The sequence below is a fragment of the Streptomyces sp. NA02950 genome (genome assembly GCF_013364155.1).
In the GTDB taxonomy this organism is placed as follows: Bacteria; Actinomycetota; Actinomycetes; order Streptomycetales; family Streptomycetaceae; genus Streptomyces.
This window is the reverse complement of record NZ_CP054916.1, coordinates 5,298,642-5,413,984: the sequence shown is the minus strand read 5'-3', so window position 1 is coordinate 5,413,984 and position 115,343 is coordinate 5,298,642. Positions and strand designations below refer to the sequence as shown.

Below are 115,343 nucleotides of genomic sequence, written 5' to 3'. Positions count from 1 at the left end.
GCGTGCGTCCGTGTTGGTCCTCTCGACGCGCCAGAAGTGCGGGATCCCGGCGTTGGCGTACTTGTGCGGCTTGGTGTCGTGATCACGGGCCTCGGACTCGGGAGACACGACCTCGACGGCGAGCATCACATCACTCACCTGGTAATAGGTCTGCTCGCCGCTTCGCACGGCCTCGGCGCGCACGACCGAGATATCCGGTTCCGGACCGTTCCGCTTGTCGATGACCACAGTCATCTCCCGCCGGACCCTGAGCTCGGCGGGCACAGTCCTACGCAGCCCGCTGACCAGCAAGTCAATCACCACGCTGTGAAAATCCCGCTGCGGACTCACGAAAACCAGACTCCCGTCGATCAACTCGGTGTGCGGCGGGAGATCAGGCAGACTCATCAAGTCGTCCACGGTGTAGCCATCCAGCGGCGGCACAGGCCACGAGGTGGTGTGCAGCGGCTCAGCGGTCATGGTTCCTCCCATGGACGGGATTCTCGGCCGTACGATCAGCGTACCCAGCCCAAACGACGACGCCGCCGCCCAAACGAATGAGCGACAGCGTCGGCGTTGACGGTGGGGAAGGAGGGGTCACTCCCACTCGATGGTGCCGGGCGGCTTGCTGGTGATGTCCAGGACGACCCGGTTCACCTCGTCCACCTCGTTGGTGATCCGGGTGGAGATCCTCGACAGGACGTCGTACGGCAGCCGCGACCAGTCGGCCGTCATGGCGTCCTCGGAGGAGACCGGGCGCAGCACGATGGGGTGGCCGTAGGTGCGGCCGTCGCCCTGGACGCCGACCGAGCGGACATCGGCCAGCAGCACGACCGGGCACTGCCAGATGTCGCGGTCGAGACCGGCGGCGGTCAGCTCCTCACGGGCGATGGCGTCGGCCTCGCGCAGCAGGTCCAGGCGCTCCTTGGTGACCTCGCCGACGATGCGGATGCCGAGCCCGGGGCCCGGGAAGGGCTGGCGGTGGACGATCTCGTCTGGCAGGCCCAGCTCCTGGCCCACCATCCGGACCTCGTCCTTGAACAGCCGGCGCAGCGGCTCGACCAGCTCGAACTCGAGGTCCTCGGGGAGGCCGCCCACATTGTGGTGGGACTTGATGTTGGCGGCGCCGGTGCCGCCGCCGGACTCCACCACATCGGGGTAGAGGGTGCCCTGCACCAGGAACTCCACGGCCTCGCCCGCGGCGCCCGCCTCGGCCACCAGCTCGGCCTGGGCCTGCTCGAAGACCCGGATGAACTCCCGGCCGATGATCTTCCGCTTCTCCTCGGGGTCGGAGACCCCGGCGAGCGCGGACAGGAACCGCTCCTCGGCCTCGACAACCTTCAGCTGGACGCCGGTGGCCGCCACGAAGTCCTTCTCGACCTGCTCGGACTCACCCTTGCGCATCAGGCCGTGGTCGACGTACACGCAGGTCAGCTGGTCGCCGATGGCCTTCTGGACGAGGGCGGCGGCAACGGCGGAGTCCACCCCGCCGGACAGTCCGCAGATCGCGCGCTTGGTGCCGACCTGCTCGCGGATGGCCGCGACGGACTCCTCGACCACATTGGTGGTGGTCCAGGTCGGCTCCAGACCGGCGCCCCGGTAGAGGAAGTGCTCCAGCACCTGCTGACCGTGGGTGGAGTGCATCACCTCGGGGTGGTGCTGTACGCCGTAGAGCTTGCGCTCGTCGCACTCGAAGGCGGCGACCGGCACCACATCGGTGGAGGCGGTGACGGCGAAGCCCGCCGGGGCGGCCGAGCAGGCGTCGCCGTGCGACATCCACACGGACTGCTCCTCGGGGGTGCCCGCGAAGAGCGTGGAGCCGGGCTTGGTGACGGTCAGCGGCGTACGGCCGTACTCACGGGCGCCGGTGTTGTCGACCGTGCCGCCGAGCGCGACGGCCATCAGCTGGAAGCCGTAGCACATGCCGAAAACGGGGATCCCGGCTTCGAAGAGCGAGCGGTCGACGCTGGGCGCGCCCTCGGCGTAGACCGACGACGGCCCGCCGGACAGGATGATCGCCTTCGGCTTCTTGGCGAGCATCTCCTCCACCGGCATGGTGGACGGGACGATCTCGCTGTAGACCCGCGCTTCGCGGACCCGGCGGGCGATGAGCTGGGCGTACTGCGCGCCGAAGTCGACGACCAGGACGGTGTCGGGGGCGGCAGCAGGGGACGCTGATGGCACTTCGGCGGCCTTCCGGCGGTGGTGATCGGGGTGGTGATCGGGGTGGTACTCGGGCGCACCGGTCCGCACAGGGACTGTTTCCGGCGCGTTGGACTTTCGATTCTAACGGGCCCATAATCGACGCCATGTCCACGCGCATGACCTTCGTCTTTACCTATGGCACCGGCCCGTCCGGCTGCCATGGTCGTGCTGCTTGAACCACTGACAAGCGACTTCCCAGGCGCCCCGGGCCGGCCAAGGCCCGGGGCGCTGGTGTTTCCTCCTCCGGGCTCTCCCGCCGGTCTCCGGGTCCCGTCGTCACAGACACCCACGACACCCGAGACACCCGAGACACCCGAGAGACCAGGAGAAACGGATATGAGCACCACCGCGAGCAGCACGGCCGAGGCCACCGACGACGCCACCGAGGTCATCCGCACCGCACGCGAGCGGATCGACACCCTCGACGGACGGATCCTCGACCTCGTCCGGGAGCGGATGGACGTCTCGGCGGCCATCCAGCGGGCCCGGATCGAGTCGGGCGGGCGGCGGGTGCACCTCTCCCGCGAGATGCAGATCCTCGACCGCTACCGGGAGGAGCTCGGCGGGCACGGCACCACCCTCGCCATGACGCTGCTGGAGCTGTGCCGTGGCCGGATCTGACGTTCCGCGCCATCACCCGTACGGCGCGTGACCGGCCCGCGAGCGGGCTCGTTGAGCCCGGTGCCGCGCCAGCCAGGAGCGGCTCGGATAAATCCACGCGTGGCTCAGATCCGCCGAAGCGATGAGACGCGCCCCCTGCGGTGATTCAGGCGGTGCGCGTCGTGGGACCTCGCTCCGGCGAGGTGACCGGTCGGCAGGGGACAGCAGCCCGGTCACCACCTCAAGGACGGTCGGTCCCGGGGACGCCTGGGACCGACCGTATCCGGTCGAAACGGTTGCGCCCGGCGCTCGGCATCCACCACGATGCAGGAAGGCGAAAAACCCCGGGTCACCTCCCGCCCCTGGTACGACCACGCGGGCGTACGCCCCCCAAACCTCCCATTGACTCCGGCCCCGAAGCCGGCGGCGCAACCCCCCGGCGCCGCTACTCAGCACCGGCGCTGCCCTGACGCCGGTGCTGACCGCCTAGGGCCCCGAGGTGCCCGCCCGCTCGGGTGCCCCGGGGCCCTTCGCATGCGCCGCTCCGGCTGCCACGATCACCGCCAAGCGGCTTCTTGATCACTTCCTAATCGCTTCCTGGTCGCCTTCTGACCGCCCCGCCCGGATTCTGTGACCATTCTGTGAGCAAAAGTGAAGGCAACCTTTCAGCCATCGGGCTGGTCATGTACGTGCAAACGCACGGCCATTCCGCGCCCCACCGCGACGGCCTTCCACCTGCGCGCCGCCCACCAGCGGTGTGTACGGACCCAGAAGAGGTCTACATGAAGATTCGCCGCGTTCTGGCGACCGCCGCAGCCACGGCCGCCATCGCCCCTGCCGCGCTGCTCGCGGCACCGGCCGCCTTCGCGGAGGAGACTCCGACCGCGACGCCGTCCGCGACCGACACCGCGACCCCTCCGGTCACCCCGACGCCGACGCAGACCACGCCGACGCCGACCGACAGCCCGACCACCGGGACGCCGACGCCGACCGCGACCGAGAGCGAGACCGCCTCCCCCTCGGCCACGCCCTCCGGCACGGCCACCCCCACCGACAAGCCGACGTCGCCCACCGGCGAGCCGACCGAGCCCGGTGACTGCACGGACAACGGGGACTACAACGAGGACCCCGACCTCAGTACCACCCTCGTCGGCCTGCCCTCGAAGGTGGTGGCGGGCAGCGGGTTCCACCACTTCACCTTCAAGGTCAAGAACGACTCCGACCGCACCTACAAGCGGGTGGACTTCGGTGTCGTCGCGGGCACCGTGCACCTCGACGACCTCGAGAGCACCGGCACGTACCTCACCCTCCAGTACAAGGACCCGGACACCGGCGCGTGGAAGAACATCTCCACCGACCTGAACGACCCGGGCGCGGGCTACGTCGGCTACACCGATGTGCGTCCGCACGAGACCCTCACGGTCGGGCTCCGGCTGAGCGTGGCCAAGAGCGCCCCCGAGGGCTTCGGTTACGCGATCAGCATCGGTGTGTACGCGGACGACAAGGGCAACTGCGTCTACTCGACCGGTGAGTACTACGAGTTCGACGTGCTGAAGGCCGGTTCGGAGCCGGGCCAGGTGCCCCCGGCCGAGCCGAAGCCGCAGGGCGGCAAGAAGCCGCTGCCGCACAAGCCGGAGGGCAACACGGAGATCAACCCCAAGGGCAGCCTCGCCGAGACGGGTTCCTCCTCGGCGCTGCCGACGATCGCCCTGATCGGCGGTGTGGCCATGGCCGCGGGCGGCGGCGCCGTGTTCGTGGTCCGTCGTCGTCGCGCCGGCGGCGCCGCCGCGTAACGGTCACCCGGCCGACGCGCAGGATCAGGCAGCCGCAGCGAGGGGCCGCCCCCACCGTCAGGGGGCGGCCCCTTCGCCGTTTGCGGACGTCAGCTCCCGGGCGGGGCCGGGGGTACCACCGGCACCGGGAGCAGGGGCAGCTTCAGTGCCCCGAACGCGTCCGCCGGAACCGCCGGAGCGGTGGGCTCCACGGGCGACAGCCGCTGGTACGGCTCGCCCTGTGCGGGGCGCGGATCGGCCTCGCCCTTGTTGGGCCACAGCGACATGGCCCGTTCGGCCTGCGCCGTGATGGTCAGGGACGGGTTGACGCCGAGGTTCGCCGAGATCGCGGCGCCGTCGACGACATGGATGCCGGGGTGTCCGTACAGCCGGTGGTACGGGTCGATCACCCCGTGCTCGGCGTCCGCACCGATCGGGCAGCCGCCGAGGAAGTGCGCGGTCAGCGGGGTGCCCATCAGCTCCCCGACGTTGCTGCCCGCGAAGCCGTTGATCGACTCGGCGAGGTGGCGGGCCGCCTCCGCGCCCTCGGGGATGTGGTCGGGGTTGGGCTCGCCGTGGCCCTGCCGGGCGGTCAGCAGCCCCTTCCCGAGCCCCTTGGACTTGCGGTAGGTGGTCAGCGAGTTGTCGTGGGTCTGCATGACCAGGCCGATGATGGTCCGCTCCGACCAGCGCCGGTTGGACAGCGAACGCGCCGCCATCATGGGGTGCTTCAGATTGGTGCCGAGGAACTGGAGCCAGCGCGGCACCCGGCCGCCGTAGGGGATCTGGAGGATGGACATCAGGCCCATCGCGTTGGATCCCTTGCCGTAGCGGACCGGCTCGATGTGGGTGGTCTCGTTGGGGTGGATGGACGAGGTGATCGCCACCCCGCGGCTGAACTCGGCCTTCTTCTCCCCCGGGTTCTTCGCACGGAAGCGGCGGTCGGTGGTCTGGGCGCCCACCAGAGCCTCGGAGTTGGTGCGGGTGAGGAAGCCGAGCCGTTCGGACAGCCGCGGCAGCAGCCCCTTGTCCCGCATGGTGTGCAGCAGGGTCTGGGTGCCGTAGGTGCCCGCGGCGATCACCACGTACCGGGCCCGCAGCGCGGTGGGCCTGCCCTTGCGCCGGTTGTCGGTGGGCACGGTGGTGACGTGGTAGCCGCCGTGCGGATCGTCGCTCACGGCCACCACCGTCGTCATGGGGTGGACGACCGCACCGGCCTTCTCGGCGAGGTAGAGATAGTTCTCGTTGAGGGTGTTCTTGGCACCGTGGCGGCAGCCGGTCATGCACTCACCGCATTCGGTGCACGCGTTGCGGTCCGGGCCCGCGCCGCCGAAGTACGGATCGGCCACCGTCTCGCCCGGTGCGGCCTTCGCGGCGGCGGAGCCGTCGGCGTCCTGGCCGTCCCCGAAGAAGACACCGACCGGGGCCATGTGGAAGCTGTCGGCCACGCCCATCTTCTGCGCGGCGGCCTTCAGATGGACGTCGGACGGGGTCAGCGTCGGGTTGAGACGCACCCCGAGCATCCGCCGCGCCTGGTCGTAGTAGGGGCGCAGCTCGTCCTGCCAGTCGGTGATGTCCCCCCACTGCGGGTCCTTGAAGAACGGCGCGGGCGGTACGTACAGCGTGTTGGCGTAGTTGAGCGAACCGCCGCCGACCCCGGCGCCCGCGAGCACCATCACCTTGCCGAGGACGTGGATGCGCTGGATGCCGAACAGGCCGAGGGCCGGGGCCCACAGGTAGTTGCGGAGGTCCCAGGAGTTCTTGGGCAGGGTCTCGCGGGTGAAGCGGCGGCCCGCCTCCAGGACACCGACGCGGTATCCCTTCTCGGTCAGCCGGAGGGCCGACACCGAGCCGCCGAAGCCCGAGCCGATGACGAGGACGTCGTAGTCGTACGCGGCGTCCTCGGCGGCCTCGTCGGCACGGTCGGCGGTGTCGGTCACGGCCCGGCGGCCGGCGTGGTGGGCAGACGTGTCCCCTGACAACGGGTACCTCCGTGGATACGTGCTGGTCAGCGCAGGCGCAGGGCCTTCATCACGCGCAGGCTGCGGGTCATGAAGGCCGCGTACTTCTCGTCCGTCATCCCGAAGGACGGTCCCAGTGGCATCAGCCGCTGGTGAGCGACCGTCTGCGCCTCGGTGAACTTGAGGATGCCCTCCGAGCCGTGCCGGCGGCCGAGCCCGGAGTCGCCCATGCCGCCCATGGGGGCTTTGACGCTGCCGTAGGTGGCGGCGTACGCCTCGTTGACGTTGACCGTTCCGGCGCGCAGCCGGGCGGCGACGGCCCGGCCGCGCCTGCCGTCCTTGCTCCAGACGCTCGCGTTGAGCCCGTACGGGGTGTCGTTGGCACGCTCGACGGCGTCGTCCTCGTCGGTGAAGCGGTAGAGGGAGACGACCGGGCCGAAGGTCTCCTCGGTGCACACGGCCATCGGCGGCTCCACCCCGTCGAGGATCGTGGGCTCGTAGAAGTAGGGACCGATATCGGGCCGGGGACGGCCGCCCGCGACGACCGTGGCGCCCTTGGCGACCGCCTCTTCCACATGGCGGGTGACGGTTTCCAGCTGACGGCCGGAGACGAGCGAGCCCATCTCGGCGCCGTAGGAGAGGGCCGTGCCCAGCCGCATCGCCTTGGTGCGGGCGGCGAACCGCTCCAGGAAGGCGTCCGCGACCGACTCGTGGACGTACAGCCGCTCGATGGAGATGCACAGCTGCCCGGCGGAGGCGAAGCAGGCGCGCACCGCGCCCTCGGCCGCCTTCTCGATGTCGGCGTCCCGCAGCACCAGCATGGCGTTCTTGCCGCCGAGTTCGAGGGAGCAGCCCACCAGCCGGGCGGCGGCGGCCTGGGCCACCCCGCGGCCGGTGCGGGTGGAACCGGTGAACGAGACGTAGTCGGCGTGCTCGACGACGGCGGGGCCGACCACCGGTCCCTCGCCGAGCACGACCTGCCACACCCCGGCGGGCATTCCGGCCTCGAGCATCAGCTCGCGCGCCCACAGGGCGGTCAGCGAGGTCTCGGTGTCGGGCTTCATCACGACCGCGTTGCCGGAGACGAAGGCGGGTATCGCGTCGCCGACGGACAGCTCCAGCGGATAGTTCCAGGGCACGATCTGGCCCACGACCCCGCGCGGCTGGCGCAGTTCGGTGACCTTGGTCAGGGTCGGGACGACGCCGACACGGCCCTTGGGGCGCAGATAGCTGTGGGCCTTGCGGCCGTAGTGGCGGGCGGCGAGCACCACGCCCTGGATCTCCTCATGGGCGTGCAGCCGGGTCTTGCCGGTCTCCAGCTGGATGAGGTCCAGGATCTCCGACTGGCGGTGCAGCAGCAGGTCGTGGAAGCGGAGGAGGACGGCGGCGCGTCGGCGGACGGGCAGGGCGGCCCATGCCCGCTGGGCCTCACGGGCCTGCCGGAAGGCGGTGGCGACGTCTTCCGGAGTGGACTCGGGCAGCTCCGCCGCGAGGACTTCGCCGGTGAACGGCGTGTGGTTGACGGTACTGCCGCTGCCCACGACCCCCCGGGCGAGCCGGGCGACCAGCTCGGGGGTGACGACGTCGGCAGCGGTGCGGGTGCCCGGCGCGGCGACCGGATTGCCGTCGGCGGGGGCGGTGGTGGTGCCGCTCTGTGCGCGTGCGCTGTCCTGCGTCTCCGTCATGCGGCTGAGAGTAGGCGGCCGCGGCCGGTTTGGGTACCCGTCGGTAACTCGCCTTCACCGGTCACACACAATCGCGCCGGCGATTGCTGGCGCGACATGTGGGCACAAGGCGGCCGGCGACTCAGTCCGTGTCGATGCGGAACCTCTTGTTGATCTTGAGGTTCTTCAGCACGTCCTCGTACATCGTGTCGCCGGTCTCACGGGCATCGCCCTCGGCGGGCATGCTCACCGTCAGCTGCCATGCGATCTCTTTGTCGATGACGAACACATGGTCCCGGTTCAGGTAGGGGATGCGGATCTCATCGCTGCTGGTGCCCGGCGTGAAGTAGGTGGTGTCGAAGTCCAGGGCGGGGTCGCCCTCCTGGTCGGCCTTCCTCGGCGGCTTCACCTTGGCCTCGTCCATCGTCGACTGGGCGCCGCTCTCGTAGTACTGGCCGATCTGCCCGGCCACCCCCTTGTTGTCGGTGATCTGGTGCTGCGAATCGGTCACCGACGCCTTGAGCGTGATGGTGTAGACGCCGCTGGGGTCCGTGAAGGAGACCTGCGGAGCGGTGTCGTAGGAGTCGTCCTGAAGCCGCTTGTAGCCCTCGGGCATGGCCAGGGTCGCCCCGACCAGGGACTGTTCATCGCGCACGGCCCAGCCGGACGGCAGCGGGCTCTCGCTCGCGAACGGCTTCGCGATCACCAGCACCAGAGCGGCGGCGACCACCAGCACCAGCGCGCCCAGGCCGATCTGGGCCTTGCGGTTCTTGTGCAGGATGGGCGGGACGAAGCGGTTGCCGGAGGGCTCCGGCGCCGCGGGCGGCGCCGCGCCGAACCCGGCCCCGGCTCCGAACCCGGCCCCGGCTCCGAATCCGGGCCCGGCGGCCATCGTCGGGACGCCGTTCGCGGCCATCGTCGGTGCGCCGAACGCGGAGACGGTCGGCGTCTGCCGCGGCGGACGGACCGCGGCCTGAAGCGCCTGCCGGATCTCCTGGGCGGACGGACGCGCCGAGGTCTCCTTGCGCAGCATCCGCATGATGATGTCGCCGAGCGGCCCCACGGCACGCGCGGGCATCTGCGGTTCGGCCTGCAAGACGGCCTGGAGGGTGGACGGGGAGTGGCTGCGGCGGAACGGGGACAGGCCCTCGACCGCCGTGTACAGCACCACGCCCAGCGACCACAGGTCCGACTCGGGACCCGGCCGCTGGCCCAGCACCCGCTCGGGCGCGATGAATTCGGGCGAGCCGACGAAGCCACCGGTCTCGGTGAGCCCCTGCTCGCCCTCGATCTGGGCGATGCCGAAGTCGGTGAGCACCACCCGGTCGTCCCGGCCGAGCAGCACGTTGTCCGGTTTCACGTCGCGGTGCAGCACACCGGCCTCATGGGCGGCCGACAGCGCGCCGAGCACCGCGAGACCGATCCGGGCCGCCTCGCGCGGGTCGAGCGTGCCCTCATCCAGCCGACCGGCCAGCGACTGCCCGGCCACCAGCTCCATCACGATCCACGGCCGCCCCTCCTCGACCACGACGTCGTGGACGGTGACGACGGAGGGGTGGTCGATCCGGGCGGCGGCGCGCGCCTCGCGCTCCATCCGCCGGTAGACCGTCTGCCGCTCGCCGTCCGGGAGATGGTCCGGGACACGCGGCTCCTTGACCGCCACCTCGCGGTCCATGACCTGGTCCCGGGCGCGCCAGACGGTGCCCATCCCGCCGTGGCCGAGCCGGGAGACCAGCCGGTAGCGCCCGCCGATGATCCGCCCGGCGTTCGGGTCCGAGGACCGGGCGGCGGGCGGCCGCCGCGCGGCGAGCTGGGTCGGCTCGTAGGGGCTGCCCTGCGGAGGCGTCTCCTCCGGGGCATGCGGCGGCCGCAGGGTGTAGCTGGTGGGCTCGTTCGCCCGTCCCCCGTCGTTCGTCATGGCCCAATCCTTACCTGTCCGGTGGCGAAATCCGCCACTGGCCCCGGGCCGTACGGAACGCTCGTGACAAATCCGTTGCGACGGGACTCAGTTCGATGTTCCGGAAGGGGTGAATGTGGCGACAGCCGTATCGAAATGCCGCTTTCCCTGGCCTTTTTGCGCCACGGGGGCGGAAAGCCAGAGATCATACATTTTGCCGTCCGCGTCCCAGCTCAGATCAAATGTCTGCCGCGAGCCGCCGTCGTCCGCGCCGCCGTTCCAGACGAACGCCCAGAGCGCCGCGGGCTGCCCGTGCCGGGTGGTCTCGATGACCTGGCCACTGCGGTAGCCCGGGTACTCCTGCGGCCCCTTGGCATCGGCCTCCCGGCTCAGCCCCAGCGGGCCCTTGGGGTCCTGCTCCTGGATCTGCACACCGATCCGGAACTCCTTGCCCGGGGAGTAGTAGTAGACCCGAGGCGGCTCGTAGGAGCGGCTGTACCCCTGGGGCACGGCGATCGAGAAACCGAGCGGATCCCTCACCCGCTCGTAGCCCGCGGGAATGCCGCTGGACGACGTACTGGGACCCGTGCTGGGACCTGTGCTGGGACTCGGACTGTGCGAGGGGGACGAGGTCTTCCCGCCGCCGTTGTGGCCGTCACCGGTGCGGTGGCCCGGGCCCCCGCTCACCTTCTTGTCGTCGCCGCCGTCCAGCAACGCCATCGCGCCCACGCCCGCCCCGGCCAGCGCGAGGACGGCGACGATCGCCGTCACCGCCTTGCGGCCGCCGGGAAAGCGGCCACCACGGCCGGACGTCCCCGATGTGCCGGACGTCCCCGACTCACCGGGCGCTCCGGGCGTGCCTCCGCCGGCCGCCGCCGCGCCGGTCGGTACAGCCTCGGGGACCGGCGCCGGAGCGGGGCCCGGTGCGGGTCCGGGGACGAGCGACCGGCCCGGCCGGGGCTCGGTCCGCGGCAGCGGCATCTCCGGGGTGTCCCCCGACTCCCCGTACGCCCGCAGCAGCCGCGCGGCCTCCTCCGCGCTCAGCCGCAGCTCCGGCTCCCGCCGCAGCAGCCCCTCGACGACCGGCTTCAGCCCCCCGGCCGCCTCGGGCACCGCGATCTCGTCGAAGACGACGGCGTGCAGCACCGCGGCCAGGGAGTCGCGGTGGAACGGTGACCGGCCGCTCACCAGCGTGCACAGCAGCACCCCGAGCGACCACAGGTCCGACTCCGGCCCGGTCCGCCGCCCCGACATCCGTTCCGGCGCGGTGTATTCGGGCGAGCCGACGAACGAACCGGTCTCGGTGATCGTCGTGGCCCCGGAGACCTGCGCGATCCCGAAGTCCGTCAGCACCACCCGGCCGGTGCCCGACTCCACCAGCACATTGGCGGGCTTGATGTCCCGGTGCAGCACTCCGCGGGCGTGCGCCGCGCGCAGCGCCTCCAGCAGCGCCAGCACCATCCGGCCGGCCTCGCGCGGGCCGACCGGGCCGTCCGCGGTCAGCCGGTCGGCGAGCGAGACCCCGTCGACCAGCTCCATGACGATCCAGGCGCGCTCGCCCTCCTCGACCACATCGTGCAGGACGATCACATTGGGGTGCTTGATCTGGGCGACCGTGCGGGCCTCGCGCAGGGTGCGCTCACCGAGCAGCTGGGCGTCCAGCGCCGACAGCCCCTCGTCGTCCACATGCAGTTCCTTGACCGCGACGTCCCGGCCCAGCAGTTGGTCGACCGATCGCCACACCGTGCCCATGCCGCCGCGCCCGAGCCGCGACACCAGTTCGTACCGGCCCGCGATCAGGTGACCCTCGCCCCCGAAGTTACCCATGGCCTCATCTTGCCTCACGCCCGAACGCGATCTTCCGGCACGGGCACGGCCGCCGGAGCGGCCGCGCGCCCGTTCGCCATACCTGACAGGAGATGTCCGGTACGCGCTCTACGGTCGGCCGTATGACCGATGCGCGCCCCGCCCTCCGTATCTCCGCCGAACAGCGCCGCGCCCGGGTCGGCCGGCGCCATCTGCTGGCGCCGTCCGTGCGCGCGGCCACCGTCGAGGAGGTGACGGACGCGGTGGTGGCCCTGCACGCCACCGACCCGGCCACCGTCTATCTGTCGGCGTGCGCGCGGCTGCGCGAGCCCTCGTCCGCGGAGGTGGACCGGGCGCTCTACGAGGATCTGTCGATGATGCGGCTGCTCTGCATGCGCCGCACGATGTTCGTGGTGACGGCCGCCCTGGCCCCCGCCGTGTACGCCGGAGCCGGTCGGGCCATCGCCGTCCGCGAACGCGCCACCCTGCTCAGGCATCTGCGGGAGCGGGCGGACGGCTGGGACGAGGAGCGGCTCGCCGCGGTCGAGAAGGAGGTCGTGGCGGCGCTCGCGGTACGGGGCGAGGCCACCACCGCCGAACTGGCCCAGGACCTGCCCGCGCTGCGCGAGACGATCCTGATGTCGCCGGGGAAGCCGTACGAGGCGAAGCAGAGCGTCGGCAGTCGGCTGCTGCGGCAGCTCGCCGCCGACGGGCTGGTGCGCCGCTGCCGCCCGCGCTCCTCCTGGAACAGCAGCATCTTCCCGTGGGCCCCGGCGGCGGCACTGCCCGAAGTGCCGGTACGCGAGGCGAAGGCGGAGATCGCGGGGCGCTGGCTGCGGGCGTTCGGGCCCGCGACCGAGGCCGATCTGAAGTGGTGGACGGGGTGGACGGTGACCGACACCCGGCGGGCGCTGGCCGACATCCGGGCGGCTTCCGTGGAGTTGGCGGAGGGGCCGGGGTTCGTGGCGGAGGGGGACGAGGAGCCGGTGGCCGAGTGCGAACCGTGGGCCGCGCTGCTGCCGAGCCTGGATCCGACCGCCATGGGCTGGCGGATGCGCGACTGGTATCTCGACCCGGAGCAGGTGCCCGCGCTCTTCGACGGCACCGGCAACATCGGGCCCACGGTGTGGTGGAACGGCCGGATCGTGGGCGCCTGGACCCAGCGCGCCGACGGCGAGGTGGTGTGGCAGCTCTTCACCGACGCCGGACGGGAGGCGTGGACGGCGCTGGAGACGGAGGCGGCACGGCTGAGCGGCTGGCTGGGCGGTATGCGGATCACCACACGCTTCCCCACCGGGCTGGAACGGGAGTTGGCGCGCTGAGCGCTCCGCGGGACGGGCCGCGAGGTGCGGTCGTCCGTCCGCGGCGGCGGCCGGGCGACCGGCGCGTTGTCGGATGATCGACGCGCCGCCGGAACACGTGACCGGCAGCCCGCCCCGGTGGGCGATTGAGCGCGGTCGCGGTATAGGGAAACCTAGGACCTGCCGATGTTGAGGGGCGGACCGCGGCCGCCCCGCATCGACGCGGGCAGAGGTCGGCCGGACACCGGGCCGGGGCGCACGAAGCCGCCCCGCGGCGGGGGTCCACGGGGCGGCGGTTCGGATGGGCGCGCGGCGCGCCACGAGGCGCCGGGTCGCTAGTGCCGCGCGACCTTCCACGTACGGGAGTCGGTCAGCAGCTTCCGCAGCTCCGGGTCCTTCACCGCACGGGTGGTGTCGGTCGCCTTGGCGGTCACCTTGTGGGTCTCGCCGTCGGCGCGGACGCCGAGGGAGGCCGGGGTCACGGACTTCTTCCCGCGCGCGGCCCGCACCTCGTCACCGTCCACGTACCACTTCAGGGACGCCTTCTTGGGGATCCGCACCGTCAGTTCGGCCTTGCGCCCCACCGGCTTGTCGGTGGGCGTCCTGCTGCTGACCGCGCTCGCGTGCCGGTAGAAGCCCGCGATCATCGCCTCCCGGCCGGGCAGGCTGAACTCCCGGCCCAGGGTGCGCATGATGGAGTTGTCGGTGGGGCGGTTGATGCCCTTGGGGTAGTAGCGCCCGCCCTCGTACGCGCCGACCGCGCCGCCGTCCGGCGAGGTCTGGCCCAGCCAGCGGTACCACTTCTTCCGCTGGTCGGTCATCTGGTCCGCGCTGAGCGTGGAGGCGTTGGACTCCTCGGGCTCCGCGCCGGTGTAGGTGCCGTTGTCCGGATAGACGTACTCGTCGGCCAGCTTGCCGAGCGAGTGGCCGGTCTCGTGGACGGCCACCTGGTCGGAGTCGGCGTGGTCGGAGGAGGCGGTGGCGATGCCGTCGTAGCCGACCTGCGAGGTGACGGTGTAGCCCGCGCCGCCGTACTTGGCGGAGTTGGAGAGCACGACCACCAGATCGGCCTGCGGGGCCTTGGCCGCGTAGGACTCGACCTTGTCGGTGTTGACGCACAGCAGCCGCTCGAGGCCGTCGCACCAGAAGTACGAGCCGAGCGCGGTGTCCTTGACGACGTCCTCGCTCGGGTCGCCCGAGACACCGGACTGGTTGGAGACGGCGTCCACGGACCACACGTTGAACAGGTCCCGGTACGAGGCGTACGGCTCGACCGCGGAGATCTCCTTCCACTTGGCGCGCAGATCGGTGTGGAAGTCCTCCTGCTGGGAGGCGGTGTAGCCGTCGCCGACGAAGACGACGTCGACCTTGTCGTCGACCGGCCCCTTCTCGATGACCGAGCTGACGTCGCCGTCGTCCGCCTTCTCGGCGGCGGACAGCGAACGGGCGGCGCGGGTCATGCGCTTCGGGGTGGCGGCCGGGACCTCGGTGTGCCGGGGGTGGGCGCCGGGACCGCTGAAGTACTCGACCTCGTGGGTGCGCTCTGCGGGGGCGGCCGCCGGGGCGCCACCACCGTGCGGCCGGGCGGGGTCCGCTCCGCCGGTGGTCGCCCTCGCGGTCGCGGTGAGTGCCGCGGCCAGCGCGATACCCCCCGCGGTGGCCGCGATGCGGAGGGGGACGCGTCGGCGTATGTGTCGTCGCACGGTGGCTCCCGAATTCAGTCCGTAAGCGCCCGATTAAGCGGGGTTAATTTTCGGCTCAACCTACGGGGCGTGAAGGTATCGGGCAATAAGAACGCGGCAAGTCCCAGGGAAATCTGACATGGCGTCCGCCACATCCGGGCAGCGGCCGCCGGTCGTCTCCGCCGTGTCGCACCGCTTCGTCACGGGCCAGCCGCAGCAGCCGGTCCAGCACCCCGCGGCCCCCGGTCCGCACCCCGTCGTGCTCGAACTCGTCGGTCACCCAGGTGCGCAGCCCCCGGATGGCGCGGGCGGTGGCGAGGGCGTGCGCGGTGTCCACGTACAGGTCGTCGTGGTAGACGGCGGCGGCCACCGGCACGGTGTTACGGGCCAGCCGCTCCGCGTCGTACAGCGGGCCCCAGCCGGGGGGGGTGCGCCGAAGCCCGGCCCGCCCTCGAGGTAGAGCAGCCAGGGGAGTCGGTCCCGTCCGGTGCCCGCGCGGTCCGCGGCGACGACCTCGCGGGCGAAAAGGCTGATCCGCTCGCCCTCGGGGGCCGTATGGTCGGGCGGTACCCCGAAGTGGTGGTCGGTGAGGAGCAGTCCCGGCTGACGGACGGTCGTTGTCTCGGCACCCGGACCGGCGGGAGCTGTTTTCCTCGCCTCAGACATCTTTTGATCCACACGTAAATGGACTTAGCTCGGCGGTTAAGCTACAGCCGGGGAGAAGAGGGCACGGTGGCCGAGAGAAGCGCCGGAGACGGGCGTGCGGCGGCGTACGCGACCGGGGAGATCGGGCGCCGGGTGCTTCGGCTGCGCACCGAGCGCGGGTTCACCCAGCGCCAGCTCGCCGAGCCCGCCTACACCGCCGCCTATGTCTCCACCCTCGAATCCGGCAAGGTCCGCCCCTCCGAGGCCGCACTGCGCCATCTCGCCGGACGGCTCGGCGTCAGCTACGAGGAGCTGACCACCGGGCGCTCCCCGCAGGACGCCACCCGGCTGCGGGCCGGACTCACCGACGCCCGGCGGGCGCTGGCGACCGGTGCCGCCGAGGACGCCGCCGCGCTCTTCCGGGATCTGCACACCGAGGCGGAGCGGCTCGGCTTCGCCGAGGAGGGCGCGTCGGCGCTGCTCGGTCTGGGCGACTGCGCGCTGGAGACCGGTGAACTGAGCACGGCCCGTGCTCACTTCGAGGCGGTGGAACGGCTGCTGGCCGAGGAGCCGCTGCCCCGGCGGGTCCCGGCGATCCGCGGCCGGGCCGTGGCCCATCTGCTGGCGGGCGAACTGCGCTACTCCTGCTATCTGCTGGAGAGCACGATCGACGAGCTGAACGCCTCCGGGCTGCACGATCCCCATGCGCTGCTGCTGCTCTACACGGCGGCCATCGGCCCGTACATGGACATGGGGACGCATGCCCGTGCGGTGCGCGCCGCCGAACTGGCGCTCGCGCTGGCCCCCCAGGTGGACGATCCGGGGCTGGTGGCCCGGATGCACCGCGGGGTGGCCCGCACTCTGATCGCCGAGGGCCGCACGGCGGAGGCCGACGCCTCCCTCGCCAAGGCCCAGGAGCTGTACGAACAGCTGCGGATCCACACCGACCTGGCGCACTGCCACTGGATGCGCGGCTATGTGCACGCGCAGGACGGCAATCTGGAGTCGGCGGAACGCGAACTGCGCACGGCGCGCGACATGCTGGCGTGCAAGCGGGCGGCGCTGTTCACCGTGCAGGTGGAGGTGGAGCTGGCGGACGTGCTGCGCCGCCGGGGCCGTACCACCGAGGCGGAGGCCCTGCTGCTGCCACTGCTGGCCCGTTCTCCCGACGCGGACGGGGACACGGTCCCTGACGCGGACGGGGCAGACAGGACAGACAGGACAGACAGGACAGACAGAACGGACAGGACGGACAGGACGGAGGGGGCCGGGCTCACCGCCGAACGCGGCGCGGTGCACGCGGGCGGCGCTCACCGGCTGCTGGGCCTGATAGCCGATGAGCGGGGCGACGCGGACACGGCAGAGGAGCACTACTGTGCGGCGCTGTCGCTGCTGGAACGCACGGGCGCGGCCGGGGACCTGGCCGACCTGTGCCGGTTGCTGGGCGATCTGCTGCGGCGCGAGGGGCGGTTGGAGGCGGCGATGGACGCGTACCGCACGGGACTGGGCCACCGGGCCGCACCGGGCACCACCACGCTGGGCCCCGCCCCGGCCGAACCGCCCGTGTGACAGGGACGTCAGGGAGACCGGAAGCCGGAGGAAGAGCCGGAGGAACAGCACGATGCACGGCGGGCACTCAGCACACACGAGCGCACCCGCGTGTGCGCACGGACAGGTGCGTCACCGGGGTGATGCGCCCGCCGTCCGTGGGATCCGACCCCGGCGACGCCGGGCGGAGGCCGGTCCCTCCCCCCGCGGGGGGCCGGTCAGCGCTGGGTCCGCGCACACGGCGCGGCGGGCGGTCAAAGGGTGGACAGGCCGCCGCGTGTGGGGGTCGCGGCGGCCTGAGAGCGGCAGCGCCCCACTGTCTGCCCTGTGCCGGGAACGGTCAGATCCACGACGGCCACTACACGCCGAGAGGCCGGACGGCGCGGTGACAGGGCCGGGGTCCGGGTCGACCCCGCGGGGTGGTGCAGCATGTGGTCCACTCTGCCCGGTGAACGGCCGGGCCGGCATCCGCCGCTGGTCTTCTGTCACCCCCGCCGACCGGAGGGGGTGCCTCCCCCAACTGGGCGGAGTGAATCGCTCCATTTTCGGGCCGCCATACGGCAGGCTGTCCGGGCAATGGTCATGACAGCTGAGGAGAGGGAGCGGCCGGTGATCCGTGTTGCTGTGGTGGACGACGAGGCGCTCGTGCGCTCCGGCCTGCGGCTCATCCTGGGCACGGCCCCGGACATCGACGTGGTCGCCGACTGCTCCGGCGCCGGTGCGGTCGACACCGTGCAGCGCAGCGGAGCCGATGTGGTCCTCCTCGACATCCGCATGCCGGACGCCGACGGGCTGACCGTACTGAGACAGTTGCGGGCCGCACCCCGCTCCCCCGCCGTCGCCATGCTGACGACTTTCGACGTCCAGGAGTACCTCGCCGCCGCGCTGCGCGCCGGAGCGGCGGGCTTCCTGCTGAAGGACACCGACCCGGAACAACTCGTCCGCGCCGTACGGACCCTCGCCCAGGGCGGCAGCGTCCTGGACCCCGGTGTCACCCGCGCCGTGATCGGCGGCTTCCTCGCCGCCGAGGCGGAGGCGACCGCCTCCGAGGCCGTCGAGGCCCTCACCCCGCGCGAACGCGAAGTGCTCGCCCTCCTCGGCGAGGGCCTCGCCAACCCCCAGATCGCCGAGCGGATGGGGCTGGCCGCCAGCACCGTCAAGGACCATGTCCGGGCGGTGCTCGGCAAGCTGGGCGGTCTCAACCGTGTCCAGGCGGCCATCGTCGCCGATCGCGCCGGACTCATCGCCGGCCGCCCACCGATAGGCGGGACCCGATGACAGTCTCCTCCCTCCGCCACTCCCCCAGCCCGCTCTTCGAGGACATGCAGCCCCCGCCGCGCCCGTCCCGGCGGCGGCTGCCGCGCTGGGCCACCCGCTGGGGCTCGCTGCTGATCCCGCTCGTCCTGGCGGTGGCCGACGCCCTGCTCGTCAACGGCGTCACCTTCGGCCTGGATCTGAACGTCTCGCTGGTGGCCGCCGCGGCCCTGCTGCTGCGCCGCCGCTTCCCCGCGCTGGTCTTCCTCACCACGCTGCCGGGGATCTTCATCGGCTACATCTGGTTCGCGCCGATGATCGCGCTCTACACGGTGGCCCGGCGCCGCCCGGACCGCAGGCTGCTCGGCGTCCTCGCACTGCTGCTGGCCGCCGCGCACTTCGTGCCGTGGCCGGTCTCCGACTTCGAGCCCACCGCCTACCGGGACAACACCCTGGTCCTGATCGACGCCTGTGTGACCTCCGTCGGCCCCATCGCGCTGGGGCTGCTGGTGCGCACCCGCAGCGAACTCGCCGCCCGGATAGACGACCTCACCCGCAGCCGCCGCCACGCGGACGAACTGATCGCCGAGCAGGTGCTGAGCACCGAACGGGCGCGGCTGGCCCGTGAGATGCACGACGTCGTGGCCCACCAGGTCAGCCTGATCAGCCTCCAGGCCGGTGCGGTGCAGATCAGCGCCGAGGACGCCAAGGCGCGGGAGGGCGCGCGGACGATCCGCGAACTGTCCGTCCGCACCCTGGACGAACTGCGCCACATGGTCGGGATCCTGCGGGCGGCCGGAGGCGATCTGGAGGACCTCACCCCGCAGCCCCGGCTGGCGGATCTGCCCCGGATGATCGAACTGAGCGCGCTGGACGTGGCCTACGAGGCGGACACCTGCGAGGAGACGGACGACGAGGAGGGCCGTACCGCCGAGGCGGTGGAGCGCGCCGCCTTCCGTATCGTGCAGGAGGCGCTGACCAACGTGCGCAAACACGCGCCGGGGGCGCGGGTGACGGTACGGGTCAGGGATCTGGAGGAGTCACGGGAGTTGCGCGTCGAGGTGCGCAACGGGCCGCCGGACGCGTCCGCCGCGCCGCCCGGGCTGCCCGGCGGCGGGCACGGGCTGGTGGGGCTGCGGGAGCGGGCGCAGCTGCTGGGCGGCACACTGAAGGCGGGGCCGACGGACGACGGGGGCTTCGTGGTGCGGGCAGACTTCCCGAAGACACCGCCGAGCACCGGGCGCTCGTAGCGGCGTGAGGAATGTCGTTACGGCATGAAGAGCCGTGAGGGGCGCAGGGCGGTGGCGGGGCGGAGCTCAGGCCGACAGGGAGTCGACCGCGTTCTCGTCCTGGTCCGGCTCGGTCGCCGCGTCCAGGTCCGGGTACACGTCGAACAGCCGCCGCACCCCGAGCGCCGCCAGCACGCGGTGGACATGGGAACCGTGCGCGGCCCCCTGGGGCGGCAGGATCAGCCGCAGCCGGCCCGAACAGGATCGCATCAGCCGACGCGCCGCGATGAGCACACCGACGCCGCTGGAGTCGCAGAACCGGACCTCCGAGAGGTCCAGCACCAGCCAGTGGCGGCCCTCGGCGACCGCGTCGTGGACGTGCTGCCGGACCGCGGGCGAGGTCACCAGGTCCATCTCTCCGGAGACCTGGAGTACCACCCACTCCCCCCGACGGTCCTCCATCACCTTCAACGTCACGCGCCCGAAGCCCTTCGCTCGCCGCTAACCGGAACTTGCTGTTCCCGGGCGGCTGCCCGCCCACCGCCGCGTGAAACTCCCCCTGGCACACGCCGTAGGGAATGACCCTATGCCTCGGCGAAGCGTTTCGTCTCGCCAATCCTGCGCAAAGTGAAGGGGTCAATACCATGCGCAGCCTGCTCGTGCCGCACTTTGCCCCATGGTCGCGTGTTGTGTCAGCCCCCGGCACTACATTCGATAGGAAGGTGGGCGCACAGTGCCTGGAGACCCGGCCGGACGACTCAGGGATGGGGGCCGTATGCCGAACGACGCACCGCCCCGCTGGGACCGCGTGATGCAGCAGCGACTCGCGCGCGGCGAAGCCGCCGCACTCGGTGAGCTGTATGACCGATTTGCCTCGCTTGTCCATCATCTCGCCCATCGCGTCCTGGAGGACGAGGAAGCGGCCGACCGCGTCACCCGCGAAGTCTTCGGCTACATCTGGGAGAACCCGGACGCCTATGACCCCAAGCAGGGTTCGCTGCGCTCCTGGGCCGCCATGCTCACCCACCGCCAGGCGGTGCGGCGGCTGCGCCACTCCCAGGCCGCCGCGGCCGAGGAGGGCGATGTGACCACCGAGGACATCGAGGAGCGCATCCGTGAGGCGTCCGTGGCCGCCCGCGCCGACTACATCGTCACGTCGATGCCCGCCCCGCTGCGCGCCGCCCTGGAGCTGGCCTACTTCGACCGCCGTGACTACCGCCAGGCCGCGGCCGCCCTCGGGGTCACCGAGGACGAGGCGCGGCGCCGGCTGCGACTGGGCCTCCAGTTGCTCTCCACGGCCTACGTCCCGTCCCCGTGCGCCGTCCCGCCACCCGGTTACGGGCGGGCGCTGTGAGCGGGCCCGGCGGTCCGGAGCCGCACGGCGAGGACCCGTTCGGCGAGGACCCGTTCGGCGAGAGCCCGTTCGGTGACAAAGGTCACGCCGACGGACCGGGCGACGGAGGAGGCGGACCCGGCAGAGGCGATGAAACGGGTATCCCTCCTGAACCCGCCGGACCGCCCCGTATACCCCTGCCCCGCCCGGCCGCCGAGGACTGCGGTCACTGGCCGGGCGCCCTGGACGCCGGGATCCCCGCGCCACGACGGCCCGGCTCCGGGCCCACGGATCCCCCGGCCACCGTCCCCGGACCTCCGGCCGCCGCGTCCGGACCCGAGCCGGAGCCCGAGCCCGCGTCCGGACCCGAGCCGGAACCCGAGCCCGCACCGGAGCCCGGACCCGCCGCTGAGCCCGCGCCGGTGCCGCGGCCTCCCTCGCACGATCTGCTCCGCTCGCTGCTGGGCGCCTGGGCGCTGACCGCCTGCTCCCAGGAGGAGACCGCCGCCGTCGAGGACCACCTCAACAACTGCAACTCCTGCGCCGAGGAGGCGCTCCGGCTGCGCGAGGCCGTCGGACTGCTGCACTCCGAGCACAGCCTCGACCTCGACCCGCTGCTGCGCTCCCGGGTCCTCGCGGGCTGTCTGGGCCGTCGCCCGGCCCGGATCCCGGTGCCCGGCTGGGCCGCCGCGTACGACGCCGAGGCCGCCCGGCTGGACGCGCTGCTGCGCGACATGGGCGAGGCCGAGTGGCGGGCGCCGGTACGGCTCAAGTGGTTCGACGGCCAACGGCTCACCGGCCGGGACACCACCGTCGCCGGGGTGATCGGCCATCTCATGGTCGTGGACGGCCTGATCGCCGCCTCCCTCGGCCTCCCCGACCCGCTCGGCGTCCCCGCGCCCGGTTCACCGTCGGCGCGCACCGAGGCGTACTGGCGGACCGGGCCCGGAGCCGGCCACGCCGACGGACCTCCCGGGGCGGTACGGGAGTTGTGGCGCGAGCAGGGCCACACCCTGGTCCGCACGGTGTCGTTCGCCGGGCGCGGGGTGTCCGGTCTCGACGTGCCCTACGGCGACTTCGCGCTGCCCCTGCGCGACGCCTTCCTGGACCGCGCCTTCGAGTGCTGGGTGCACGCCGGGGACATCGCCGAGGCCGTCGACTACCCGTATGAACCCCCGGCCTCCGCCCACCTCAAGGCCATGATCGACCTGTGCGCCCGGCTGCTCCCCGACACCCTGGCCGAGCGCCGTCGCGCCGGGCTCGCGGCCCCGCCCCGACGGCTGGTCGCGGCGGGCTCCCCGGGCCGTACGCTCCATCTGGAGGTCGAGGGCATCGGCGGCGGCGACTGGTACATCCCGCTGGACTCCCCGGCCGCGCTGGCCTCGCCGGAGGAGGAGGTGGCGCATATCGCCCTGGACGGCGATGCGTTCTACCAGCTGGCCGCGGGCCATGTGCCGCCCGCCGAGGCCGCGGCGGGGCAGTCCGGCGACACCGAGGCCATCAGGGACGTCCTCTACGCGACCGCCTCGCTGTCCCGCCTCTGAGCGGGACGCTCAGTCGAAGACGACCGTACGGTGGCCGTTCAGCAGCACCCGCCGCTCGCTGTGCCACTTCACGGCACGCGCCAGCGCCTGGCACTCCACGTCCCGGCCGACCGCCACCAGCTGGTCCGGGGTCAGCTCATGGCCCACCCGCTCGACCTCCTGCTCGATGATCGGGCCCTCGTCCAGGTCGGCGGTCACATAGTGCGCCGTGGCACCGATCAGCTTCACCCCGCGCGCATGCGCCTGGTGGTACGGCTTCGCGCCCTTGAAGCTCGGCAGGAAGGAGTGGTGGATGTTGATGATCCGGCCCGAGAGCTGCTTGCACAGATCGTCGGAGATCACCTGCATGTAGCGGGCCAGCACCACCAGCTCCACCCGCTCGGTGCGCACCAGCTCCAGCAGCTCGGCCTCGGCCTGCGCCTTGGTCTCCTTCGTCACCGGGATGTGGTGGAACGGGATCCCGTAGGAGCCCACCAGGGCCTCGAAGTCGGTGTGGTTGGAGACCACTCCGACGATCTCCACCGGCAGCGCCCCGATCCGCGACCGGAACAGCAGGTCGTTCAGACAGTGGCCGAACTTGCTGACCATGAGCAGGATGCGCATCTTCTGGTCCGCGCGGTGGATCTGCCAGTCCATCCGGAACGACTCGCCGACCGCCGCGAAGCTGGCGCGCAGGTCCTCCACCCGCACGGGCGCGTCCGCGCGGAAGTGCACCCGCATGAAGAAGAGCCCGGTGTCGCGGTCCCCGAACTGCTGGCTGTCCTCGATATTGCACCCGGTCATGAAGAGGAAGCTGGACACGGCGTGCACGATGCCCTGCTTGTCCGGGCAGGACAGCGTCAGGATGTACTGATCGGGACTGCCGGACTGGCCGGCCCGGTCGGACCGGTCGGGGACGGAATGCGACTCGCTCATGACTCCATAGCGTCGCACACCCGTGAAGATCCTCAGACCGCACGCGTCATGATCGCCAGCACCTCGAGCGTCCGCGGCGGCACATCCGGATCCTCGCCGTCATTGGTGGCGAGCCGCACATGGGCCTCCCGGGCCGCCCGGACCGCCTCCGGCCACCCGTGGTGGTCGATATAGGCCGAGACCTGGGCGTCGGCACCCACCTGGTGCATGATCCTCAGCACCCGCAGCACGGCGACATCGACGAGCGCCGCCTCCTGCGAGTCACGGAAGATCGTTCCGACGTACTTCTCGGCGGACCAGTTGTCCAGCCAGGTGTCCTCGACCAGCCGGTAGACGGCGTCGGTGACATCCCCGTATCCATCCTGACCGGCCAGCCAGCACTCCCGCTGGAAGACCGGATCGGCGAGCATGTGCAGCGCCGAGCGCACATTGCTGCGCCAGCGCCACCACGGCATGTCGTTGACAGGCATGCCGCCCATGGTGCTGGAGCGACGGCCGCGACGGGAAGACTTCTCCGAACCTTGCACAGTCGTCGATCGTACGTTCTTCACATCCACGGACGAGCCGCCCCCCGCTGTTCATCCTCCGTCCACCCCGCGTTGGGTTGTCATAGCGGTGGAGTTCCGCACGCAAGGACAGTCTCAGTGGACATGACCGTCCGGCGACGCCTCTCCTCCCGCCCCTTCAAAGCCGCGGTCGCGGCACTGTGTACGGCTGTCGTCGCACCGCTGCTCGCCGGGTGCGGCACCCTGGCCGAGGGGGCCGACAGCGAGTCCATCACCGTGATGACCTGGGCACCCGAGGGTACCAAGGCGACCAATATGCCGGGTATGCCCGCCATGGCGAAGGCATACGCCCGCTGGGTCAACGACTCGGGCGGGATCAACGGCCGCAAGCTGAGGATCGTCACCTGCAACGAGCGCAACGACGCGATCCAGGCGGCCCGCTGCGCCCAGCGGGCGAAGGAGGAGGAGGCGGTCGCGGTCGTCGGCTCGTACAGCCAGCACGGCCGCTCGTTCATCTCCCCGCTGGAGGTCGCGGGCATCCCGTACATAGGCGGCTACGGACTCACCCAGGAGGAGTTCGAGAGCCCGTACTCGTATCCCGTCAACGGCGGCCAGGCCGCCCTGCTGGTGGGCAACGGACGCCAGCTCGCCTCCGTGTGCCGGCGGGTCTCCCTCGTCCGCCCGGACACCATCGCGGGCGACGAACTGCCCGAGCTGCTCGACACCGGGCTCCGGGCGGGCAAGCGCGGGTCCGCGCACGACGTCCGCGCCCCCGAGGACGCGGGCGACTACACCCGGCAGGCCCGCGGCGCCCTGGAGGGCGTGGGTGCCGCCAGTTCGCTGGGCACCCTGGCCGATGGCGCGGAGCTGGACGGCTCCTGTGTCACCGCGGCGCTCGGCAATCGCACCGGCACCTTCTTCGACTCCTTCCGCCGGGTGCAGGAGGACCATCCGAAGGTCCGCATCGCCTCGATCCTGGGCAGTGTGCGGCAGTCCCTCGTGGACAGCACCGGCGGCGGCAACAGTGCCCTGGAGGGCACCTACGCCACCGGCTGGTACCCGGCCGCGGACGACCCGCGCTGGGGCCCGATGAACCAGGTGATCAGCAAGTACGCCTTCGACGACAACCGCATCGACCCCGCGGACCCCGGCTCCCAGACCACCTGGATCGCCTATACGGTGCTGCGCTCGGTACTGGAGTCGCTGCACGGCAAGAAGATCACCTCAAGTACGGTGCGCAAGGCGCTGGACCACGGCCACGCGGCCGGCACCGGCGGGCTGACGCCGACGCTGCGCTGGGGCTACGACGACATGCTGAACGTGCCCAACTACCCGCGGATCGTGAACGCGGACGTCACCTACCAGGTGGTGCGCGACGGACGGCTGGTCGCCGTGCGCAAGGACTTCGTCAACATGGGCAGGACGATGGAGCGTTACCACCCGACGGGCTGAGCCCGGCGCACGGACGAGACGGGGGCACGGACGAGACGGGGGCGGGGACGAGACGGGGGCGGGGCCGGTGGCCCCGCCCCCGCTCCGTGTCACAGCTGGGTGGCGTCGTGCCGGGTGAGTCCGTACTTCGAGGCGATCGGGTTCCACAGCCCGGACGCCTTCTTCTTGGCCACGGTCGCCTGACCGCTGGCCCGCTCGGCCGCCCCCACATGCGGGGACCTGCGGGCCTTGCCCTTGTGGCAGCCCTTCTTGCCCGCGACCTGGTCGGCCCAGGCCGCGTACTGGTTGTCGGCCGTGGCCGAGGACTTCCACGCCTTGGTGAGGGCCGCGGTCAGCTGCGCGTGGTTCGGCAGCTTGTCCACCGAGAGCTTGCCCAGCCGGGTCACCAGTTTGTTGCGCTGACCCGCCGCCGTGCGCAGGTCCGAGGCCGCCGTGGACAGGTCCGTGCAGGACTTGATGTTGTTGACGGACCTGATCACCGACGCCCGGCTGTTGTTGCTGTCGGCGAGCAGCGAGTCCAGCGCCTTCGCCTGCGGCTGCGCGGGATCGGCGGCCTTGGTCGGCTCGTCGTCCCCGGCCTTGGGGGAGGCGCTGTTGAGCGTGGAGTTCTTGTCGTTCCTGTCGTTCTCGTCGTCGTCACCGCCCGCGCTGAGCGCGGCCCCGGCGGCGAGCCCGGCGATACCGCAGCCCGCCACCACGATGCCGATGAGCACGGCGGGCGACAGACGGCGCCGACCGCCCCCGCCGCCGCGGCGGCCACCGCCGCCCGGCTCCCCGCCGGAGGGCGGGACGCCCGGGCCGTGGGCGCCGAACTGTGGGAGCTGCTGGGTCTCGTCGGGCGCGTCCGAGCCCGGGCCGCCGTCGGAGCGGAACAGACCGTCGAACTCGGCGGGCGGCGGCCGGTCCCCCGGACGGCCCGGCCGGATGGCGAAGGGGGCACCACCGGGGCGCGGCGGCTCGGCCGCCGGAACGGGGCCCGGGAGCACCTGGGTCTCCTCGGCGGCGTTCACCGGCGCCTGCGGGGGCATGGGCTGCGCCACCTGCCCGCCGCGGTGCGCACCCCGGCCGGGGCGTACCGCGCGCAGCTGGGTGGTGGACTCGGCGGGCGACTCGGCCCTGGGCATCTCGGGCGGCAGCGGTGCGCCGACCGCCTTGGGGAGCAGGGTCGTCGGGGTGTCCTGGGGCGGCTGCGCCCGTCCCGGAACGCCCGGTATCGGGCCGGGGCCGCCGGGTATCGGGCCCGGGGAGCCGGGCGCCGGGCCGGAGCCGGAGACGGGGGGCAGGTACTGGGTCGCCTCGGCGTCGGCGGCGGACTGCGGCGGAAGCGTCTGCGTCTCGTCGGCGGCGTTCGGGAACGGCTGCTCGGGTCTCTCGGGCGGCAGATGTCCCTGAGGCGGCAGATGTCCCTGGGACGGCGACTGTCCCTGGGCCGGGAGCTGCCCCTGGGAGGGGTCCGCCGCCCAGCCCTGCTGCTGCCCGTACGGCTGTCCCGGCGGCAGCGGCGCGGCCCGGCCGTAGGAACCGCCCTCCGGCGGCAGCGGCGCGGCCTGTTGTCCGTAGGAACCGCCCTCCGGAGGCAGCGGGTCCGCGCCCTGCGGCGCACCGGCAGGTGCGCCCTGTGCGCTCTGCGGCCCCCAGGGCTGACCCCATGCCTGGCCGCCCGCCGGGGCCGCCTGGTGCTGCTGATCCGAGGGCCGCTGGTCGCCCTGGGCAGGCAGCACGACGCCCTCGCGCACGGGTTGCGTGGGCTGGGCGGGCGGGACCGCAGGCAAGTGCGGCTCGTTCCCCTGTCCGCTCTGCGTCACCGGGACTCCTTGGTATGCGGAACTTACGGAATCGTCGGGTCACGCTACCGGTTCGCCGGAGGGTCCGGAGCCCGCCGGACCGCGCGCACAGGGAGAGACTGGTCACCGCGATATCTGCCGAACCACCGTGACCAGGGGCGATGCCCGGTGACCCGGCACGGTGGCCATCAGCGGCCACCGGCGGGCGCCGGACCGGGTGCGACCTGCGACGCGACGGCGAATGTCACAAACCCCCATCAAACGCAGACGCATGTACGGCTCCACACCGGCGCGGCCACCCGCCCGGCCGCGGGGACGGTCAGGCGACCTGCACCTCCAGCCGCGCCCCGAACTCTCGCACCACCGGTTCGTCCCGGTACGGCTCCAACCGCTGCTGGAAGTCGTCCAGATACTCGGTGCCGCGGCTGGACCGCAGCGTCCCCAGCAGATCCACCGCCTGGGTGCCGACCTGGCACGCCTGCTCCACCTCGCGCTCCTGCACATGGGCCGTGGCCAGCAGCATCAGCCCGATCGCCCGCCGCCGTACCCGCCCCTCCGGATGGCCCTCCAGGGCCTCTTCGGCCCGCCGCCGGGCCGACTCGGCCTGGCCCAGGTCGCGATGGCAGTGGGCCAGCTCATCGGCCAGATAGGCGCGGTCGAAGTGCTGGATCCACACCGGGTCGTCGCCGGTCTCAGCACCGCTGCCGCCGGCCCGCTCCATGGCGTCCAGCGCCCGCCCGGCCGCGGTCTGGCTGGAGCGGGCGTCACCGAGCAGGGCGTGGCCACGGGCCTCGGCGGCCAGGAACATCGCCTCGGCACGCGGTGGCACCTGGCCACGCGAACCTTCCTGCGCGGCCTTCGCCAACTGGGCGATCTCCCGGGGATTTCCGAGTTGGGCGGCGAGATGGCTCATGCTGGCGGCGAGCACATAGCCGCCGTAACCACGGTCCCCGGCGGCCTGGGCCAGCCGCAGCGCCTGGATGTAGTAGCGCTGGGCAAGTCCGGACTGACCGGTGTCCACCGCCATGTATCCGGCCAGTTCCGTCAATCGGGAAACCGCTCCGAAGAGTTCACGGCCGACCGACTCACGGTAGGAACCGGCCAGCAGCCCGGAGACCACACTGTTCAGATAGTGGACGACGACGGGTCGCACATGCCCGCTGCCGTAGCGGTGGTCGAGGTCGACGAGCGCGTCGGTCGTGGCGCGCACCGCCGCCACGTCGGAACGGCCCACCCGGGCCCCGGCCGTGCGCGCGACCTGGACATCGGCACCGGTGATCAGCCAGTCGCGGCTGGGCTCGACCAGCGCGGAGGCGGCGACCGTGGAACCGCTCAGGAAGTCGCGGCGGCCGACGTCGCTCCGCCACAGCTCACAGACCTGCTCTATGGCGCCGATGACGGTGGGCGAGAACTGGAGCCCGACGCCCGACGCCAGGTTCTTGCCGTTGGCCATCCCGATCTCGTCGATCGTGACCGTACGGCCCAGTTTGCGGCCGAGGGCCTCGGCGATGATCCCCGGGGCGCGCCCCCTGGGCTGCTGGCCGCGCAGCCAGCGGGCGACCGAGGTCTTGTCGTAGCGCAGATCGAGGCCGTGCTCGGCGCCGCACATGTTGACCCTGCGCGCCAAGCCGGCGTTGGAGCACGCGGCTTCCTGGATGAGCGCTTGCAGCCGTTCGTTCGGCTGTCGCGCCACAAGCGGCCTAGCGGCCATGGCTTTACCCCCTGTGACTGCTGTACGTTCTCGGCTCTTGCCGTCCCTTTTGATCAATGCCCCGCAGATATCGCGGATATACGGCGAATGCCGGTGAATGCGGACCTTGCCCGTATTGACCGCATCGACCGCATCGACCGCATCGTTCGCGTACGGCACGGCACGAGACCGGGGCAGCGGCCCCGGACGACGCGGCACAGCGGCCGGAACTCGTACGCCCGTCACGCATGGTTGCTACCCGCTCACCCTCCCGCGACCTCATGCGCGCCCCCGGCCATGCATCCATGCGCCCCGCATGCCGTCGCCGCGCACCCCCCGGCACCGGTCGCGCCACCCCCGGCCCCCGGTCGCCCCGCCCGGCCGGGTGCCCGGCCGTAACCCTTGTTGACGGCGGAAGTTGTCCTGTGCGTGGAAGAGACCATGGACGTGACAGGAACATCGCAGATCCCCCGGCAGCGGGGGGAACGGCTGGTCGACACCGCGGTGCGCTACGCCGAGGAACGGCACTGGGACGTGCTCGCCGGCGCCTGGCTGGTGCCGGTGGCCGGTGGGGAGCGCTGTTCCTGTGCGTGCGCCGACTGCCCGTCCCCCGGCGCCCATCCGCTCGGCGGGGACTGGGTGAACCAGGCGACCGGCAGCCCGGTCGTGGTCCGCCGGATGTGGGGCAAGAGCCCGCACGCGTCGATCCTGCTGCCCACCGGCCGTACCTTCGACGCCCTCGACGTCCCCGAGTCGGCGGGCTGTCTGGCGCTGGCCCGGATGGAGCGGCGGAACGTCGAGCTGGGTCCGGTCACCTCGACCGCCACCCGCCGGATGCTCTTCTTCGTCCTCCCCGGCGGTGCCGCCAAGGCCCCCGAGCTGGTGCGCAACCTGGGCTGGCCGCCGGACTCCATCGACCTGGTGGCCCGCGGCGAGGGGGACTACGTGGCCGCGCCCCCGACCCGGGTCGGCAGCCACGGCCCGGTCCAGTGGGCCCGCCGCCCCACCGCCGCCAACCGCTGGCTCCCCGACGCCGAGGAGTTGGTCAGCGCCCTGGCCTACGCGTGCGGACGGGACGGACGGCGGGACGGCCGCTGACAGACCGGATCCCTCCGGGCCGCCCCCACGTAGGGTGTTCGCGGACGGGGGCGTGACCGGCCCCCGCGCAACACACGACGTGGGAAGACGGGGTGGATCCGGTGCCGGAGCAAAAGACACGTCCGCGGCGGGAAGGCGCGTCCGCGGTACGGGTGAGCGGGCTGTGGAAGCGCTACGGGGAGCAGATCGCGGTCCACGGCGTCGATCTGGAGCTGCCGGCGGGGCAGTTCATCGGCCTCGTCGGCCCCAACGGCGCCGGGAAGACCACCACCCTGTCGATGATCACCGGGCTGCTGCGGCCCGACTCCGGCACCGTCGAGGTCGCCGGACATGACGTCTGGCGCGACCCGGCCGAGGTCAAGGCCCGGATCGGGGTGCTGCCCGAGGGACTGCGGCTCTTCGAGCGGCTGTCCGGCCGTGAGCTCCTGGCCTACACCGGGCGGCTGCGCGGACTGCCCGGTGACGAGGTCGACAAGCGCGCCGCCCAGCTGCTGGACGTCCTGGACCTGGCGGGCGCCCAGAACAAGCTGGTGATCGACTACTCGACCGGAATGCGGAAGAAGATCGGCCTGGCCGCCGCTCTCCTCCACAATCCGGAAGTCCTCTTCCTCGACGAGCCCTTCGAAGGGGTCGACCCGGTCTCCGCGCAGACCATCCGCGGAGTGCTGGAGCGCTACACCCGCTCCGGTGCGACCGTCGTCTTCTCCAGCCATGTGATGGAGCTGGTGGAGTCGCTGTGCGACTGGGTCGCGGTGATGGCGACAGGACGGATCCGGGCCCACGGACCGCTGGCCGAGGTGCGCGGCGACGCCCCGTCCCTCCAGAACGCCTTCCTGGAGCTGGTCGGCGCCCAGCAGCGCGGTGCGGGCCACGACCTCGACTGGCTCGGCGGCGGTGCCCGATGACGGTCACCGATCCGCTGGGCACCACCGCCCCCGCACCCCCGGCCGCCCCGACCGGGTCGCTCACCCCGGTCTTCGTCACCCTGAAACTGTCGCTGCTGCGCAACGGGCTGCGGCAGTCCGCGGGCCGCCGCGCGGCGTACATCACCTCGATCGTCCTCACCCTGCTCTTCGCCGCGCTGCAACTGCTCGGCCTGGTCCTGCTGCGCGGCCATGACCACGCCGCCGCCCTCGTCACCGTGCTGACCGCGGTGCTCGCCCTGGGCTGGGCGGTGGTGCCGCTGTTCTTCCCCGGCGGTGACGAAACCCTGGACCCGACCCGGCTGGTGATGCTGCCGCTGCGGCCGCGCCCGCTGATCGTCGCGCTGCTGGTGTCCTCCCTCGTCGGCATCGGCCCGCTGTTCACCCTGACCCTGGCGGCGGGTTCGGCCGTGGCGCTCGCCCACGGGGCCGCCGCCGCGGTGGCGGGCGTCCTGGCCGTGCTGCTCGGCCTGCTGGTGTGCGTGGCGCTGGCCCGGGCCGTCGCGACCGCCAACATCCGGCTGCTGACCAGCCGCAAGGGACGCGATCTGGCGCTGCTGAGCGGGCTGTTCGTGGCCGTCGGCCTCCAGTTCGTGAACGTCGGCTGGCAGCAGCTCTCCGGCAAGAACGGGCTGTCGGTGCTGGAGCCCGCCGCCGATGTGCTGCGCTGGGTGCCGCCCGCCGCGGCCGTCGACGCGGTCCAGGGGGTGAGCGAGGGCGCGTACGGCGTCGCCGCCGCCCAGTTCGCCCTGACGGCGGGCGCGCTGGCGCTGCTGCTGTGGTGGTGGCAGCGAGGGCTGACCCAGCTGATGACCGCCCCCGACGCCTCCACACTCCGGACGGACACCCCGGAGCGGACGCCGGGACAGCGGAACGCGGACGGCCCGCTGGGGCGGTTGCTGCCCGCGGGCCGCACCGGCACCGTGATGCTCCAGACCCTCCGCTACGCCGTGCGGAACCCCAAGACCAAGGCCAGTTGGGCGACCTCGCTGGCGATCGGGCTGCTGCTGCCGGTCATCACCTCGCTCCAGGGCGCCGGATCCGTCTACACCGCCCTCTGGGCCCCCGGGCTGCTGGGGATGCAGATGTACAACCAGTTCGGCCAGGACTCCTCGGCGTTCTGGATGGTCTCCCAGACGATCTCCTCGCGGCGGGACGCCTATCTGGAGCTGCGGGGACGGGCGATGGCGATCGGCCTGGTCGCCCTGCCGTACACCACCCTCACGATGATCGTCGCCGCCGCGTTCATGAACAGGTGGGACGCCGCACTCGAGACACTGGGCATGGGTCTGGGGCTGACCGGCGCGCTGGTGGCGACCGGGGCCCTGACCTCGGCGCTGTTCCCGTACTCCATCCCCCAGGACAGCGGCTACAAGAACGTCGCGCCCGGACAGGCGGGGCTCGCGTGGATCAGCATCTTCGGCGGGATGATCGCGGGTGCGGTGCTGAGCGCACCGGTGCTGGGCATGACGATCTGGATGCACCTCAGCGGTGCCCATGAACTCCTGTGGCTGGTACTGCCGGTGGGCGCGGTCTACGGCCTGCTGATCGCGGAGGCCGGGCTGCGGCTGGGCGCGCCGCGGACGCTGGCACGGCTGCCGGAGATCCTGACGGCGGTGAGCAAGGGCTGAGGCGGTGCCGTCGGCACCACCTCAACCGGCGAGCCCTTACTGCTGCTGGTCGGAGCTGGTGCCGCGTCATCCCCAGCGGGCTCCCGACGCCGGCTGCGGCCCCGCCCCCAGGCTTCGCCCGGGAGGTGCCCCCTGCCGCGTTGTCGGGATCGCCCGAGTACGCCCGGTACGAGGACGACCCTCCGCCTTGCGACTGACCGCATCCGGCGCCGCTCGCTGATCCACCGGGGATGACGGGACAGCCCTTAGTCGAGGTACTTGCTGTAGACCCAGCCCCTGGTCCCGGCCCGAATTCCCGAGGTGGTCCGCTTCGTGATCTTTCCGTAGGACCAGCTCTTCTCGAACACACGGGTGCGGCAGAAGTACCGGAAGGAATCCCCTCGGTAAAGCGTCCCTATCGCACGGTAACGCTTACCGGGGCCGGTACGGAATCGGGCACCGCTGGTGTCGACCTTGAAATTGACGTCCGGCGAATTGAACCGGCACGCGGACGGTCCGACCGCCGAGGCCGTGGGTGCCAGAGCCACCGAACCGCCCAGCATCAGCACCGCTGAGAGCACGACCATCGAGGCTTTACGCTTGATCTTCACGCAATCTCCCCCCGTGATCAGTCAATTCATCGCGCACCCAAGAGCGTAGCACCAGCCAATCCCGCGACCCCGCACCCGATAAAGCGGGCGATTCCGGATAGGTTAAATTCCGGAAGGACAGCGCAATATGAGGGTATGTCAGGCAAGCGCGTCACGGGTCAGCCGGGCGGCATCCGTATGGCCGGACAGCGCCATCGTCAGCTCGAACTCCCCCAGTACGGACCGGATGACGTGCTCCACCCCCGCCTGTCCGTCGAGCCCCAGCCCGTACGCGTAGGGCCGCCCCAGCAGCACCGCGCGGGCGCCGAGCGCCAGCGCCTTGAAGACGTCGTCCCCGGTGCGGATCCCGCTGTCGAAGAGCACCGCCAGCCGGTCGCCCACCGCGTCCACCACCCCCGGAAGCGCCTCGGCGGCCCCGATCGAGCCCGCCACCTGACGGCCGCCGTGGTTGGAGACGACCACCCCGTCCATCCCCGCGTCCGCCGCGCGGCGGGCGTCATCCGGGTGCAGGATCCCCTTGAGCACGATCGGTCCGTCCCAGTGCTCCCGCAGAAACGCCAGATCCTCCCAGGACTTCCCCGGATCGCCGAACATCTGCACAAATCGCAGCACCGCCGCGTCCAGATCCTCGTGCACCGGTTTGGCCAGCCCGGCCTGGAAGGCGGGATCGGTGAAGTAGTTGGCGGTTCCGACACCTCGCAGAAACGGCAGATACGCCTGGTCCAGGTCGCGCGGCCGCCACGCCAGCAGCGGGGTGTCCAGGGTCACCAGCAGCGCCGTGAACCCCGATGACCTGGCCCGGTTCAGAAAGCTCAGGGTGACCTCGCGGTCCTTGCCCCAGTAGAGCTGGAACCAGCGCTCCCCGTCCCCCATCGCCTCGGCGACCTGCTCCATCGGCGTACTGGACGCCGAGGACAGCACAAACGGCACCCCTCGCGCGGCCGCCGCACGGGCCGCGGCGGGCTCCGCGTCCGGATGCATGATCGACAGCACCCCGATGGGCGCGAGGGCGAGCGGCGCGGCCAGCCGGGTGCCCAGCAGTTCCACCGACAGATCGCGCCGACTGGTGTCCCGGAGCATCCGCGGCACGATCCGATACCGGTCCAGCGCGGCCCGATTGGCCCGCTCGGTGCTGCCGCTGCCCGCACTGCCCGCCACATAGCCGACCGGACCGGGGCCAAGACGCGCGGTGGCCACCTCCTCCAGCCGGGACGGATCGGTGGGCAGCCGGGGCACGGCGCCGGTCATCCCGTTGAGATAGATCTCGTACTGGAACGCCGCCCAGTCCCTGCCCGGTTCCGGATCCGTGCTCCCGCCGCCGATCATCCGTGCTCCTCTCGCGTCCGGTTCGCTGCTTTTCCTGACGGCATGGCTTCCCCGACCGCCCCGTTGAACACCCGGCCCCGCACATCGGCACCACCGCACAGAAAGGGCAAACGGCCTTGACGTAGCGGGAAATGGCCGGAGAGCGGCTTGTCATGGGCACCCCCTAGGATCTTCTTACGCCGATCGCGCCACGGGAGATCCGCAATGGGAGCGCGATGGCGTCAGTTACTCATATGGGGAGATCGACTTGCCGTTCAACAAGGTGACCCTGCTGCGCATCGGCGCGCCCGCCGCCGTCCTGGCGCTGGCGCTGACCGGCTGTGGATCTCACGGCAAAAAGGGCACTTCGTCCAAGTCCAAGAAGCACAAGTCCAGCTCCTCCCACTTCAGCGGCGGACACCGGAGCGGCGCCAAGAAGAGCCGTTCGGTCGCGAGCAAGCTGCTCAAGCCGGGTCAGTCGGCCTCACGGGCGTTCCGCGAGGACACCGGTGTGAAGCCGTTCTACCGGATCGCCGCCCAGAAGGTCGCCATCGGCACGAACGCCGAGGCCAAGGCGCTGGTCTCGGACCCCGCGGACGCCAAGGGCAAGGTGCCCGCGGTGGTGTACGTGACCTACACCCACATCACCGGCGACGAGGTCCCGGAATTCCCGCGGGTCGGTGACTACGCCAATGTGTTCACCAGCGGACGGCCGGGGACGAAGGTCATCGGCAATGTCAAGGAGCCGAAGGGCTGCGCGGACGCGGACGACATCAAGAACTGGAAGGACGGACAGAGCTACACCCTCTGCAACACCTTCCTCGTTCCCGAGCACCCGAAGTCCATCAGGGTGACCTGGACCGAAATCGGGGGCGACCCGTTCACCTGGAAGTTCTCGTGACGGACCAGCCCGCCCCACCACGGACGTTGCTGCCGGTCACCCGGAGCGGGCTCGTCTCCGACCCCCGGCTGGAGGGCACGGTACGGCGGATCGGCACCCGGCACGGGATGGACTATCTCGACGACAACGCCGTCCGCACCATGTTCACCGAGCACAGGCGGCTGCTCGCCCGCACCGGCCGGACCAGGGGCGTGATCGGCGTCCTCGCCCTCCTCGTGGGGCTCGGCTGGCCGTTCTTCGTCCAGGCCTCCCCCACCTACGCGGTGGCGTCGGACCCGTACTCGGGACGGTCGGCCAAGGACGCGATCTCGCTGGGCGCGGCGGTGCTGCTGCTGGTGGTCGGCACCTGTCTGGTGGTCTCCACCTACCGCGCCCACCAACGGCAGCTGCGCCACCCCCGGCTGACGGGCTACCGGCAGGTGCTGGCCGCCGCCACGGCATACGGCGTACCGGTGGCACATGTGCCGGACTGGCTGATCGGCCGGGACCGGGACGGCGGCCGGGCGAGGGCCCCACTGCCCCGCTACGAAACCGGCCGGGCCCGCCCGGAGACACGGGCGGCGGACGGGCAACGGGTGCCCGAAAAGCCGCGCACGGTCGCCGAGTACGAACGCATCGCGGACCAGGGCGGCTGGCATGACGAAACCGGCTGGCTGCTGCTCTTCGCGGGCGGCGGCGGTCTGCTCTGGGCGGCCACCGAACTCAATTCCCTCCTGCCCGGGGTGCTGGCCCTCGGGGTCTGCACCGCGCTGGCGGTCTGGGTCTGGACGACGGGCGCCGCGCAGGGCAGACACAAGGACGCGCTGCGGGACCAGGCCCGGGCCTATGTCCAGACGCTGATGGCGGCCCAGGCGGCCGGCTCGGTGATCCCGGAGCTCTCACCGCAGCTCCAGGCCCTCATCGAGGACTGAGGCCGGCGGGAGCGCCCCGCGCGCTCCCGCCCGTCACACCGGAAGCACCTCGGCCAGGAAGGGCTCCACCACCCGCCGCCAGCCGTCCGGCTGGTCGTAGTGGACCAGATGGCCCGCGTCCACGACCTCCGCGTACTGCCCACGGGGCAGCACCCGCACCATCTCCTGGGCCTCGGCGCGCCCCAGCTCGCCGTCCAGCCCCCGCACCACCAGCGTCGGGCACCGCACCAACGCCAGCTCTTCCCAATGGGCGTCATGGACCCAGGTCTCACGGGCCCTCAGCATCTGGCGCCGGGAGAAGACCGGCCGCCAGCCGTCCGACCGCTCGGCCATGACCTCGGCGAAGAACTCGCCCCGGGATGGACTCGGCCGCTCCAGCACCGGATCGTCCTCACCGAACCACTTCCGCACATCGGCCAGCGTCGCGAACGGCACCGGCCAGGATCCGAACCACTCGGTCCACTCCCGCTGCGACGCCGCGCCCAGGGCGGAGGCCCGCATATCGCAGATGACCAGGGCCCGGACCAGATCGGGACGACGGGCCGCGAGCTGCCAGGCCGTCAGGGCGCCCATCGCATGGCCGATGAGGGTCACCGGCGCCAGATCGAGCTGCTCGACGGCGGCCGCCGCGTCCTCCACATAGGCCGCACGGTCGAACGGACCTTCGGGGGGCTTGTCACTGCGGCCATGACCGCGCTGGTCCAGGGCGACGGCCCGATGCCGGGTGGAGAGCCAGCGGGCGGTCTCGGCCCAATGGGCGGCGCGGCCCATCAGCCCATGGAGGAGCAGCACTCCGGGCTTGCGCGCTCCCGTCCGGCCACGCGGCTTGGGCGGATCGGTGAACTCCCAGGCGGCGAGCCGGACGCCGCCGGTCCCGCTTACGTCGATGCGGCGCACCATATGGTCTGGCACCTCCATCCCTCTCTCGAGCAAGTCCACAGTATCGAACCCTTATTCGAATGTGACGGTGTCGCCGGGCAACACCCCTCGTTCGAGTGACCATGCTCAAGGATTGGTCGTCTCCGCCGAGGGGAGACAGCTAGCGGGAGGCGGACTGCTCGGGGAAGGGAGTCCGCGGGGGACGACCCTGGGAGCTCGGGGCTCCGGGTCACCTGGCCCCCGGGTCGCACCGGTCGCGTTCGCGCGGACCGTGCGGCCCGGGGTCCAGCGGGGGGACATGGGGAAGCGGGGCCCCGGCACCTCAGGGCGCCGGGGCCCTCGCTCACGAACACCCGTCCGGCAGCACTCCCCGTCGGGCCCATAGGAGCCCCCTCCCCTGACCCCAGAAACGCCTCGGCGCGCGAGCACGCGAATGTAGCGTCGCACGCGGCAGCGCGGCCCGCCCGGGGTTCCCCCAACTCCGGTGTCGGGAATATCCGTCCCCGCGGGTGGCGGTGGACGAACTCAGATCAGCGCTTGGCCACGAAGACGTGGGAGGCGATCTCCGCCTCCAGCTCCGCCGCCTCGCCGCTGCTGCCGACCAGCACACCGCCCGGCGACTCGGTGACGCTCACCACCGAGCCCGGCTGCACCCCGGCCCGCCGCAGCGTGTACATCAGCTGGGCGTCGGTCTGAATGGGCTCGCCGATCCGGCGCACCACCACGGTCTTGCCCTCGGTGCCCGGCTCCAGCTCCCGCAGGCTCACCATGCTGTCGTCCAGGAACGGATCGGCCTCCGCCTTCTCGCCCAGCTCCTCCAGGCCCGGGATCGGATTGCCGTACGGCGACTCGGTCGGATGGCGCAGCAGCTCCAGCACCCGCCGCTCCACCGCCTCGCTCATCACATGCTCCCAGCGGCACGCTTCGGCGTGCACCTGCTCCCACTCCAGCCCGATCACATCCACGAGCAGGCACTCCGCGAGCCGGTGCTTGCGCATCACCCGGGTGGCCAGCCGGCGGCCCTCGTCGGTGAGCTCCAGATGACGGTCGCCCGCGACCGTCACCAGACCGTCGCGCTCCATCCGCGCCACCGTCTGGCTGACCGTGGGGCCGCTCTGATCGAGCCGCTCGGCGATCCGGGCGCGCATGGGGACCACGCCCTCCTCCTCGAGCTCGAGGATGGTGCGGAGATACATCTCCGTGGTGTCGATGAGTCCGGACATGCGTGCCCCTCATGTGTCGTGCGGTGGCCCTGACCCAATTCTGACGCATCCCACCGACAACGGGGCCGAGTCGGCCCCTTCCATCCCGACGGTGAGGACTGCTATTGACAGCGTCATGATCCAAACACACACCGGAACGACACCGACGGGCACCCGCCCATGAGCGATTCCGAAGCGGCAGGACGCTTCTTCGACTCCGCCATCGGCCTGCTGCGACGCGTACGGAACGAGGAGTCCCAGCAGATCACGGCCGCGGCCCGGCTGATCGCCGACACGGTGACCGCGGGCGGCCGCCTCTTCGTCTTCGGCGCCGGGCACTCCTCGCTGCCCGCCCAGGACGTCGTCTACCGCGCGGGCGGGCTGGCGCTGATGAATCTGCTCCCGGCACCCGGTCTGGTCGGCGTGGACGTCAGGCCCGCCACCCTCGGCAGCGCGCTCGAGCGGATCGAGGGCCTGGCCTCGACCGTCCTGGAGCAGAGCCCGCTGCGCTCCGGGGACCTGCTGATCGTCATCTCGCTCTCGGGCAGAAACGTGCTGCCCGTGGAGCTGGCGAGAACCGCCCGCGAGAAGGGCGTCACGGTGGTCGGGGTGACGTCCGTCGCCTACGCGAGCGGCACCACCTCCCGCAATCCTTCGGGCGGCTTCCTGAAGGACCACTGCGATCTGGTCCTGGACAACAAGATCGCCGTCGGCGACGCGGAGCTCACGACGGAGGGCGTGGCCGCCCCCTTCGCCCCAGCCTCCACGGTGGTGACGAGCGCCCTGATGCAGGCGATGGTCGCGACGGCCGTCGAGGAGCTGGCGAAGGGCGGCACGGAACCGCCGATGCTCAGATCGGGCAACGTGGACGGCGGCCACGAGTGGAACAAGCGCGTGATGACCGACTACGCGGACCGCATCTTCTACCGCCACTGACGAAACACCGATGGCGGGGCGGCCGCCGACGAGACGGGAGGGGTGGGAGGGGCAGGGGGCGCAGGGGGTCCTGGACGCTCGGGGTCCCCCATGCCGAAGGCCAGGGGCGTATGTGTGGCGCCGGTCTCCGGCCCACCCGGCTCCTCCGGGCACCGGCGCCGGCGAACGGTCCAGGACCCATCCCGGAGGCCCCGGCCCCGCACCCGCCCACGCGCCCTCGCCCTCAGCCCGCCCGCCCGGCGAGGTCCACCGCCGCGGCCACCCTCGCCGCCACGTCCTCCGCGTACACCGCGTCCGTACGGTCGAACGCCCGACGCGTGGGCCCGCGCAGAAACGTGGCCACGCCCAGCGTGCGGCCGCGGCTGCGGAGGACCGCGCAGAGCGCGTGGACGGTCCCGTCCGGCCATTTGCGGACCACCGTCCACTGCGTCAGCGACACCTCGTCCGTCCGCGCCGCACTGGCCCGCACCGCACCACACCGCTCCACCGCCTGGAGCGCCGGATGCCCCTCCGGGTACGCCACCGGGATCCCGCCCGGGGCGGTCGGCGGACACGGCCCCGGGCTGTCGCACGGGGTAGCCGCCACCCGCACCAGCCGAACACCACCGTCTCCCGCCCCGGCCCCCGAGGACGGCAGCACCAGGTCGAGCAGCGCATGGTCCGCGAACCCCGCCAGCGCGAAGTCCAGGTGGACCGAGACCGCCTCCATCGGGTCCTCGCACTCGGCCGCCGCCCGCGCCGCCCGGTGCAGCTGACTGCCCCGGAAGCGCATCCGGGCGCTGTCCTGCTCGTGCGCCTTCGCCTCCGTCACGTCCTGGAAGATCCAGGCCACCCCGAGCGGCACCGGCTCCTCGGTGAGCGGCGAGGCCAGCCGCAGGAAGCCGCTGCGCCAGCAGCGCCGCACCGAGTCGGCGCCCGGACCGAACGCCCGCACCGCCGCCGCCTCCGCCTCCCCTTCCTCGAGCTCCTCGAAGTGGATGGCGTCCGCCATCTCCAGGTCCTCGTCCGCCTCGCGCAGCGTCACCCACAGCTCGGTGGGCGCGGGCGGCGCGCCCTCGGCCAGGACGTGCTGGAGGGCGCTCTCGACCTCCTCCACGCCCTGGTCGAGGAGGTCGCCGAGCGGACGGCCGAGCACGGCCCTGCGCCCCGTCCGCAGCGCGCGCGCCGCGTTGCCGTTCACCACGGCCACCCGCAGATCGGCGTCGACGAGGACCACGTGCCACGAGGCGTCCTCGAGCAGCGCCTCGCTCAGCGCGATCGACCGCTCCAGGTCGATCTGCGAGCGCACCTCGCTGAAGGCGCAGTACACCCCGGTGGGGCGGCCGTCGGCGGCGGGCACCGGCGAGGACTGGGTGCGCACCAGGACCCGGCCGCCGTCCTTCGTCACCAGTGCGAATTCATGGACCCGGCGGCCCGCGGCGTCCCGTACCGCCATCAGCCGCCGCTGGACCTCGTCCGCGTCCGCCTCCCGGGCCGCCCATCCCGCGAGCCCCTTGCGGCCGACGGCCTCGGCCGCCGTCCAGCCGAGGATGCGCTCGGCCTCGCGGTTCCAGTGGGTCACGACGCCGTCGGCGTCGAACGCGCACAGCGCCGTGTCCATGCCGTCGAGCAGCGCGGCGAGCAGATCGGAGTCGTCCCGGTCGGGAGCGGGCCCGGAGACCGGGGACTGCGCGGGGATGGACCGCGCGGAACGCGCGGGGCGGGCTGGACGTGCAGGTTCGGATCGTGGTGAAGCGGTCACCGGACACCCCCTGCGGGACGCGACTGGCTGTGGTGATGCACGTCGGAACATTGAACTCGAACGTGACGCGCGCCACACCGCATTCCACCAAATCGTTGTCTCCCGGAAATTCGCTTGTGTGTGGTCCGGGAGGGTTTTTAGGGTGTGGGGTACACGAGAAGGGAGGTGGTTCGGCAGATGTATGAAATCCGGACGCGTGAGGTGACTGCGGGCTAGCGGTCCGTCGTCGCGCTCTGCGCACCGCCGGACTGGCGCACGAATGATGTGCGCAGCCGGCCAATCCCAAGCAGTCACCCGACCCGCGGGTCGCCGGTACGTCCGACCGGCCTTCTGGTGCCGTACGGCACGAGGAGACGACCCGCGGGTCGTCTGCGTCCGCGCTCCGCGCGAGAGGGATCATGCGGCCCCGCCGCGACTGATCGCCCGGTGCCCCGCGCCCCTTCCGGGGCACGACCTCAGGGGCTCAGCCGCTCCACCTTCCAGCGCCCGCCCTCCTCGGACGGCACCCACACATACCGCAGCCGGTCGTGCAGCCGGTTCTCGCGCCCCTGCCAGAACTCCACCGCCTCCGGCACCACCCGGAAGCCGCCCCAGTGCGGCGGCACCGGCACCTGCTCGCCCGGCGGATAGCGGTCCGCCAGCTCCGCGTAGGAGCGGTCCAGCTCCTCGCGGGAGCCGACCACCGAGGACTGGGCACTGGCCCACGCCCCCAGCTGCGAACCGTGCGGACGGGTCCGGAAGTACGCCGCCGTCTCGTCCCGCCCGGTGCGCCGGGCGGTGCCCAGGACGATCACCTGCCGGGCGATCGGATGCCAGGGGAAGAGCAGCGAGACATGCGGGTTCCCGGTCAGCTCACGGCCCTTGCGCGAGCCGTAGTTGGTATAGAAGACGAAGCCGCGTTCGTCGAAGCTCTTCATCAGCACCGTGCGGGAGCTGGGCCGTCCCGCCGCGTCCGCGGTGGAGACGACCATCGCGTTGGGCTCGAACAGCCCGCTTCCCACGGCCTGCTCGAACCACCGGGTGAACTGCCGGTACGGATCGCCCGCGAGATCGGCCTCGGTGATGCCCTCGGCGCGATAGTGCTCGCGCATGGCGGCCGGGTCGTACGAACGCGCGGAGGAAGCCGACGGCTCCGGGTCAACGTGAGGCACGCGCATATCTTGCAACATCACCGGTCCGCCGCAGGGGGTACCGCGAAAGAGCGATGCCCCTCCCCACCACCGCGAGGTCTCTCCCCCGTCGCAGGGCCCGGTAACCCTCATTCGGGGGGCGGCGGGGTGTGCCGCTTCTCACGCTTCCCCATGGGTAGCGAAGCCACCAGACTGTGGCTGACCATGCGCCTGTCAGGGTCTGGTGCCCCACCTCTTCGGGCACGGCTGGGTGACCACCAGCCGCACGGGGCACATCACCGGATAGCCGGTACGGACCGCGAGCCGCCGCCACGCGGCCGTGGAACCGTCCCGGTACCGGCAGAACCGCCACCCGACGATCCCGCTGACGCAGCGGTACCGAGCCACCCCACCCGTCCCGTACGCGACCCGCACACCAGCCGCACCGGTCACACCATCCACCCACCGCCGACCACATCACGAGGAGCCGCCTGATGTCCGACTTCGTACCCGGACTCGAGGGAGTCGTCGCGTTCGAGACGGAGATCGCCGAACCCGACAAGGAGGGCGGCGCGCTCCGCTACCGAGGTGTCGACATCGAGGACCTCGTGGGCCATGTGTCCTTCGGCAACGTCTGGGGTCTGCTGGTCGACGGTGCGTTCAACCCCGGCCTGCCCGCCGCCGAGCCCTTCCCCATCCCCGTGCACTCCGGGGACATCCGGGTCGACGTCCAGTCCGCGCTGGCCATGCTCGCGCCGGTCTGGGGGCTGAAACCGCTGCTGGACATCGACGAGGAGCAGGCCCGCGAGGACCTCGCGCGCGCCGCCGTGATGGCCCTGTCCTACGTGGCGCAGTCGGCCCGCGGCCAAGGGCTGCCGATGGTGCCGCAGCGCGAGATCGACAAGGCGGAGACCATCGTCGAGCGGTTCATGCGGCGCTGGCGCGGTGAGCCCGACCCCCAGCACGTCGCCGCCGTCGACGCCTACTGGACCTCCGCGGCCGAGCACGGCATGAACGCTTCCACCTTCACCGCCCGCGTCATCGCCTCCACCGGCGCCGATGTCGCCGCCGCGCTCTCCGGCGCGGTCGGCGCCATGTCCGGCCCGCTGCACGGCGGCGCGCCCTCCCGGGTGCTGGGCATGATCGAGGAGATCGAGCGCACCGGGGACGCCGCGGCGTACGTCCGCCAGGCCCTGGACCGGGGCGAGCGGCTGATGGGCTTCGGCCACCGGGTCTACCGGGCCGAGGACCCGCGGGCGCGGGTGCTGCGGCGCACCGCCAAGGAGCTGGGCGCACCGCGGTTCGAGGTCGCCGAGGCCCTGGAGCGGGCCGCGCTGGAGGAGCTGCACAACCGCCGCCCGGACCGGGTGCTCGCCACCAACGTGGAGTTCTGGGCGGCCATCGTGCTGGACTTCGCCGAGGTCCCGGCGCACATGTTCACGTCCATGTTCACCTGCGCCCGCACCGCCGGGTGGAGCGCGCACATCCTGGAGCAGAAGCGGACCGGGCGGCTGGTCCGGCCCTCCGCCCGCTACACCGGGCCGGGGACCCGCAGCCCGCACGACATCGAGGGCTACGGGGACATCTCGCGGTAGCCTTCAGCCGCCCAGCACCTCCTCCAGGATCCGCGTCCACTGGGCGACGACCCGCTCCCGGCGCGGGCCGTCGTCCCTGAGCAGATTGGCCAGGCCCAGACCGCGGCCCATGTCCAGCAGGCCCTGCACGGTCTCCCGCACCCCCGGCACGGACTCGTCGGCACCCAGCAGCTCCACCGCCATCCGGTGGGTCTCCCGGCCGATCCGCGCCTCCAGCGCGGTCACCCGGGTGCCGAGCTGCTCCTCGTTGGAGGCCGCCACCCACAGCTGGAGGGCGGCCCGGAACAGCGGGCCGGTGTAGAGGCCGACGATCGCCCGCACCACCGTCCGGGTACGGCCCTCCCCCCGCGGTGCGGGGAGGGCCCGCAACTCCGCCGAGCGCTCCTCGGCGACATGCTCCACCGCGGCCGTGAACAGGTCCTCCCGGGTCGGGAAGTGGTGCTGGGCCGCACCCCGGGAGACCCCGGCCCGCTCGGCCACCACCGCCACCGTGGACCCGGCCCAGCCGTACTCGGCGAGACAGGCCACCGCGGCTTCCAGCAGCCGCTGCCGGGTGACGCGGCTGCGGTCCTGCTTGGGGTCGCGCAGTACGGTGCGGGGCCCCGGACCCGCCGTCCGCGTCACCGCCCGGCCTCCGCCACGCCCTCGTCCGCCGCGTCCGGCACCCACGGCGGATCCCGGCGCTCCAGGAACGCCGTCATCCCCTCCCGCGCCTCCGCCGAGCCGAACAGCCGCGCCGACAGCTCCGCCAGCGACTCCGCGTCCCGGTCGAACGTCCGCAGCACCTCCGCCGTCACCAGCCGCTTGGACTCCGCGAGCCCCTGCGGGGAGCCCCGGCGCAAACCCTCCAGCACCGGCGCCAGCAGCGCGTCCGGGTCCCCGTCCGGATCCGCCAGCGTCACCAGACCGATCCGGGCCGCCTCGGCCGCGCCGAACTTCTCCCCGGTCAGGTAGTAGCGGGACGCCGCCCGGGCGTCCAGCCGGGGCAGCAGCGGCAGCGAGATCACCGCCGGGGCCAGGCCCAGCCGCGCCTCCGTGAAGGCGAAGCTGGACCCCTCGCCCGCCGCCGAGATGTCGCACGCCCCCAGCAGCCCCAGCCCCCCGGCCCGTACATGCCCCGCGACCCGGGCCACCACCGGCTTGGGCAGCTCCACGATCGACCGCAGCAGCGACACCAGACCGAGCGTGCCGGTGGTGGCCGGCGGCTCCTTCAGGTCCGCGCCCGCGCAGAACGCGGTGCCGGTGTGGGTGAGCAGCACGGCCCGGGTGTCCCCGTCCCGCCCGGCCGCCGCCAGCGCCTCGTGCAACTCGGCCACCAGCCGGGCCGAGAGCGCGTTGCGGTTGTGCGGGGAGTCGAGGGTCAGCGTGGTGATGCCGCGGGCGTCAGTACGCCGTACCAGCGGCGAAGGCGCGTCGGTCATGTCGCGGTCGAACTCCTTTCCCTGGCGCGCAGCTCGCGCCTGAGGATCTTGCCGGTGGCGGAGCGCGGCACGGCGTCCGTGAACTCCACGCTGCGCACCTTCTTGTACGGGGCCACCTGATCGGCAACGTAACGGATCAGGTCGTCCCCCGAGACACGGGCTCCGGGCACCCGCACCACATACGCCTTGGGCAGCTCATTGCCCGCCCCGTCGGCCACCCCGATGACCGCCGCGTCCGCGACGTCCCGGTGGGTGAGCAGCACGGCCTCCAGATCGGCGGGGGCGACCTGGTAACCCTTGTACTTGATCAGCTCCTTGACCCGGTCCACCACGTACAGCCAGCCGTCGGCGTCCACGTGCCCGACGTCCCCGGTGCGCAGCCAGCCCTCGGCGTCGATCATCGCGTGGGTCTCCTCGGGCCTGCCCAGATAGCCCTTCATCACCTGCGGGCCCTGTACGAGGATCTCCCCGTCCACACCCACCGCCACATCCCGCCCCGACTCCGGGTCCACGATGCGCATCCGGGTGCTCGGCAGCAGCCTGCCCACCGTCCCCGGCGGTACGTGCTCCGCGTCCCGCGGCACCAGATGCGAACCCGGGGACAGCTCCGTCATCCCGAACGCCTGGAGCAGCGGCGGCAGCCCCAGCCGCTCGGCGCACGCCTGCGCCAGCCGCGCGTCCAGCGGCGCCGCCGCGCTCAGCACGAAGCGCACCGACGACAGATCGCGGCCCTCCACCGCCGGATGCTTGGCCAGCGCCAGCACGATCGGCGGCGCCACGTACACCGCGTGCGCCCGGTACTTCTCGATCGCCGTCAGGAACTGCTCCAGATCGAACCGCGGCAGCACGATCACCGTGCTGCCGTTGCGCAGCGGCGCGTTCATCAACGCCGTCAGCCCGTAGCTGTGGAAGAACGGCAGCACCGCCAGCACCCGTTCGTCCGGCAGCGTCGGCACCACCGTCTCCACCTGCGCCAGATTGGTCGCCACGTTCCGGTGGGTCAGCATCACCCCCTTCGGGGTGCCGGTCGTCCCCGACGAGTACGGCAGCACCGCCACGTCCTCCATCGGGTCGATCTCCACCGCCGGCTCCGGCGCGGTGCACGCGAGCATCTCCCGCAGCGAACGGTGCCCGCTCGCCTCGTCGCACACGAAGATCTCGCGCACCCCGCCGGCCCGCTCCGCCGCCTGCCGGGCCACCTCGAGCAGCGGCGACACGGTGATGATCCACCGTGCCTCCGCGTCCCTCAGCTGCTTGGCGAAATCCTCCGCCGTCGCCAGCGTATGCACCGTGGTGACGGCCGCCCCGGTGCGCGTCACGCCGTAGAACGCCGCCGGGTACATGATCGAGTTGGGGCTGTGCAGCGCCACCATCTCGCCCTTGCCCACCCCGGTCTCGGCCAGCGCGGCGGCGATCCTCCGTGAGGCGTGATCGAGCGCGGCATAGCTCATGCTCGCCCCCGTCACCCCGTCCACCAGCGCGGTCCGCTCACCGAACTCATCCGCCGCACGGGCCAGTACGGCCTCGTGAATGGGCAGATCGACGGGCGGGACATCGGGACAGTCGCTGTGCAGCACCATGGTGTTCCCCTCGAATCCGAAGACCTTCCCGTCGACTCTGCCCAACTCGCCGCCGATGCGTGCCCATTCGAACTCAGTACGATTTCGGCAGCCCCAGCGTCTGGTGCGAGACGAAGTTGAGGATCATCTCCCGGCTCACCGGCGCGATCCTCGCCACCCGCGACGCCGTGATCAGCCGCGCCAGCCCGTACTCGGTGCTCAGCCCGTTGCCGCCGAGCGTGTGCACCGACTGGTCCACCGCCTTCACCGCGGCCTCGGCGGCCGCGTACTTCGCCATGTTCGCCGCCTCCCCCGCGGCCGCGTCATCGCCGCTGTCGTACAGAAACGCCGCCTTCGCCGTCATCAGCCGGGCGAGCTCCAGCTCGATGTGCGCCTGCGCCAGCGGATGGGCGATCGCCTGGTGCGCGCCGATCGGCTCCTTCCACACCTGGCGGGTACGGGCGTAGTCCACCGCCTTCGCCAGCGCGAAGCGGCCCATCCCCAGCGCGAACGCCGCGGTCATGATCCGCTCCGGGTTCAGCCCCGCGAACAGCTGGAGCAGCCCCGCGTCCTCGTCCCCCACCAGCGCGTCCGCCGACAGCCGGACGTCGTCCAGCACCAGTTCGAACTGTCGCTCGTCCGAGGCGAGTTCCATCGGGATGTGGTGGTACGTGAAACCGGGCGTCTCCCGCGGGACGATGAACAGACACGGCTTCAGCTTCCCTGTCCGCGCGTCCTCGGTCCTGCCCACGATCAGTGTGGCGTCGGCGGTGTCCACCCCGGTGATGAACACCTTGCGGCCGGTGAGCACCCAGTCGTCGCCGTCGCGGCGGGCGGTGGTGGTGATGCGGTGCGAGTTCGAGCCCGCGTCGGGCTCGGTGATCCCGAACGCCATCCGTACGCTGCCGTCGGCCAGGCCGGGCAGCCAGCGGCGCTTCTGCTCCTCGGTGCCGAAGCGGGCGATGACCGTGCCGCAGATGGCGGGCGAGACGACGAGCAGCAGGAGCGGGCACCCGGCGGCGCCCAACTCCTCCAGGACGATGGACAGCTCGGCTATGCCGCCGCCTCCGCCGCCGTACTCCCCGGGGAGGTTGACCCCGAGGTAGCCCAGCTTTCCGGCCTCTTTCCACAGCTCGCCGATGTCGCCGCGGTGGCCCTGGCCGAGGGCGGCGACGGCGGCGCGGAGATCGGCGCGTTCGGGGGTGTCGGTGGGGGTGTGGGTGCTGGTGGTCATGTGCGACTCCTCCTCGTGGGTGCTGCTGCCGTGGGGTTGCGGTGCGTCGTCACGGGGCGGGGCCGGGGCCGCCGGGGCGGCGCCCTGGACCGGATATGTACGGCCGCCGTGCCCGGAGAAGTCGGGTGAGCCCCAGATCGGCGCCACGCATATCCGAAAGCGTCCAGGACACCACCCCCTGCGACCCCGTCCCCTCAGGTGCGCTCGTCCTCCGCCGCCACCACCGCGAGCAGGGTGCCGACCTCGACCTGACGGCCGGTGGCCACATGCAGCGCGGTGAGACTTCCGGCGACGGGTGCGGTGATGCGGTGCTCCATCTTCATGGCCTCCAGCCACAGCAGCGGCTGTCCGGCCTCGACCCGGTCGCCCACGGCCACCTCGGCGACCCGGATCACCGTGCCCGGCATGGGCGCCAGCAGTGAGCCCGGTTCGGTACGGGCGGTGGGGTCGGGGAAGCGCGGCAGGGCGGTGAAGGCAAAGGATCCGAGGGGTGAGTCGACGTACACCCGGGCGCCGTACGCGGATATGCCGAACGTCCGCCGGATGCCGTCGACTTCGAGGACCACCCGGTGCGGGTCGGCGTGCAGGAGCTGGGTGTCCGGGAAGTCATCCGCCACCAGACCGTCGCGGGTGAGCCGGTAGCGGACCTCGTGCTCGGTGCCGTCCGGCTCGCAGCGGTAGGTCTTGACCTGCGGCTGGGAGGGGACGTTCCGCCATCCGCCCAGTCGCCCGGCGACGGACCGGGGCCGGTTGGCGGCGTCGCCGAGTGCGGCGGCCAGGGCGGCCAGAGGGGCGCCTTCCACATCAGGGACGGTCAGCTCGTCGAGATACCGCTCGAGAAAACCGGTGTCCATCCGCTCCGCGATGAACTCCGGGTGGCGCAGGGCCCGTACGAGCAACTCCCGGTTGGTCACCGGACCATGGATGGAGGCACGCTCCAGCTCGTGCGCCAGCCGCCGCAGCGCCTCCGCGCGGGTGGGCGCCCAGGCGATGACCTTGGCCAGCATCGGGTCGTAGTGGACGCCGATCTCGTCGCCGTCCACGATCCCGGAGTCGATACGCAGTCCCGGCGGAGAGCCGCCGACGAGACGGGAGGGGCCGGGGTCGCAGGGGTGGTGTCCTGGACGCTGTCGTATATTTGTGGCGCCAATCTGGGGTTCACCAGACTTCTCGGAGGGCCGGCGCCAAAAATATACGGTCCAGGGCGCCGCCCCGGAGGCCCCGGAACCGGACCCGCCCCCACCCCCCGGCGCACCCCCCGCAAACGCGAACCGCCGCATCACACCCGTCTGCGGCTGCCACCCCCGCCCCGGGTCCTCCGCGTACAGCCGGGCCTCGACCGCGTGCCCGCGCGCCTCCGGGGCGGCTCCGAGCCGCTCGCCCTCCGCGACCCGCAGTTGCAGCGCCACCAAGTCCAGTCCGTAGATCTCCTCCGTCACCGGGTGCTCCACCTGGAGCCGGGTGTTCATCTCCAGGAAGTACGCCCGCTCCCCCGAGACCAGGAACTCGACGGTGCCCGCGCCCGCGTACCCGATACTGCGCGCCGCGTTCGCCGCCGACTCGTGCAAGACGGTGCGCAGCGCGTCGCTCAGCCCCGGCGCGGGAGCCTCCTCGATGACCTTCTGGTGGCGGCGCTGGAGGGAGCAGTCACGGGTGCCGAGGGTCCACACCGTGCCGTGGGTGTCGGCGAGGACCTGGACCTCCACATGGCGGGCGCCCTCCAGGTAGGGCTCGACGAAGACCTCGCCGTCCCCGAAGGCCGAGGCCGCCTCCGCGCGGGCGGAGTCGAGTTCGGCGGGGAGCGCGTCGAGGTCGCGGACCACCCGCATACCGCGGCCGCCGCCGCCCGCCGCCGCCTTGACGAGCAAGGGGAGATCGGCGGCGGTGACCCGGTCGGGGTCGGCGGGGGCGAGGAGGGGTACGCCGGCCTCGCGCATCAGCTGCTTGGCGCGGGTCTTGGAGGCCATGGCCGCCATCGCGGCGGGCGGTGGCCCGACCCAGACGAGTCCGGCGTCCGTGACCGCGCGGGCGAAGTCGGCGTGTTCGGAGAGGAAGCCGTAGCCGGGGTGGACGGCGTCGGCACCGGCGGCGAGGGCGGCTTTGACGATGAGGTCGCCGCGCAGATACGTGTCGGCGGGCGCGTCGCCCGGCAGCCGTACGGCGGCGTCGGCCTCGTGGACGTGCGCGGCGGTGGCGTCGGCGTCGGAGTGCACGGCGACGGTGGCGATGCCGAGTTCACGGCAGGTGCGGACGATGCGGCGGGCGATTTCGCCGCGGTTGGCGACCAGGAGAGAGCGGATCATTTTCCTCACATCCGGAAGACGCCGAAGCCGCGTGCGCCTTCGACCGGTGCGGTGTGGATGGCGGACAGGCAGAGGCCGAGGACGGTGCGGGTGTCGCGGGGGTCGATGACGCCGTCGTCGTAGAGCCGCCCGGAGAGGAACATGGGCAGGGACTCGGACTCGATCTGCTGCTCGACCATGGCGCGCAGCCCGGCGTCGGCCTCTTCGTCGTAGGGCTGCCCCTTGGCGGCGGCGGACTGGCGGGCGACGATGGACAGGACGCCCGCGAGCTGCTGCGGCCCCATGACGGCGGATTTGGCGCTGGGCCAGGCGAAGAGGAAGCGGGGGTCGTAGGCGCGGCCGCACATGCCGTAGTGGCCGGCGCCGTAGGAGGCGCCGATGAGGACGGACAGGTGGGGGACGCGGGAGTTGGAGACCGCGTTGATCATCATGGCGCCGTGTTTGATGATCCCGCCCTGTTCGTATGCGCGGCCGACCATGTAGCCGGTGGTGTTGTGCAGGAAGAGCAGCGGGATGTCGCGCTGGTTGGCGAGCTGGATGAACTGGGCGGCCTTCTGGGACTCCTCGCTGAACAGCACGCCCTGGGCGTTGGCGAGGATGCCGAGGGGGTAGCCGTGGAGGGTGGCCCAGCCGGTGGCGAGGCTGGTGCCGTAGCGGGGCTTGAACTCGTCGAAGTCGGAACCGTCGACGATCCGGGCGATGACCTCGCGGGGGTCGAAGGGGATCTTGAGGTCGCCGGGGACGATGCCGAGGAGTTCGTCGGGGTCGTATGCGGGGGGTTCGGCGGGGCCCGGGTCGGGGTGGGCCTTGCGCCAGTTGAGACGGGCGATGACGCGGCGGGCCTGGCGCAGGGAGTCGGGTTCGTCGGTGGCGAAGTAGTCGGCGAGTCCGGAGGCGCGGGCGTGCATATCGGCGCCGCCGAGGGATTCGTCGTCGCTCTCCTCACCGGTGGCCATCTTGACCAGGGGCGGGCCACCGAGGAAGACCTTGGAGCGCTCCTTGACCATGATCACGTGGTCGGACATGCCGGGGATGTACGCGCCTCCGGCGGTGGAGTTGCCGAAGACCACGGAGACGGTGGGGATTCCGGCGGCGGAGAGCCGGGTGAGGTCGCGGAAGAGCGCGCCGCCGGGGATGAAGATCTCCTTCTGGCTGGGGAGATCGGCGCCGCCGGACTCGACGAGGCTGACCACGGGGAGCCGGTTGACGTGGGCGATCTCGTGGGCGCGCAGGGACTTCTTGAGGGTCCACGGGTTGCTGGCGCCGCCGCGCACGGTGGGGTCGTTGGCGCTGATCACGCACTCCACACCGGAGATCACGCCGATGCCGGTGACGAGGGAGGCGCCGACGGGGTAGTCGCTGCCCCAGGCGGCGAGCGGGGAGAGTTCGAGGAAGGGGGTGTCGGGGTCGAGGAGGAGCTCGATGCGCTCGCGGGCGAGGCGTTTGCCGCGCTTGCGGTGGCGGGCGAGGTATTTCTCACCGCCTCCGGCGAGCGCTTTGGCGTGCTCGGCGTCGAGGTCGCCGAGTTTGGCGAGCATCGCCGCACGGTGGGCCGTGTAGTCGGCGCCGCCGGGGTCGAGCGCGGACGCGAGCACGGTCACAGAAGTACCTCCGGTATGTCCAGGTGGCGTGAGCGCAGCCATTCGCCGACGGCTTTGGCCTGCGGGTCGAAGCGGGCCTGGGCGGCGACGCCTTCGCCGAGCAGTCCGTCCACCGTGAAGTTCAGGGCGTGCAGGTTGGGCAGGGCGTGGCGGGTGACGGGCAGGTGGGCCGTCTCCGGGAGCAGGGTGCGCAGCCGGTCGGCGGTGAGGGTGTGGGCCAGCCAGCGCCAGGCGTCCTCGGTGCGGGTCCAGACGCCGATGTTGGCGCTGCCGCCCTTGTCGCCGCTGCGGGCCCCGGCGACGAGGCCGAGGGGGGCGCGCCGGGTGGGGCCCGGGGGGAGCGGGGGCGGCGGGGGCGGTTCCGCGACGGGGCCGAGGGGCCGGCTGCCGGGGGCCGGGGGGACGGCGGCCCGGGTGCCGTCGGGGAGGACGGCGGTGTGCGGTACGGCGCCGGCGGGGATCACGGCCGCCTCGAACACGCCGTAGGGGGAGCCTTTTCCGGGCGGCGCGGTGACGTGGAAGCCGGGGTAGCCGGCGAGGGCCAGTTCGACGGCGGCGGAGCTGACCGCGCGGCCGACGGTCTCGGGGTCCCGGTCGCGGACGACGAGCCGCAGCAGGGCGCTGGCCTCTTCCTGTCCGGCCGCGTCCGGGTGGTCGGTACGGGCCAGGGTCCAGCGCACCTCGGCGGGACGGCAGCGGGCGAGCGCGGCGTCCATCTGGCTCTGTACGAGCGCGGCCTTGGCCTCGATGTCGAGGCCGGTGAGGACGAACTCCACCTCGTTGCGGTGGCCGCCGAGCCGGGTCAGCCCGGTTTTGAGGGTCGGGGGCGGTGCCTCGCCGCGTACGCCGTGGACGCGTACCCGGTCGGGGCCGTCGGGGGTGAGCCGGACGGAGTCGAGGCGGGCGGTGACGTCGGGGCCGGGGTAGCGGGCGCCCGCGGTCTCGTAGAGGAGCTGGGCGGTGACCGTGCCGGTGGTGACGGCGCCGCCGGTGCCCGGGTGTTTGGTGATCACGCAGGAGCCGTCGGCGGCGATCTCCGCGAGCGGGAAGCCGGGGCGGCGGACGTCGTGTTCGGTGAAGAACGCGTAGTTGCCGCCGGTCGCCTGGGTACCGCACTCCAGGATGTGCCCGGCGACGACGGCTCCGGCCAGGGCGTCCCAGTCGTCCGCCGCCCAGCCGAAGTGGGCGGCGGCGGGCCCGGTGACGAGGGCGGCGTCGGTGACGCGTCCGGTGACCACGACCTCCGCGCCGCCTTCGAGACAGGCGGCGATCCCGGCGCCGCCCAGATAGGCGTTGGCGGTGAGCACGCCGGGGCCCCAGTCGCGGGCGGTGAGCAGATCGTCGCCCTCGACGTGGCCGACGCGGACGGCGATGCCCAGCTTGTCGGCGAGGGCGCGGATGTCGTCGGCCAGTCCGGCCGGGTTGAGCCCGCCCGCGTTGGTGACCAGCCGTACGCCGTGCTGGACCGCGAGGCCGAGGGTGTTCTCCAACTGCCGCAGGAAGGTGGTGGCGTAGCCGCGGCCGGGGTTCTTCATCCGGTCCCGGCCGAGGATGAGCATGGTCAGCTCGGCGAGGTAGTCGCCGGTGAGGACATCCAGCGGGCCGCCGGTGAGCATCTCGTGGACGGCGTCGAAGCGGTCGCCGTAGAAGCCGGAGGCGTTGCCGATGCGCAGCGGGGCGGGTGCGGCGGTCATGCGGCACCCCCGCCCGGCAGTCGGCCCTTTCCGGGTGGTCCGGCGAACGCCTGGGCGATGTCCAGCCAGTGGTCGGCGTCCGGCCCGTGGGCGGTGACGGCCACATCGGCGCGGTGGGCGCGCTGGGTGACCAGCAGACAGAAACCGAGGGCGTCCCCGGTCACCCGCTGGGCCGCGTCCTCGGGCCCGTAGGTCCACAGGCCGCCGTCGGGGGCGGTGAGTTCGACCCGGAACTCCTCGGCGGGCGGCTCCAGACCGCGCGCGGCGTACGCGTAGCCGCGGGCCCGTACCCCGATCAGAGCCACATGGCGCAGCCGGGCGGTGGGGGCGCGCCGTACGCCGAGTGCGTCGGCGACGTCCTGGCCGTGGGCCCAGGTCTCCATCAGCCGTCCGGTGGCCATGGACTTCACGCTCATCGGCGGCCCGTACCAGGGCAGCCGGGCGCCCGGCGGTGCCTCGGCGAGCGTCCGGCACAGCCGCTCGCGCCCGTCCCGCCAGCGGCGCAGCAGTTCCGCGGGCGGCAGCGTGGCGCCCCGCTCGGCGCCCTCGTCCACAAATCCGCCCGGTGCCGCCCGTGCCTTGCGCACCTCCGCCGCGAACCCCTCCGGATCGAGCGCGGACTGTGCGGCGCGTTCGTCGGTCCAGGCGAGATGGGCGATCTGGTGGGCGACGGTCCACCCGGGCGCGGGGGTCGGGGTCCGCCACCCGGTGTCGTCGAGCCCGGCCACCAGGCCGTCCACCTCGTCCCCCTCGGCGCGCAGATCGCCGAGCAGGGCTTCCGTATCGGACACGCGTGGCTCCGTCCTCGGGGGTGTCGTGCGGGCGTTGGGGGTGAGCGTGGCAGCACCGAGAGAAACAATCAAGCATGCTTGCATGATTTTCAGCCGGATGAGGGCGGGGACAGCGACGGCCCCGCCGGGCCCGGGTGGGGCGGCGGGGCCGTGCCGGGGCGGGCGGTCAGGGCAGGTGCTCGGCCAGGACCTCGGCGAGGTGGCGGGCCGGGCGGTCGGCCAGTTGGTCGAGCTGGGTGCGGCAGGAGAAGCCGTCGGCCAGGACCTCGGCGGTGTCCCCGGCGGCCCGCACCGACGGCAGCAGCTGCTCCTCGGCGCAGGTCACCGAGATGTCGTAATGACCCGCCTCGAAGCCGAAGTTGCCCGCCAGGCCGCAGCAGCCGCCGCTCAGTTCCCCGGTCAGCCCGGCGCGTTCGCGCAAACGGCGCTCGGCGGCGTCGCCGAGGACGGCGTGCTGGTGGCAGTGGGTCTGGCCGACCACCGGGCGGTCGACCACGGGGGGTCGCCAGTCCGGGGCGTGGTCCTCCAGGGCCTGGGCGAAGGTGGTGACGGAGTCCGCGAGCCGGGCGGCTCGCGGATCGGAGCCGAGGAGTTCGGGCAGATCGGTGCGGAGGGCGGCGGTGCAGCTGGGTTCGAGGCCGACCACCGGGAGCCCGGCGTCCAGGGCTGGGGCCAGCACGTCCAGGGTGCGGCGCATCACCGTGCGGGCGCGGTCGAGCTGACCGGTGGAGACCCAGGTCAGCCCGCAGCACACGGGCTTGGGCGGTACCACCACCCGCAGCCCGGCCGCCTCCAGCACGGCGACCGAGGCCCGGCCGACCGACGGGGAGAGATAGTTGGTGAAGGTGTCCGGCCACAGCACCACGGTCCGGCCGGTGTTCGGGCGCGGTGCCGGCCGCGACCCCGCCGCCGCCCGTACGCGATCGCGCCACCAGCGGGTGAAGGGCTCCTTCGGCAGCACGGGGAGGTTCCGTTCCGGCGCGATACCGCCCGCCCGCTTGGCCAGGGCGGCCAGCGGGGCCACCCCGGAGGCCGCGTTGGCCACCGGGGCGGCGCGCAGCAGGGACGCCGCGCGAAGCCACACCGGCAGCCAGCCCATCGAGTAGTGCGCGGCGGGCCGCACCCGTCCCGCGTAGTGGTGGTGCAGGAACTCCGCCTTGTATGTGGCCATGTCCACCCCGACCGGGCAGTCGCTGCGGCAGCCCTTGCAGGACAGGCACAGGTCGAGCGCGTCGTGCACCTCCCGCGAGCGCCAGCCGTCGCGCACCACCTCGCCCGCGAGCATCTCGTGCAGCAGCCGTGCGCGGCCGCGGGTGGAGTGCCGCTCCTCCCCCGTCGCCCGGTACGACGGGCACATCACGCCCGCGCCGGACACCGACTCGTTGCGGCATTTGGCGACGCCGACGCAGCGCCGCACGGCGGCCGAGAAGTCGCCGCCGTCGTGCGGATAGCCGAACTCGACATCGACCGGGCGGCGCGGCAGGGAGTCGAAGCGCAGGTCCTGGTCGAGGCGGCGGGGGCGGGCGAGGACGCCGGGGTTCAGCCCGTCCGCCGGGTCCCACAGGTCCTTGAAGCGGGAGAAGAGGCCGACCATCTCCTCGCCGTACATCCGCGGCAGCAGCTCGGCCCGCGCCAGCCCGTCGCCGTGCTCGCCGGAGAGCGAACCGCCGTGGGTGACGACGAGGTCGGCGAGGTCGGTGGAGAAGTCGCGGAAGACCCGCACTCCGGCCTCGCTCATCAGGTCGAAGTCGATCCGGACGTGGATGCAGCCGTCGCCGAAATGTCCGTATGGCGTACCGCGCAGCCCGTGCTCGCCCATCAGCGCCCGGAAGTCGCGCAGATAGGCGCCGAGCCGGGCGGGCGGGACGGCGCAGTCCTCCCAGCCCGGCCATGCCTCGCTGCCGTCGGGCATCCGGGTGGCGGTCCCGGAGGCGTCCTCGCGCACCCGCCACAGCGCGCGCTGCCCGGCCGGGTCGGCGACGACGGTGTGGTCGGTGGTGGCGTCCCCGGCGGCGCGGGCGATCTCCTCGGCGCGGGCGTACGCCTCCTCCCGCGACCCGCCGCCGACCTCCACGAACAGCCAGGCGCCGCCCTTGGGCAGTCCGGACGCCCCGGCCACCAGGTCGGCGGCCATGCCCTCGACGGTCAGCGGCCCGTACGGCAGCAGGGTGTGCGCGGCCTCGGCCGCCGCGCTCTCGTCGGGGTAGCCGAGCACGGCCAGCGCGCGGGCGCGGGGTGCCTCGACGAGCCGGACGGTGGCCTCGGTCAGCACTCCGAGGGTGCCCTCGCTGCCGGTGAGGGCGCGGGCCACATCGGCGTTCTTCTCGGGCAGCAGTTCGTCGAGCGCGTAGCCGGAGATCCGGCGGGGCAGTTCGGGGAAGCCGGTGCGCAAACGCGCCAGGTTCTCTCCGGCCAGCGACCGCATCCCGTCGCGCAGCCGGGCGGGCAGTCCGTCCAGGCCCTGGGCGGCGCGCACCCGCTCGCCGCCGTAGGTGAGGACGTCCAGCGCGTGCACGTTGTCGGCGGTGGTGCCCCAGGCCACCGAGTGGGAGCCGCAGGAGTTGTTGCCGATCATGCCGCCGAGGGTGCAGCGGCTGTGGGTGGACGGGTCGGGGCCGAAGGTCAGTCCGTGGGCGGAGGCGGCCGTGCGCAGATCGTCGAGGATCACCCCGGGCTGGACGACGGCGGTCCGCGCCTCCGGATCCAGTGCGAGGATGCCCCGCATATGGCGGGTGAAGTCCAGGACGACGCCGAGCCCGGTCGCCTGCCCGGCGATCGAGGTGCCGGCGCCGCGGGCCACCACCGGCACTCCGCGCTCCCGGCAGGCGGCCAGCACCGCCGCCACATCGTCCGCGTCCCGGGGCGCGACGACTCCGGCGGGCACCCGCCGGTAGTTCGACGCGTCCATGGTCATCAGTGCCCGGCTCGCCGTGTCGAACGAGACATCCCCGCTGACGGCTCGCCGCAAAGCACGCTCCAGTTCGCCTGCCTCGTGATCAGCCATGCCCCCATGGTCCACGCCGGGGGCCCCGAAGAGAATGTCCAATTCCGATCGGATGCTCGTCCGTTCGGGGAGCGGCGCCATGGCCCGGCACCCCGGCGTCAACGGCATGTGGACGGATGCGTCAACAGGGGAGGGACAGCGGCGTCAACAAGATGTGGACAGACCGTCTCATTCGCTGGACGGCAGGCCGGAGCGGGGGCGCCGACGGACTAGGCTGCGGTCGTGGCTGAGATCCGGATTCCCGCTGACATCAAGCCCGCCGACGGTCGCTTCGGCTCGGGCCCCTCCAAGGTGCGCACCGAGGCGCTCAGCGCCCTGGCCGCCACCGGCACCTCCCTCCTGGGTACCTCCCACCGCCAGCCCCCGGTCAAGAACCTGGTCGGGAAGGTGCGCGACGGGGTGCGCGAGCTGTTCCAGCTCCCCGAGGGGTACGAGGTCGTCCTCGGCAACGGCGGCTCCACCGCGTTCTGGGACATCGCGACGCACGGTCTGATCGACTCCAAGTCCCAGCACCTGTCCTTCGGCGAGTTCTCCTCGAAGTTCGCGAAGGCCGCGAAGCTGGCACCGTGGCTGGGCGACCCCACCGTGATCTCCTCCGACCCCGGCACCCACCCGGAGGCCGAGGCCGAGGCCGGGGTGGACGTCTACGCCTTCACCCACAACGAGACCTCGACCGGTGTCGCCATGCCGATCCGTCGAGTGGCCGGTGCCGACGAGGGCTCGCTGGTGCTGGTCGACGCGACGTCCGGGGCGGGCGGTCTGCCGGTCGACATCGCCGAGACGGACGTCTACTACTTCGCCCCGCAGAAGTCCTTCGCCGCCGACGGTGGTCTGTGGCTCGGGATCTTCTCGCCCGCCGCGCTGGAGCGCGCCGCCCGGATCCACGGGTCCGGCCGCCATGTGCCGGAGTTCTTCTCGCTGCCGACCGCGATCGACAACTCGCTGAAGAACCAGACGTACAACACCCCGGCGCTGGCCACGCTCTTCCTGCTCAACGACCAGCTGGAGTGGATCAACGGCCAGGGCGGCCTGGACTGGGCGGTGCGGCGCACCGCGACCTCCTCGCGCGCGCTGTACGGCTGGGCCGAGGAGTCCAAGTTCGCCACCCCGTTCGTGACCGACCCGGCCAAGCGGTCGCAGGTGGTCGGCACGATCGACTTCAACGAGGACATCGACGCCGCCGCGGTCGCCAAGGCGCTGCGGGCCAACGGCATCGTGGACACCGAGCCGTACCGCAAGCTGGGCCGCAACCAGCTGCGGGTGGCGATGTTCCCGGCGGTGGACCCGGCCGATGTCGAGGCGCTGACCGCCTGCGTGGACTACGTCATCGAGCAGCTCTGAGGCGTATCCGCCCGTTCGACGGGGAAACCGGGAAAAGGGGTCCGCGGCCGCTCCGGCGGCCGCGGACCCCTTTTCCGGTAGCGCGTCTCAGCGACGGCGGAACAGCCTGCGCGCCCCGAGGAGCAGCACCAGCGCCCCGCCGAAGGTGAGCGCGACCTTCATCAGCGTCCGGTCCTTGTCGTCCTCGCTGCGCTCGGCATGGCTGCCGGCCGTGCCGCCGCCGTTCCGCTTCTGCTCCTTGGCGGTCGCGTCGGGCAGCAGCTCCCCGTCCAGGGCCTCGGCGCTCACCCGGGAGTACCGGCCCTCCGTGCCGTACATGAGGGTGCCGCCGTCGGGGCTGAAGGTGACGGACTCGCCCTGCCGCTGGAGCGGCAGCCCCGGCTCCTCCTCGAGCTCCTTGGGCTTTCCGCCCCGCCAGCGGTATTCGGCGGCCGTGAAGTAGCCGCGGAGCACCAGCCTGCTGCCGTCCGGGGCGAAGGCTCCGTCGGTGACCTCCATGTCGATGGGCGCGATACGGCGGAAGACGTTCACACCGGAGGGCGAGAGGGTGTCCGGCCCCTCGTACAGCCCGCCGTTCTCGTCGCTCTTGCTGGCGATGTACACCTTGCCGGTCTTCGGATGGACCATCATCGCCTCGGCGTTGCGCGGCCCGCCCTGGTACTGGACGGTGAACTGGGTGGCCTTCACCGTCATGTCGCGCAGCTTCCTGGGCTCGGGGAAGCGGTAGATCCACACATGGGGCCACTGTCCGCCGAGGTTGTCGCCGATGTCGCCGACGTAGACATTGCCGTCCGGCCCGACCGAGACGGCCTCGACGTCCCGCGGTTTGCCGATCCCGCGCATCGCGATCCGGGCGACCGTCTTCCCCGTCCTGCTGTCGACGGCGTAGACGTACGGGCCGTCCGAGCTGTCGTTGTGCGTCCAGTAGACGCCGGGGTGGGCCCGGCTCGCGGCGAGCCCGCTGGACTCGGCGATCCGGGGGTCCTTGATCTGGAAGGACGACGGTGACGAGTCGTCGGCCGTGGCGGGAGCGGCGGCGGGCAGGGCCAGCAGCACGGCGGCACCGATGAGAGACGGAAGCGGACGCATGGGCCCAAGCCTGCCATCCCGCCGGGGCGCGCAGGGCCCGGAACCGGACCGCACCGGGGGCACCGGCCTCCCCGGTCCGCACGGAGGAACCGGACGCATATCGCCGCCCGTTACGGGAAGACAACAACCGTCCCTCATTCCCGGGAATCCAATTCCGTTCCTGAACCGCAGATAATTTGATCTGATCCGGGGATCATTTCGGCAGAAAATTTATCGGTCATTGACGGCATAGCGGGCGGGGTCGTTGCACCAAAGAATGCGACCGCCCTACGGTCTCTGCCCATGAGCGATTACAGCCAGTCCTCTTATGCGCAAAGCGCGCCGCCCGCGTATACGGGCGCTCCGCAGAACGGCGGTGCGGCACCGGCCGCACTGCCGAAGAAGTTCGCGATCCTCGGGCTCGTGGGTTCCCTCGTCGCCGCAGTCGGCTCGCTGGTGAACTGGGTCGTCTCCGAGGAGGACATGTCCGACGGTGGCATCAAGGGGATGGACGGTGACGGTGTCATCACACTGATCATTTCCCTGGTCGCGGCGGTGCTCTTCATCGTCACGCTGGCGCGCCCGAAGGCCCCGCTCTACATCGGCGGCGGGCTTCTGGGCGCGGGCGCCGCTGTCGTCGCCGCCATCAACATGGCCGACCCGGCGCGCCTGGTCGCCCAGTACCTGGAGGAAAAGGGCGCCTCCACCGAGCAGGCCGAGAAAGTCGCCGACCAGCTCTCGGACAAGTTCACCGCCGGCCCCGGGATCTACATGGTTCTGATCGGCGGCCTGCTCGCTCTCGCGCTCGGCCTCGTCGGATTCATGAAGGCCCGCAAGAGCAACTGATTTCACGTATCTTTCACACTTCCGCCGCACCAGCCGGATCCGGTGGAATCCGCAGGCCCGCATTTTGACCGCACGGGGGGTCAAAACGCGGGCCCTCGGGTTTTTCGCGGCGGAATTCCCGCGGTGCGGTTTCCGCCGTAATCACCCGGAGTGCCCCGCCGCTCTCCGGCCCCACCCCCTTGATTGAAGCGCACTCCAAGGGCTTGGCTGGAGCCATGAAGTACACGCAGCTCGGACGCACAGGCCTCAAGGTCAGCCGACTGGTCCTCGGCACCATGAACTTCGGCCCGCAGACCGACGAGGCCGACAGCCACGCGATCATGGATGCCGCGCACGACTCGGGAATCAACTTCTTCGACACCGCCAACGTCTACGGCTGGGGCGAGAACAAGGGCCGCACCGAGGAGATCATCGGCAGCTGGTTCGCCCAGGGCGGCGGACGGCGCGAGAAGACCGTCCTCGCCACCAAGGTGTACGCGAACATGGGCGCCGGCGGCGATGTGTGGCCCAATGACGACAAGCTCTCGGCCCTCAACATCCGCCGGGCCGTGGACGCCAGCCTCAAACGGCTGCGCACCGACCACATCGACCTCTACCAGTTCCACCACGTGGACCGCTCCACCCCGTGGGACGAGATCTGGCAGGCGATCGACGTCCTGGTCCAGCAGGGCAAGATCCTCTACACCGGCTCCTCCAACCACGCGGGCTGGCATATCGCCCAGGCCAACGAGACGGCCCGGCGGCGCGGTTCCTACGGTCTGGTCAGCGAGCAGTGTCTGTACAACCTGGCCGAGCGGCGCGCCGAGATGGAGGTCATCCCGGCCGCACGGGACTACGGCCTCGGGGTGATCCCCTGGTCGCCGCTGCACGGCGGGCTGCTCGGCGGCGCGATCCGCAAGGAGAGGGAGGGCAGCGGCGGCCGTACCGCCTCCGGGCGCAGCGCCGACGCGCTCAGCAATACCGCGGTGCGCGATCAGGTGCAGGCGTACGAGGATCTGCTCGACAAGCACGGTCTGGAGCCCGGTGAGACGGCCCTGGCCTGGCTGCTCACCCGGCCCGGGGTGACCGGCCCGATCGTCGGCCCGCGCACCGCCGAGCAGTTGGCGTCGGCGGTCCGGGCGGCCGAGCTGACGCTGAGCGAGGAGCTGCTGGGTTCGCTGGACGAGATCTTCCCCGGTCCCGGCCCGTCGCCGGAGGCGTTCGCCTGGTAGCCGTCGGGTGACCGGAGCGCGGCCGCGTCCGGCGGGTCAGCCCCCGAACGCGGCCGCCACGGCGACGACGAGGAGCATCAGCACCAGCGTGCCGCTCATGATCATGTTTCTGGTTTTCGGGTCCACACCCCGAGATTAGCCGGGCCGCTCAGCCGCCGAGCGACCAGGCCGCCACCACCTCGTAGCGGGGCTGCCGCCCGGCGACCCCCGGGGTCGGCGGATGGCTGCGGACCAGGCTCAATTCACGCACCGGCCACACCCGGCCCGCGAAGTCGGCCAGCTCGGCGACATAGGGCGCGAGGCTGGTGGCGCTCCGGTTGCGGGCGATCGTCAGATGCGGGTGGTACGGCCGGTGCCGGTCCATCGGCACCCCGGCCCGGCGGGCCCCGGCCGCGGCGGAGTCGGCCAGCCCGCGCAGGGCCGCGCTGTCGCCGTCCACTCCGACCCACACCACCCGGTCCGAGAACCGGCCGCCGCCCGCGAGCCGCACCTCATGGGGCTCATGGCGGTGGGCGGCACGGGCCAGCCGGGTGTGCAGCTCGGGCAGCAGCCCCTCGTCCACCTCGCCGAAGAAGGCGAGGGTGAAGTGCCAGCCCGCCCGCTCGGTCCAGCGCAGCGCGTCGGCGCCGGGCAGCGCGTGCAGCGCGGCCACCCGGGCGGCCAGCTCGGTGACGGCCTCCTCGGGCGGCAGCACGGCGGCGAAGAGTCTCATCCGGCCAGTCTCGCGCAGTCGGCGCCCCGGTGGGCGGCCCTGCGCCACGGCCCTGGTCGGCCAGGCCGCCGGGACCGCACCGGACAGGGCCTGATCGGCCTCGCTGCCGTCCGGCGCGGTGCGGTCACGCCCCGAGGGAGCGCGGGGCTGTGTCGATGTGCGGCTCCGCCGCGGGGGCGCGACCAGCCGCGAGGCGGCCGCGGACGGACGACCGCACCCTGCGGCACTTCCCGCGGAGCGCTCAGGCCGCCGGGGCCAGCCGCTCCTCCTCGGTGCGCGGGACGAAGACCACATGGGGACGTCCCCGGCGCAGGTCCAGCTTCATCCGCAGGCCCCCGGCCCGGACCAGGATCACGCCCACCGCGACCGCGGCGGCGGCCGAGACCAGCCCGCCCGCGGCGAAGCCCACCCGGGCGCCGAAGGTGTCGGTCAGCCAGCCGACCAGCGGGCCGCCGATCGGGGTGCCGCCGACGAAGACCATCATGAACAGGCTCATCACCCGGCCCCGCATCGCGGGATCGGTCGCCAGCTGGACGCTGGAGTTCGCCGTGACGTTGAAGGTCAGGCTGAAGATGCCGATCGGCACCATCAGCGCGGCGAAGAGCCAGAAGACCGGGGTCACCGCCGCGGCCATCTCCAGCACACCGAACATCAGGGCCGCCCCGACCAGCAGCCGCCGCCGGGCCACCACGCGGCGGGCCGCCAGCAGCGCACCGGTCACCGAACCGATCGCGATCAACGTGTTGAGCAGGCCGTATGTCCCGGGGCCCGCGTGGAAGACATCGTCGGCGAAGGCGCTCAGCCAGATCGGGAAGTTGAAGCCGAAGGTGCCGATGAAGCCGACCAGCACGATCGGCCAGATCAGATCGGGCTGCCCGGCGACATAGCGCAGCCCCTCGCGCAGCTGGCCCTTGCCGCGCGGGGTCCGCTGATGCGTGTGCAGCTCGCTGGTGCGCATCATCAGCAGGCCGATCAGCGGGGCGCCGAAGGACAGGCCGTTGATCAGGAACGCCCAGCCGCTGCCGACGGCGGTGATCAGCACACCGGCGATGGCCGGGCCGACCAGCCGCGCGGACTGGAAGTTCGCGGAGTTCAGACTGACCGCGTTGCGCAGCTCGTGCGGGCCGACCATCTCGTTGACGAAGACCTGCCGGGTCGGGTTGTCGACGACGGTGACCACGCCGAGCAGGAACGCGATCAGATAGACGTGCCAGACCTGGACATGGCCGCTGAGGGTGAGCGCGGCGAGCGCCAGACCGCACAGCCCCAGCGCGGTCTGGGTGACCAGCAGCAGCCGACGGCGCGGGTAGCGGTCGGCGATGACCCCGCCGTACAGGCCGAAGAGCAGCATCGGCAGGAACTGGAGCGCGGTGGTGATTCCGACCGCGGTGGAGGAGCCGGTGAGGCTCAGCACCAGCCAGTCCTGGGCGATCCGGGACATCCAGGTGCCGGTGTTGGATATGACGGCGCCGGTGGCGAAGAGGCGGTAGTTGCGGACCTTCAGCGAACGGAAGGTACCGCCCTTGGCGCGCCCTGTCGCGGGGGCGACGGGGGTGCGGGAGTCGGAGTGGGGGTGCGGTGCGGGTGCGGAGTCTGCTCCGGGTCCCGTACTCAAGTGGCTTCGCCTCCTGATGGCTCGGGGTTCTTACAAGTGCGCGAGCTTCTCCAGCACGGGCGCGGCGGCGCGCAGCGCGTCCCACTCCTCCTCGGACAGCTTTCCGACCAGCTCGGCCAGCCAGGCATTGCGCTTGCGCCGGCTCTCTTCGAGCATGGCCTCCGCCCGCTCGGTCTGCGAGACGACCTTCTGCCGCCGGTCTTCTGGGTGCGGCTCCAGCCCGACCAGTCCCTTGGCCTCCAGCAGGGCCACGATGCGGGTCATCGACGGCGGCTGGACGTGCTCCTTGCGGGCCAGCTCACCGGGGGTGGCGCTGCCGCACTGGGCGAGGGTGCCCAGCACCGACATCTCGGTGGGGCTGAGCGACTCGTCCACCCGCTGGTGCTTGAGCCGCCGGGACAGACGCATCACTGCGGACCGCAGAGCGTTCACGGCGGTCGCGTCGTCTGGCGGTGCCTCCGCCGAGGGCTGGAGACGGGACGGATCCGGCATGGTCTTTAGCATAACTCATTACCTCGTCTAAGGAAAACCCGCGGAAGCTCTCTACTGCAGAGTCACCCAAAAGAGTGAGACGACTCCGAAAAGTGACGCACGGTGGCCCGCGGGGCGGCGACCCTTGGCCGCATGGGATCGAAGGTGCTCAGCCTGCGGATGGACGGTGAGCTGCTGGAGCGGATCCGGCGGCACGCCGCGAAACGCGGAATGAGCGTCCAGGACTATGTCATCCGGACGCTCATGCGCGAGGACTTCGACGAGCGTTTCAAGACGTCCGTCGACGAGACGGAGCGCTTCTACGGCCAGGTCGGCTGACCTGCCCGCGCCCCGGCGGGCACCGGGGCGCGCACTCCGGGCCGGGGGCGCGCGCTCCGGGCCGGGGGTGGATCAGGCCACCCCGAGCGCCTGCTCGATCGGGTGGAGCAGGAAGTAGACCAGGAAGCACAGCCCCACCACGCCCAGCAGCCATGGGATCTCCCGGGTGCGCCGGGTGGCGATCCGCAGCAGCAGGAAGGACAGCACACCGATGCCGATCCCGTTGGTGATGCTGTAGGTGAACGGCATCGAGATCATGGTCAGGAAGGCCGGGACCGCGATGGTGAAGTCGCTCCAGTCGATCTCCTTGACGTTCGCCGCCATGATCAGGAAACCGACGACCACCAGCGCGGGCGTCGCGGCCTGCGACGGAACCACCTTGGCCAGCGGGGTGAAGACCAGCGCGAGCAGGAAGAGACCGCCGGTCACGATGTTGGCGAGCCCGGTCCGCGCGCCCTCCCCGACACCCGCCGTGGACTCCACGAAGCAGGTGTTGGCGGAGGCCGAGCCGAAGCCGCCGCCCGCGACCGCGACACCGTCCACCATCAGGATCCGGCCCATGCCCGGCAGCTGACCGCGCTCATCGGTGAGCTCGGCCTCCTCGCCGACGCCGATGATCGTGCCCATCGCGTCGAAGAAGCCGGACAGCAGCACGGTGAAGACGAAGAGACAGCCGGTGAGGATGCCGACCTCGTGGAAGCCGCCGAACAGGCTGACATCACCGATCAGTCCGAAGTCCGGGGCGTCCACCACCTTCGCCGGGACATCGGGGACGGTCAGCCCCCACGCGGCGTCCGGGATGGCGGCCAGCGCGTTGATCACGACCGCGGCCACCGTCATGGTCACGATGCCGATCAGGATCGCGCCGCGCGTCTTGCGGACGACCAGGACGAAGGTGAGCGCCAGGCCCACCACGAAGATCAGCACCGGCCAGCCCTGGAGCTTGCCCTCGATACCGAGGCCCATCGGCACGGTGGTGTGCGCCGTGTCCGGGTTGCGGGTGACGAAGCCGGAGTCGACCAGCCCGATCAGGGCGATGAACAGTCCGATGCCGATCGCGATGGCCCGCCGCAGCCCGCCGGGGATCGCGTCCATCACCCGCTGCCGCAGCCCGGAGGCCACCAGGATCATCAGCACCAGGCCCGCCAGGACCACCATGCCCATCGCGTCCGGCCAGCTCATCTTGGGGGCGAGCTGGAGCGAGACCACCGCGTTGATGCCGAGGCCCGCGGCGAGCGCGATGGGGACGTTGCCGATGATCCCCATGAGCAGGGTGGTCAGACCCGCCATCAGCGCGGTGGCCGTGACCAGCTGCCCGTTGTCGAGGCTGTGATGGAACTTGTCCTCACCGGCCCCGAGAATGATCGGATTCAGCACGACGATATAGGCCATCGCAAAGAACGTGGCCAGTCCGCCACGGAGCTCGCGGGAGACCGAGGAGCCGCGTTCGCTGATCCTGAAGAACGCGTCGATGCCCTTGGTGGGCGGCGCCGGGGTCTGCCGCTTGGCATCGGCCGGCGCGGGGGCCGAGGGGGACATGAAGGACCTCAGTGGTGCGTGAACATCAACAATGGGCCCTTGGATGATCGAACAAGAGGTGCCGACTCAGACCCGGAACGGTTCAGTATGAATCTATGAAGAGCCGAACGCCAAACGTCCGCTTCCGAGCAGCCCGGATCGGCGTGGTACCCGGCCCGTAAGCTGTGCACATGACGAAGTGGACCCCCAAGCACGAGGCGCCGCCGCCCCTGGAGGGCAACGTTGTGGCGACCATCACCGGCGGCACGATCGTGTGGTTCGTCCTCTTCCTCGTCCAGCTCCCCTTCTACGGCTGGTACGCCGATCACGGCCATCTGTGGTGGCTGTGGACCTGTCTGGCCGGAGGCGGCCTCGGGCTGATCGGCATCTGGTACGTACGGGCCCGTGAGGCCGCGATCCGCCGCTCCGCGAACGGCTGACCGCCCGGCCGGGCCCGACGGCCGGTCGCGGCCGGTCAACGCCGCCCGGACAGGTGAACGGCCCGCCGCGCACGTACCGTCGAAGGCATGCCGGACCGGGTCGCCCCGGGACTGACCGCCGCCGAGGTCGCTGAGCGCGTCGCACGCGGTGAGGTCAATGACGTCCCGGTGCGCTCCTCCCGTTCCGTCACCGAGATCGTCCGCGCCAATGTCTTCACCCGCTTCAACGCGATCATCGGCGTACTGTTCCTGATCATCCTGGTGGTCGGTCCGATCCAGGACGGACTGTTCGGCTTTGTGATCGTGGCCAACACCCTTATCGGGATCGTCCAGGAGCTGCGGGCCAAGAAGACCCTCGACTCGCTCGCCGTCATCGGCGAGTCCCGGCCCACCGTCCGCCGGGACGGGGCGGCCACCGAGATCCCCACCGGCCGGATCGTGCTCGGCGACCTCATCGAGCTGGGCCCCGGCGACAAGTGCGTCGTGGACGGCGAGGTGACCGAGACCGAGGGGCTGGAGATCGACGAATCGCTGCTCACCGGCGAGGCCGACCCGGTGCTCAAACGGCCCGGCGACACCGTGATGTCCGGCAGCTTCGTGGTCGCGGGCGGAGGCGCCTACACCGCCACCCGGGTCGGCCGCGAGGCATACGCCGCCCAACTCGCCGAGGAGGCGTCCCGCTTCACCCTCGTCGCCTCCGAACTGCGCAGCGGTATCAGCCAGATCCTCAAGTACGTGACCTGGATGATGATCCCGGCCGCGGTCGGCCTGGTGATCAGCCAGTTCGTGGTGAAGGGAAACGACTGGCGGGAAGCGGTGCGGCGGATGGTCGCCGGAATCGTGCCCATGGTCCCGGAGGGGCTGGTGCTGCTCACCTCCGTCGCCTTCGCGATCGGGGTGATCCGGCTGGGCCGCAAACAGTGCCTGGTGCAGGAGCTGCCCGCGATCGAGGGACTGGCCCGGGTGGACATGGTCTGCCTGGACAAGACCGGCACCCTCACCGAGGGCGGGATGGACGTCCGCGAGCTGCGGCTGCTCGACGGCCACGACACGACGTACGTGGGGCAGGTGCTGGGCGCCCTCGGCGCCAGTGACCCCCGCCCCAATGCCAGCCTCCAGGCGATCATCGACGCCTATCCGCTCCCGGACGGCGGCGGGACGGGTGACGGCGACGGCTGGCGCTCCCGGGAGGTCCTGCCGTTCTCCTCCGCCCGCAAGTACAGCGGTGCCACCCTCGACGCCCCCGGCGGCGAACGCGCCACCTGGCTGCTCGGCGCGCCCGAGGTGCTGCTCGCCGAGGGCGATCCGGCCCTGGACCAGGTCGACGAGCTGAACGCGCGCGGGCTGCGGGTGCTGTTGCTGGCCCGTACGGAGAACGGTACGGGCCCGCTGGACGACGGGCCCACGGACCCACGGGCGGTCACCGCGGTCACCGCGGTCGCCCTCGTCGTCCTGGAGCAGCGGCTGCGCCCCGACGCCGCCGACACCCTGCGCTACTTCGCCGAGCAGAACGTCTCCGCGAAGGTCATCTCCGGTGACAACGCCGTCTCCGTCGGCGCCGTCGCCGCGAAGCTCGGCCTCCCGGGAGCCGCACGTGCCCGCGACGCGCGCCGGCTGCCCGCCGAGCGGACCGGGATGGCTGCCGCGCTGGAGGACGGCACGGTCTTCGGACGGGTCACCCCGCGCCAGAAGCGGGACATGGTGGGCGCGCTCCAGTCCCGCGGCCACCACGTGGCCATGACCGGCGACGGTGTCAATGACGTGCTGGCGCTGAAGGACGCCGACATCGGCGTCTCGATGGGCTCGGGCAGCGAGGCCACCCGCGCGGTCGCCCAGATCGTGCTGCTCGACAACAGCTTCGCCACCCTGCCGTCGGTGGTGGCCGAGGGCCGCCGAGTGATCGGCAACATCGAGCGGGTGGCCCGGCTCTTCCTGGTGAAGACCGTCTACTCGGTGCTGCTGGCGGTGCTGGTGGTGTGCTCCCGGGTGGAGTACCCGTTTCTGCCCCGCCATCTGACGCTGCTGTCCACGCTCACCATCGGGGTTCCCGCGTTCTTCCTGGCGCTGGCCCCCAACAAGGAGCGCGCCCGGCCGCGTTTCGTGCGCAGGGTGATGCGTTACGCCGTCCCGGCCGGGGTGATCGCGGGGACCGCCACCTTCGCCGCGTATCTGCTGGCCCGTCACTCCTACTCGGGCCGGGGCTCGCTCCAGGCCGAGACCAGCGCGGCGACACTGACACTGTTCCTCATCGCGCTGTGGGTGCTGGCCATCGTGGCCCGGCCGTACACCTGGTGGCGGATCGGGCTGGTGCTGGCGATGGCGCTGGCCTTCCTGATCGTGCTGGCCACCCCCGGGCTCCAGCACTTCTTCGCGCTGCGGCTGGTGGGGACGACGATGCCGTGGGCGGCGGTGGGCATCGCCGCCGTGGCCTCGGCGCTGCTGGAGTGGACATGGCGCCGGATCGCCGCGAACGGCGACGATCCGGCGTCCTGCGCAACGCCCTGACCGGTGGGCTCCGCCCGCGGTGTCAGGGTCGGAGCCGGAATGGGCACAACTGTGCGCTCTTCACGGGGCGTTCACCATGTTGCGAATGTTTCACGATGCGGATCCCGCTCGGAAACCGCCCGCAACGATCCCCAACTGACCAGTAATGTGAGTGATATGACCGGTCACCGCTTTCGCGCAGACGAAATCGACACCAGCAAGCCGCACTCGGCGCGCATGTACGACTACTTCCTGGGCGGCAAGACGCACTACGCCGTCGACACCCAGGCCGCCGAGCAGGTCGAGGCCGTCTGGCCGGACGTCAAGCCGTGGACCCGCGCCAACCGGTCCTTCATGCACCGCGCCACCCGCTGGCTCGCCGCGGAGGCCGGTATCCGGCAGTTCCTGGACATCGGCACCGGTATCCCGACCGAGCCCAACCTCCACCAGGTCGCCCAGAGCGTGGCGCCGGAGGCCCGGGTGGTCTACGCGGACAACGACCCCATCGTGCTGGCCTACGCCCAGGCCCTGCTGCTCTCCACACCCGAGGGCCGCACCGCGTACATGCACGCCGACATCACCGAGCCCGAGGTGGTACTCGCCGCGGAGGAACTGCACTCCACGCTCGATCTGACCCAGCCGGTCGCCCTGTCGCTCAACGCGGTCATGCACTTCATAGCCAACGAACAGCAGCCGTACGACATCGTGCGGAGGCTCCTCGAGCCGCTGGCGCCGGGCAGCTATCTCGTGCTGTCGCACGGCGCGCTCGACGCCCGCCCCGGGGTCTCGGACGCGGTCACCAACCTCTACCGCAGCAGTGGCATCCATGTGCAGGGCCGCACCTACGAGGAGGTCCTGCCGTTCTTCGACGGCCTTGAGCTGGTCGAACCGGGCGTGGTGATGCCGCACCGCTGGAAGCCGGAGAGTGAGCGGGCCAGGGCCGAGGCGGAGGCCAAGGACCTGTGGATCTACGCGGGCGTGGCCCGCAAGCCGTGACGGCCGCCGTCCTCGCGGCGGCCTGGGCCACCGGGGAGCCCGCCGCCCGCGCCGTGGCGCACGGCGAGCACGGCGTGGGCGCCGGGGGCGCGTGACACGCTCCCTAGCCCGGGTCCGCCCGCCGCGCGCCGGGGGACGGCCACCGGCCGTCCCGGCGCGCCCGGCCGGGGCGGGCCGCGTTCGGTCCAGTAGGACCGTCGACCGTGGTTGGGTGCGGGCACCGGCCTGACGCGCTCGGCCCGAGTCAGCCCGGGACAGGCAGGCCCGTGTGCCCCGCAACCCTGACAGCGGCCGAGCACCGGAACGTGCCATGCCGCCGGACCGGGACCGATCGCCGTCCCGGGGGCGCTCGGCCCAGGCCGGAGCCGTGGGGGGCCGAACGGGCTCGCTGAAGTCCCGCGCGGTTCGGGTGCGCCCGGAAGGGGCGCGGCGCTGTGTCGATGTGCGGCTCCGCCGCGTGGGCGCGACCCGCCACGAGGCAGCCGCGGACGAACGACGGCACCACGCGGCAGATCCCGCGGAGCGCCTAGTCGAACCAGCGTGCTCGGGCCAGCTCCTCCGTACGGGTCAGATCCTCGAGCAGGGCCGCCACCTCGAAGCGGCGCGACCACTGCCCGGCCGTCCAGGCCAGTCCGGCCGCGACCCCCTCGACCGTCGAGGCGTGCAGCGTGCCGTCGACGTACCGCCAGTCGAGCTCGGTCCCGCCGTCGGCACCGCCCTCGGCACCGGCCGCCCCACCACCCGCGACGAGCAGTTCCTCGTGTTCGACGTACGACAGCGGGGCGTCCGGGAGGAGTTCGCGCACCGCCTCCGGGACCTCGTGCGGATCGCCGTGGGAGACCACCGGCGCCGGATACGCCTCGGTCAGCCGCCGCACCTGGAACAGCTCCGCCAGGTCCGCCGCCCGCGCCGGGCGCACCGGCAGCAGCGCCCGGCCGTCCGCCTCGGCCAGCGGCATCAGGTCCGGCGCGTCCGCGACCAGGGCCTCGCCCGCGTCCACCACCCGCGGGCGGCCGTCCACCACGGCCCGCAGCTCGTCCGGCAGGGTCACCTGCTCGGGGTCCATATCGGCCAACTGTCCGTAGAGGGCGCGCAGCTGGGCCGGGGTCACCTCGCGCTCGGGGTCGGCCAGCCGGGCCAGCAGCTCGGCCGCGCCGCCCGGCTCGTCCAGCAGCGCCGCCACCGAGGTCCGCACCCCGAGCGCCCGCAGCACCTGCTCGTCCTCGAACCCGGCCGCGTCCACCGCCTCGTAGAGCCCGGCCAGCAGCGGATCGCCGCCCGCCGCGCGCAGTCCCGCGGGGCGGCGGCCGTCCAGCACCGGATGGCCGCGCAGCCACCACGCGGTGTACGAACGCACGGTCTCCGTGGTGCCGTCCGGCAGCAGCACCCGCACCGGCGCGGTCAGCGCGTCGCGCAGCGGCGGCTGGGCGAGCATGGCCAGCGCCCGCGGCCAGGCGTCGTCGTCCACCAGGTCCAGGTCCCGTACGGCCACGATCTCGGTGGCCACCGGCGGCACCGGGGTCTCCGCGAGCCGGTCGAGTACGTCCTCGCACCACACGTCCACCGCGTCCAGCACACCGACGTCGTCCGGCTCGGTGAAGTCGCCCTCGCGGGGCTCCAGCTCGTCCGGGTCCAGCACCACATCGGTGGCCCGGACCAGAGTGAAGCCCGCCAGCACCCCGACCGCGGCCAGCGGCTGTTCGCCCCAGCGCTCGGCCAGCTCGGCGTCGCACGCGGCGAGTTCGCCCTCCCGCATCACCCGCTCGAAGGCGCTGCCGGGCAGGACCAGTTCACCGGCGGGGGCCAGCTCCCCGTCCTCGTCGGGCAGCGCCAGCGCGGCCAGCCACGGTTCGTCGCCGGGCGCCAGCCGGGCCTGCTGGACGAGACCGAGCACGGTATCGGCCAGGATGTCGGCGTCCAGCGCCGCGCCCAGCCCCTCGCCGTCCTCCAGATACGGGTCGTAGTCGTCCTCGGCCTCCAGCGAATGCGCCACGGCCGCCCGCACCTGGGGGGTGGTCAGCACGGCGCGCGGGGTGGCGGGCGTCGCGCCCAGCTTCTCCAGCAGCGGATGCGCGGCGTCCGGATGGGCGACCTTCAGGCCCAGCCGGGCCAGGGTGCGATGGGTCTCGGCGACGCCGCCGTCGCCCTCAGCGACCTCGGTCTCCCCGGGCAGCGGGAGCAGCACCTGCCGGGGCCCGATCGTCGTCCGGCCGTCGGCCAGCGGCACCGGCAGCCCGCTGAGCCGGTCCGGGTCGGTTCCGGCCAGCGCGTCGTACAGCCGCCGCCACCAGGCGGGGTCGCGTTCCACACCCGCCAGCCGGTCGATCACTTCGCCCAGCGGCACCCGCGCCACCCCGAGCACCCGCAGCTCCGACCGCCGCTCGAGACCGGCGGGCAGCAGCGTCGGGAACAGTTCGGCCAGCACCTCGACGGTCGCGGCGCCCGCGCCCTCGACGATCTCGGCGTCACGGGGGCGCAGCGCGTACGGCTCACCCTCCAGGACGCCGGGTGCGAGGACGTCGTCGTCCCAGCCGCTGATGTCCCAGCCGCCGCGGTCGGGCGCCTGTCGCGGCGCTCCGGTGGCGGCGCCCACCGCGGGCCCGCCCTCCGCCGCGTCCGGGCCGAGCGCGTCCGGCGAACCCAGCCAGCCCGCCACCGGCTCGCCGCCGCCCTCGCCCGCCGCGCCCGCCGCCGGTGCGGCCGCGCTGGGCAGGAAGGGCACCCTCGGCAGCCGCTCCAGCACCCGCTGCCGCAGCTCACCGTCCAGCTCGCCCTTGCCCAGCTGCCCCGGGACCAGACCGATCGTGCCGACCCCCACCGGATGCCAGTCGCGCAGCAGCGCCGCGTACGCCTCGGCCGCGCGGTCCAGCAGGAAGTCCGTGAGCGGGCCGGGCGCGGTGTGGCGGCGGGTGGGCTCCAGCGGGAAGGAGGCGATCAGCAGCGCGGGCAGCCCCAGCGGCTCGTCCGTGGGCGTCGGCGCGTGGACGACCGGGGCCGTGCCGGGCCGCACCGGCGCGCCCTCGGCATCCACCGGAACCGCCCAGGTCACCGACCACACCGGACGCAACCGCTCTTCCACCGGACGGTCGGCGAGCAGTGCCGTGTCCAGCCGCCCGCCCGTGCTCTCGGTGCGCCAGCGCGTCGTTCCGCGTTCACCGCTGTCCTCGACGACGGTGTACGGGCCCTCGGTGCGGCGGCGCAGCGTCCGTACGCCCTCGGGGCTCTCCACCACGACCTCCTCCAGGCCGGGCAGGGTCAGCAGCAGCGCGTCGTCGGCCCCGGCGAGCAGCCGCTCGGCCACGTCCAGGGCGGCGCCGTCGCGCAGCGGCAGCACCACGACGGTGTCGTAGCCGTCCGGCGCGGTGCCCTCGGCGGGCAGCGGCAGCCGCAGCAGGGGGACGTGCCCGTCCCGGCGGCGCAGCTCGTCCGCGAGACCGGGGGCGGCCTCGGCGGTGCGCCGGGTCAGCTCCCGCGCCTCGGCCAGCGACCAGCGGACGCCGCCGCTCCGGCCGACGACCGCGGGCTCGTCGCTCACCGCGAGCACCGCCGCGAACCCGACGCCGAACCGGCCCACGGCGCTCTCCGGCTCGTCCCGCTTGGCGGAGGCGCGCAGCGTGGACAGTGACTCGGCCCCGGCGGCGTCCAGCGGGGCGCCGGTGTTGGCGGCGGCCAGCACGGCCGGTTCGCCGTCGGTGGCCGGGCGCAGGGTGAGCCGGAGCCGTCCGGGCACCCCGGCGCGGGCGGCGGCGTCCGCCGCGTTCTGGGCCAGCTCGACGACCAGCCGGTCGCGGTGGCCGCCGAGCGCGAGGTCCTCCTCCGCGTTGGCGTCCTCCCGGAAGCGGGCGGGCGAGGCGGCCCAGGCGTCCAGCACGCCGCGCCGCAGCCGCGCGGTCCCGAACGGGTCCGCGTCCTCGGTCGCGCCTCGCACCATCGCCGTGCTGCTCACGTCTCGCCTCCGGAGTTCCTGTCCGTGCCCTGCGCGGTTCCGCGGGCCCTGCGGTAAGGGTGCCGCCGCCGGGTTCCCCACGAAACGCGTTTTTCCACCGCCCTCGCCGGACCGCCCGCGCGCCGCCCCTCCCAGGCCCGCCCGCCACGGGTTTCGCCCGTACGAGGACATCCGCATCAGAAGCCCCTGGTGATGACGGACCCTAGCGGCGAACGTACCCCTCCCGCGATCCGCCCCACCGCCCCGGTCCCCCGGCCGCGCCCGTGCCGGGCGGGCGCGCCTGCACGCGGGCGGTGATCACATGGCTGAGGGCATGTCGGTGCCGTGCGGGGCGTACCCGCGTGGGTGCGCCCCGGTGCGGGGGGAGCCGGTACCGGCCGCCCGGCCACCCGGACCGGGCGCGGCCCGGGTCCCGGCGGGGCGGCCCGGGTCCCGGCGGGGCGGCCCGGGGCTCGGCGGGGCGGCCCGGGGCTCGGCGGGCGGCGCGGGGCCCGGCGGGCGGCGAGCGGGGCGAACCTTGGCTGACGCCGCACTAGGAGTGGCCCAGTTCCTCCGCCGGGGTGTCCGGCTCCACCGAGCCGCCGGTGCGGTCGGGGTGGAGGGGCAGGGGTTCGACGACCGTTTCGTCGAGGACCGGCTCGGCCGGACGGGGCGGCTTCGGCATCACGGCCGCCTCGGAGTGCGCACCGCAGCCGTAGGACAGGGAGACCACCCGGCCGTCCGCCGGACTGAACTCATTGGCGCACACACCGAACGCCTGCCGCAGCGAGCCCGCGAGCGGCACCAGGAAGCCGCAGGTCGCGCAGATTCCGGGGGCCGCCTGGGCCATGGGGGTCTTGGCACCGAACGCGTCGTCCCAGCGGTCGGCCGCGACATGGAGGCCGTAGCGGGACAGCACCCGGGCGCGGCGCATGCCCAGTTCCTCGGCGACCGACGCGATCGAGCCGGTGGCGGGCGGCGCCCCCTGGGCGGCGGGCGCGCCGGGCGTCACATCGGCCTCCTCCAGCGCGGCGAGCTGCTGCATCTCCTCGGAGACCACGGAGTTGGGCGGCGGGGCGTCCTCGCCCGAGAAACCCGCCTCCAGCCGCAGGTCCTCGGCCTCGGTGGGGAGCAGATCCCCCGGCCCCATGTCGCCGGGGCGCAGCCGCTCGCTCCACGGCACCCATTCGGGTGCGAGCAGCGCGTCCGGGCCGGGCACCAGCACCGTCTCGTCCAGGGTGACGACCTTCGCCCGCGAGGCGCGGGTGACGGTGACCGCCCAGCGCCAGCCGCGATAGCCGGGCTCGGCGCATTCGAAGAGATGGGTGACGACGCGGTCTCCCTCCGCGACGGCGCCCACATGCTCACCGACCTTCGCGGGCCGGGCGGCTTCCGCGGCTGCCTCGCGGGCGAGTTCGACCGCCTCGGCGCACAGACGGTCGGGGGTACGGCTTCGCATCGCAGCACTCACAGGATCGATTCTCTCTTCCACGCCGTCGCAGCCGTCTGACGAGTGCGCCAGCCGCCGGCCGGACGGCGGGACTGCGGACGGAGCGGACCATGGGACCGCGTCGACGTCCGCGCCCGATCCGACCTCGGGCGCACCTTGTACGTTCCATTCTGCGGGATGGCAACTCGGTGCATGGCCAGGAACGACCGTCGGTGGCGCGCTACGCACGCTACCTTGTCCGGCCGGGCCGCCCCCACCCCCGTCCCGCCCCGATCCTCCGTCATCCGCCCCATGCGAACCGCGTTTGTCCTGGACAGAGGGGGGTTACTGGGGAGTGCCGACGATGTCGGACCGAACCGAACCGAACCGGAAAGCCGTCGAACGTCTCACGTCCCGGCCGTGTTGGCTGCACCATGGTCAGGTGGCAGGCATGCGGTTCCACGGCAGCGGCCCGATCCAGCGGTCGGGCCGCTGGATCGCTCGCGCACTGCACCTCCCCTTCACCGCGACCGGCCGCGGCATCCGCCGGGCCACCCATGCGCACGGGGCGGGGGAGTCCGGGCTCGGCAAGCTGATCGAACTGCATGCGGTGAACTCGGCCGGCGACATGATGATCACCGTCGCGCTCGCCTCCACGATCTTCTTCTCGGTCCCGACCGACCAGGCGCGCGGGCGGGTCGCGCTGTATCTGGCCATCACCCTGGCACCGTTCGCCCTCCTGGCCCCCGTCATCGGCCCACTGCTGGACCGCATTCCGCACGGCCGCCGCGCGGCGATGGCGGGCGCGATGCTCACCCGGGCGCTGCTGGCGCTGACGATGGCGGGCGCGGTGGTGGGCGGCGGGGTGGAGCTGTATCCGGAGGCCCTGGGCGTGCTGGTGGCGTCCAAGGCGTACGGCGTGGTGCGGTCCGCGATCGTGCCACGGCTGCTGCCACCCCGTTTCTCACTGGTCAAGGCGAATTCCCGGGTGACCCTCGCCGGGCTGCTGGCGACCGGTGTCGCGGCGCCGCTGGGGGCCGGACTGCATCAGCTGGGGCCGAGCTGGCCGCTGTACGGGGCGTTCGTGATCTTCATGGCGGGCACGTTCCTGTCCTTCACGCTGCCGCACAAGGTGGACTCCTCCCTCGGCGAGGCGCGGGCGCGGCTCACCTCGGGCGCGCACCATCTGCATCTGCCGGTCTCCGTGCACCGGCCCCGTCCCCGGCCGCGGCCGACGGCGCCCTCGGGCGCGCGGTTCGGCGGGCGGTCCGGGAGCGGGGTCTGGAGCCGGTTCGGGACTCAACCCGGGGGATGGTTCGGCGGGATCTTCGGCGGACGCTCCCCCGACCGGGAGCGGCGGCCCGGACTGCGCACCGTCGGCCCGTCCGTGCTGCACGCCCTCCAGGCCTGCGCCTCGCTGAAGGCGCTGTCCGGCTTCCTCACCCTCTTCCTCGCGTTCCTGCTGCGCGACCAGCCGGTGGGCGGGCTCAGCCCCGAGCTGTCCCTCGGCCTGGTCGCGGTCGCGGCGGGCGGCGGCAACGCCCTGGGCACGGCGATCGGCGCCTGGCTGCGGGCCCGCGGCCCGGAGCTGATCATCGCGGTGGTGCTGACCTCGGCCCTCGGGGTGATCTTCGTGGCGGCCGTGCTGTACGGGGCGGTGACGGTCGCCGCCGTCGCCGCCGCGGCGGGCATCTCCCAGGCACTGGGCAAGCTGTCGTTGGACGCGCTCATCCAGCGCGACGTCCCCGAAGAGGTCCGCACCTCCGCCTTCTCCCGCTCGGAGACCACACTCCAGATGGCGTGGGTCGTCGGCGGGGCCGTGGGCATCGCGCTGCCGCTCAACGGGGTGCTGGGGATGGCGGTCGCCGCGGCGTTGGTGGCCCTGGGCGCCGCCGCGAGCGTACGGGGGCTGCTGAGCGCCGCCCGGCACGGTGCCCCGCGCCCCCGGGTGGCCTGACCGGCGGGGCCCGCACGGAGCACAAGCGGGGCGGAGGGGACGGCGGGACGAGAGCCGGAACGGAAGGCGGAACGGCGGCCGGACCCGGCGGCGAAACGCTCTGGGACCAACCCCCGCGCGGCGTGATCGGAACGGACCGATAGCCTGCCCGCATGACCGCTGCGTTGTTTTCCAGGGGCAAGGGCCGCCGCGCCGCCACCGCCGCCTGTGCCGTTGCCCTCGGGCTCATCGCCCTCTCCGCCTGCGACAAGCCGACTCCGCTCGCGACGGTGACGGTCGGCTCGACCACCGTGACGGCGGAGGCCGCCAAGGACTGCTACAACGAGAGCGAGCAGCTCAGCAAGTCGGCGTTGGACAAGTGCCTGGAGCATGCGCCGGAGAAGACGATCAAGGTGACCCCCGGCGAGAAGGTGCGCATCGGCGTCGACCCGAAGATCGCCAAGTCCGGCTGGGCCGTGGTCGCCGGCAACCCGGTCATGAACGAGCCGAGCACCGAGACCTACCGCAGCTTCGACAGCGAGACCCTGCTGTCGCAGTCGAACCCCCAGACGGGCCAGCAGACTCCGGTCAACAAGGTCACCCTGACCGTCGTCCAGGTGGACGAGGAAGGCAAGGGCAGCAAGCGCCCCAAGGGCATCTGGCGCTTCAAGCTCGAGCGGGACTCCTGAGGGACGACCGGCGCCGATGCGCGCGCTGATCGTCACCGCCGTCGCCGCGGAGCGGGACGCCGTGGTGCGGGGCCTCGGACGCCCGTCGACCACGGCACCCGCGGCCGCCGAAGTCGCCCTGCCCGGCGGCGTGCTGCACCGGCTGGAGTGGTCCGGCACCTCGGGCGACCTCACCCTTGACGTACTGGCCGCCGGGGTCGGCCCGGCGGCCGCGGCGGCGGGCACCGCCACCGCCCTGACCGCCGCCGCGCTCGCGGGCGCCCCCTACGACCTCGCCGTATCGGCCGGTATCGGCGGCGGCTTCACCGGACCGGCGACCGCCCCGGCCACCGGTCCGGTCGCGCCCCGCGCCCCGCTCGGCTCCGTCGTGATCGCCGATGCCGTGGTCGCCGCCGACCTCGGCGCCGAGACCCCCGACGGCTTCGCCGCCGTCACCGACCTCGGCTTCGGCACCGTCGAACATCTGCCCCCCGCCGACCTCGTCACCGCCGCGGCCGAAGCCGCGCGAGCGGTCCGCGGCACCGTGCTCACCGTCTCGACCGTGACCGGCAGTGCCGAGCGGGCCGCGGAGCTGCTGCGGCGTCATCCGCGGGCCGCCGCCGAGGCGATGGAGGGGTTCGGGGTGGCGGAGGCGGCCGCCGCACAGTCCGTGCCCGTCCTGGAGGTACGGGCGGTCTCCAACGCCGTCGGCCCGCGCGACCGGGCGGCCTGGCGGATCGGCGAGGCGCTCGAGGCCCTGGCGGACGCCTTCGGGCACATCGCACCTGTCCTCAGAACCTGGACCCGGGCCCCGGCCCGGACCTCGACCGGGAAGGAATCCGGAAGTGCCTGAGCACCTGAAGATCGCGTACTCCCCGTGCCCGAACGACACCTTCGTCTTCGACGCCTGGGCACACGGCCGCGTTCCCGGGGCCCCGCCGCTGGATGTCACCTTCGCCGACATCGACATCACCAACGGGATGGCCGAGCGCGGGGAGTTCGACGTGCTGAAGGTGTCGTACGCCGTGCTGCCGTGGGTGCTGGACCAGTACGCGCTGCTGCCGTGCGGCGGGGCGCTGGGCCGTGGCTGCGGACCGCTGGTACTGACCCGGGAGCCCGGCCGTCCATCGGACCTGGCGGGGAAGACGGTCGCGGTGCCGGGCGAGCGTTCCACGGCGTATCTGCTCTTCCGGCTGTGGGCGGCGGCCGAAGTGCCGGAGGGCGTGGGGCAGATCCAGGTACTGCCGTTCCACGAGATCATGCCCGCGGTGCGGGACGGCAAGGTGGACGCCGGACTCGTCATCCACGAAGCCCGGTTCACCTATCAGGAGTACGGGCTGCACCGCCTCGCCGACATGGGCGAGCACTGGGAGTTGACCACCGGGCTGCCGATCCCGCTCGGCGCGATCATCGCCAAGCGCTCACTGGGCGCGGAGCGGCTGCGCGCGCTCGCCGACGCCGCCCGCACCTCGGTACTGATGGCGTGGGACGACCCGGCGGCGTCCCGCCCGTATGTGCTGGAGCACGCCCAGGAGATGGACCCGGCCGTCGCCGACCAGCACATCGGGCTGTACGTGAACGAGTTCACCGCCGGGCTGGGCGAGGACGGTTACGCCGCGGTGCGGGGGCTGCTGACCCGCGCGGCGGCCGAGGGGCTGGTACCGCCCCTCGGCCCCGACGCACTGGAGTTCGTCTGACGACGCCTCTCCGGCGTTTGTCCGGATCTCGTCGCCGAGAGTGTCTGATTCGTTACGGGTACGAGTCGGGGTCAGACGTCGAGCTGGTCGGCCACCGCGCGCAGCATGCCCGCGATCTTGTGACCGTGCGCCTTGTCGGGATACCGGCCGCGCTCCAGCTGCTGGGTCACGTTCTCCAACAGGGTGGTCAAGTCCTGGACGATGGACGCCAGCTCGTCCGGCTTGCGCCGCTGGGCCGCCGCCACCGACGGGGTCGGGTCGAGCATCGTTACCGAAAGTGCCTGGTCACCGCGGTTTCCCGCCACTACACCGAATTCCACGCGCTGCCCCGGCTTCAGCGCGTCCACGCCTTCCGGGAGCACCGACGAGTGCACGAAGACGTCGCCGCCGTCATCGCGGGAGAGAAAGCCGAAGCCCTTCTCACTGTTGAACCACTTGACCTTGCCGGTAGGCACGTCTGTCCTCGTCCTCGTCGCTCGTCGGAAAACACGGAAAAACAGCTCTGGATAGCACTACAGCGGGTCGTAAGACCCGCCACCTCCAAGGCTAATGGTCCCGAGCCCGGTGACAAGACGTACCCGGGTGGTTCCGGGTGGTTCGTACGCGCGCTCAGGCACCGATCTACCCTGGTGCGGTGAGCAATGAAACCCCGCACCGTGGAACCGCTCCCGTCAGCGGCCAGGAGGCGCCCGGCGACCGGCTGGTACGCATCGGCGTGATCGTCTTCGCCGTCGGCGCGATCGCCACCCTCGCCACCGTCGCACCCATGTTCCTGGGCGCGGATCCGCTGCCGACGGCCGCGTACCTCATCTCCATGCTGATGGGCGTCGGCTTCGCGCTCGCCGCGGCCGGAGTGCTGCGGTCGATCAGCGCGCAGCGGCGGGAGGCCGCCCGGACCCAGGACGGCCGCGGAGCCGCCTGACCGGGTCGGCGGGCCCGGGTGGTCGGGAGCCGGGGCCCCGGGGTCAGCTCCCGGTCGACCGCCCGTCGAGGTGGCGCTCCAGCCACGCCGGGAACGCCGTCAGATCCCCGAGCACCACATCGGCCCCGGCCTGACGCAGTTCGTCCGCGTCGCACGGCCCCGTGGGGACGGCCACCGACAGCGCGTCCGCGATGCGCGCGCCCCGTACATCGCCGGTGTGGTCGCCTACGTAGACCGTCGCCCCGTACTCGCGCAGCGCCTCCGCCTTGGCCTCGGCCCACAGCCAGCCGACGACCGCGTCCGGCGCGATGCCCAGATGGCTCAGGTGCAGCTTGGCGTTGGGCTCGTGCTTGGCGGTGACCACCACGCTCCGGCCCCCGGCCCGCCGCACCGCCTCGATCGCCTCGAGGGCGCCGGGCAGCGCGGGCGTGGGCCCGATCGCGTACTCCGGGTACAGCTCGCGGTAGAGGTCGCTGATCTCCGGGATGCGCTCGTCGGGGAACCAGTGTGCGAGCTCCTGCTCCAGCGGCGGCCCCAGCCGGGTGATGGCCAGCTCGGCGTCCACGAAGGTGCCGGTGCGGGCGGACAGCTCTTCGTACGCCGCCTTGATACCGGGCCGGGAGTCGATGAGCGTCATGTCCAGGTCGAAGCCGACCGTCACCGTGTGCGAAGCCATGCCCCTCATTGTGCCGTTCGCACACGGGTCCTCTGTACGGGGCCGTAGGCCGGGCCGTTGTCCGGGGTCGTTGTCCGGGATCGAGTTCGGGGCCGTTGTCCGGGGTCGTTGTCCGGGATCGAGTTCGGGCCGTAGTCCGGGGCGCGGAACGGGCAGGCGCCCGGAAGGTGTCAGCCGCGGCGCCGTGCCCGCCACACCAGGAAGAGCACCGTAGCCACGGCCGCGGCCCGGACGACCACCGGCCACGTGTCCGCGAGCGCGTCCTTCATCCCGTCCTTCGGGATCGGGTCGCCCCACCTGCCGTTGCCGCGCCCCCACAGCCAGACCATGCCCCCGGCCGCGACCAGACCGGGCATGCCCAGCACGGCCCACTTCGCCTCGGCCCGGGAGTGCCTGCCGGTGGTGTACGCCAGCACCCAGCCGAAGCCCAGCAGCAGGATGTTGCCCAGCACGGCGCCCGCGACGAGCAGCGCGATCGAGACCAGCAGCAGCGGGCCGAGGCCCGCCAGCCACCCGGCCCCGGCGGCCGCACCGCCTCCGTCGTCCGCCGCGGCGGCCTTGCCACGCCCGAACAGGGCACGGCGCAGCAGCCCGCGGCGGCGTGCCGGGACGCCGTCGGAGTCCGCGTCCGCTTCGGCTTCCGCTTCCTCCTCGGCCGCGGCCCGCTCGGCGGCGTCCTTCTCGAACCGCTCCCGCCGTTCCCGTCGCTCCTGCTCGGCCGAGGTGCCGCCGAGCAGTTCGGGGATCTCGATCCCGCCGACGAACCCCTCCACGGCGCCGTACTGCGCGTCGTGCTGCTCGGGCTGGGCGAACGGGCCCGGCTCCACATGCCACCAGTCCGGATCGGACTCGCGCGGGCCGAGCTCGTCCTCGCCCGCGAGGTGCGGTGGTGACGCGGCGGCCGGGCGCGGGGCCGGGATACCGGGCTTGTCGGGGGTGACGGGGGTGTGCTTGATCAGGGAGGTGCTGTCGTCCGTTCCGGCGCCGTTCCCCTCGCGCGGCGAGGGCACCTTGCCCCCGGTCAGCCCGGTGCGTTCGGCGAGCCCGGCCAGCTTGTCGCGGGCCGCCCGTGCCGCGCCCGCCGCACCGCGCGGCGGCTCGGGAACGGCCGGGTCCGGCGTGGACGTTCCGAAGGACGTACCGCTCGGTGTTCCGGTTGACGCGCCCGTGCCGGTGCCCGTACCCGCACCCGGGTCGGGGGCCCGGCCGCCCGCGGCGGCGACCACGTCGGCGGGCGAGCCCAGCTTGGCGAGGATCCGCTTCACCCCGGCCGTGCTGTCCGTACCGCCGGTGGCCCGCCGGTGGTCGATATCGGCCCGGAGCCCGGAGACCAGCCGCATCCGGTCGCCCGACGACAACCCCTGCTGCTGGGCCAGGTCCCCGACACGGCTCAGATAGTCGTAGACGAGCTTTTCGCTCTCGATCCCCACCAAGACCCCTGAGAATGCGCACGGTCGGCGTACCAAGACGGCTTCGACCGTACCGTGCGGGGCGGTTTCCCGCCGCACCACCGGCGTCCGCCACCCCCGGGTACTGTGGATCGAATGACCAGCTCGCGGAATCGGGAGGCGCGCGTGGCGGCAGAGACCGGCCCGGCGGACAGCGGCCGCGGTGCGCCGCGCACACTCGCCGAGGAGCTGCGCGCCCGCCCCGACGACGCCCTCGCCACCCTGCTGCACGCCCGCCCCGACCTGCTGTCCCCGGTCCCGAACGACCTCACCCAGCTCGCCACCCGGGCCGGGACCCGGGCCTCGGTCGTACGGGCGGTGGAGCGCCTGGACCGGTTCGCGCTCCAGACCGCCGAGGCGCTGGCGGTGGCGCCCGACCCGTGTCCGTACGAGACGCTGCGCGCCCTGATGACGGGGACGGACGAGGGAGTGGGCGGCGAGGCGGCCGGCGAGGCGGGCCCGTCCGCCGCGGCGCCCCTCCCCGCCGAGCGGCGCGCGCATATCGCCGCCGAGCTGCCGCGCGCCGTGGCCACGCTGCGCGGCCAGGCCCTCGTCTGGGGCGGCGACGACCGGCTGCGGCTGGTCCGTACCGCCCGTGAGCTGCTGTCCCCCTCCCCCACCGCACCGTCCCCGACCGGTCTCGGCCCCACCGTCCGGGAGGCCACCTCCGGGATGTCCCCCGGCCGCCTCCAGGAGTTGCTGGCCACGGCCGGACTGCCACCCACGCACGACCCGGTGACGGCCGCGGCCGCCCTGGCCGGGCTGTTCGGCGACCGCGCGCGGATGGCGGCGCTGCTGGCCCAGGCGCCCGAGGGGGGCCATGCCGTCCTGGCCAAGCTGGTCTGGGGGCCGCCGTACGGCGAGGCGTCCGTGGCCTCGCCGACCCCGCCCGTCGCCTGGCTGCTGGAGCGCGGGCTGCTGCTGCCGTCCGGGCAGCGCAATGTGGTGCTCCCCCGTGAGGTCGCGCTGCATCTGCGCGGCGGCCGGGCGCACCGCACCCCCGAACCGCTTCCGCCGCCGCTGCCGCCCGCCGCCGAACACCGTCCACAGGCTGTGGACAGCACCGCCGCGGGCCAGGCGTTCACCGCGCTGGCCACTGTCGAGGAGCTGATGGGGCAGTGGGAGAGCGCCGCGCCGCAGGTGCTGCGCGCGGGCGGGCTGAGCGTGCGCGACCTGAAGCGGACCGCCGCCGCGCTCGATGTGACCGAGCAGGTCGCCGCGTTCTGGATCGAGCTGGCCTACGCCGCCGGGCTGCTGGCCTCCGACGGCGAGACCGACGAGCGCTACGCCCCCACCCCCGCCTACGACGACTGGCTACGGCTGCCCCCCGAGGAGCAGTGGGCCCGGCTCGTCTCCGCCTGGCTCGCCGCGACCCGTACGGCCGGCCTGGTCGGCGGCCGTGACGCCAAGGGCCGTACGCTCGCCGCGCTCGGCCCGGAGCTGGACCGCTCCCCCGCCCCCGAGGTCCGCCGCCGCCTGCTCACGCTGCTCGCGACCCTCCCGGCCGGGGCTTCGGCCGACCTCGACGGGCTGCTGGCACGGCTGCGTTGGGAGCGGCCGCCGCACCGGGGGGCGGCGCCGGCCGTCCCGGCGCCCTCGGGTCCCTCGGGTCCCTCGGGGCTCTCAGGCCCCTCGACGGCGTCCGGTACCGGTTCCGGCGCCGGTGCCGGTTCCGGTGTCGATTCCGGTTCCGGTTCCGGCTCCGGTGACGATCTGCGGTCGCGGCTGGCCCGTTGGGCCCTCGCCGAGGCCGAACTCCTCGGCATCACCGGCCGCGCCGCCCTCTCCACCCACGGCCGCGTACTCCTCGGCCAGCCGCCGAAGGGCCCGGCCCCGACCACCGCCCCAAAGGCCGCTCCGGGGACAACCGCCGGGACGCCGACCACCCCCGCCGAGGTGGCCACCGCGGCCGCGAAGGCCGCTCGCCTCCTCGCCCCGCTGCTGCCCGAACCCCTGGACCACGTCCTGCTCCAGGCCGATCTGACCGCCGTCGCGCCCGGTCCCTTGCAACGGCCGCTCGCCGAGACCCTCGGCGTCCTGGCCGAGGTCGAGTCCAAGGGCGGCGCCACGGTCTACCGCTTCACCCCCGCCTCCGTACGCCGTGCGCTCGACGCCGGACGCGCCGCCGACGATCTGCACACCTTTCTCGCCGCACACTCCCGCACCCCGGTGCCCCAGCCGCTGGCGTACCTGATCGACGACGTGGCCCGGAAACACGGCCATCTGCGGATCGGCGCCGCCTCCGCGTATCTGCGCTGCGACGACGACACGCTGCTCGCCGAGATCCTCGCCGACCGCCGCTCCGCCGCGCTGCGGCTGCGCCGTCTCGCCCCCACCGTGCTGGCCTCCCAGGCCCCACCGGACGTGCTGCTCGAGGGGCTGCGCGGCATGGGGTACGCACCGGCGGCCGAATCCGCCGAGGGGGATGTGCTGATCACCCGCGCCGAGGCCCGGCGCACCCCGCCCCGTACCGCGCCCACACCGGTGCCGGACGGCCCGCCGAGGCCCGATGACACGCTCCTCGGCGCCGCCGTGCGCGCCATCCGCGCCGGGGACCTCGCCGCCACCGCGCCCCACAAGCCGGTACGGGCGGCAGCGGGCGCGGGCACCGGCGGGGCCGCGGCCGCCACCGGGACGTCCGGCCGACTGCCGCGCACCACCTCCGCCGACACCCTCGCCACCATGCAGGCCGCGGCCCTCACCGGCTCCGCCGTCTGGATCGGCTACGTCAACGCGGACGGGGCGGCCAGCCAGCGGGTCATCGCGCCGGTCCGGGTCGAGGGCGGCTTCGTCACCGCGTACGACCACACCGCCGACGAGGTCCGCACCTACCCGCTGCACCGCATCACGGGCGTCGCCGAACTGGCCGACGAGGCCGGGTAGCCGAGTAGCCGGACGACCGGCAGCCGGGTAGCCGGGCAGCCGGGCGGGTCAGGCCGGGGAAGAGGACGAGCGCTTGGTCCAGCGGTGCCACCAGTGGCGGCGCCGGGGGTGCAGCGCACGGCCGAGCAGCCGCCCGATCAGGACATAGCCCAGCAGGGCGCCACTCGTATTGAGGATCACGTCGTCGACGTCGAAGGCGCGGCCCTCGACGATCAGCCCTTGAGCCGTCTCGACCATCACCATCACCAGCCCGGTCACCAGCACCACCCGCACCGCGCCCCGCGCCCTGGGCATCAGCATCGGCAGCAGAACCCCGAAGGGCGCGCCGAGCAGCACATTGCCGCCGATCTGCTTGATCGTGTCCTGAATGGCGGGCTGGTCGAGGTACGCGCGCAGCGAGGCACCCGGCCGCATGTTGGTGTGGACGAGGTCGGAGGAGCCCGGGGAGGGCACGAGCGTGGCCCTGGCCAGCGCCACCGCGAAGCCCACCATGCAGACGAACGCCAGCAGCAGCACCAACACGCGGGCGGCCTGTGCCCGCAGCGAATGGCGCTGGAGCAGCGGTCGCTCCGGCCGCGGCTCCGGCCTTGTCTCCGGCTTCGTCTCCACCTTTGCGGGCAGCGCGTCCGTCGTCCTGGTCTTCGTCTTCGCCGCCTTCGCCGCCGCCGTCCTGGCCGGTGGCTTCTTCGCTGCCGCCTTCTTGACCGCTGTCTTCTTGGCCGCCGTCTTCTTGGCCGTCGTCGTCTTGGCGGTTGTCTTCTTCGCCGCCGTCTTCTTGGCCGTGTCCGTCGTCTTCTTCTTCGGCGCGTTCTTCGTGGCGTTCTTCGTGGCGTTCTTCGGGGTCTTCACCGCGCCGGTCGTCTTCTTCACCGCGCCGGTCTTCCGGATCTCCCACCCGGCGATCGTGACCACAAGGACCAACCTCCCAGCTGTCTCTGTCCCCGCTTGCCCGTAGCGGTGGGGAGTATCCCTGTGGCTCTCCGCGACCCCTTCGCTACATCACTCCGCGGTATCAGCCCGATGAGGGACACTGGTTCTTTGGCCACCCGGCCCAGCCCCCGGCGACACGGAAGGATCCAGGCGCGTGAATGGACCCCTCATCGTCCAAAGCGACAAGACGCTCCTGCTCGAGGTGGACCACGAGCAGGCAGACGCCTGCCGCCGCGCCATCGCGCCCTTCGCCGAGCTGGAGCGCGCGCCCGAGCACATCCACACCTACCGGGTGACCCCGCTCGGGCTGTGGAACGCCCGGGCCGCCGGGCACGACGCCGAGCAGGTCGTCGACGCCCTCGTCGAGTACTCCCGCTATCCCGTACCGCACGCCCTGCTGGTCGACGTCGCCGAGACGATGGCCCGCTACGGGCGGCTGCGGCTGCTGAAGCACCCCACCCACGGTCTGGTCCTGGAGACCAGCGACCGCCCGGTGCTGGAGGAGATCCTGCGGTCCAGGCGGGTCCAGCCGCTGGTCGGCGCGCGGATCGATCCGGACACGGTGGTGGTCCACCCCTCCGAGCGCGGCCAGATCAAGCAGACGCTGCTCAAGCTGGGCTGGCCCGCCGAGGACCTGGCCGGTTACGTCGACGGCGAGGCCCATCCCATCGAGCTGCGCGAGGAGGGCTGGGCGCTGCGGCCGTACCAGAAGCAGGCCGTCGCGGGGTTCTGGCACGGCGGTTCCGGTGTGGTCGTCCTCCCCTGCGGCGCCGGGAAGACGCTGGTGGGCGCGGGTGCGATGGCCACCGCCAAATCGACCACGCTGATCCTGGTCACCAACACCGTCTCGGCCCGCCAGTGGAAGCACGAGCTGGTGCGCCGCACCTCGCTCACCGAGGACGAGATCGGTGAGTACAGCGGTACGAGGAAGGAGATCCGCCCGGTCACCATCGCCACGTACCAGGTGCTGACCACCAAGCGGAAGGGCATCTACCAGCATCTGGAGCTGTTCGACTCCCGCGACTGGGGTCTGATCGTCTACGACGAGGTGCATCTGCTGCCCGCCCCCGTCTTCAAGTTCACCGCCGATCTCCAGGCACGGCGGCGGCTCGGGCTGACCGCCACGCTCGTCCGCGAGGACGGCCGCGAGTCCGATGTCTTCTCCCTCATCGGGCCCAAGCGCTTCGACGCGCCCTGGAAGGAGATCGAGGCCCAGGGCTATATCGCGCCCGCCGACTGTGTCGAGGTCCGCGTCACTCTGACGGAGACCGAGCGGCTGGCGTACGCCACGGCCGAGACCGAGGAGAAGTACCGCTACTGCGCCACGACCGACTCCAAGCGCCGGATCACCGAGGCGCTGGTGGCCCGGCACCGGGGGCAGCAGACGCTGGTGATCGGTCAGTACATCGACCAGCTCGACGAGTTGGGCGAGCATCTGGACGCACCGGTCATCAAGGGCGAGACGACCAACGCCCAGCGCGAGAAGCTCTTCGGCGCCTTCCGGGAGGGCGAGATCTCCGTCCTCGTGGTCTCGAAGGTCGCCAACTTCTCGATCGACCTTCCCGAGGCCACGGTCGCCATCCAGGTGTCCGGCACCTTCGGCTCCCGCCAGGAGGAGGCCCAGCGGCTGGGCCGGGTGCTGCGGCCGAAGGCCGACGGTCATCCGGCGGTCTTCTACTCGGTGGTCGCGCGCGACACGATCGACCAGGACTTCGCCGCGCACCGTCAGCGGTTCCTGGCCGAGCAGGGGTACACGTACCGGATCGTGGACGCGAAGGAGCTGCTGGCGGACGAGGACGTGTAGCGGGGCGGATGGCTCCTGGCGGGGGCGGGTGCTCAGCGTCTGGGCAGCGTCACGCCCCGCGCGTCGTCCCCGTACGAGCCGAGCACGGCGACGCTGAACGCCGCGCCCGCGAAGACCCGTACCGCGCGGAGGGCCTGGCCCACCAGGTGACGGGGGTGGGCGACGGCGCCCGGGGCGGCGTCCTGGACAGTGCTTGCGGTGGTGCTGATCGCTGCGGTGGTCATGGCTCCAAGCATGCGGCGCGGGGGGCGTGGCGGCATCGACCTGCCGGTGTAATCGGCGGGGGGCCGGCGTACGACCGAAGGGCCATGCCGTCCCCTACGGGGGGGGGAGGAGGGCAACCCTGAGCCGAGCCCCTGAGCCGAGCCCCTGAGCCGAGCCCGTGAACCGGTCCCGCCACGGGGTGACCGGCCGGTGAAAAACCGTTCGCGACCGCGATCCGCCCTGGCTACAATCGCGCGTCTGCCTCCTCCCGTACGGGGAGCCGCCGCCCGGTCGGAAACCGGTCGGCATCTCGAGTTCGTCGAAACTTTCCTCACTCGCTTTGCTGGATCCCGCCGGAGGCTACGCCGTGCCCTCGCACGCCCCTGACCCGTCCGACCCGTCCGACCCGTCCGACTCGTCCGACCCGCTCGCGCGGGAGCGCGCCCATCTCACCGCGTCCCGCGCGGCCCTCCGCGCCATGCGCGCAAACGTCGAGGCCCTCGACCTCCGGGACGTCACCGCCAACTGGGTCAACGCCGAGGTGCTGCAACACCAGGTCGAGGAGCGCATCAAGGCGCTCGCCGACCTCGCCGACACCCCGCTCTTCTTCGGCCGCCTGAACTACCTCCACGCACCGGGCGCGGAGGCGGCGGAGGGCGCCGAGGGCGCCGAGGGCGAACGCTTCTACATCGGGCGGCGGCATGTGCACGACGCCGACGGCGACCCCATGGTCATCGACTGGCGCGCCCCCGTCTCCCAGCCCTTCTACCAGGCGTCGAAGAAGGCGCCGATGGACATCGCGCTGCGCCGCCGCTTCGGTTACACCGGCGGCGAGTTGACCGCCTACGAGGACGAGCACCTCAGCGACCCGGCCGAGGCCGAGCACTCCAGCAAACTGCTCCAGGCCGAGATCGAGCGCCCGCGCGTCGGCCCGATGCGGGACATCGTCGCGACGATCCAGCCCGAGCAGGACGAGATCGTCCGCGCCGGGATCGGCGGCACCGTCTGTGTCCAGGGGGCACCGGGCACCGGGAAGACGGCGGTGGGCCTGCACCGCGTGGCGTATCTGCTCTACGCGCACCGCGAGCGGCTGGCCCGCTCCGGCACCCTCGTCATCGGCCCCAACCGCTCCTTCCTCCACTACATCGAGCAAGTGCTGCCCGCGCTCGGTGAGTTGCAGGTGGCGCAGGCGACCGTCGAGGACCTGGTGGCGCATGTGGAGGTACGCGGCACCGACACCGCCGAGGCGGCCCGGCTGAAGGGCGACGCGCGGATGGCCGAGGTGCTGCGCCGCGCGCTGCGGTCGCATGTGACCGCCCCGGCCGAGCCCTGTGTGGTGGTGCGCGGTTCGCGCCGCTGGCGGGTGCCCGCGTACGAGCTGGCGGAGATCGTCCAGGAGTTGCTCAGTAACATCAGTCGCTGGCGCGACGGGCGCGACATCCGCTACGGTGCGGCCCGCGACGCCCTGCCGCAGCGGATCGCCCACGCGGTGCTGGTCCGTATGGAGCAGGCGGGCGAGGCCCCTGACGACCGGGTCCAGGACGCGGTGGCCCGCAACACCGCCGTGAAGGCGGCGGTCAAGGCGATCTGGCCGGCGGTCGACCCGGCGAAGCTGGTCCTGCGGCTGCTCTCCGACGCCGACTTCCTGGCCGAGCACGCGGACGGCCTCTTCGACGCCGACGAGCTGAAGGCCGTGCTGTGGGCCAGGCCCGCCCGCGGCGTGAAGTCCGCGAAGTGGTCCCCGGCGGACGCGGTGCTGATCGACGAGGCGGCCGACCTCATCGAACGCACCCACTCCCTGGGCCATGTGGTCCTGGACGAGGCGCAGGACCTGTCCCCCATGCAGTACCGCGCGGTCGGCCGCCGCTGCACCACCGGCTCGGCCACGGTGCTCGGTGACCTCGCGCAGGGCACCACGCCCTGGGCGACGGCCAGTTGGCAGGAGGCCCTGGCCCACCTGGGCAAGGCGGGAGCGGCCGTCGAGGAGCTGACGCAGGGCTTCCGGGTGCCGCGCGAGGTGATCGCCTACGCGTCACGGCTGCTGCCCGACATCGCCCCCGGCCTGACCGAGGCCACCTCCATCCGCGAGGCGGCGGGCGACTTCGCGGTGCGGGAGGTGGACCCGGTCGAGTTGGACGACGCGGTGATCGTGGCCTGCCGGGAGGCGCTGACGCACGAGGGCTCGATCGGCCTGATCGCCGCCGATGCGCGGGTGCCGGTGCTGGCGGAGAAGCTGGCGGCGGCGGGGCTGACGTATCTCGCCCCTGGCGAGGAGACCAGCGCGCGGGCCCGGCTCACCCTGGTCCCGGCGACGCTGGCGAAGGGCCTGGAGTACGACTACGTGGTACTGGACGAACCGGCGGCGGTGGTTGACGGCGAACCGGACGAACGGACCGGGCTGCGGCGGCTGTACGTGGCGCTGACGCGGGCGGTGTCGGGGCTGACGGTGGTGCATGGGGCGGGGTTGCCGGAGCGGTTGCGGTAGGGGTGGGTGCGGGCTGGGGTGCGCTGCGGGTGCGGGACCGGGGCCTCCGGGGCGGGGTCCTGGACCGTCTATTTAGGCGCCGATGCCCGGAGAAGCGGGGTGGGCCGGAAATTGGCGCCACAAATACGCCCCTGGCCTTCGGCATGGGGGACCCCGAGTGTCCAGGACCCCGCCCCTGCGACCCCGGCCCCTCCTCGCCGTTGCCGTCCGTCTGTTCAGCCCACCGGAACCGGAACATCCAGGGCGGCACGCCACTGGCTGACGGCGGCGGCGTCCACGGGACCGTCCCATCCGGCGGGCCGGGCGGCACTGCCGATGTGGAAGGCGTCGATCCCGGCGGCACGGAGCGCGGACAGATGGCCGAGGCGCAGTCCGCCACCCGCCATGATCCCCGGCTCATAGCCGGGCAGACCGGTACGGGCCGCCTCGGCCAGCAGGGTCAGGAGACCGTCATCGACGCCGAGAGCCGACCCGGCGGTGAGGTAGGTGTCCAGACCCGGGAGGTCGGCGAGCTGTTTGCGGAGGGTGTCGCGGTCGGCGGCCCGGTCGATGGCACGGTGGAAGGTCCAGGGGCTCTCGCCAATGACTTCGGTGAGAGCGGTGACGGCGGCGAGATCCACATCCCCGCCCCCGGTGAGGAACCCCAGCACGAATTCATCGGCGCCCTCGGAGCGGAGGGCGGCCGCGCTCTCGCAGAGGGCGTCGAGGGCCGACCCGGCGGTGAAGCCGTCGGACGCGCGGAGCATCACCCGGACCGGAATGTCCACGGCCGCCCGGACGGCGGCGAACGTCCCCCGGGAGGGGGTGAGCCCGTCGGCGGCCATGTCGGTGACCAGTTCGAGGCGGTCCGCCCCACCGGCCTGTGCGGCGATCGCGTCCGCCGGGTGGAGCGCGATCACCTCGAGAATTGGTCTAGACATGCTCCACAGCCTGCCACACGCCGACCGGGACGAAACCAGTGCCCCACAATTGGCTCATGTCCGCCCCCGCGCGCCACCCCGCCCATGACGCCCTGCTCGCCCGCTGGACGACCCTGCTGACCAGCGCGCGCGACGTCACCTCTCCTCCTGCGGCCCCCTACGGCGAAGACCTCCTCGCCCGCTGGGCCGAACCCCAGCGCCGGTACCACACGACGGACCACCTGATCGCGGTGCTGGACCGGATCGACGAACTGCTCGTCGAGGTCCGGGCGCCCGACCCCAGCGCCGTCCGTCTGGCGGCCTGGTTCCACGACGCCGTCTATCTGCCGGAGCGGTCGACGAACGAGGACCGCAGCGCACGCCTGGCCGAGCGGGCCCTCCCGGAAGCGGGCGTCTCCGAGGCACGGACGGAAGAGGTGGCCCGTCTGGTCCGGATCACCGCGGACCACGACCCGGCCGAGGGTGACCTCAACGCCGAGCTGCTCTGCGACGCCGACCTGGCCGTTCTGGCCGGTTCACCGGAGGAGTACGGGGCGTACGCGGCGGCCGTGCGGGAGGAGTACGGCTTCGTCCCCGACGACGTCTTCCGCGAGGGCCGAGCCAATGTGCTGCGCCAACTGCTGGGCCTGCCCTGCCTGTTCCGTACGCCGGCCGGCCATGAGCGTTGGGAGCCGGCGGCGCGGCGCAACATGGCGACGGAGCTGGAGTTGTTGGGGGCATGAGGCGTGGCGTCAGCCGTAGGAGGCCGACCATGTGCCGCGCGTGAAGTGGCACACACCGTCGGGCGTGATGTGCACGTGGCTGCCGTAGATCGGTAGGCCGCCCTCGGCGTTGAGCCGGTGACGGATGCGTTCGAGCGCCGTCCACAGACGCCGAGGGCCGCCCTGATGGACCATGGGCGGATCGATCCACGTCGCCTCGGCACGCGCCCATGAGCCGTCGGTGTGCACCAGCCATGCCGTACGCTGCTCACCGCTTTCCTCGTAGCGGGTCTCGACCCCGGGCACGGCGAGTTCGAGCATGGCGCGCACGTCCCACGCCTCCGCGACGTTCAGCACCGGATAACGGCCTTCGGTCACCTGCTGGCCCTCGCGATCCCGTACGGCGGCGAAAGTCTCGCCCGCGCCCGGCGGGTAATCGGACCCGGCGCGGGTGCCCATGAACCCTGCGCGATCCCACTCGACCACCCCGCGGGCGCAGCCGTCGGCTTCCTTGTCGGCCGTGACGATCACGTTCATGCGGGCGAGCGTCGTCACCAGACGCCCGCCGGGACGGAGCGCGGCCAGCACACTCGCGAGGTTGCGGAGCGCGACCAGGGAAACGATGCGGTCGAAGTCCCCCGGAAGCGGCTCCATGGCGTCGCAGGTGACCACCCGGGGGGACATCCCGAGCGACGCAAGCCGCTCGGTCGCCGCCTCGGTCAGGTACGGGTCGACGTCCATGGTCGTGACGTGCTTGTCCCCGAGGCGCCGCACCGCAAGCGCGGTACTGGCCCCGGTACCCGTGCCAATCAGGCCGAGGTCCGCGCCGTCGTACAACAGCCCGTGGCGCAGCATCCGAACCACCAGGCTGGACATGGTGCTTGACGATGTGGGCAGTCCGGTCGGCCGGTCGCCGGGGCTCGCGTGGTCGGCGTGCGACGGCCCCACCCGGGTCACCAGAGACGTGTCCGAGTAAGCCGCGCGCAGCCATGCCGACTCGTCCGCCGCTCCGTCGCGCAGCGCCCATGTGCCGCCGCCCTCGGACTCCCACCATCGGGGCACGAAGACGTGCCGGGGGGTGGAGGCGACCGCTTCGCGCCATCGTGAGACGGGTGGGGTCACCTCGGCCGCAAGCCGTTCGGCGTGGGATTTCCAGTCCATCGGCCGCCTCACTCGTCGTACTTCGGATCGCAAGCCGGTTGTTCGGCGGGCGAACAGTCCCCGCCGTCGGACGCGGGCTTGCAGTCAGGGTCACATGGACCCCCGCCCACGCGGGCCGGAATCAGTCGCAGCGCCTCGGCCCACGCCTCGCCGCCCAGCACTGCGGCCAAGCCGCGCTCCCGCACGTTGCCGGTGGTCAGCCACCGCGCCATCACACACGGCGTCACCTCGCCGGAGGGCAGAACCGCCGCCTGCCCGAGCCCGCACCGTCCACACAGCTCTCCCGCGTCCACCCCGGCCCCTGGCAGCGAGGCCCGGCCGACGCGCCGTGTCCGGTCCGTGCGGATCAGCCTCACCCCGAGCGCTTCCAGCTCCTTGCGCGCCTCGCTCACTCGCTGCCCCGGCAGGACGGACACGATGCCGACCCGCAGCGGGATGCCACGCCGTACGGCCTCGGCGATGTTCGCCCGGGTCCGTTCGTAGCTCCCTGGACGCGTCGTAATCGCGTCGTGTTCTTCGGCGCGATCGCTGTAGTAGCTGGTGGCCAGCTTCACGCCCCCGCGGGCGAGTACGTTCCACCCATCCGGTTTGATGTGGAACAAGTTGCTGTAGATCTCGACCTGAAGCCCCAAGCTCAGCGCCTGGTCGACCAGCTCGGCCCACGCAGGGTGCGTGGTGGGCTCGCCGCCGATGAGCTGCACCTCCCGCACGCCGAGTGCCGCCGCGTCGCCGATCACCCGCCGCCAGTCGTCGGCCGCCATCGCGCCGTGCGTACCGTTCGGTCCTGACGCGGCGAAGCACTGCGTGCACTGAAGCTGACAGGCTCCGGTGATCTCCAGCTCGACGACCCTCGGCGCGGTCGTCGAGGACGTCGCCGGGCTCTCGTCGACGGTGCTCATTGCCTTCCTCCTCGGGAGTAGCGGATCGGCCGACGGCAGTCCGGGGCGTCGAGGGGTGGCGGCTGGCCGTCGAGCGCGTAGCACAGGGCGGCGTGCAGGTGTTCTGCCGAGACGAGGGTCAAGCGGAGTTCAGCGGTGCCGATGCGCCGGCCGTTCCTGGTGGCCTGGAGCGGGATGGTGAAGCCGTCGTCGGAGCGGCGACGCACGGTCCACTCGGAGGCATGGTCGATCTGCCAGTCGGTCATGACGAGTCCACCTCGCGCACGGGCCTGTGGCGCTCGATGTGGCTCTGGGCGATCCGTAACGCGTCCCGCAGCGCCTCGTACAGGCACAGGGCCAGGAATCGGAGTTCGTCCACGCTCGCCCTGCGGTCTTCCAGCATCTCGCACGCATGGCCGATGATGTCGGCCCCCATGCTCAGCTGCAACGACTCGACGGTGTCCGCCCTCTCGCCGAGCAGGCTGTGGGGCCGGTCGGAGATGAGGTAGCACGACTTGCCGTTGGCGTCGGTCCACGGGAGCAGACGAGGGGAAGTCGGTGGGAAGGCGGAAAGCGGACGCATCTGCCCGGGGGAAGCGGGGCTAGGGTCGATCATGTCAACGGGTCCCTTTCGGCATGGTCGCGGGTGCTTCACGGTCACAGAGTGGCGCCCCGAAAGGGATGTATCGCAGCCCGTTATCAGGACACTTGGGCCGTCTCGCCGCTACCGTCGGAGAACGCCCAAACGTCCCTGGGGGAAGCCTTGAACACAGCCTTACGATCGGCTAGGGAGTCCGCTGGGTTGTCGCCCCGGCAGCTCGCTGCCCGGGTGGGGGTGTCCGGGAAGACCGTTGAGCGGTGGATCGCGGACGAGGAGCTCATCCCGCACTCCAGAAACCGGTCGGACGCCTCGGAGACGTTGGGAGTGAAAGCAGAGATGCTGTGGCCGAAGTCCGTGCGGAACCGGCTGAAGACCGGTGGCGATCAGGAGATCGTTCAGAGCTATCCGTATCGGTCCGCATGTCCGTCCACGGTCTGGGCCGACCTCATCGCCGGGGCTGACGACGAGCTGTACTTCGCCGGATACACCTCCTACTTCCTCTGGACCCAGGTACCCGCCCTGTCGCAGACCCTGCGGCAGAAGGCGGAGGGCGGGTGCAGGGTCCGCTTTCTGCTCGGGGACCCGAACGGCGCGGTGACCCGGCAGCGGGAGCAGATCGAGGACGTCACCTTGACGGTCTCCACCCGGATCGGCATGACCCTGGAGCAGCTGGCCCGGATGGGGCCGGTCGATGGGGTGGAGGCGCGCTTCTCAGCGGCGGCCGACGCTGTGAACCACGTCTCGCTGTCGGTCTTCCGCTTCGACGACCAGGCACTGGTCACCCCTCATCTGGCCCGGCTCGTGGGACACGATTCACCGCTGATGCATCTGCGGCGGCTCGGGGACGGCGGGATGTTCTCCCGGTTCGCGGAGCACGCGGAAGAGCTGTGGTCCGGCGGCGTACCCGCCCCGGTGGGGCAGCCGCGGTAGCTGCCGGGCAGGAATGCCGAGGCCCCGGGCGATGTTGTGGCGGGCATGCCGTCCAGTCCCAGCGCTTCCGCGCGCATGCCCGTCGCCGTCTATATCCTCGGTCTGTCCGTCTTCGCGCTCGGGACGTCCGAGTTCATGCTGTCCGGGCTGCTGCAACCCGTGGCGCGGGACATGGATGTGTCGATTCCCACGGCCGGGCTGCTGGTGTCCGCGTTTGCCATCGGGATGGTGGTGGGGGCGCCCGTGCTGGCGGCGGCCACGTTGCGGTTGCCGCGGCGGACGACGCTGATCTCGCTGCTGGCCGCCTTCGGGCTCGGCCAGGTCGCGGGGGCGGTGGCGCCGTCGTACGGGGTGCTGTTCGCGTCGCGGGTGGTGAGTGCGCTCGCGTGTGCCGGGTTCTGGGCGGTGGGCGCGGCGGTGGCGGTGTCGCTGGTGCCGGTGAACGCGCGGGCGCGGGCGATGGCGGTGATGGTCGGTGGCTTGAGCATCGCGAACATCGCGGGGGTGCCCGCGGGGGCCTTCCTCGGGCAGCACGCGGGATGGCGGGCGGCCTTCTGGGCGGTGGCCGGATTGTCGGCGATCGGGCTCGTCGGGGTCGTCGCGCTCGTACCGCGTACCGAGGTGCCGAGCGGTGAGGACACTCCGCGGCTGCGGAACGAGCTGCGGATCTACCGCGATCGGCAGGTCTGGCTCGCGCTGGTCACCACCGCGCTCAACGGGGGCGCGGTCTTCTGTCTGTTCTCGTATCTCGCGCCGCTGCTGACGGACGTGGCCGGGCTCGCGGAGAGCTGGGTGCCGACCGTGCTGGCGCTGTTCGGGGTCGGGGCGCTGATCGGTACGGTGGTCGGCGGGCGGATCGCGGACGCCCATCTGTTCGGCACGATGTACGCGGGCATAGCGGCCTCGGCCGTTGTGCTGGCCGTGCTGGCGCTCACCGCGCACTACCCCGTCGCGGCCGTGACCCTGGCGCTGCTGCTCGGGTTCACGGCCTTCTTCACCGCGCCCGCGCTCAACGCCCGGATGTTCAACGTGGCCAACGCCGCCCCGACGCTGGCGGGGGCGACCACGACCGCCGCCTTCAACATCGGCAACACGGTCGGCCCGTGGCTGGGCGGACTTGTCATCAGCGCGGGCTGGGGCTACCCCGCGGTGGCCTGGACCGGTGCGGTGATGGCCGCGCTCGCCATCGGGACGACCGCGCTCGCCTCCCGGATCCACCGGGCGGAGAGCGGCTCCCGGGTGGTCCTCGGCTCGGCGGCGGCCATGGCCCTGGACCCGCAGTCCGAGAGCGCCACGCGCTGACGCGCGCCGTCGTTCCCTCGCGGGCGAGGGTTCCCTACCGGCCAGGGTGTCCCCCGGTGGGAATGACCTGCCGGTGGGCCCTCACCACGGGTGCGTCCCGCGTCCCGGAGGCGTCCCGTCGTCACGGGGCCCGCCGCGGGGGCGTCCCCCACGCCCCCGCGGCCCGCGCCCGCTTCGGGCGGCGCAGGCCCGCCGCCGTCAGCCGCCGCACCAGCTCCTTGCTGCCGACCTCCTCGGCCCCGGCCCGGACCGCCGCCTCGTAGAGCTCGCTCGGCACGTCGTAGTGGTCGCGGTCGAAACCGCGGCGGGGCGCGCCGATCCGGGACGCGAACGCGTGGAGCTCGTCGTACGAGACATCGCTCACCAGGTGCGACCACATCCGGCCGTGGCCCGGCCAGGCCGGTGGGTCGATCAGTACGGCCATCAGAGGGTGGTTCCGAGCGAGCCGACGCGCGCCACCGCGACCGCGGTCTTGCCGCACACCCAGTGCGGGTCGACGCCCAACTCCGGCGCCACGTCCAGCGCGTGGAGGTCGCCGCCCTCGGTGCAGACGGGGCACAGCGGCCAGCGGCCGTAGCGCTCCAGCAGGGCGTCCTGGACGTCCTGGGCGACCAGTCCGGCCACATAGGCGGCGCCTTCGGGCCACTGCTCGACCCACCACCGACGGTGCGTGATCGCGTCCTCGACCAGCGACACGATGTCCGCCTGGGCGACATTTCCCGCCGCGAGATCGGCCAGGACGAGCGCACGCGCCGCGTGCAGTGCGTGTTCGAGCTTCATGGCTCCCATTGTCGCCTTTGCTTCACCGTGGTGCCTGCCCATCACCCTCCGTCGCACTCCGCCGGTGGGTTGACGGCGGGGCTCCGGAGGGTTGACGGGCGTCATGTCCGGAAATAGTTTTCAGATGTGAGCAGTAAGCTGAAGGAAACTTTCACCCCGTCCGAGGCCCCCGCTCCCGCACCGGCCGCCCTCGCGGCGAAGGTCCGTACGCTGGCTCCCTCCATGACCCGCTCCATGCAGCGCGTCGCCGAGACGGTGGCCGGTGATCCGGCCGGTTGCGCGGCCCTCACCGTCACCGGGCTCGCCGAGCGGACGGGTACCAGCGAAGCCACCGTCGTACGCACCTCCCGGCTGCTCGGCTACCCCGGATACCGCGATCTGCGCCTGGCCCTCGCCGCGCTGGCCGCGCAGCAGGCGGCCGGACGGGCCCCGGCCGTCACGGCGGACATCGCGGTCGACGACCCGATCGCCGATGTGGTCACCAAGCTGGCGCAGGAGGAGCAGCAGTGTCTGGCGGACACCGCCGCCGCACTGGACACCAGCCAGCTGGAGGCGGCCGTCTCGGCGCTCGCCACCGCCCGCCGGATCGATGTCTACGGGGTGGGCGCCTCGAGCCTGGTCGGCCAGGACCTCGTCCAGAAACTCCTGCGCATCGGGCTGATAGCCCATGCCCACGCCGATCCGCATCTCGCGGTCACCAACGCCGTGCAGCTCCACTCGGGCGACGTGGCCATCGCCATCACCCACTCGGGGCGCACCACGGACGTCATCGAACCGCTGCGGGCCGCCTTCGAGCGCGGGGCGACCACCGTCGCGATCACCGGACGGCCGGACGGCGAGGTGGCGCAGTACGCGGACTTCGTGCTCACCACCTCCACCGCCCGCGAGAGCGAGCTGCGCCCGGCGGCCATGGCCAGCCGGACCAGTCAGCTGCTGGTGGTGGACTGCCTGTTCATCGGGGTCGCCCAGCGTACGTACGAGTCCGCGGCGCCCGCGCTGTCCGCCTCGTACGAGGCGCTCGCCCATCGGCACGATCCTCGTCCCGGCCACCGCTGACCACAGCCCGTATCAGAGACCCCCGAGCCACCCCCGAGTCATCCGCACCCCACCCACCCCCCGCCACGCTGACTATGGGAAAGAGCCGTTTCGCATGACTTCCGCCGCCGACCAGGGCCCGGTACAGCTCCGGGCCCAGCTGGAGACCCTCACCACCGAGGCGTTCCGCCCCGAACTCGCCGAGATCGACCGGCTCGAGACGCTCGAGATCGCCCGGATCATGAACGGGGAGGACGCCACCGTCCCCACCGCCGTCGCCGCCCAGCTCCCCCGCATCGCCGCCGCCATCGACGACATCGCCGCCCGGATGGCCCGCGGCGGCCGGCTGATCTACGCGGGCGCGGGCACCGCGGGGCGGCTCGGGGTGCTCGACGCGAGCGAGTGCCCGCCCACCTTCAACACCCGGCCGGGCCAGGTGCTCGGGGTGCTCGCGGGCGGTCCGGAGGCCATGGTGGTCTCCGCCGAGGGGGCGGAGGACAGCAAGGAGCTGGCCGCCGAGGACCTCGACCGGCTCGGTGTGGGCGAGCACGACGCGGTCGTCGGCGTCTCGGCCTCCGGCCGCACCCCGTACGCCGTCGGCGCGGTCGGGCACGCCCGGTCCAGGGGCGCGCTCACCGTCGGGCTGTCCTGCAACGCGGGCTCGGCGCTCGCCGCGGCGGCCCACCACGGGATCGAGATCGTGGTGGGACCGGAGCTGGTCACCGGCTCGACCCGGCTGAAGTCGGGCACCGCCCAGAAGCTGGTGCTCAACATGATCTCGACCATCACCATGATCCGGCTGGGCAAGACCTTCGGGAATCTGATGGTCGATGTGCGCGCTTCCAACGAGAAGCTGCGCGCACGCTCGCGCCGGATCGTCTCGCTGGCCACCGGCGCCCCGGAGGAACGGATCGAGAGCGCGCTCGCGGCCACCGACGGCGAGACGAAGAACGCCATCCTCACCATCCTGGGCGAGGTGGACGCGCCGACCGCCGAGAAGCTGCTCGGTGAGGCGGGCGGCCATCTGCGCGCGGCCCTGGAGGCGGCCCGGGCTCGGTAAGCGCTCCGCAGGGAGCGCCGCGAGGTGCCGTCATGCCTCCGCGGCTGCGTCGTGGCTGGTCGCGCCCACGCGGCGGAGCCGCACATCGACACAGCCCCGCCCCCTTCACAACGGGCCGGAGAAACGCCGTCGGGGCGGCACCCCTGGGAGAGGGTGCCGCCCCGACGTTCAGGACGGTTGGACCGACGAGGGATCGTCGATCAGAAGTCCATGTCACCGCCCGGCATGCCGCCCGGAGCGCCCGCCGCGGCGGCCTTCTCCGGCTTGTCGGCGATGACGGCCTCGGTGGTCAGGAACAGCGCGGCGATCGACGCGGCGTTCTGGAGCGCGGAGCGCGTGACCTTGGCCGGGTCGATGATGCCCTCGGCGATGAGGTCGACGTACTCGCCGGTGGCCGCGTTGAGACCGTGGCCCGGGGTCAGGTTGCGCACCTTCTCCACCACGACGCCGCCCTCGAGACCGGCGTTGACCGCGATCTGCTTCAGCGGGGCCTCGAGCGCCAGGCGGACGGCCTGGGCGCCGGTGGCCTCGTCGCCCTCGAGCTCCAGCTTCTCGAAGACCGACACGGTCTGGAGCAGGGCCACGCCACCACCGGCGACGATGCCCTCCTCGACGGCCGCCTTGGCGTTGCGCACCGCGTCCTCGATGCGGTGCTTGCGCTCCTTGAGCTCGACCTCGGTGGCGGCACCGGCCTTGATGACGGCCACGCCGCCGGCCAGCTTCGCCAGGCGCTCCTGGAGCTTCTCGCGGTCGTAGTCGGAGTCCGAGGACTCGATCTCGGCGCGGATCTGGTTGACGCGGCCCTGCACCTGGTCGGTGTCGCCGGCGCCGTCCACGATGGTGGTCTCGTCCTTGGTGACGGTGACCTTGCGGGCGCGGCCGAGCAGGTCGAGACCGGCGTTCTCCAGCTTGAGGCCGACCTCCTCGGAGATGACGGTGCCACCGGTGAGGATGGCGATGTCACCGAGCATGGCCTTGCGGCGGTCACCGAAGCCCGGAGCCTTGACGGCGACGGACTTGAAGGTGCCACGGATCTTGTTGACGACCAGGGTCGCCAGGGCCTCGCCCTCGATGTCCTCGGCGATGATCAGCAGCGGCTTGCCGGACTGCATGACCTTCTCGAGCAGCGGGAGGAGGTCCTTCACGCTGGTGATCTTCGAGTTGACGATCAGGATGTACGGGTCGTCGAGCGACGCCTCCATACGCTCCATGTCCGTCGCGAAGTACGGGGAGATGTAGCCCTTGTCGAAGCGCATGCCCTCGGTGAGCTCGAGCTCGAGCCCGAAGGTCTGCGACTCCTCGACGGTGATGACGCCTTCCTTGCCGACCTTGTCCATCGCCTCGGCGATGAGCTCACCGATCTGGATGTCGGCGGCGGAGATGGAGGCGGTGGAGGCGATCTGCTCCTTGGTCTCCACGTCCTTGGCCTGCTCGAGCAGCTGGGCGGAGACGGCCTCGACGGCCTTCTCGATGCCGCGCTTGAGGGCCATCGGGTTGGCGCCCGCGGCAACGTTGCGGAGGCCCTCCTTGACCAGCGCCTGGGCGAGGACGGTCGCGGTCGTCGTGCCGTCACCGGCGACGTCGTCCGTCTTCTTCGCGACCTCCTTGACCAGCTCGGCGCCGATCTTCTCGTACGCGTCCTCGAGCTCGATCTCCTTGGCGATGGACACACCATCGTTGGTGATCGTGGGGGCGCCCCACTTCTTCTCGAGGACGACGTTGCGGCCCTTGGGGCCGAGGGTGACCTTGACGGCGTCGGCGAGCTGGTTCATCCCGCGCTCGAGGCCGCGCCGCGCCTCCTCGTCGAACGCGATGATCTTGGCCATGTGAAGTGGTCCTCCCAAGACGGGGTGGATTGCTCCGGACCGCGCTGGCGCCCGCGACGGACGGCCTGCCTGCCGTACGGTTCCTTGCCCCGTATGGCATTGGCGGGCCTCACCGACCCGGTCCTTCTGTCACTCTCACTCTCAGAGTGCTAACGCCAATGATTAGCACTCGACCCATGAGAGTGCAAGCGCCCGTAGGGCGTCGATGGGGGGTGGCGGCCGGGCGACGGGTGGGCGCAAGCGCCCGTAGGGCGTCGATGGGGGGTGGCGGCCGGGCGACGGGTGGGCGCAAGCGCCCGTAGGGCGTCGATGGGGGGTGGCGGCCGGGCGACGGGTGGGCGCAAGCGCCCGTAGGGCGTCGATGGGGGGTGGCGGCCGGGCGACGGGTGGGCGCAAGCGCCCGTAGGGCGTCGATGGGGGGTGGCGGCCGGGCGACGGGTGGGCGCAAGCGCCCGTAGGGCGTCGATGGGGGGTGGCGGCCGGGCGACGGGTGGGCGCAAGCGCCCGTAGGGCGTCGATGGGGGGTGGCGGTCGGGCGACGGGTGGGCGCAAGCGCCCGTAGGGCGTCGATGGCCGGGCGAGGGGCGGCGACGCCAGAGGGCCCGCGCCCCCGGTGCGGGGTGCGGGCCCTCCGACAGTCCAGTCAGCTGCGTCGCGTCGGCGCGTCAGCCAACGGCCACGCGGACCATGTCGGCCTGCGGGCCCTTCTGACCCTGCGAGATTTCGAACTCCACCCGCTGGCCTTCCTCGAGGGTGCGGTAGCCGTCCATCTGGATCGCGCTGTAGTGGACGAACACGTCCGCACCACCGTCGACCGCGATGAAGCCGTACCCCTTCTCCGCGTTGAACCACTTGACGGTGCCCTGAGCCATTCCTAACTCCCCTATTGCTGGCCCTTTTGCGCAGGACCGCACTCCGCGGACCCGGGTCAGACCTCACCCCCCGGTCAGGAGGGTGTGCGCCGGAACGCGTCGACCGCCGCTGAATGTATCCGTCCCAACGCCCTCTGCAACAGGTCAATCGGACGAGAATTCTGGGGACGGCCGTTGGCCCAGAAGTGAAGGATTCTCACGAATGTGGGGCAACTCGGGCCGGACATAGGACACCAACCCGACAAATCATGCTTACATTTCGCGCACAACTTGACGAGTTCCGTATGCGGTTCCAGCCTCCGGCCGGTTCGGAATCTGGCCAACTGTATCGCGGTTCCACACATGGAATCGCCCCGTCCGTTTTTCTCCGGACGAGGCGATTCCGATGGTGAGGAGGTGATCGGGGGTCAGCAGCCGCCCGCGACCGCCGGGATGATCGAGACCCCGGCGCCGTCCGGCGTGGCCGTGGCCAGGCCGTCCGCGAAGCGCACGTCGTCGTCGTTGACGTAGACGTTCACGAAGCGGCGCAGCTTGCCGGTGTCGTCCAGGACGCGGGCGGAAATGCCCTGGTGGTTCTTCTCCAGGTCCGCCAGGACCTCGGCGAGGGTCCCACCCTCGGCGCTGACCTCGGCCTGGCCGCCGGTGTAGGTGCGGAGGATGGTCGGGATTCGGACATTAACACTCATACGAGGCCAGCCTCTCGGAACGAGTCAAGGGTGGGGCGGATGGTGGCGGAGGGGCCCGTGGTGGGGGCCACCGCGTCGAGGGTCTTGAGGCCGTCGCCGGTGTTGAGGACGACGGTCGTCAGAGCCGGGTCGAGGAGCCCGTCCTCGATCAGCTTCTTCGTCACGCCGACGGTGACGCCGCCCGCGGTCTCCGCGAAGATCCCCTCGGTGCGGGCCAGCAGCTTGATGGCGTCGACGATCTGCTCGTCGGTGACGTCCTCCACGGCACCGCCGGTGCGCCGCGCGATGTCCAGGACGTACGGGCCGTCCGCCGGGTTGCCGATGGCCAGCGACTTGGCGATGGTGTCCGGCTTCTGCGGACGCACCACGTCATGACCGGCCTTGAACGCGGCGGAGACCGGGGAGCAGCCTTCGGCCTGGGCACCGAAGATCTTGTAGGGCTTGTCCTCGACCAGACCGAGGGCGATCAGCTCCTTCAGACCCTTGTCGATCTTGGTGAGCTGGGAGCCCGAGGCGATCGGGATGACGATCTGGTCCGGCAGCCGCCAGCCGAGCTGCTCGCAGATCTCGTAGGCCAGGGTCTTGGAGCCCTCGCCGTAGTACGGCCGCAGATTGACGTTGACGAAGCCCCAGCCCTCGCCCGCCGGGTCGCCGATCAGCTCGCTGCAGAAGCGGTTGACGTCGTCGTACGTGCCCTCGATGCCGACCAGGTCACCGCCGTAGACGGCGGCCATGACGACCTTGCCCGCCTCCAGGTCGTGCGGGATGAAGACGCAGGAGCGGAAGCCCGCGCGGGCGGCCGCGGCGCCGACCGCGCCCGCGAGGTTGCCGGTGGAGGAGCAGGACAGAGTGGTGAAGCCGAAGGCACGGGCGGCCTGGACGGCGATGGCGACGACCCGGTCCTTGAAGGAGTGGGTCGGGTTGCCGGAGTCGTCCTTGATGTGCAGCTCACCGGTGACACCGAGCTCACGGGCGAGGTTGTCGGCCTTGACCAGCTTGGTGAACCCTGGATTCAGGCTGGGTGTGTCCGCCACGTCCGCCGGGACCGGAAGGAGCGGGGCATAGCGCCAGATGTTGTTCGGACCGGCCTCGATGCGCCGGCGCAGCCCCTCCGGGTCGCCGGTCGGCAGCTCATACGCGATTTCGAGGGGGCCGAAACACGCCGCACAGGCGAAGATCGGGCCGAGATCGAAGCGCTCACCGCATTCGCGACAGGACAGCGCCACGGCGGGGCCGAAGGGAGGCGTGGTCGACGCGGACGCCGGGGAAGCGGCGGGGGAAGTGGTTGAGCTTTCGACGGATTGCACAGCCATGGAGGCGAGGCCCTTTCTCCTCATCTTCCTCGGGACGCATTTCGCCACGAGCCGGAATTGGCACCTTCCCGAGCTGGGAGCCTCGCTGCGAGAACGAGACCAGCTGGAGGGTTGCCGGGGCTTCAACGGGCCGTTCCCTCTGCCCCTCTGGATGAGCGGTATGGCACCGGGCGCGGGCCCGGCCGTTTGTCCACGTGATGATCGCCACCCGGCCGGGCCGACCCCGACATATGACGGTCATACGCGTTGTTCAAGACTGTAACCGAAGGCCCGGAGGGTTGAGACAGCCGTCCGAAGCGCGAGATGGATCACAGCGGCGATCACTGGTGATCACCCGTGGTCACTGCAGCAGGGAGACAGACAGGTGCTGGATGAGGTGGAGCGCTGGCTGGAGCACCGCTCCTGGTCGGCCGACGACCGTCCGCTGGACCGTCTGCTGGCCGCCAAGCGCGACACGGGCAGCACGGTGAGCGTAGTGCTGCCCGCGCTGAACGAGGAAGCGACGGTCGGGAAGATCGCCGCGGTGATCCGCCGTGAACTGATGGGTGAGGCGGCGCCGCTCGTGGATGAGCTGGTGGTGCTGGACTCCGGCTCCACCGACCGCACCGCGGAGGTCGCCGCGGCGGCCGGTGCGGCCGTGGTGCCCCGGGACTCCCTGCTGCCGCGGCTGCCCGCGCTGCCGGGCAAGGGTGAGGTGCTGTGGCGTTCCCTGCTGGCCACCAGCGGCGAGATCGTCTGCTTCATCGACGCCGATCTGCGGGAGTTCGACGCGCGCTTCGTCTCCGGGATCGTCGGTCCGCTGCTGACCGACCCGGAGGTGCAGCTGGTCAAGGGCATGTACGACCGGCCGCTCGGTGACACGGCCGGTCAGGGCGGCCGGGTCACCGAGCTGGTCGCCCGTCCGCTGCTGAATCTGCACTGGCCGCTGCTGGCCGGATTCGTCCAGCCGCTGGGCGGCGAGTACGCGGCCCGGCGCTCGCTGCTGGAGCGGCTGCCGTTCCCCGTGGGGTACGGGGTGGAGCTGGGGCTGCTGGTGGACTCACTGCACACGGTCGGCCTCGACGCGCTGGCCCAGGTGGACATCGGCGTGCGCAAGCACCGCCACCAGGACGGGCAGGCGCTGGGCCGGATGGCGGCGGCCATCTACCGCACGGCGCAGCTGCGGCTGGCCCGCGGCCATCTGGTGCGGCCGCGGCTGACTCAGTTCGACCGGGGCGAGAACGGCTTCGAGCCGCGGACGTCGGCCGTGGACACCGAGGAGCGGCCGCCGATGATCGAGATCCCGGAGTACGCGGAGCGGCGGGCGGCCTAGGCCGCCGGGCCGGCGAGGCAGTGGGGCCACCGGGGACGCCCGGCCACCGGGGCACGTACGCCCTACGGGCCGAGAAACCGCACGCACGTTTGCGCGCGGCGCCCGATGGCTAGGCTCGCGACATGGCTGCCCCCCGCACTGCCCAGATCCTCGTCGCCTCCAACCGCGGCCCGGTCTCGTACGCGCTGGGCGAGGACGGCTCGCTCACCGCCAAGCGCGGCGGCGGCGGGCTGGTCTCCGGCCTCAGCGCGATCGGCCCGGACGCCGGGGCGGTGTGGGTGTGCTCGGCCCTCGGCGACGGCGACCGGGAGGCCGCCCGGCGCGCCGGGACCGGCCATCTGGACACCGCCGACACCGGCGGGCAGCAGGTGCGGATGCTGGACATCGCGCCGGATGTGTTCGCCGCCGCGTACAACGGCGTGGCCAACTCGGTGTTGTGGTTCGTCCACCACCTGCTCTACCAGACCCCGGTGGAGCCGGTCTTCGACGCCGGGTCCGCCGCCCAGTGGGCGGCCTTCGAGACGTACAACACGGCCTTCGCGGACGCGCTCGCCCAGGAGGCGGCCGAGGGCGCGGTGGTGCTGGTGCAGGACTACCACCTGGCGCTGGTGCCGGGGCTGCTGCGAGCACGCCGTCCCGATCTGCGGATCGGCCACTTCTCGCACACCCCGTGGGCCCCGCCGGACTACTACCGGCTGCTGCCGGACGAGGTGGCGGAGGCGGTGCTGCGCGGCATCCTCGGCGGCGACCGCGCGGCGTTCCTCACCGAGCGCTGGGCCGCGGCCTTCGCCGACTGCTGTGCGGTGGTGCTGGGCGCCGAGATCGTCCGGGACGGCGGCGGCGCGGCCACGGCGGTGCGGTTCGAGGGGCGGGAGACCCGGCTCGGGGTGCACGGCCTGGGCGCGGACGCGGAGTTCCTGCGGGAGCGGTCGCGCGCGGCGGACGTGGACGAACGGCTCACCGCGCTGCGGGCGCAGATCGGCCCCGGCCGGAAGACGATCGTCCGGGTGGACCGCACCGAGCTGTCCAAGAACATCGTGCGGGGGCTGCTGGCCTACCGGCGGCTGCTGGAGACCCACCCCGAGTGGCGCCGGCGCGTGGTCCACGTGGCGTTCGCCTACCCCTCGCGCCAGGACCTCGCGGTCTACCGCGACTACACGGCACGGGTCCAGGCGGTCGCGGACGAGATCAACGCGGAGTTCGGCACGGAGGGCTGGCAGCCGGTCGCCCTCCATGTGAAGGACGACTTCGCCCGCTCGCTCGCCGCCTACCGGCTGGCCGACGTGGCGCTGGTCAACCCGATCCGGGACGGGATGAACCTGGTCGCCAAGGAGGTGCCGGTCGTCTCCGAGCAGGGCTGCGCGCTGGTGCTGTCGCGCGAGGCGGGGGCCTGCGCGGAGCTGGGCGAGGACGCGCTCGTGGTGAACCCGTACGACGTGGAGGGCACGGCGGCGGCGCTGGACGAGGCCCTGCGGATGGGCGACGCCGAACGCACCGACCGCACCAAACGCCTGGCCGCGGCAGCCACGGCGCTCCCCCCGCAGAAGTGGTTCCTGGCGCAGCTGAGGGCCCTGGAGGCATAGCCCGCGCGGGCCGCCGGCTCGCCGTGCGGCCGCCAGCCGCGGACACCGCTGTCCGTATGGCCCGGTCCCACCCGCGTAGGCCCGGCCCCACGTCCGGTGCCACGCACCGCCCGGCGGAGGGAGCGGGAGCGGCAGCTCCCCGCAACGCGGCCCGGCTACGGCCTGGTCGCAGCGGTCGCCAGGGCGTCCAGCAGGGACACCACGCCCGACGGGCCGTTGACCACCAGGTCCGCGCGGGCGGCCAGTTCGGTCACCTCCGTGCTGCCGCTGCACACCAGGACGCCGCGGACGCCCTCTTGGCCCGGCCCCACCCGCGTAGGCCCGGCCCCACGTCCGGTGCCACGCACCCCCCGGCGCAGGGAGCGGGAGCGGCAGCTCCCCGCAACGCGGCCCGGCTACGGCCTGGTCGCAGCGGTCGCCAGGGCGTCCAGCAGGGACACCACGCCCGACGGGCCGTTGACCACCAGGTCCGCGCGGGCGGCCAGTTCGGTCACCTCCGTGCTGCCGCTGCACACCAGGACGCCGCGGACGCCCTCGTCCCGCAGCCGCTCCACGGCCGCGAACGCGGCCAGGTCGCCGAGGTCGTCGCCCGCGTAGAGGACGGTGTCGGCGCCGGTGGCGCGGATGTGGTCGGTGAGGGCGACGCCCTTGTCCATACCGGGCGGGCGCAGTTCCAGCACCAGGCGGCCGGGTTCGACGATCAGCCCGTGGCGTTCGGCCAGTGCGGACAGCGGGGCGCGCAGCCGTTCGAAGGCGGCCTGCGGGTCCTCGGCGCGGCGGGTGTGGACGGCGACGGCGCGGCCCTTGTCCTCGGTCCACAGGCCCCGCGCACCGCCGTGGGCCGACAGCACATCGGGGAGTTCGGCCTTGACGGCGGCGACGCCCGGCGGGGGGGCGGGGGCGCGGAGCCCGCCGTCGGCCGCCTCCCAGCGCTCGGCACCGTAGGCGCCGAGCACCACCAGGCCGGCCAGCTCCTCGACCCCGGCGAAGCCGCCGTAGTCCACCGCGACGCGGGCCGGGCGGCCGGTGATCACGGCGACGGAGCGCAGCAGCGGGGCGAGGCGGGAGAGCGCGGGGACCGCGCCTGGGTGGGCACGGGCCTGGTCGGGGTCGGGGACGATCTCGGCGAGGGTGCCGTCGAAGTCGAGCCCGACGACGGCGCTGCCGGGTCGCTCGAGGAGGGCGGCGAGGCCCTCGCGGCCGGCGGCTGTGGTCGGTTCGGGAAGGGGGTGGCTGCCCATGCCGGTGACCCTACCCAGCCGGGCGCGCGGTCAACGGAGGCCGACGACGGAGGCCGACGCGCGTCGGTCGACGGAGGCCGCGCAGTCGGTGCCGCCCGCGCGGCCTCCGGCGGCCGGTCAGCGGCGCATCCGCCGCTCCTCCCGCACCCGGCGGAGGCGGTTGACGGTGACGGGGTCGTGCTCCAGGGCCCGGGGGTCGTCCAGCAGCGCGTTCAGCAGCTGGAAGTAGCGGGTCGGGGAGATGCCGAGCCGCTCGCGTATCGCGCGCTCCTTGGCACCGGGGCCCGGCCAGCCGTGCCGCTCCAGGGCGAGCACGGCCCGGTCCCGGTCCGACAGCCCGCCCGGCTCGGCGCCCGGCTCCTCCGGCTCCGGCCCGGGCTCACGCTCCGGTTCCGGCTCCGGCCCGGCGGCGTCCCCCGTCACATCCGTCATGTCCCCGCGGTCTCCATCGCGTCGGCCGCGCGCTGGATCTCGCCCAGCACGCTCGCCGGGTCGCCGCCCTTGCCCACCGTCGAGCCGATCTTCTCCTTGACCAGCTTGCTGACGGCCGCCCAGGAGGTCTTGTCCGACGGGTAGAACTCGGCGCTCTCCAGCTCGTCCAGGAACCGCCACAGCGGCTTGTACTCCCGGTCGTGGAGCATCGTCTCCCGGACGCTGGTGGTCACGGGCAGCAGATCGTACTCGGTGGCGAAGCCGAGCACGTTCTTGTCGTCGTAGACGAAGTCGAGGAAGCTGCCGATCTGTTCGCGGTTGCCGTGGGTGTTGAAGGCCATCAGCCAGTCGGCGACGCCCATCGTCGAGCGGGACGTGCCCTTGCGGCCGGGCAGCGCCGCGGTGCCGTAGCTGATGCCGTGGCCGGACGCCTGCTGCATCAGGGTGGGGTGGCCGTTGAGCATGCCGACCTCGCCGCGGGTGAAGGCGTCGAAGACGTCCTGCCGGTTGGTGCGGGCCGGGGAGCCGGGGCCGGTGAGGCCCTCGCCGACCAGCTCGTCCCGCAGCCATTCGAAGGTCTCGATGTTCTCGGTCGAGTCGATGGTGTAGCTGCCGTTGCCGTCGGTGTAGCCGCCCTCGCCGCTGAGCATCCACATCATGGCCTCGGCCTGCGTCTCCTCGGGGCCGAGGGGCAGTCCGTAGGGGGTGCGCACCCCGATCCCCTTGAGCGCCTCGGCGGCGTCCTTCAGCTCGGCCCAGGTGGTGGGCGCGTCGGATATGCCGGCCTGGTCGAAGAGCTTCTTGTTGTAGAAGAGCAGCCGGGCGCTGGAGACGAAGGGCAGCCCGTACTGCACCCGGTTGACCTCGCCCGCGTGGGCGATCGAGGTGATGAACCCGGCCTGGGTGGGGATGGAGAGCATCTGGTCGGCGCGGTAGAGCTTGCCGTCGGCCGCGTAGTCGGCGTACGCGCCGATCTGCGCGATGTCGGGGGCGTCACCGCTCTTGACCATCTCGGCGACGCGCTTGTCGACCTCGGTCCAGCTGTAGACCTTGACGTCGATCTTGATGTTGCCGTGTTTGCTCTCGTAGGCGCGGGCCATCTTCTCCCACGCCTTCTGGGAGCTGTTCGCGGCGCTGTCGCCGTAGTCGGCCGCGACCACCTTGAGGGTGACCTCACCCCCCGAGCCGCTGCCGCTGCCGCAGGCCGTCAGCACCGGCGCCGTGGTCGCCGCCGCGACTCCAGCCGTCGTCAGACCCAAGAACCGTCGCCGCTGCACCGCTGCTTCCCACCCTATTGGCTTGATTCATCCCCCAGGGTTGGTCACCCGGGGTTTCCCCGGGGTTCGCTCCCAAGGTCGAGCGAGTCTGCCTTGCAAACCTCCACAAGGTCTACACCATGGGCATATCACTTCGGTATCGGGGCTCCGCCTTCCCAGTTCAGGCCCGGTCCATACGTATAAGTGGAATGTGTCACGCCGCCACAACTCCGTTGTGGGGCCCGGAAACACGGGGAAGAACGCGCCGGCGCCGGGAAACCGGACCGGGGTCCCTCGTACGGGGAGAACCGGCGAGTGGACTAGACCTCTCATGGGGGATCGCGGGAGACTGTTTCCCGTGGAACATGTCATCGCCCTGGATGTGGGCGGCACCGGTATGAAAGCCGCCCTGGTCGGGGCGGACAACACCCTCCTGCACGAGGCCAGGCGGCCCACCGGTCGGGAGCGCGGCCCCGAGGCCGTCGTCACCGCGATCCTGGACTTCGCCGCCGAGCTGCGCGCGCTGGGCCAGGAACGCTTCGGCGGGCCGCCCGCGGCGGCGGGCGTCGGCGTACCCGGGGTCCTCGACGAGGCCCGCGGCGTGGCCGTCTTCGCCGCCAACCTCGGCTGGCGGGACGTCCCGCTGCGCGCGCTGCTCTCGGAGCGGCTGGGCGGGATCCCGGTCGCGCTGGCCCATGACGTCCGGATGGGCGGGCTGGCCGAGGGGCGGATAGGAGCGGGCGAGGGCGCCGACCGGTTCCTGTTCGTGTCGGTCGGCACCGGGATCGCGGGCGCCATCGGCATCGGGGGCCGGATCGACCCCGGGGCGCACGGCTCCTCGGGCGAGATCGGCCATGTGGTCGTACGGCCGGGCGGCCCGGTGTGCGGCTGCGGCCAGCGGGGCTGTCTGGAGACGCTCGCCTCGGCCGCCGCGGTCGGCCGCGCCTGGGCGGCGGCGAGCGGCGACCCCTCCGCCGACGCCGCCGACTGCGCCAAGGCCGTGGCGTCCGGAGATCAGCGGGCCGAGGCGGTGTGGGGGGAGATGACCGGGGCGCTCGCCGACGGCCTGGTGATCGCCCACACCCTGCTCGACCCCCGGATGGTGATCGTCGGCGGCGGGCTCGCCGAGGCCGGGGAGACCCTGTTCGGCCCGCTGCGCACGGCGGTCGAGGAGCGGATCACCTTCCAGCAGCTTCCCCATATCGTCCCGGCGGGCCTCGGGGACACCGCCGGATGCCTGGGCGCGGGCCTGCTCGCCTGGGATCTACTCGCCACGGAGGTTTCCGCCTGATGGTGCAGCGAACGGTTCTCACGGGCGCCCGGGTGGTGCTGCCGTCCGGGGTGGTCGAGAACGGACGGGTGACGGTCGAGGGCAGCCGGATCGCCGCCGCGGACGCGGGGCCGGACCCGGCCGCCGAGCGGGGCGCGGCGCGCGATCTGACCGGCTGCTGGATCGTCCCCGGCTTCATCGACATCCATCTGCACGGCGGCGGTGGCGCCTCCTTCTCCGCGGGCACCGCCGAGGAGGCCCTCACCACCATCCGCACCCACCGGCGCCACGGCACCACGACCCTGCTCGCCTCCACCGTCACCGGCGACCTGGACGACCTCGCCCGGCAGGCGGCCGTCCTCTCCGAGCTGGTCGAGCAGGGCGAGCTGGCGGGCATCCACTTCGAGGGGCCGTTCATCTCCCCGCACCGCTGCGGCGCCCACCAGCCCTCGCTGCTGCGCGACCCCGACCCGGCGGACGTCCGCAAGCTGGTCGACGCGGCCCGCGGCACCGCGCGGATGATGACCCTCGCACCCGAACTGCCCGGCGGGCTGGAGTCCGTACGGCTGCTGGCCGACAGCGGCGTCATCGCGGCCGTCGGCCACACCGACTCCGGCTACGAGCCGACGCGCGAGGCGGTCGAGGCGGGCGCCACCGTGGCCACCCATCTGTTCAACGCGATGCCGTCGCTGCTGCACCGCGAACCCGGCCCGGTCGCCGCGCTGCTGGAGGACGAGCGGGTCACCATCGAGCTGATCAACGACGGCACCCATCTCCACCCGGCCGTACTCCAGCTCGCCTTCCGCCGCGCGGGCGCCGACCGCGTCGCCTTCATCACCGACGCGATGGGCGCGGCGGGCATGAGCGACGGGCGCTATCCGCTCGGCCCGATGGAGGTCGAGGTCAAGAACGGGGTGGCGCGGATCAGCACCGGGCCGACGGCGGGGTCGATCGCGGGCTCGACCCTCACCCTCGACCGGGCCTTCCGGCGGGCGGTGACCGTCGACGGGCTGACCGTGGACGAGGCGGTGCGGGCGCTGTCCGGCACCCCCGCGAAGGTGCTGGGCATCGACGGCCGGGTGGGCTCGCTGGAGCCCGGCAAGGACGCGGATCTTGTGGTCCTCGGCGCCGACTTCCGGCTCCGGGGCGTGATGCGCCGCGGCACTTGGGTGGTCGATCCCGAAGTGACCTGATATACCCCGGTGTTGAACGGCCCGGCCATGCCGAGGTCTGGGCCACGCGCCCCGGCTTTGGCATGATCGATTGACGACGAGCGCCGCTCGCCGCACAGCCGCATGCTTCAGCACGGGAATCTCCGTCCGGCGGGGAGACGGGAGAGGGGATGCCAGGGTGATCCTGACGGTCACGCTCAACGCCGCCCTCGACATCACCTACCGGGTGCCGCAGTTGCGCCCGCACGCCACCCACCGCGTCACCGATGTCGCCGAACGGCCCGGCGGCAAGGGACTCAACGTGGCCCGGGTCCTGGCCGCGCTCGGCCATGACACCGTCGTCACGGGCTTCGCAGGCGGCGTCACCGGCACCGTGCTGCGCGAACGCCTCGCCGCGCTCGCCGGGTCCGACGGCGGCACCGGGACGGAGCCGCCCCGCGGCCGGATCACCGACGCCCTGGTGCCGATCGCCGGTACCACCCGGCGCACCATCGGCGTCGTCGACGGCTCGACGGGCGACACCACCCAGCTCAACGAGCCCGGCCCGATCGTGAGCACCCCCGAGTGGTCGGACTTCCTCACCGGTTACGCCCGGCTGCTGCGCGAGGCGTCGGCCGTCGCGCTGTGCGGCAGTCTGCCGCCCGGCGTTCCCGTCGGCACCTACGCCCAGCTCATCCGGGAGGCGCATGCGGCGGGGGTGCCCACCCTGCTGGACACCAGCGGGGAGCCGCTGCGCCGCGGTATCGCGGCCCGCCCGCAGGTGGTCAAGCCCAACGCCACGGAGCTGGCGGGGCTCACCGGCACCACCGATCCGCTGCGGGCCTCCCGGGACGCCCGGCGGCGCGGGGCTCGGGCCGTGGCCGCCTCACTGGGCGCGGACGGCATGCTCGCGGTCACCTCGCAGGGCACCTGGCGGGCCCGTCCGCCGCGGCGGCTGGCGGGCAATCCGACCGGGGCCGGGGACTCGGCGGTGGCGGGGCTGCTGTCCGGACTGGTGGAGGAGGTGCCGTGGCCGGACCGGCTGGCCCGCGCGGTGGCCCTGTCGGCGGCGGCCGTACGGGCCCCGGCGGCGGGCGAGTTCGACCGCGCGGCCTACGACGAGCTGCTGGGGCGGGTCGAGGTGACGGAGCACCCGGCGGCGTGACCGGCCGGGTGCCCGGTGCGGGCGTCATTCACCCGGCTGCTTGTTGGTCAGCCACATCCGGTCGAGGTTGACGTTGCACTTGTCGCCCGCCTCGCAGGACACCGTGATCGTGTTGGTGCCCGGGTTGAGCTGGACGAGGGACCAGGTATTGGTCCAGCCCTTCTCCCAGTCGCCCTTCGGCCCCCTGGAGAAGTTGTCCAGGTTGATCGGCCGGGACTCCTTCTGGCCGTTGATCGTCAGCGACATGCTCTGCTTCTCGCCGGGCACGCCGTAGCCCACGTACAGCCGGTACCGCTTCCCCTTCTTGACGTCCACGCTCCAGGTCGCCGACGCACCGATGGTGTTGAGACCGCCGACGTACCGGCCGCCCGCGGCCTCGGCGCCCTTGATGTCGCTCGCGGCCACCGCGCCGCCCGCGAGCTGCATCTTCGCGGCGTCCTCGGTGGGCAGCTTCTGGTTCGGCTTCGTGCCGGGGCCGGAGCTGTGACGGGGCTTCTCGCTGGGCCCCCCGGCGGTCGGCGAGTTGGTCGGCTTGGTCTCGTCGCTCTTGTTGTCGTCGCCGTTGGTGATCATCGCGACGCCGATGCCGACGACGACCACCGCGACCACCGCGAGCGCGCCGATC

At 72.4% G+C, this 115,343-nt stretch carries 95 protein-coding genes, 2 pseudogenes and 1 riboswitch (2 of these 98 cut by a window edge); of the genes and pseudogenes, 41 read left to right on the top strand and 56 right to left on the bottom strand.

Features of this window, described 5'->3' with window-relative positions; translation table 11 throughout:
- Window positions 1-459 carry the 5' portion of a Uma2 family endonuclease gene (locus tag HUT19_RS23720; protein WP_176182388.1) on the bottom strand. It extends 132 nt beyond the left edge of the window, so the window shows 459 of its 591 coding nt (coding positions 1-459); the start codon lies at window positions 457-459; its stop codon lies beyond the left edge, outside the window.
- Window positions 460-576: 117 nt separating this feature from the next.
- Window positions 577-2,163, bottom strand: coding sequence for a glutamine-hydrolyzing GMP synthase (guaA, locus tag HUT19_RS23715; RefSeq protein WP_176187215.1), 1,587 nt, complete (start codon window positions 2,161-2,163; stop codon window positions 577-579).
- A 252-nt stretch (window positions 2,164-2,415) separates the two neighbouring features.
- Here guaA and HUT19_RS23710 point away from each other — a divergent pair, with 252 nt between their 5' ends.
- On the top strand, window positions 2,416-2,805 hold the full coding sequence (locus HUT19_RS23710; RefSeq protein WP_303332044.1) for a chorismate mutase: 390 nt from the start codon (window positions 2,416-2,418) through the stop codon (window positions 2,803-2,805).
- Between the two features lie 761 nt (window positions 2,806-3,566).
- Window positions 3,567-4,577, top strand: coding sequence for an LAETG motif-containing sortase-dependent surface protein (locus HUT19_RS23705; protein WP_176182386.1), 1,011 nt, complete (start codon window positions 3,567-3,569; stop codon window positions 4,575-4,577).
- 89 nt (window positions 4,578-4,666) lie between these two features.
- On the opposite strand, the gene HUT19_RS23700 is transcribed toward HUT19_RS23705, so the two are convergent.
- From HUT19_RS23700 to HUT19_RS23685, 4 genes are all read right to left on the bottom strand, one after another.
- Window positions 4,667-6,496 carry a GMC family oxidoreductase gene (locus HUT19_RS23700; RefSeq protein ID WP_254885740.1) on the bottom strand — a complete coding sequence of 610 codons (1,830 nt, stop codon included), beginning with the start codon at window positions 6,494-6,496 and terminating at the stop codon, window positions 4,667-4,669.
- Window positions 6,497-6,564: 68 nt separating this feature from the next.
- Window positions 6,565-8,202, bottom strand: a complete 1,638-nt coding sequence (locus tag HUT19_RS23695) for a succinic semialdehyde dehydrogenase (RefSeq protein ID WP_176182384.1) — start codon at window positions 8,200-8,202, stop codon at window positions 6,565-6,567.
- Window positions 8,203-8,323: 121 nt separating this feature from the next.
- Window positions 8,324-10,099 (bottom strand): serine/threonine-protein kinase, encoded by a 1,776-nt coding sequence (locus tag HUT19_RS23690; protein ID WP_176182383.1) that lies wholly within the window; start codon window positions 10,097-10,099, stop codon window positions 8,324-8,326.
- An 87-nt stretch (window positions 10,100-10,186) separates the two neighbouring features.
- Window positions 10,187-11,905 carry a serine/threonine-protein kinase gene (locus HUT19_RS23685; protein WP_176182382.1) on the bottom strand — a complete coding sequence of 573 codons (1,719 nt, stop codon included), beginning with the start codon at window positions 11,903-11,905 and terminating at the stop codon, window positions 10,187-10,189.
- A 122-nt stretch (window positions 11,906-12,027) separates the two neighbouring features.
- On the opposite strand from HUT19_RS23685, the gene HUT19_RS23680 reads away from it, so the two are divergent.
- Window positions 12,028-13,206, top strand: coding sequence for a winged helix DNA-binding domain-containing protein (locus HUT19_RS23680; protein ID WP_176182381.1), 1,179 nt, complete (start codon window positions 12,028-12,030; stop codon window positions 13,204-13,206).
- A gap of 314 nt (window positions 13,207-13,520) precedes the next feature.
- Here HUT19_RS23680 and HUT19_RS23675 read toward each other — a convergent pair whose 3' ends face one another.
- Together HUT19_RS23675 and HUT19_RS23670 are read right to left on the bottom strand one after the other, a co-directional pair.
- Entirely contained in the window at window positions 13,521-14,888 is a 1,368-nt protein-coding gene (locus HUT19_RS23675) for a M64 family metallopeptidase (RefSeq protein ID WP_176182380.1), read from the bottom strand.
- 172 nt (window positions 14,889-15,060) lie between these two features.
- Window positions 15,061-15,285, bottom strand: a pseudogene (locus HUT19_RS23670) (alpha/beta hydrolase); the annotation flags it as partial.
- 314 nt (window positions 15,286-15,599) lie between these two features.
- On the opposite strand from HUT19_RS23670, the gene HUT19_RS23665 reads away from it, so the two are divergent.
- The 3 genes from HUT19_RS23665 to HUT19_RS23655 all read left to right on the top strand — a co-directional run bounded on the left by HUT19_RS23665 (window position 15,600) and on the right by HUT19_RS23655 (window position 19,564).
- Window positions 15,600-17,081, top strand: coding sequence for a helix-turn-helix transcriptional regulator (locus HUT19_RS23665; RefSeq protein ID WP_254885739.1), 1,482 nt, complete (start codon window positions 15,600-15,602; stop codon window positions 17,079-17,081).
- Window positions 17,082-17,669: 588 nt separating this feature from the next.
- The gene (locus tag HUT19_RS23660; RefSeq protein WP_176182378.1) at window positions 17,670-18,338 is read left to right on the top strand and encodes a response regulator transcription factor; all 669 of its coding nucleotides are present in this window, start codon (window positions 17,670-17,672) and stop codon (window positions 18,336-18,338) included.
- A 44-nt stretch (window positions 18,339-18,382) separates the two neighbouring features.
- Window positions 18,383-19,564 carry a sensor histidine kinase gene (locus tag HUT19_RS23655; RefSeq protein WP_176187213.1) on the top strand — a complete coding sequence of 394 codons (1,182 nt, stop codon included), beginning with the start codon at window positions 18,383-18,385 and terminating at the stop codon, window positions 19,562-19,564.
- Between the two features lie 66 nt (window positions 19,565-19,630).
- Here HUT19_RS23655 and HUT19_RS23650 read toward each other — a convergent pair whose 3' ends face one another.
- Window positions 19,631-20,005: an STAS domain-containing protein gene (locus tag HUT19_RS23650; RefSeq protein WP_176187211.1), complete on the bottom strand. Its 375-nt coding sequence runs from the start codon at window positions 20,003-20,005 to the stop codon at window positions 19,631-19,633.
- Window positions 20,006-20,318: 313 nt separating this feature from the next.
- Between HUT19_RS23650 and HUT19_RS23645 the strand changes: the two genes are divergently transcribed.
- Together HUT19_RS23645 and HUT19_RS23640 are read left to right on the top strand one after the other, a co-directional pair.
- Entirely contained in the window at window positions 20,319-20,897 is a 579-nt protein-coding gene (locus HUT19_RS23645) for a sigma-70 family RNA polymerase sigma factor (protein WP_176182377.1), read from the top strand.
- A 140-nt stretch (window positions 20,898-21,037) separates the two neighbouring features.
- A complete protein-coding gene (locus tag HUT19_RS23640; protein WP_176187210.1) occupies window positions 21,038-22,420 on the top strand; it encodes a zf-HC2 domain-containing protein in 1,383 nt (460 codons plus the stop codon).
- A 9-nt stretch (window positions 22,421-22,429) separates the two neighbouring features.
- Here the strand turns inward: HUT19_RS23640 and purU are convergent, their stop codons facing one another.
- On the bottom strand, window positions 22,430-23,335 hold the full coding sequence (purU, locus tag HUT19_RS23635) for a formyltetrahydrofolate deformylase (protein ID WP_176182376.1): 906 nt from the start codon (window positions 23,333-23,335) through the stop codon (window positions 22,430-22,432).
- A gap of 32 nt (window positions 23,336-23,367) precedes the next feature.
- Window positions 23,368-23,814 (bottom strand): hypothetical protein, encoded by a 447-nt coding sequence (locus HUT19_RS23630; RefSeq protein WP_176182375.1) that lies wholly within the window; start codon window positions 23,812-23,814, stop codon window positions 23,368-23,370.
- Between the two features lie 171 nt (window positions 23,815-23,985).
- On the opposite strand from HUT19_RS23630, the gene HUT19_RS23625 reads away from it, so the two are divergent.
- On the top strand, window positions 23,986-25,293 hold the full coding sequence (locus HUT19_RS23625; RefSeq protein WP_176187207.1) for an ABC transporter substrate-binding protein: 1,308 nt from the start codon (window positions 23,986-23,988) through the stop codon (window positions 25,291-25,293).
- Window positions 25,294-25,382: 89 nt separating this feature from the next.
- Here the strand turns inward: HUT19_RS23625 and HUT19_RS23620 are convergent, their stop codons facing one another.
- Window positions 25,383-27,098 (bottom strand): hypothetical protein, encoded by a 1,716-nt coding sequence (locus tag HUT19_RS23620; RefSeq protein WP_254885738.1) that lies wholly within the window; start codon window positions 27,096-27,098, stop codon window positions 25,383-25,385.
- A gap of 298 nt (window positions 27,099-27,396) precedes the next feature.
- Window positions 27,397-28,788, bottom strand: a complete 1,392-nt coding sequence (locus HUT19_RS23615; protein WP_176182374.1) for a transcriptional regulator — start codon at window positions 28,786-28,788, stop codon at window positions 27,397-27,399.
- A 420-nt stretch (window positions 28,789-29,208) separates the two neighbouring features.
- Between HUT19_RS23615 and HUT19_RS23610 the strand changes: the two genes are divergently transcribed.
- The 3 genes from HUT19_RS23610 to HUT19_RS23600 all read left to right on the top strand — a co-directional run bounded on the left by HUT19_RS23610 (window position 29,209) and on the right by HUT19_RS23600 (window position 32,419).
- The gene (locus HUT19_RS23610) at window positions 29,209-29,865 is read left to right on the top strand and encodes a bifunctional DNA primase/polymerase (RefSeq protein ID WP_176182373.1); all 657 of its coding nucleotides are present in this window, start codon (window positions 29,209-29,211) and stop codon (window positions 29,863-29,865) included.
- 101 nt (window positions 29,866-29,966) lie between these two features.
- Window positions 29,967-30,770 carry an ABC transporter ATP-binding protein gene (locus HUT19_RS23605; RefSeq protein WP_176182372.1) on the top strand — a complete coding sequence of 268 codons (804 nt, stop codon included), beginning with the start codon at window positions 29,967-29,969 and terminating at the stop codon, window positions 30,768-30,770.
- On the top strand, window positions 30,767-32,419 hold the full coding sequence (locus HUT19_RS23600) for a transporter (RefSeq protein ID WP_176182371.1): 1,653 nt from the start codon (window positions 30,767-30,769) through the stop codon (window positions 32,417-32,419). The genes HUT19_RS23605 and HUT19_RS23600 overlap by 4 nt, the downstream gene beginning before the upstream one ends.
- Window positions 32,420-32,664: 245 nt before the next feature.
- Here HUT19_RS23600 and HUT19_RS23595 read toward each other — a convergent pair whose 3' ends face one another.
- Entirely contained in the window at window positions 32,665-33,009 is a 345-nt protein-coding gene (locus HUT19_RS23595; RefSeq protein ID WP_176182370.1) for an SH3 domain-containing protein, read from the bottom strand.
- Window positions 33,010-33,147: 138 nt separating this feature from the next.
- On the bottom strand, window positions 33,148-34,335 hold the full coding sequence (locus HUT19_RS23590) for a lactate 2-monooxygenase (RefSeq protein ID WP_176182369.1): 1,188 nt from the start codon (window positions 34,333-34,335) through the stop codon (window positions 33,148-33,150).
- Between the two features lie 247 nt (window positions 34,336-34,582).
- On the opposite strand from HUT19_RS23590, the gene HUT19_RS23585 reads away from it, so the two are divergent.
- A complete protein-coding gene (locus HUT19_RS23585; protein ID WP_176182368.1) occupies window positions 34,583-35,215 on the top strand; it encodes a hypothetical protein in 633 nt (210 codons plus the stop codon).
- Complete coding sequence (locus HUT19_RS23580; RefSeq protein WP_176182367.1) at window positions 35,212-36,126, top strand: hypothetical protein; 915 nt, start codon at window positions 35,212-35,214, stop codon at window positions 36,124-36,126. Before HUT19_RS23585 ends, HUT19_RS23580 begins: the two co-directional genes overlap by 4 nt.
- Window positions 36,127-36,159: 33 nt before the next feature.
- On the opposite strand, the gene HUT19_RS23575 is transcribed toward HUT19_RS23580, so the two are convergent.
- On the bottom strand, window positions 36,160-37,026 hold the full coding sequence (locus HUT19_RS23575) for an alpha/beta fold hydrolase (protein ID WP_176182366.1): 867 nt from the start codon (window positions 37,024-37,026) through the stop codon (window positions 36,160-36,162).
- 509 nt (window positions 37,027-37,535) lie between these two features.
- On the bottom strand, window positions 37,536-38,228 hold the full coding sequence (locus HUT19_RS23570) for a metal-dependent transcriptional regulator (RefSeq protein ID WP_176182365.1): 693 nt from the start codon (window positions 38,226-38,228) through the stop codon (window positions 37,536-37,538).
- A gap of 159 nt (window positions 38,229-38,387) precedes the next feature.
- Here HUT19_RS23570 and HUT19_RS23565 point away from each other — a divergent pair, with 159 nt between their 5' ends.
- A complete protein-coding gene (locus tag HUT19_RS23565; protein ID WP_176182364.1) occupies window positions 38,388-39,143 on the top strand; it encodes an SIS domain-containing protein in 756 nt (251 codons plus the stop codon).
- A gap of 223 nt (window positions 39,144-39,366) precedes the next feature.
- Here HUT19_RS23565 and HUT19_RS23560 read toward each other — a convergent pair whose 3' ends face one another.
- Complete coding sequence (locus tag HUT19_RS23560) at window positions 39,367-40,884, bottom strand: PAS domain-containing protein (protein WP_254885737.1); 1,518 nt, start codon at window positions 40,882-40,884, stop codon at window positions 39,367-39,369.
- 455 nt (window positions 40,885-41,339) lie between these two features.
- On the bottom strand, window positions 41,340-42,041 hold the full coding sequence (gene pdxH / locus HUT19_RS23555; RefSeq protein WP_176182362.1) for a pyridoxamine 5'-phosphate oxidase: 702 nt from the start codon (window positions 42,039-42,041) through the stop codon (window positions 41,340-41,342).
- A gap of 446 nt (window positions 42,042-42,487) precedes the next feature.
- Between pdxH and HUT19_RS23550 the strand changes: the two genes are divergently transcribed.
- Window positions 42,488-43,588, top strand: coding sequence for a citrate synthase 2 (locus HUT19_RS23550; RefSeq protein ID WP_176182361.1), 1,101 nt, complete (start codon window positions 42,488-42,490; stop codon window positions 43,586-43,588).
- 3 nt (window positions 43,589-43,591) lie between these two features.
- Here the strand turns inward: HUT19_RS23550 and HUT19_RS23545 are convergent, their stop codons facing one another.
- The 9 genes from HUT19_RS23545 to HUT19_RS23505 form a co-directional block, all read right to left on the bottom strand.
- The gene (locus HUT19_RS23545) at window positions 43,592-44,212 is read right to left on the bottom strand and encodes a TetR/AcrR family transcriptional regulator (protein WP_254885736.1); all 621 of its coding nucleotides are present in this window, start codon (window positions 44,210-44,212) and stop codon (window positions 43,592-43,594) included.
- Complete coding sequence (locus HUT19_RS23540) at window positions 44,209-45,009, bottom strand: enoyl-CoA hydratase family protein (protein WP_176182359.1); 801 nt, start codon at window positions 45,007-45,009, stop codon at window positions 44,209-44,211. The genes HUT19_RS23545 and HUT19_RS23540 overlap by 4 nt, the downstream gene beginning before the upstream one ends.
- Window positions 45,006-46,589 carry an AMP-binding protein gene (locus tag HUT19_RS23535; protein ID WP_176187203.1) on the bottom strand — a complete coding sequence of 528 codons (1,584 nt, stop codon included), beginning with the start codon at window positions 46,587-46,589 and terminating at the stop codon, window positions 45,006-45,008. The genes HUT19_RS23540 and HUT19_RS23535 overlap by 4 nt, the downstream gene beginning before the upstream one ends.
- 73 nt (window positions 46,590-46,662) lie before the next feature.
- On the bottom strand, window positions 46,663-47,802 hold the full coding sequence (locus tag HUT19_RS23530; protein ID WP_176182358.1) for an acyl-CoA dehydrogenase family protein: 1,140 nt from the start codon (window positions 47,800-47,802) through the stop codon (window positions 46,663-46,665).
- A 194-nt stretch (window positions 47,803-47,996) separates the two neighbouring features.
- Entirely contained in the window at window positions 47,997-50,105 is a 2,109-nt protein-coding gene (locus HUT19_RS23525) for a biotin carboxylase N-terminal domain-containing protein (protein WP_176182357.1), read from the bottom strand.
- Window positions 50,106-50,110: 5 nt separating this feature from the next.
- A complete protein-coding gene (locus tag HUT19_RS23520; RefSeq protein ID WP_176182356.1) occupies window positions 50,111-51,706 on the bottom strand; it encodes an acyl-CoA carboxylase subunit beta in 1,596 nt (531 codons plus the stop codon).
- Window positions 51,703-53,400, bottom strand: coding sequence for an acyclic terpene utilization AtuA family protein (locus HUT19_RS23515; protein WP_176182355.1), 1,698 nt, complete (start codon window positions 53,398-53,400; stop codon window positions 51,703-51,705). The genes HUT19_RS23520 and HUT19_RS23515 overlap by 4 nt, the downstream gene beginning before the upstream one ends.
- Window positions 53,397-54,191 carry a TIGR03084 family metal-binding protein gene (locus tag HUT19_RS23510; RefSeq protein WP_176182354.1) on the bottom strand — a complete coding sequence of 265 codons (795 nt, stop codon included), beginning with the start codon at window positions 54,189-54,191 and terminating at the stop codon, window positions 53,397-53,399. Before HUT19_RS23510 ends, HUT19_RS23515 begins: the two co-directional genes overlap by 4 nt.
- Window positions 54,192-54,357: 166 nt before the next feature.
- Entirely contained in the window at window positions 54,358-57,195 is a 2,838-nt protein-coding gene (locus HUT19_RS23505) for an FAD-binding and (Fe-S)-binding domain-containing protein (RefSeq protein WP_176182353.1), read from the bottom strand.
- Between the two features lie 222 nt (window positions 57,196-57,417).
- Between HUT19_RS23505 and serC the strand changes: the two genes are divergently transcribed.
- On the top strand, window positions 57,418-58,536 hold the full coding sequence (gene serC, locus HUT19_RS23500; protein WP_176182352.1) for a phosphoserine transaminase: 1,119 nt from the start codon (window positions 57,418-57,420) through the stop codon (window positions 58,534-58,536).
- Window positions 58,537-58,623: 87 nt separating this feature from the next.
- Here the strand turns inward: serC and HUT19_RS23495 are convergent, their stop codons facing one another.
- The gene (locus HUT19_RS23495) at window positions 58,624-59,625 is read right to left on the bottom strand and encodes a hypothetical protein (RefSeq protein ID WP_176182351.1); all 1,002 of its coding nucleotides are present in this window, start codon (window positions 59,623-59,625) and stop codon (window positions 58,624-58,626) included.
- Between the two features lie 282 nt (window positions 59,626-59,907).
- Between HUT19_RS23495 and HUT19_RS23490 the strand changes: the two genes are divergently transcribed.
- Entirely contained in the window at window positions 59,908-60,450 is a 543-nt protein-coding gene (locus tag HUT19_RS23490; RefSeq protein ID WP_176182350.1) for a hypothetical protein, read from the top strand.
- 215 nt (window positions 60,451-60,665) lie between these two features.
- A complete protein-coding gene (locus HUT19_RS23485; RefSeq protein ID WP_176182349.1) occupies window positions 60,666-61,661 on the top strand; it encodes an aldo/keto reductase in 996 nt (331 codons plus the stop codon).
- Between the two features lie 148 nt (window positions 61,662-61,809).
- On the opposite strand, the gene thpR is transcribed toward HUT19_RS23485, so the two are convergent.
- The 3 genes from thpR to HUT19_RS23470 all read right to left on the bottom strand — a co-directional run bounded on the left by thpR (window position 61,810) and on the right by HUT19_RS23470 (window position 64,480).
- Window positions 61,810-62,373 (bottom strand): RNA 2',3'-cyclic phosphodiesterase, encoded by a 564-nt coding sequence (gene thpR, locus HUT19_RS23480; RefSeq protein WP_176182348.1) that lies wholly within the window; start codon window positions 62,371-62,373, stop codon window positions 61,810-61,812.
- 241 nt (window positions 62,374-62,614) lie between these two features.
- Complete coding sequence (locus tag HUT19_RS23475) at window positions 62,615-63,988, bottom strand: MFS transporter (protein WP_176182347.1); 1,374 nt, start codon at window positions 63,986-63,988, stop codon at window positions 62,615-62,617.
- 30 nt (window positions 63,989-64,018) lie between these two features.
- Window positions 64,019-64,480: a MarR family winged helix-turn-helix transcriptional regulator gene (locus HUT19_RS23470; protein WP_176182346.1), complete on the bottom strand. Its 462-nt coding sequence runs from the start codon at window positions 64,478-64,480 to the stop codon at window positions 64,019-64,021.
- 132 nt (window positions 64,481-64,612) lie between these two features.
- Between HUT19_RS23470 and HUT19_RS23465 the strand changes: the two genes are divergently transcribed.
- On the top strand, window positions 64,613-64,798 hold the full coding sequence (locus HUT19_RS23465; protein ID WP_176182345.1) for a ribbon-helix-helix protein, CopG family: 186 nt from the start codon (window positions 64,613-64,615) through the stop codon (window positions 64,796-64,798).
- A 72-nt stretch (window positions 64,799-64,870) separates the two neighbouring features.
- On the opposite strand, the gene HUT19_RS23460 is transcribed toward HUT19_RS23465, so the two are convergent.
- Window positions 64,871-66,337, bottom strand: a complete 1,467-nt coding sequence (locus HUT19_RS23460) for an NCS2 family permease (RefSeq protein WP_176182344.1) — start codon at window positions 66,335-66,337, stop codon at window positions 64,871-64,873.
- 170 nt (window positions 66,338-66,507) lie between these two features.
- On the opposite strand from HUT19_RS23460, the gene HUT19_RS23455 reads away from it, so the two are divergent.
- The 3 genes from HUT19_RS23455 to HUT19_RS23445 all read left to right on the top strand — a co-directional run bounded on the left by HUT19_RS23455 (window position 66,508) and on the right by HUT19_RS23445 (window position 70,236).
- The gene (locus HUT19_RS23455) at window positions 66,508-66,756 is read left to right on the top strand and encodes a DUF2530 domain-containing protein (RefSeq protein WP_176182343.1); all 249 of its coding nucleotides are present in this window, start codon (window positions 66,508-66,510) and stop codon (window positions 66,754-66,756) included.
- Window positions 66,757-66,843: 87 nt separating this feature from the next.
- Window positions 66,844-69,261 carry a cation-translocating P-type ATPase gene (locus HUT19_RS23450; RefSeq protein WP_176182342.1) on the top strand — a complete coding sequence of 806 codons (2,418 nt, stop codon included), beginning with the start codon at window positions 66,844-66,846 and terminating at the stop codon, window positions 69,259-69,261.
- A gap of 156 nt (window positions 69,262-69,417) precedes the next feature.
- Window positions 69,418-70,236 carry an SAM-dependent methyltransferase gene (locus HUT19_RS23445; protein WP_176182341.1) on the top strand — a complete coding sequence of 273 codons (819 nt, stop codon included), beginning with the start codon at window positions 69,418-69,420 and terminating at the stop codon, window positions 70,234-70,236.
- A gap of 526 nt (window positions 70,237-70,762) precedes the next feature.
- Here HUT19_RS23445 and HUT19_RS23440 read toward each other — a convergent pair.
- Window positions 70,763-74,167, bottom strand: a complete 3,405-nt coding sequence (locus HUT19_RS23440; RefSeq protein WP_176187201.1) for a sacsin N-terminal ATP-binding-like domain-containing protein — start codon at window positions 74,165-74,167, stop codon at window positions 70,763-70,765.
- Between the two features lie 547 nt (window positions 74,168-74,714).
- The gene (locus tag HUT19_RS23435) at window positions 74,715-75,620 is read right to left on the bottom strand and encodes a DUF3027 domain-containing protein (protein WP_176187199.1); all 906 of its coding nucleotides are present in this window, start codon (window positions 75,618-75,620) and stop codon (window positions 74,715-74,717) included.
- Between the two features lie 412 nt (window positions 75,621-76,032).
- On the opposite strand from HUT19_RS23435, the gene HUT19_RS23430 reads away from it, so the two are divergent.
- The 4 genes from HUT19_RS23430 to HUT19_RS23415 all read left to right on the top strand — a co-directional run bounded on the left by HUT19_RS23430 (window position 76,033) and on the right by HUT19_RS23415 (window position 79,891).
- A complete protein-coding gene (locus HUT19_RS23430; protein ID WP_176182340.1) occupies window positions 76,033-77,547 on the top strand; it encodes an MFS transporter in 1,515 nt (504 codons plus the stop codon).
- A gap of 152 nt (window positions 77,548-77,699) precedes the next feature.
- Window positions 77,700-78,215 (top strand): DUF2771 family protein, encoded by a 516-nt coding sequence (locus HUT19_RS23425; protein ID WP_176182339.1) that lies wholly within the window; start codon window positions 77,700-77,702, stop codon window positions 78,213-78,215.
- 16 nt (window positions 78,216-78,231) lie between these two features.
- On the top strand, window positions 78,232-79,047 hold the full coding sequence (locus HUT19_RS23420) for a futalosine hydrolase (protein ID WP_176182338.1): 816 nt from the start codon (window positions 78,232-78,234) through the stop codon (window positions 79,045-79,047).
- Window positions 79,040-79,891, top strand: coding sequence for a 1,4-dihydroxy-6-naphthoate synthase (locus HUT19_RS23415; protein WP_176182337.1), 852 nt, complete (start codon window positions 79,040-79,042; stop codon window positions 79,889-79,891). The genes HUT19_RS23420 and HUT19_RS23415 overlap by 8 nt, the downstream gene beginning before the upstream one ends.
- A 71-nt stretch (window positions 79,892-79,962) precedes the next feature.
- Here HUT19_RS23415 and HUT19_RS44030 read toward each other — a convergent pair whose 3' ends face one another.
- Window positions 79,963-80,346 carry a cold-shock protein gene (locus tag HUT19_RS44030; protein WP_176182336.1) on the bottom strand — a complete coding sequence of 128 codons (384 nt, stop codon included), beginning with the start codon at window positions 80,344-80,346 and terminating at the stop codon, window positions 79,963-79,965.
- Between the two features lie 179 nt (window positions 80,347-80,525).
- Here HUT19_RS44030 and HUT19_RS23405 point away from each other — a divergent pair, with 179 nt between their 5' ends.
- Window positions 80,526-80,813, top strand: coding sequence for a hypothetical protein (locus HUT19_RS23405; protein WP_176182335.1), 288 nt, complete (start codon window positions 80,526-80,528; stop codon window positions 80,811-80,813).
- Window positions 80,814-80,856: 43 nt separating this feature from the next.
- On the opposite strand, the gene HUT19_RS23400 is transcribed toward HUT19_RS23405, so the two are convergent.
- On the bottom strand, window positions 80,857-81,489 hold the full coding sequence (locus tag HUT19_RS23400; protein WP_176182334.1) for an HAD family hydrolase: 633 nt from the start codon (window positions 81,487-81,489) through the stop codon (window positions 80,857-80,859).
- A 170-nt stretch (window positions 81,490-81,659) separates the two neighbouring features.
- Window positions 81,660-82,919, bottom strand: a complete 1,260-nt coding sequence (locus HUT19_RS23395) for a hypothetical protein (protein WP_176182333.1) — start codon at window positions 82,917-82,919, stop codon at window positions 81,660-81,662.
- 114 nt (window positions 82,920-83,033) lie between these two features.
- Here HUT19_RS23395 and HUT19_RS23390 point away from each other — a divergent pair, with 114 nt between their 5' ends.
- A complete protein-coding gene (locus HUT19_RS23390; protein ID WP_176182332.1) occupies window positions 83,034-85,820 on the top strand; it encodes a helicase C-terminal domain-containing protein in 2,787 nt (928 codons plus the stop codon).
- A 48-nt stretch (window positions 85,821-85,868) separates the two neighbouring features.
- On the opposite strand, the gene HUT19_RS23385 is transcribed toward HUT19_RS23390, so the two are convergent.
- Window positions 85,869-86,381 carry a VanZ family protein gene (locus HUT19_RS23385; RefSeq protein WP_254886209.1) on the bottom strand — a complete coding sequence of 171 codons (513 nt, stop codon included), beginning with the start codon at window positions 86,379-86,381 and terminating at the stop codon, window positions 85,869-85,871.
- A 523-nt stretch (window positions 86,382-86,904) separates the two neighbouring features.
- On the opposite strand from HUT19_RS23385, the gene HUT19_RS23380 reads away from it, so the two are divergent.
- The gene (locus HUT19_RS23380; RefSeq protein ID WP_176182331.1) at window positions 86,905-88,554 is read left to right on the top strand and encodes a DNA repair helicase XPB; all 1,650 of its coding nucleotides are present in this window, start codon (window positions 86,905-86,907) and stop codon (window positions 88,552-88,554) included.
- Between the two features lie 32 nt (window positions 88,555-88,586).
- Here the strand turns inward: HUT19_RS23380 and HUT19_RS23375 are convergent, their stop codons facing one another.
- Window positions 88,587-88,778 (bottom strand): hypothetical protein, encoded by a 192-nt coding sequence (locus HUT19_RS23375; RefSeq protein WP_176182330.1) that lies wholly within the window; start codon window positions 88,776-88,778, stop codon window positions 88,587-88,589.
- 347 nt (window positions 88,779-89,125) lie between these two features.
- Here HUT19_RS23375 and HUT19_RS23370 point away from each other — a divergent pair, with 347 nt between their 5' ends.
- Window positions 89,126-91,243 (top strand): ATP-binding domain-containing protein, encoded by a 2,118-nt coding sequence (locus HUT19_RS23370; protein ID WP_176182329.1) that lies wholly within the window; start codon window positions 89,126-89,128, stop codon window positions 91,241-91,243.
- A gap of 215 nt (window positions 91,244-91,458) precedes the next feature.
- Here the strand turns inward: HUT19_RS23370 and HUT19_RS23365 are convergent, their stop codons facing one another.
- Window positions 91,459-92,163, bottom strand: coding sequence for a copper homeostasis protein CutC (locus HUT19_RS23365; protein WP_176182328.1), 705 nt, complete (start codon window positions 92,161-92,163; stop codon window positions 91,459-91,461).
- Between the two features lie 56 nt (window positions 92,164-92,219).
- Here HUT19_RS23365 and HUT19_RS23360 point away from each other — a divergent pair, with 56 nt between their 5' ends.
- Window positions 92,220-92,885, top strand: a complete 666-nt coding sequence (locus tag HUT19_RS23360) for a hypothetical protein (RefSeq protein WP_176182327.1) — start codon at window positions 92,220-92,222, stop codon at window positions 92,883-92,885.
- Between the two features lie 9 nt (window positions 92,886-92,894).
- Here the strand turns inward: HUT19_RS23360 and HUT19_RS23355 are convergent, their stop codons facing one another.
- The 4 genes from HUT19_RS23355 to HUT19_RS23340 all read right to left on the bottom strand — a co-directional run bounded on the left by HUT19_RS23355 (window position 92,895) and on the right by HUT19_RS23340 (window position 95,519).
- Window positions 92,895-93,740 carry a methyltransferase domain-containing protein gene (locus HUT19_RS23355; protein ID WP_368661705.1) on the bottom strand — a complete coding sequence of 282 codons (846 nt, stop codon included), beginning with the start codon at window positions 93,738-93,740 and terminating at the stop codon, window positions 92,895-92,897.
- Between the two features lie 293 nt (window positions 93,741-94,033).
- Window positions 94,034-94,924 (bottom strand): radical SAM protein, encoded by an 891-nt coding sequence (locus tag HUT19_RS23350; protein WP_176182325.1) that lies wholly within the window; start codon window positions 94,922-94,924, stop codon window positions 94,034-94,036.
- On the bottom strand, window positions 94,921-95,169 hold the full coding sequence (locus HUT19_RS23345) for a hypothetical protein (protein ID WP_176182324.1): 249 nt from the start codon (window positions 95,167-95,169) through the stop codon (window positions 94,921-94,923). The genes HUT19_RS23350 and HUT19_RS23345 overlap by 4 nt, the downstream gene beginning before the upstream one ends.
- Window positions 95,166-95,519 carry a hypothetical protein gene (locus tag HUT19_RS23340; protein ID WP_254885735.1) on the bottom strand — a complete coding sequence of 118 codons (354 nt, stop codon included), beginning with the start codon at window positions 95,517-95,519 and terminating at the stop codon, window positions 95,166-95,168. Before HUT19_RS23340 ends, HUT19_RS23345 begins: the two co-directional genes overlap by 4 nt.
- Window positions 95,520-95,840: 321 nt before the next feature.
- Between HUT19_RS23340 and HUT19_RS23335 the strand changes: the two genes are divergently transcribed.
- Together HUT19_RS23335 and HUT19_RS23330 are read left to right on the top strand one after the other, a co-directional pair.
- Window positions 95,841-96,434 carry an XRE family transcriptional regulator gene (locus HUT19_RS23335; RefSeq protein ID WP_254886208.1) on the top strand — a complete coding sequence of 198 codons (594 nt, stop codon included), beginning with the start codon at window positions 95,841-95,843 and terminating at the stop codon, window positions 96,432-96,434.
- Window positions 96,435-96,479: 45 nt separating this feature from the next.
- Window positions 96,480-97,736, top strand: coding sequence for a Cmx/CmrA family chloramphenicol efflux MFS transporter (locus tag HUT19_RS23330; protein ID WP_176182322.1), 1,257 nt, complete (start codon window positions 96,480-96,482; stop codon window positions 97,734-97,736).
- A gap of 121 nt (window positions 97,737-97,857) precedes the next feature.
- On the opposite strand, the gene HUT19_RS23325 is transcribed toward HUT19_RS23330, so the two are convergent.
- Together HUT19_RS23325 and HUT19_RS23320 are read right to left on the bottom strand one after the other, a co-directional pair.
- On the bottom strand, window positions 97,858-98,160 hold the full coding sequence (locus HUT19_RS23325; RefSeq protein WP_176182321.1) for a DUF4031 domain-containing protein: 303 nt from the start codon (window positions 98,158-98,160) through the stop codon (window positions 97,858-97,860).
- Complete coding sequence (locus HUT19_RS23320) at window positions 98,160-98,516, bottom strand: hypothetical protein (RefSeq protein ID WP_176182320.1); 357 nt, start codon at window positions 98,514-98,516, stop codon at window positions 98,160-98,162. Before HUT19_RS23320 ends, HUT19_RS23325 begins: the two co-directional genes overlap by 1 nt.
- 126 nt (window positions 98,517-98,642) lie before the next feature.
- Between HUT19_RS23320 and HUT19_RS23315 the strand changes: the two genes are divergently transcribed.
- Together HUT19_RS23315 and murQ are read left to right on the top strand one after the other, a co-directional pair.
- Entirely contained in the window at window positions 98,643-99,572 is a 930-nt protein-coding gene (locus HUT19_RS23315; RefSeq protein WP_176182319.1) for a MurR/RpiR family transcriptional regulator, read from the top strand.
- Between the two features lie 94 nt (window positions 99,573-99,666).
- Entirely contained in the window at window positions 99,667-100,611 is a 945-nt protein-coding gene (gene murQ / locus HUT19_RS23310; RefSeq protein WP_176182318.1) for an N-acetylmuramic acid 6-phosphate etherase, read from the top strand.
- Window positions 100,612-100,811: 200 nt separating this feature from the next.
- Here murQ and groL read toward each other — a convergent pair whose 3' ends face one another.
- From groL to thrC, 4 genes are all read right to left on the bottom strand, one after another.
- Window positions 100,812-102,437, bottom strand: coding sequence for a chaperonin GroEL (gene groL / locus HUT19_RS23305; protein WP_176182317.1), 1,626 nt, complete (start codon window positions 102,435-102,437; stop codon window positions 100,812-100,814).
- A gap of 665 nt (window positions 102,438-103,102) precedes the next feature.
- Window positions 103,103-103,309: a cold-shock protein gene (locus HUT19_RS23300; RefSeq protein WP_009716982.1), complete on the bottom strand. Its 207-nt coding sequence runs from the start codon at window positions 103,307-103,309 to the stop codon at window positions 103,103-103,105.
- 407 nt (window positions 103,310-103,716) lie between these two features.
- Window positions 103,717-103,995, bottom strand: a complete 279-nt coding sequence (locus HUT19_RS23295) for a MoaD/ThiS family protein (protein ID WP_176182316.1) — start codon at window positions 103,993-103,995, stop codon at window positions 103,717-103,719.
- A complete protein-coding gene (gene thrC, locus HUT19_RS23290; RefSeq protein WP_176182315.1) occupies window positions 103,992-105,308 on the bottom strand; it encodes a threonine synthase in 1,317 nt (438 codons plus the stop codon). The genes HUT19_RS23295 and thrC overlap by 4 nt, the downstream gene beginning before the upstream one ends.
- Window positions 105,309-105,325: 17 nt before the next feature.
- Window positions 105,326-105,466: riboswitch (SAM riboswitch) on the bottom strand.
- Between the two features lie 206 nt (window positions 105,467-105,672).
- On the opposite strand from thrC, the gene HUT19_RS23285 reads away from it, so the two are divergent.
- Together HUT19_RS23285 and HUT19_RS23280 are read left to right on the top strand one after the other, a co-directional pair.
- Entirely contained in the window at window positions 105,673-106,620 is a 948-nt protein-coding gene (locus HUT19_RS23285) for a glucosyl-3-phosphoglycerate synthase (protein ID WP_176182314.1), read from the top strand.
- A 122-nt stretch (window positions 106,621-106,742) separates the two neighbouring features.
- On the top strand, window positions 106,743-108,203 hold the full coding sequence (locus tag HUT19_RS23280) for a trehalose-6-phosphate synthase (RefSeq protein ID WP_176182313.1): 1,461 nt from the start codon (window positions 106,743-106,745) through the stop codon (window positions 108,201-108,203).
- 155 nt (window positions 108,204-108,358) lie between these two features.
- Here the strand turns inward: HUT19_RS23280 and HUT19_RS23275 are convergent.
- The 4 genes and pseudogenes from HUT19_RS23275 to HUT19_RS23260 all read right to left on the bottom strand — a co-directional run.
- Window positions 108,359-108,499 (bottom strand): annotated as a pseudogene (locus HUT19_RS23275) (trehalose-phosphatase); the annotation flags it as partial.
- A 99-nt stretch (window positions 108,500-108,598) separates the two neighbouring features.
- Window positions 108,599-109,444, bottom strand: coding sequence for a trehalose-phosphatase (gene otsB, locus HUT19_RS23270; RefSeq protein WP_176182312.1), 846 nt, complete (start codon window positions 109,442-109,444; stop codon window positions 108,599-108,601).
- A gap of 117 nt (window positions 109,445-109,561) precedes the next feature.
- A complete protein-coding gene (locus tag HUT19_RS23265) occupies window positions 109,562-109,876 on the bottom strand; it encodes a DUF3263 domain-containing protein (protein WP_176182311.1) in 315 nt (104 codons plus the stop codon).
- Complete coding sequence (locus HUT19_RS23260) at window positions 109,873-111,135, bottom strand: extracellular solute-binding protein (RefSeq protein ID WP_254885734.1); 1,263 nt, start codon at window positions 111,133-111,135, stop codon at window positions 109,873-109,875. The genes HUT19_RS23265 and HUT19_RS23260 overlap by 4 nt, the downstream gene beginning before the upstream one ends.
- A gap of 355 nt (window positions 111,136-111,490) precedes the next feature.
- Between HUT19_RS23260 and HUT19_RS23255 the strand changes: the two genes are divergently transcribed.
- From HUT19_RS23255 to HUT19_RS23245, 3 genes are all read left to right on the top strand, one after another.
- Complete coding sequence (locus HUT19_RS23255; RefSeq protein ID WP_176182309.1) at window positions 111,491-112,423, top strand: ROK family protein; 933 nt, start codon at window positions 111,491-111,493, stop codon at window positions 112,421-112,423.
- Window positions 112,423-113,595 (top strand): N-acetylglucosamine-6-phosphate deacetylase, encoded by a 1,173-nt coding sequence (nagA, locus tag HUT19_RS23250; RefSeq protein ID WP_176182308.1) that lies wholly within the window; start codon window positions 112,423-112,425, stop codon window positions 113,593-113,595. The genes HUT19_RS23255 and nagA overlap by 1 nt, the downstream gene beginning before the upstream one ends.
- Before the next feature lie 157 nt (window positions 113,596-113,752).
- Window positions 113,753-114,718, top strand: a complete 966-nt coding sequence (locus HUT19_RS23245; protein WP_176182307.1) for a 1-phosphofructokinase family hexose kinase — start codon at window positions 113,753-113,755, stop codon at window positions 114,716-114,718.
- A gap of 24 nt (window positions 114,719-114,742) precedes the next feature.
- Here the strand turns inward: HUT19_RS23245 and HUT19_RS23240 are convergent, their stop codons facing one another.
- Window positions 114,743-115,343: the 3' portion of a carbohydrate-binding protein gene (locus HUT19_RS23240; protein ID WP_176182306.1), read on the bottom strand. 374 nt of this gene lie beyond the right edge of the window; 601 of the gene's 975 nt are visible here — the last part of the coding sequence; the start codon falls outside the window, past its right edge — the gene reads right to left on this strand; it ends in the stop codon at window positions 114,743-114,745.

Coding starts and splice junctions, on each gene's coding strand:
- HUT19_RS23345 (WP_176182324.1), bottom strand. CDS start 95,169: ATGACCGACTGGCAGATCGACCATGCCTCCGAGTGGACCGTGCGTCGC.
- HUT19_RS23615 (WP_176182374.1), bottom strand. CDS start 28,788: ATGGCCGCTAGGCCGCTTGTGGCGCGACAGCCGAACGAACGGCTGCAA.
- HUT19_RS23705 (WP_176182386.1), top strand. CDS start 3,567: ATGAAGATTCGCCGCGTTCTGGCGACCGCCGCAGCCACGGCCGCCATC.
- HUT19_RS23525 (WP_176182357.1), bottom strand. CDS start 50,105: ATGATCCGCTCTCTCCTGGTCGCCAACCGCGGCGAAATCGCCCGCCGC.
- HUT19_RS23295 (WP_176182316.1), bottom strand. CDS start 103,995: ATGAGTGTTAATGTCCGAATCCCGACCATCCTCCGCACCTACACCGGC.
- HUT19_RS23540 (WP_176182359.1), bottom strand. CDS start 45,009: ATGACCGACGCGCCTTCGCCGCTGGTACGGCGTACTGACGCCCGCGGC.
- HUT19_RS23450 (WP_176182342.1), top strand. CDS start 66,844: ATGCCGGACCGGGTCGCCCCGGGACTGACCGCCGCCGAGGTCGCTGAG.
- HUT19_RS23425 (WP_176182339.1), top strand. CDS start 77,700: ATGACCGCTGCGTTGTTTTCCAGGGGCAAGGGCCGCCGCGCCGCCACC.
- murQ (WP_176182318.1), top strand. CDS start 99,667: ATGACTTCCGCCGCCGACCAGGGCCCGGTACAGCTCCGGGCCCAGCTG.
- HUT19_RS23630 (WP_176182375.1), bottom strand. CDS start 23,814: ATGGGCGGCATGCCTGTCAACGACATGCCGTGGTGGCGCTGGCGCAGC.
- HUT19_RS23460 (WP_176182344.1), bottom strand. CDS start 66,337: ATGTCCCCCTCGGCCCCCGCGCCGGCCGATGCCAAGCGGCAGACCCCG.
- HUT19_RS23600 (WP_176182371.1), top strand. CDS start 30,767: ATGACGGTCACCGATCCGCTGGGCACCACCGCCCCCGCACCCCCGGCC.
- HUT19_RS23340 (WP_254885735.1), bottom strand. CDS start 95,519: ATGATCGACCCTAGCCCCGCTTCCCCCGGGCAGATGCGTCCGCTTTCC.
- otsB (WP_176182312.1), bottom strand. CDS start 109,444: ATGGGCAGCCACCCCCTTCCCGAACCGACCACAGCCGCCGGCCGCGAG.
- HUT19_RS23350 (WP_176182325.1), bottom strand. CDS start 94,924: ATGAGCACCGTCGACGAGAGCCCGGCGACGTCCTCGACGACCGCGCCG.
- purU (WP_176182376.1), bottom strand. CDS start 23,335: ATGAGCGAGTCGCATTCCGTCCCCGACCGGTCCGACCGGGCCGGCCAG.
- thpR (WP_176182348.1), bottom strand. CDS start 62,373: ATGAGACTCTTCGCCGCCGTGCTGCCGCCCGAGGAGGCCGTCACCGAG.
- HUT19_RS23680 (WP_176182381.1), top strand. CDS start 12,028: ATGACCGATGCGCGCCCCGCCCTCCGTATCTCCGCCGAACAGCGCCGC.
- HUT19_RS23355 (WP_368661705.1), bottom strand. CDS start 93,740: ATGTCCAGCCTGGTGGTTCGGATGCTGCGCCACGGGCTGTTGTACGAC.
- HUT19_RS23465 (WP_176182345.1), top strand. CDS start 64,613: ATGGGATCGAAGGTGCTCAGCCTGCGGATGGACGGTGAGCTGCTGGAG.
- thrC (WP_176182315.1), bottom strand. CDS start 105,308: ATGGCTGTGCAATCCGTCGAAAGCTCAACCACTTCCCCCGCCGCTTCC.
- groL (WP_176182317.1), bottom strand. CDS start 102,437: ATGGCCAAGATCATCGCGTTCGACGAGGAGGCGCGGCGCGGCCTCGAG.
- HUT19_RS23420 (WP_176182338.1), top strand. CDS start 78,232: ATGCGCGCGCTGATCGTCACCGCCGTCGCCGCGGAGCGGGACGCCGTG.
- HUT19_RS23335 (WP_254886208.1), top strand. CDS start 95,841: ATGCTGTGGCCGAAGTCCGTGCGGAACCGGCTGAAGACCGGTGGCGAT.
- HUT19_RS23645 (WP_176182377.1), top strand. CDS start 20,319: ATGCCGAACGACGCACCGCCCCGCTGGGACCGCGTGATGCAGCAGCGA.
- HUT19_RS23515 (WP_176182355.1), bottom strand. CDS start 53,400: ATGACCGCCGCACCCGCCCCGCTGCGCATCGGCAACGCCTCCGGCTTC.
- HUT19_RS23695 (WP_176182384.1), bottom strand. CDS start 8,202: ATGACGGAGACGCAGGACAGCGCACGCGCACAGAGCGGCACCACCACC.
- HUT19_RS23390 (WP_176182332.1), top strand. CDS start 83,034: ATGACCAGCTCGCGGAATCGGGAGGCGCGCGTGGCGGCAGAGACCGGC.
- HUT19_RS23435 (WP_176187199.1), bottom strand. CDS start 75,620: ATGCGAAGCCGTACCCCCGACCGTCTGTGCGCCGAGGCGGTCGAACTC.
- HUT19_RS23570 (WP_176182365.1), bottom strand. CDS start 38,228: ATGTCCGGACTCATCGACACCACGGAGATGTATCTCCGCACCATCCTC.
- HUT19_RS23375 (WP_176182330.1), bottom strand. CDS start 88,778: ATGACCACCGCAGCGATCAGCACCACCGCAAGCACTGTCCAGGACGCC.
- HUT19_RS23320 (WP_176182320.1), bottom strand. CDS start 98,516: ATGAAGCTCGAACACGCACTGCACGCGGCGCGTGCGCTCGTCCTGGCC.
- HUT19_RS23400 (WP_176182334.1), bottom strand. CDS start 81,489: ATGGCTTCGCACACGGTGACGGTCGGCTTCGACCTGGACATGACGCTC.
- HUT19_RS23440 (WP_176187201.1), bottom strand. CDS start 74,167: ATGGTGCGAGGCGCGACCGAGGACGCGGACCCGTTCGGGACCGCGCGG.
- HUT19_RS23690 (WP_176182383.1), bottom strand. CDS start 10,099: ATGACGAACGACGGGGGACGGGCGAACGAGCCCACCAGCTACACCCTG.
- HUT19_RS23550 (WP_176182361.1), top strand. CDS start 42,488: ATGTCCGACTTCGTACCCGGACTCGAGGGAGTCGTCGCGTTCGAGACG.
- HUT19_RS23360 (WP_176182327.1), top strand. CDS start 92,220: ATGTCCGCCCCCGCGCGCCACCCCGCCCATGACGCCCTGCTCGCCCGC.
- nagA (WP_176182308.1), top strand. CDS start 112,423: ATGGTGCAGCGAACGGTTCTCACGGGCGCCCGGGTGGTGCTGCCGTCC.
- HUT19_RS23365 (WP_176182328.1), bottom strand. CDS start 92,163: ATGTCTAGACCAATTCTCGAGGTGATCGCGCTCCACCCGGCGGACGCG.
- HUT19_RS23325 (WP_176182321.1), bottom strand. CDS start 98,160: ATGGCCGTACTGATCGACCCACCGGCCTGGCCGGGCCACGGCCGGATG.
- HUT19_RS23495 (WP_176182351.1), bottom strand. CDS start 59,625: ATGCGTCCGCTTCCGTCTCTCATCGGTGCCGCCGTGCTGCTGGCCCTG.
- HUT19_RS23280 (WP_176182313.1), top strand. CDS start 106,743: ATGGCTGCCCCCCGCACTGCCCAGATCCTCGTCGCCTCCAACCGCGGC.
- HUT19_RS23685 (WP_176182382.1), bottom strand. CDS start 11,905: ATGGGTAACTTCGGGGGCGAGGGTCACCTGATCGCGGGCCGGTACGAA.
- HUT19_RS23530 (WP_176182358.1), bottom strand. CDS start 47,802: ATGACCACCAGCACCCACACCCCCACCGACACCCCCGAACGCGCCGAT.
- HUT19_RS23470 (WP_176182346.1), bottom strand. CDS start 64,480: ATGCCGGATCCGTCCCGTCTCCAGCCCTCGGCGGAGGCACCGCCAGAC.
- HUT19_RS23535 (WP_176187203.1), bottom strand. CDS start 46,589: ATGGTGCTGCACAGCGACTGTCCCGATGTCCCGCCCGTCGATCTGCCC.
- HUT19_RS23490 (WP_176182350.1), top strand. CDS start 59,908: ATGAGCGATTACAGCCAGTCCTCTTATGCGCAAAGCGCGCCGCCCGCG.
- HUT19_RS23265 (WP_176182311.1), bottom strand. CDS start 109,876: ATGACGGATGTGACGGGGGACGCCGCCGGGCCGGAGCCGGAACCGGAG.
- HUT19_RS23650 (WP_176187211.1), bottom strand. CDS start 20,005: ATGGAGGACCGTCGGGGGGAGTGGGTGGTACTCCAGGTCTCCGGAGAG.
- HUT19_RS23445 (WP_176182341.1), top strand. CDS start 69,418: ATGACCGGTCACCGCTTTCGCGCAGACGAAATCGACACCAGCAAGCCG.
- HUT19_RS23610 (WP_176182373.1), top strand. CDS start 29,209: ATGGACGTGACAGGAACATCGCAGATCCCCCGGCAGCGGGGGGAACGG.
- HUT19_RS23505 (WP_176182353.1), bottom strand. CDS start 57,195: ATGGCTGATCACGAGGCAGGCGAACTGGAGCGTGCTTTGCGGCGAGCC.
- HUT19_RS23655 (WP_176187213.1), top strand. CDS start 18,383: ATGCAGCCCCCGCCGCGCCCGTCCCGGCGGCGGCTGCCGCGCTGGGCC.
- HUT19_RS23485 (WP_176182349.1), top strand. CDS start 60,666: ATGAAGTACACGCAGCTCGGACGCACAGGCCTCAAGGTCAGCCGACTG.
- HUT19_RS23575 (WP_176182366.1), bottom strand. CDS start 37,026: ATGGTGCGCCGCATCGACGTAAGCGGGACCGGCGGCGTCCGGCTCGCC.
- HUT19_RS23330 (WP_176182322.1), top strand. CDS start 96,480: ATGCCGTCCAGTCCCAGCGCTTCCGCGCGCATGCCCGTCGCCGTCTAT.
- HUT19_RS23300 (WP_009716982.1), bottom strand. CDS start 103,309: ATGGCTCAGGGCACCGTCAAGTGGTTCAACGCGGAGAAGGGGTACGGC.
- HUT19_RS23455 (WP_176182343.1), top strand. CDS start 66,508: ATGACGAAGTGGACCCCCAAGCACGAGGCGCCGCCGCCCCTGGAGGGC.
- HUT19_RS23565 (WP_176182364.1), top strand. CDS start 38,388: ATGAGCGATTCCGAAGCGGCAGGACGCTTCTTCGACTCCGCCATCGGC.
- pdxH (WP_176182362.1), bottom strand. CDS start 42,041: ATGCGCGTGCCTCACGTTGACCCGGAGCCGTCGGCTTCCTCCGCGCGT.
- HUT19_RS23625 (WP_176187207.1), top strand. CDS start 23,986: ATGACCGTCCGGCGACGCCTCTCCTCCCGCCCCTTCAAAGCCGCGGTC.
- HUT19_RS23590 (WP_176182369.1), bottom strand. CDS start 34,335: ATGATCGGCGGCGGGAGCACGGATCCGGAACCGGGCAGGGACTGGGCG.